This window comes from Lactiplantibacillus nangangensis, from assembly GCF_005405065.1.
Taxonomy (GTDB): Bacteria; Bacillota; Bacilli; order Lactobacillales; family Lactobacillaceae; genus Lactiplantibacillus; species Lactiplantibacillus nangangensis.
Map to the genome: position 1 here is coordinate 1 of NZ_BJDI01000015.1, position 80823 is coordinate 80823.

At 44.1% G+C, this 80823-nt stretch carries 71 protein-coding genes, 2 pseudogenes, 1 riboswitch and 1 other annotated feature; of the genes and pseudogenes, 46 read left to right on the forward strand and 27 right to left on the reverse strand.

Going from position 1 to position 80823, the window contains the following annotated elements:
* Nucleotides 1-103: 103 nt before the first annotated feature.
* Nucleotides 104-1762, reverse strand: a complete 1659-nt coding sequence (locus tag FFM70_RS11390) for an IS1182 family transposase (RefSeq protein WP_171002366.1) — start codon at nt 1760-1762, stop codon at nt 104-106.
* A gap of 189 nt (nt 1763-1951) precedes the next feature.
* Entirely contained in the window at nt 1952-2137 is a 186-nt protein-coding gene (locus tag FFM70_RS11395; RefSeq protein ID WP_137616983.1) for a hypothetical protein, read from the reverse strand.
* Between the two features lie 733 nt (nt 2138-2870).
* Here FFM70_RS11395 and FFM70_RS11400 point away from each other — a divergent pair.
* Together FFM70_RS11400 and FFM70_RS11405 are read left to right on the forward strand one after the other, a co-directional pair.
* A complete protein-coding gene (locus tag FFM70_RS11400; protein ID WP_137616984.1) occupies nt 2871-3395 on the forward strand; it encodes a hypothetical protein in 525 nt (174 codons plus the stop codon).
* Nucleotides 3396-3550: 155 nt separating this feature from the next.
* Entirely contained in the window at nt 3551-4573 is a 1023-nt protein-coding gene (locus tag FFM70_RS11405; protein WP_137616985.1) for a WxLIP family cell surface protein, read from the forward strand.
* 49 nt (nt 4574-4622) lie between these two features.
* On the opposite strand, the gene FFM70_RS11410 is transcribed toward FFM70_RS11405, so the two are convergent.
* Nucleotides 4623-4949, reverse strand: a complete 327-nt coding sequence (locus FFM70_RS11410; RefSeq protein ID WP_137616986.1) for a hypothetical protein — start codon at nt 4947-4949, stop codon at nt 4623-4625.
* A 183-nt stretch (nt 4950-5132) separates the two neighbouring features.
* On the opposite strand from FFM70_RS11410, the gene FFM70_RS11415 reads away from it, so the two are divergent.
* Nucleotides 5133-5606, forward strand: a complete 474-nt coding sequence (locus FFM70_RS11415; RefSeq protein ID WP_137616987.1) for a hypothetical protein — start codon at nt 5133-5135, stop codon at nt 5604-5606.
* Nucleotides 5607-5713: 107 nt separating this feature from the next.
* Here the strand turns inward: FFM70_RS11415 and FFM70_RS11420 are convergent, their stop codons facing one another.
* Together FFM70_RS11420 and FFM70_RS11425 are read right to left on the reverse strand one after the other, a co-directional pair.
* A complete protein-coding gene (locus FFM70_RS11420; protein ID WP_379855574.1) occupies nt 5714-6127 on the reverse strand; it encodes a GtrA family protein in 414 nt (137 codons plus the stop codon).
* A gap of 87 nt (nt 6128-6214) precedes the next feature.
* On the reverse strand, nt 6215-6451 hold the full coding sequence (locus FFM70_RS11425) for a hypothetical protein (RefSeq protein WP_137616988.1): 237 nt from the start codon (nt 6449-6451) through the stop codon (nt 6215-6217).
* A 196-nt stretch (nt 6452-6647) separates the two neighbouring features.
* Here FFM70_RS11425 and FFM70_RS11430 point away from each other — a divergent pair, with 196 nt between their 5' ends.
* Nucleotides 6648-7118, forward strand: coding sequence for a universal stress protein (locus FFM70_RS11430; protein WP_137616989.1), 471 nt, complete (start codon nt 6648-6650; stop codon nt 7116-7118).
* A gap of 51 nt (nt 7119-7169) precedes the next feature.
* Here FFM70_RS11430 and FFM70_RS11435 read toward each other — a convergent pair whose 3' ends face one another.
* From FFM70_RS11435 to FFM70_RS11465, 7 genes are read right to left on the reverse strand one after another with little or no spacing between them, the layout of a single operon-like run.
* Nucleotides 7170-7958, reverse strand: coding sequence for an ABC transporter permease (locus tag FFM70_RS11435; RefSeq protein ID WP_137616990.1), 789 nt, complete (start codon nt 7956-7958; stop codon nt 7170-7172).
* An 18-nt stretch (nt 7959-7976) separates the two neighbouring features.
* A complete protein-coding gene (locus FFM70_RS11440; RefSeq protein WP_137616991.1) occupies nt 7977-8786 on the reverse strand; it encodes a hypothetical protein in 810 nt (269 codons plus the stop codon).
* On the reverse strand, nt 8776-9651 hold the full coding sequence (locus tag FFM70_RS11445) for an ATP-binding cassette domain-containing protein (protein ID WP_137616992.1): 876 nt from the start codon (nt 9649-9651) through the stop codon (nt 8776-8778). Before FFM70_RS11445 ends, FFM70_RS11440 begins: the two co-directional genes overlap by 11 nt.
* Nucleotides 9648-10019, reverse strand: coding sequence for a GntR family transcriptional regulator (locus FFM70_RS11450; RefSeq protein ID WP_137616993.1), 372 nt, complete (start codon nt 10017-10019; stop codon nt 9648-9650). The genes FFM70_RS11445 and FFM70_RS11450 overlap by 4 nt, the downstream gene beginning before the upstream one ends.
* A 30-nt stretch (nt 10020-10049) precedes the next feature.
* Nucleotides 10050-10328 (reverse strand): hypothetical protein, encoded by a 279-nt coding sequence (locus tag FFM70_RS11455; RefSeq protein WP_137616994.1) that lies wholly within the window; start codon nt 10326-10328, stop codon nt 10050-10052.
* Between the two features lie 22 nt (nt 10329-10350).
* Nucleotides 10351-12141 (reverse strand): FtsX-like permease family protein, encoded by a 1791-nt coding sequence (locus FFM70_RS11460; RefSeq protein WP_137616995.1) that lies wholly within the window; start codon nt 12139-12141, stop codon nt 10351-10353.
* 18 nt (nt 12142-12159) lie between these two features.
* The gene (locus tag FFM70_RS11465) at nt 12160-12918 is read right to left on the reverse strand and encodes an ABC transporter ATP-binding protein (RefSeq protein WP_137616996.1); all 759 of its coding nucleotides are present in this window, start codon (nt 12916-12918) and stop codon (nt 12160-12162) included.
* A 302-nt stretch (nt 12919-13220) separates the two neighbouring features.
* Between FFM70_RS11465 and FFM70_RS11470 the strand changes: the two genes are divergently transcribed.
* The 3 genes from FFM70_RS11470 (at nt 13221) to FFM70_RS11480 (ending at nt 16946) form a co-directional block, all read left to right on the forward strand.
* On the forward strand, nt 13221-14195 hold the full coding sequence (locus FFM70_RS11470; RefSeq protein WP_137616997.1) for an asparaginase: 975 nt from the start codon (nt 13221-13223) through the stop codon (nt 14193-14195).
* Between the two features lie 1137 nt (nt 14196-15332).
* Nucleotides 15333-16202, forward strand: coding sequence for a sensor histidine kinase (locus tag FFM70_RS11475; protein ID WP_223877490.1), 870 nt, complete (start codon nt 15333-15335; stop codon nt 16200-16202).
* A complete protein-coding gene (locus FFM70_RS11480; RefSeq protein ID WP_137616999.1) occupies nt 16203-16946 on the forward strand; it encodes a response regulator transcription factor in 744 nt (247 codons plus the stop codon).
* Nucleotides 16947-17196: 250 nt separating this feature from the next.
* Here the strand turns inward: FFM70_RS11480 and FFM70_RS11485 are convergent, their stop codons facing one another.
* The 3 genes from FFM70_RS11485 to FFM70_RS11495 all read right to left on the reverse strand — a co-directional run bounded on the left by FFM70_RS11485 (nt 17197) and on the right by FFM70_RS11495 (nt 19080).
* Nucleotides 17197-17397, reverse strand: coding sequence for a bacteriocin immunity protein (locus FFM70_RS11485; RefSeq protein WP_137617000.1), 201 nt, complete (start codon nt 17395-17397; stop codon nt 17197-17199).
* Between the two features lie 214 nt (nt 17398-17611).
* Nucleotides 17612-18421 carry an alpha/beta hydrolase gene (locus FFM70_RS11490; RefSeq protein ID WP_137617001.1) on the reverse strand — a complete coding sequence of 270 codons (810 nt, stop codon included), beginning with the start codon at nt 18419-18421 and terminating at the stop codon, nt 17612-17614.
* Between the two features lie 17 nt (nt 18422-18438).
* Nucleotides 18439-19080 (reverse strand): carbonic anhydrase family protein, encoded by a 642-nt coding sequence (locus FFM70_RS11495; RefSeq protein WP_137617002.1) that lies wholly within the window; start codon nt 19078-19080, stop codon nt 18439-18441.
* Nucleotides 19081-19532: 452 nt separating this feature from the next.
* Here FFM70_RS11495 and FFM70_RS11500 point away from each other — a divergent pair, with 452 nt between their 5' ends.
* The 4 genes from FFM70_RS11500 (at nt 19533) to FFM70_RS11515 (ending at nt 23558) form a co-directional block, all read left to right on the forward strand.
* Nucleotides 19533-20324 carry a tyrosine-protein phosphatase gene (locus FFM70_RS11500; protein WP_137617003.1) on the forward strand — a complete coding sequence of 264 codons (792 nt, stop codon included), beginning with the start codon at nt 19533-19535 and terminating at the stop codon, nt 20322-20324.
* Nucleotides 20325-20339: 15 nt separating this feature from the next.
* Nucleotides 20340-21365: a lipoate--protein ligase gene (locus FFM70_RS11505; RefSeq protein WP_137617004.1), complete on the forward strand. Its 1026-nt coding sequence runs from the start codon at nt 20340-20342 to the stop codon at nt 21363-21365.
* Between the two features lie 251 nt (nt 21366-21616).
* The gene (locus tag FFM70_RS11510; protein ID WP_137617005.1) at nt 21617-22225 is read left to right on the forward strand and encodes an NADPH-dependent FMN reductase; all 609 of its coding nucleotides are present in this window, start codon (nt 21617-21619) and stop codon (nt 22223-22225) included.
* A gap of 16 nt (nt 22226-22241) precedes the next feature.
* Entirely contained in the window at nt 22242-23558 is a 1317-nt protein-coding gene (locus tag FFM70_RS11515; RefSeq protein WP_137617006.1) for an NADPH-dependent oxidoreductase, read from the forward strand.
* A 56-nt stretch (nt 23559-23614) separates the two neighbouring features.
* Here the strand turns inward: FFM70_RS11515 and FFM70_RS11520 are convergent, their stop codons facing one another.
* Nucleotides 23615-23812: a hypothetical protein gene (locus FFM70_RS11520; protein WP_137617007.1), complete on the reverse strand. Its 198-nt coding sequence runs from the start codon at nt 23810-23812 to the stop codon at nt 23615-23617.
* A 1102-nt stretch (nt 23813-24914) separates the two neighbouring features.
* On the opposite strand from FFM70_RS11520, the gene purE reads away from it, so the two are divergent.
* Genes purE through purD form a run of 11 tightly spaced genes read left to right on the forward strand, consistent with a single transcriptional unit; the run spans nt 24915 to nt 36214 of the window.
* Nucleotides 24915-25397 (forward strand): 5-(carboxyamino)imidazole ribonucleotide mutase, encoded by a 483-nt coding sequence (gene purE / locus FFM70_RS11525; RefSeq protein WP_137617008.1) that lies wholly within the window; start codon nt 24915-24917, stop codon nt 25395-25397.
* On the forward strand, nt 25381-26511 hold the full coding sequence (gene purK, locus FFM70_RS11530) for a 5-(carboxyamino)imidazole ribonucleotide synthase (RefSeq protein WP_137617009.1): 1131 nt from the start codon (nt 25381-25383) through the stop codon (nt 26509-26511). Before purE ends, purK begins: the two co-directional genes overlap by 17 nt.
* Nucleotides 26511-27248 carry a phosphoribosylaminoimidazolesuccinocarboxamide synthase gene (gene purC / locus FFM70_RS11535; protein WP_137617010.1) on the forward strand — a complete coding sequence of 246 codons (738 nt, stop codon included), beginning with the start codon at nt 26511-26513 and terminating at the stop codon, nt 27246-27248. The genes purK and purC overlap by 1 nt, the downstream gene beginning before the upstream one ends.
* Nucleotides 27248-27499, forward strand: a complete 252-nt coding sequence (purS, locus tag FFM70_RS11540; RefSeq protein WP_137617011.1) for a phosphoribosylformylglycinamidine synthase subunit PurS — start codon at nt 27248-27250, stop codon at nt 27497-27499. The genes purC and purS overlap by 1 nt, the downstream gene beginning before the upstream one ends.
* Before the next feature lie 6 nt (nt 27500-27505).
* Nucleotides 27506-28183 carry a phosphoribosylformylglycinamidine synthase subunit PurQ gene (gene purQ / locus FFM70_RS11545; RefSeq protein WP_137617012.1) on the forward strand — a complete coding sequence of 226 codons (678 nt, stop codon included), beginning with the start codon at nt 27506-27508 and terminating at the stop codon, nt 28181-28183.
* On the forward strand, nt 28176-30395 hold the full coding sequence (gene purL / locus FFM70_RS11550) for a phosphoribosylformylglycinamidine synthase subunit PurL (RefSeq protein WP_137617013.1): 2220 nt from the start codon (nt 28176-28178) through the stop codon (nt 30393-30395). The genes purQ and purL overlap by 8 nt, the downstream gene beginning before the upstream one ends.
* The gene (gene purF / locus FFM70_RS11555) at nt 30380-31831 is read left to right on the forward strand and encodes an amidophosphoribosyltransferase (protein ID WP_137617014.1); all 1452 of its coding nucleotides are present in this window, start codon (nt 30380-30382) and stop codon (nt 31829-31831) included. Before purL ends, purF begins: the two co-directional genes overlap by 16 nt.
* A complete protein-coding gene (gene purM / locus FFM70_RS11560; protein WP_137617015.1) occupies nt 31832-32857 on the forward strand; it encodes a phosphoribosylformylglycinamidine cyclo-ligase in 1026 nt (341 codons plus the stop codon). It begins immediately after the preceding gene.
* Entirely contained in the window at nt 32850-33428 is a 579-nt protein-coding gene (gene purN / locus FFM70_RS11565; RefSeq protein WP_137617016.1) for a phosphoribosylglycinamide formyltransferase, read from the forward strand. The genes purM and purN overlap by 8 nt, the downstream gene beginning before the upstream one ends.
* Entirely contained in the window at nt 33428-34960 is a 1533-nt protein-coding gene (purH, locus tag FFM70_RS11570) for a bifunctional phosphoribosylaminoimidazolecarboxamide formyltransferase/IMP cyclohydrolase (protein WP_137617017.1), read from the forward strand. The genes purN and purH overlap by 1 nt, the downstream gene beginning before the upstream one ends.
* Before the next feature lie 18 nt (nt 34961-34978).
* Nucleotides 34979-36214, forward strand: a complete 1236-nt coding sequence (gene purD, locus FFM70_RS11575; RefSeq protein ID WP_137617018.1) for a phosphoribosylamine--glycine ligase — start codon at nt 34979-34981, stop codon at nt 36212-36214.
* A gap of 916 nt (nt 36215-37130) precedes the next feature.
* On the opposite strand, the gene FFM70_RS11580 is transcribed toward purD, so the two are convergent.
* The 3 genes and pseudogenes from FFM70_RS11580 to FFM70_RS14125 form a co-directional block, all read right to left on the reverse strand.
* Nucleotides 37131-38069, reverse strand: a complete 939-nt coding sequence (locus tag FFM70_RS11580) for an IS3 family transposase (RefSeq protein ID WP_137617019.1) — start codon at nt 38067-38069, stop codon at nt 37131-37133.
* Nucleotides 38000-38725, reverse strand: a complete 726-nt coding sequence (locus FFM70_RS11585; RefSeq protein WP_137617020.1) for a helix-turn-helix domain-containing protein — start codon at nt 38723-38725, stop codon at nt 38000-38002. The genes FFM70_RS11580 and FFM70_RS11585 overlap by 70 nt, the downstream gene beginning before the upstream one ends.
* A 421-nt stretch (nt 38726-39146) precedes the next feature.
* Nucleotides 39147-39209: pseudogene (locus FFM70_RS14125) on the reverse strand (bactofencin A family cationic bacteriocin); the annotation flags it as partial.
* Nucleotides 39210-39466: 257 nt separating this feature from the next.
* Here FFM70_RS14125 and FFM70_RS11590 point away from each other — a divergent pair.
* The 3 genes from FFM70_RS11590 to FFM70_RS11595 all read left to right on the forward strand — a co-directional run bounded on the left by FFM70_RS11590 (nt 39467) and on the right by FFM70_RS11595 (nt 40812).
* Entirely contained in the window at nt 39467-39817 is a 351-nt protein-coding gene (locus tag FFM70_RS11590) for a cysteine peptidase family C39 domain-containing protein (RefSeq protein ID WP_137617021.1), read from the forward strand.
* 362 nt (nt 39818-40179) lie between these two features.
* Complete coding sequence (locus FFM70_RS14150; protein WP_479686841.1) at nt 40180-40446, forward strand: DUF6568 family protein; 267 nt, start codon at nt 40180-40182, stop codon at nt 40444-40446.
* On the forward strand, nt 40447-40812 hold the full coding sequence (locus FFM70_RS11595) for a YxeA family protein (RefSeq protein WP_137617022.1): 366 nt from the start codon (nt 40447-40449) through the stop codon (nt 40810-40812).
* A gap of 161 nt (nt 40813-40973) precedes the next feature.
* Here the strand turns inward: FFM70_RS11595 and FFM70_RS11600 are convergent, their stop codons facing one another.
* Nucleotides 40974-41795 carry a helix-turn-helix transcriptional regulator gene (locus tag FFM70_RS11600; protein ID WP_137617023.1) on the reverse strand — a complete coding sequence of 274 codons (822 nt, stop codon included), beginning with the start codon at nt 41793-41795 and terminating at the stop codon, nt 40974-40976.
* A gap of 229 nt (nt 41796-42024) precedes the next feature.
* On the opposite strand from FFM70_RS11600, the gene FFM70_RS11605 reads away from it, so the two are divergent.
* The 9 genes and pseudogenes from FFM70_RS11605 to FFM70_RS11645 all read left to right on the forward strand — a co-directional run bounded on the left by FFM70_RS11605 (nt 42025) and on the right by FFM70_RS11645 (nt 51164).
* Nucleotides 42025-43338 carry a sensor histidine kinase gene (locus FFM70_RS11605; protein WP_137617024.1) on the forward strand — a complete coding sequence of 438 codons (1314 nt, stop codon included), beginning with the start codon at nt 42025-42027 and terminating at the stop codon, nt 43336-43338.
* Between the two features lie 2 nt (nt 43339-43340).
* Complete coding sequence (locus FFM70_RS11610; RefSeq protein WP_137617025.1) at nt 43341-44078, forward strand: LytR/AlgR family response regulator transcription factor; 738 nt, start codon at nt 43341-43343, stop codon at nt 44076-44078.
* A gap of 112 nt (nt 44079-44190) precedes the next feature.
* Nucleotides 44191-45042: pseudogene (locus FFM70_RS14145) on the forward strand (IS982 family transposase).
* 34 nt (nt 45043-45076) lie between these two features.
* Complete coding sequence (locus FFM70_RS11620; RefSeq protein ID WP_137617026.1) at nt 45077-45976, forward strand: ABC transporter ATP-binding protein; 900 nt, start codon at nt 45077-45079, stop codon at nt 45974-45976.
* 5 nt (nt 45977-45981) lie between these two features.
* Nucleotides 45982-46752, forward strand: coding sequence for an ABC transporter permease (locus tag FFM70_RS11625; protein ID WP_137617027.1), 771 nt, complete (start codon nt 45982-45984; stop codon nt 46750-46752).
* A 1190-nt stretch (nt 46753-47942) separates the two neighbouring features.
* Complete coding sequence (locus FFM70_RS11630; RefSeq protein WP_137617028.1) at nt 47943-48374, forward strand: hypothetical protein; 432 nt, start codon at nt 47943-47945, stop codon at nt 48372-48374.
* Nucleotides 48375-48841: 467 nt separating this feature from the next.
* Nucleotides 48842-49073: a binding site (T-box leader), on the forward strand.
* 72 nt (nt 49074-49145) lie between these two features.
* Nucleotides 49146-50300, forward strand: a complete 1155-nt coding sequence (locus FFM70_RS11635) for a 5-methyltetrahydropteroyltriglutamate--homocysteine S-methyltransferase (protein WP_137617029.1) — start codon at nt 49146-49148, stop codon at nt 50298-50300.
* Between the two features lie 101 nt (nt 50301-50401).
* Nucleotides 50402-50629 carry a helix-turn-helix transcriptional regulator gene (locus FFM70_RS11640; protein WP_171002367.1) on the forward strand — a complete coding sequence of 76 codons (228 nt, stop codon included), beginning with the start codon at nt 50402-50404 and terminating at the stop codon, nt 50627-50629.
* Between the two features lie 4 nt (nt 50630-50633).
* Nucleotides 50634-51164: a DUF3278 domain-containing protein gene (locus FFM70_RS11645; protein ID WP_137617030.1), complete on the forward strand. Its 531-nt coding sequence runs from the start codon at nt 50634-50636 to the stop codon at nt 51162-51164.
* Nucleotides 51165-51258: 94 nt separating this feature from the next.
* On the opposite strand, the gene FFM70_RS11650 is transcribed toward FFM70_RS11645, so the two are convergent.
* From FFM70_RS11650 to FFM70_RS11665, 4 genes are all read right to left on the reverse strand, one after another.
* The gene (locus FFM70_RS11650) at nt 51259-52563 is read right to left on the reverse strand and encodes an NCS2 family permease (protein WP_137617031.1); all 1305 of its coding nucleotides are present in this window, start codon (nt 52561-52563) and stop codon (nt 51259-51261) included.
* Nucleotides 52564-52733: 170 nt separating this feature from the next.
* Nucleotides 52734-54059, reverse strand: coding sequence for a nucleobase:cation symporter-2 family protein (locus FFM70_RS11655; protein ID WP_171002369.1), 1326 nt, complete (start codon nt 54057-54059; stop codon nt 52734-52736).
* 69 nt (nt 54060-54128) lie between these two features.
* Nucleotides 54129-54227, reverse strand: a riboswitch (purine riboswitch).
* A gap of 99 nt (nt 54228-54326) precedes the next feature.
* Nucleotides 54327-55916, reverse strand: a complete 1590-nt coding sequence (locus FFM70_RS11660) for a PucR family transcriptional regulator (protein WP_137617033.1) — start codon at nt 55914-55916, stop codon at nt 54327-54329.
* 676 nt (nt 55917-56592) lie between these two features.
* Complete coding sequence (locus FFM70_RS11665; RefSeq protein ID WP_171002368.1) at nt 56593-57582, reverse strand: S41 family peptidase; 990 nt, start codon at nt 57580-57582, stop codon at nt 56593-56595.
* A gap of 531 nt (nt 57583-58113) precedes the next feature.
* Between FFM70_RS11665 and pyrR the strand changes: the two genes are divergently transcribed.
* The 10 genes from pyrR to addA all read left to right on the forward strand — a co-directional run bounded on the left by pyrR (nt 58114) and on the right by addA (nt 75094).
* Complete coding sequence (gene pyrR / locus FFM70_RS11670; protein ID WP_137617035.1) at nt 58114-58653, forward strand: bifunctional pyr operon transcriptional regulator/uracil phosphoribosyltransferase PyrR; 540 nt, start codon at nt 58114-58116, stop codon at nt 58651-58653.
* A 149-nt stretch (nt 58654-58802) separates the two neighbouring features.
* A complete protein-coding gene (locus FFM70_RS11675; protein WP_137617036.1) occupies nt 58803-59759 on the forward strand; it encodes an aspartate carbamoyltransferase catalytic subunit in 957 nt (318 codons plus the stop codon).
* On the forward strand, nt 59743-61035 hold the full coding sequence (locus tag FFM70_RS11680) for a dihydroorotase (protein ID WP_137617037.1): 1293 nt from the start codon (nt 59743-59745) through the stop codon (nt 61033-61035). Before FFM70_RS11675 ends, FFM70_RS11680 begins: the two co-directional genes overlap by 17 nt.
* On the forward strand, nt 61032-62126 hold the full coding sequence (locus FFM70_RS11685; protein WP_137617038.1) for a carbamoyl phosphate synthase small subunit: 1095 nt from the start codon (nt 61032-61034) through the stop codon (nt 62124-62126). The genes FFM70_RS11680 and FFM70_RS11685 overlap by 4 nt, the downstream gene beginning before the upstream one ends.
* Nucleotides 62119-65295 (forward strand): carbamoyl-phosphate synthase large subunit, encoded by a 3177-nt coding sequence (gene carB, locus FFM70_RS11690; RefSeq protein WP_137617039.1) that lies wholly within the window; start codon nt 62119-62121, stop codon nt 65293-65295. The genes FFM70_RS11685 and carB overlap by 8 nt, the downstream gene beginning before the upstream one ends.
* A gap of 19 nt (nt 65296-65314) precedes the next feature.
* Nucleotides 65315-66232, forward strand: coding sequence for a dihydroorotate dehydrogenase (locus tag FFM70_RS11695; protein WP_137617040.1), 918 nt, complete (start codon nt 65315-65317; stop codon nt 66230-66232).
* Nucleotides 66229-66951, forward strand: coding sequence for an orotidine-5'-phosphate decarboxylase (gene pyrF, locus FFM70_RS11700; RefSeq protein WP_137617041.1), 723 nt, complete (start codon nt 66229-66231; stop codon nt 66949-66951). The genes FFM70_RS11695 and pyrF overlap by 4 nt, the downstream gene beginning before the upstream one ends.
* Nucleotides 66944-67582, forward strand: a complete 639-nt coding sequence (pyrE, locus tag FFM70_RS11705; protein WP_137617042.1) for an orotate phosphoribosyltransferase — start codon at nt 66944-66946, stop codon at nt 67580-67582. The genes pyrF and pyrE overlap by 8 nt, the downstream gene beginning before the upstream one ends.
* A 164-nt stretch (nt 67583-67746) precedes the next feature.
* Nucleotides 67747-71343: a PD-(D/E)XK nuclease family protein gene (locus FFM70_RS11710; protein ID WP_137617043.1), complete on the forward strand. Its 3597-nt coding sequence runs from the start codon at nt 67747-67749 to the stop codon at nt 71341-71343.
* Nucleotides 71336-75094, forward strand: coding sequence for a helicase-exonuclease AddAB subunit AddA (gene addA / locus FFM70_RS11715; protein ID WP_379855527.1), 3759 nt, complete (start codon nt 71336-71338; stop codon nt 75092-75094). The genes FFM70_RS11710 and addA overlap by 8 nt, the downstream gene beginning before the upstream one ends.
* Before the next feature lie 457 nt (nt 75095-75551).
* On the opposite strand, the gene FFM70_RS11720 is transcribed toward addA, so the two are convergent.
* A complete protein-coding gene (locus FFM70_RS11720; protein ID WP_137617044.1) occupies nt 75552-76073 on the reverse strand; it encodes a GNAT family N-acetyltransferase in 522 nt (173 codons plus the stop codon).
* Between the two features lie 152 nt (nt 76074-76225).
* On the opposite strand from FFM70_RS11720, the gene FFM70_RS11725 reads away from it, so the two are divergent.
* A complete protein-coding gene (locus tag FFM70_RS11725; RefSeq protein ID WP_137617045.1) occupies nt 76226-76864 on the forward strand; it encodes an SDR family oxidoreductase in 639 nt (212 codons plus the stop codon).
* Between the two features lie 256 nt (nt 76865-77120).
* Here the strand turns inward: FFM70_RS11725 and dapA are convergent, their stop codons facing one another.
* Together dapA and FFM70_RS11735 are read right to left on the reverse strand one after the other, a co-directional pair.
* A complete protein-coding gene (gene dapA, locus FFM70_RS11730; RefSeq protein WP_137617046.1) occupies nt 77121-77990 on the reverse strand; it encodes a 4-hydroxy-tetrahydrodipicolinate synthase in 870 nt (289 codons plus the stop codon).
* Nucleotides 77991-78006: 16 nt separating this feature from the next.
* A complete protein-coding gene (locus FFM70_RS11735; protein ID WP_137617047.1) occupies nt 78007-79173 on the reverse strand; it encodes an aminotransferase class I/II-fold pyridoxal phosphate-dependent enzyme in 1167 nt (388 codons plus the stop codon).
* 97 nt (nt 79174-79270) lie between these two features.
* Here FFM70_RS11735 and pdxR point away from each other — a divergent pair, with 97 nt between their 5' ends.
* Nucleotides 79271-80647, forward strand: a complete 1377-nt coding sequence (pdxR, locus tag FFM70_RS11740) for a MocR-like pyridoxine biosynthesis transcription factor PdxR (protein WP_137617048.1) — start codon at nt 79271-79273, stop codon at nt 80645-80647.
* Nucleotides 80648-80823: the final 176 nt, after the last annotated feature.

An 80823-nucleotide genomic window follows, 5' to 3' on the forward strand; every position in this document is an offset into this window, starting at 1 on the left:
TTCCAAAACTTTTGACTTCGACAAGGATCTCGTTAAAGTCTAAAGGCTAACTAAAGTTATCTGATAAAGTACCACTTTAAATAAGAGTCTGGGACAGACAGCCCTAGACTCTGAATAAGTAAGTGGTGTCAATTGCCGGTCTGTGGCGATTGACACCACTTTTCTTTGACCTTAGGTCTGGTTGCTTAACGATTTTAGATAATTTTGATAGATTTTCAGCCATTAAAGCTATTCCCATCTCATTGTTGGTGGCTGTTAGACCACGCACCGAAAAGCGTTTGAATTTCAAGTAAGTCTTCAGGTCAGCGAAGATTGGTTCAATTTCAATCTTGCGTCGAGCATACAAATCATGACCGATTTTACTGGTCAGTTGTTCTTTAGCCCTGTTCTTAAAATATAACCAATTATAATTAACACCTATCTGGCGGCGATTGCCTTTCTTCGTCGTAGCAAGCGCTTCTCGTCTAGGATTCTCAAAGTATTGGACAGTACGATAGATCTTGAACTGTTTCTCATAGCCATAGCGATCATGACGTGTACTGTAATTGTGAAAAGCAAAAGTAATACCATCCAGATCTGTGTATTTGTCATTTACTTCATCATAATGCCAGTTAGCAACTTTACGGCGGTCTTGGTGGTAGGCACGAGTTTGTTCTTTTTCATACATGCCATAAGGAATCAAATAGTGGACTTGGAAATCATCAGTAATTTTTTGATAATTGGCTTCACTCCCATAACCAGCGTCAGCAACTATCCAGTGAACGGCGTTAGGTGTTTGTTTAAAGATATGGGTTACGAATGGAATCAGGGTTCGAGTATCAGTTGGACGTTGGAATAACTGATAATAAAGTGCAAATTGATTTTGACTGGCGACTTGCAAGTTATAGCCTGGTTTTAGTTGTCCATTCAGCATAGGATCTTCTTTCATACGCATAAAAGTAGCGTCCAAATCAGTTTTTGAAAAACTATTGCGGTCGCCGAAAGTTGCATTATCGAACTCATATTTTTGCTTGCGTGGCAAATAGTCAGTCGTTAGTTGATGGAGAAAGTGTTTTAATTTACGACGGCGGCGTTTGAGAGCTGAACCGCCACGTTTAGGCTTTTCCTGTTCAATCTGCTTATTCAAATCATTGATAGTTATAGTCAAAGCGGTCGTCAGTTTAACCAACTCTTTGGCAGTAATTGCTTGTTTTTCAGGTGACAACTGTGGCACATCAACTTGATAGTCAACTAATTCATGGTAAAGCCGCGCGGTTTTACCATCGAGTCTAGGTTCAGCCTTTTCAACAGCTTTACGCCAAATGAAACTATATTTATTGGCATCAGCTAAGATTTTGGTTCCATCAATAAATAATGCCGATTCATCAAAGAGACCGAGCATGGTTAGGTAATCACGAAAAGCCTTGAATAATCCCGTGATTAGCAATTTAGTTTTAGGATTACTCCGAAAACGGTTGAGGGTTCGATAGCTTGGGATGGGACAACGATTACCAATAAACCAACGCATCACAAGGTTTTCATTAGCCATTTGAACGATTTTACGACCTGAAAAAGTACGCCGTAAATAACCAAACAAGAAAAGTTTTAATAGCAACTGTGGCGGATATGATGGGCGTCCAGTTGCCGCTAAATTAGTCTTAATAATGTGAGTTGGAATATCATTAACGATAGCGTTAATGGCCCAAGCAACGTGAGTTGATTGAGGTTGCCAAACTAGATTGAGTTTTAAAGTGGTTTGATTACTGGTATAATTCATTTGCATGGAGCTAACGATCTCTTTTCTTTTTGGGTTCAGCGCCTTAAGAATAGCAGGGATCGTCATCTCTGTGTATACATAAGCTTAAAAAGGTAGTTCTGAGAAATCATTTGATTTCTCAGAACTACCTTTTTTGATGTGAGCTGGGAGTTTTGTCCCAGACTCGTCATTTTTTTGATTAGCTGTTTAAGTAAATTAACCACGGCTTTTATTGGTCGCCGTCTGTCTTTTTAAAAGGCGTTTACGTTCGATTTGTCGCCGAATGAAGGAGTAGGCGATTAAGAGTAGCGATAGAATGCCAATGATGGCCGCCGCGGTTTTGAAGCCAAAAATCCAAAAGAATACGGCAATCGCGAGCGTACAATAGATGATTAAGAACATTAAGGGACCCTCCTTCTTCGCAACGAGTGCTTTAAGTTTATAAGTTCATTGTAGCGACTAAAAATTGTTATCCCGTGATTGAAATTTGAATTTTCTGTTAAGAAGTGAGGTTGGCTGACCAATAAATAGCAAATAACCGTTAAAAATGGTCAGAATAAGGTGACTAAAATGGGTCGCCAGTCAAAAAAATTCAAGAAAATTTTCCGATAGTATCAAACCGTAAATAAAATCGTCGCCAGCAAGTCTGAAAAAGAAAGCTAACGGCGATTTTTTAGTGTTTTTTGATCAGTGAAACCCACTTGTACAATCCTGAACTTTATCGGCTGAAGTCAGGGCCTAAATGCGGTCTAATCACGAAAAAAGTTGCGATTTAGTGAGCATCAAGCTTGTCAGGTTTTCAGCTATCTGGTAAATTTGTTCTTGTAAACAAGTTATCAAATTAATTAGTTAATTCTTATTAGATGGCAATGCAAGTTATGTCTTGATAATCAAAACTCTTATGTAGGTGTCGTAAATGTCACCGTTAAGGAAATGTGCTAGAGCGAGTTAAATCGATGGTAGTTATGGCTTTCATCGGTCGTGGGCGACTTACTCGAAAATGATTGATCAAACGACAAAACTTGAAAGCGGTTGAGGAGAGTAGCTAAAACTGAAAGTGGTGGTAAATTAATTGGCGAAACTAACATGTTGTCGGTCGGACAGGCAGTTTGAAAAACCAAGGGAGGATTACCACATGATTAAGCAAATGAGTTTAATAGCGTTAGGTGCGGCAACCCTATTTATGGCACCGACAGTTGTACATGCGGAGAAGTTATCAGAGTCTGAAGTATCTGTTAATGTTACTGATGTATCCAACCCAAATAATAGATTAGAGTCAGTATCAGAATTGAATTTTCTTCCAATCACTAACCAGGCGTCGCCAGGTACTATAAAGACCACGGTTCCAAAAGGAATAACAGTAGTAGTCCATATAGATGAGTCTGGTAAGAGGTGGAAATTACAGGCTAGTAGGGAAAACTTTGTAGGTACAACTGACTTGGCAGAGGGTGTAGCACTTAAAAGTGAAAAATTGGAGCTTAAGAGAGCGGGGGCAGTACTTAAAAGTGCCACTTCACCTGAACATATGAATCCTGAATTCCCAGGAGACAAGGAAATTACTCTGAAAGCAGAGACGATATTAGAAGCACAGGGTCACTCTGTAGGGAGACATGCTTTATCGTATGATTCAACTGGTGTCGAATTAAATGTCCCAGCGTAGTATCCCAAAGGAGAATATAAATCTAAGATAACATGGACGTTAAACGATGCACTGTGAAGGTAAAATTAAGTTAAACAGTTCTAAATTTTAAGTATAGTAATGGTGCGCTAAAAAGAGAGGGTATAGAACAAAAAAATATTTCTCGGAGGTTGGAGATGATATACAAAAAACAATGGATTTTGGGATTTATATTAGGATTGGTTACTTTAAGTCTATCAATAGTAGCTTATGCTGAAAAGAATCATTTTTCAGTAAACGCTGAATTGCCCAGTAACCAGTTGGATCAGAAGAATACTTTTTTTGACCTCAAAATGGAACCGGGGCAAGAGCAAACAGTTTACGTAAATATCAAGAATGATGATAAAATTGAGCATAAATACGATGTCATTACGAATTTAGCTACAACTAGTGATAATGGCTCAATTATCTATAATGAAACTACACCACGTTTGGATAAGTCACTGTCGTTTAATATTGCTGATGCGACAACTAATCAGAAGAATGTGGTAGTAAAGGCCAACTCAACTAAGCGCGTTGGGGTGACAATTGAAATGCCTAAAAAATCTTTTGAAGGAATCGCTTTAGGCGGTATTAATATCCTTCAACAGGTTAAACAGGATAAAAAGAAGTCGAGCAGTGGCTTCAGCTTACAAAATCAATTCGGTTATGTGATTGGATTGAAATTACAGGAGCAAGAGACAAATACTGTTAAGCCAGATATGAAATTATTGTATGCAGGCGCACGACAAATCAACGGTTATAATCATATTGTTGCTCAATTACAAAATCTACGAGCAGTGATTATGGAGGATTTAAAAGTGAGTAGTTACGTGACAAAAAATGGCGATTCTAAAAAGTTGTTTAAAACAACTAAAGAAAAGATGCGAATGGCGCCTAACAGTAATTTCTACTATGCTCTTGGCGAAGGTCAGAAACAGTTGAAGCCTGGTAAGTATACACTTTACTTGAATGCTGACTCTGAAAAGGGTAAGTATAAATGGGACTTCAAAAAAGAATTTACGATTACAGCACAGAAAGCTCGTAAGTTGAATAAGACGGCGGTCATTCAGCCAGAAAAAGTCACAAATTGGTGGCTGGTCGGTGGCCTAGTAGCCGTAATCCTAGCCCTCCTCGGTTGGATTATCTGGTTACTACGGAAACGACACAAAGAAGACTAAGCAAGACCACTAAAATAAGCGCAGCCCACAAACTTGGGTTGCGCTTATTTTAGCGAAAACGGTGGCGACTCAGGCGCCGTTCGTTGGCTTGGCTGAGTTGTTCTTCCGTCAACTGGTAGCTCTGCGCCGCGGCCAATTTAGCAATACCCAGCTGCAACGCTTTAAATTGATCTTCATTACCGACCGTTGGGGCTAATTTTGCCGCAATCGACTGCAACTGTTCGACATTTGGCGTCAGCGTTTCGGCGACCTGATTGTCGTACTGTTGTTGTGATAAACTGTGCGTTTGCCAACGAGTCACTCTCGCTAACAGGGTAAACAAATGCGTGGTTAAAATATCGATTAAATAATCGGTTTCAGTGGGGCTAAATCCCAATAGTATCCTCTCCTTAAACTACTCTGATTCAATCTAGTTTAGCACGTTCCGCAGATTAAAAAGGATAATTAAATTACTCTGACGGCAAATTTGTACGAAAGCTCGCAAGCGTGGGGAAATTAGTGCAGTGTCCCTTAATTAACGTGGTAAATTAACAGTATCGGTAGAGAGGAGGAAATTACTATGATTGGCCATGTTACTAAAATTAATCGCAACTTGAATCAAGGAATCCTAACCGACTTCCATGGACGTCATTTTAAATTTGCTTTATCAGCGGCACCGACTACTGGACCGGTTCATTTGGGGGAGGAAATTTGTTTTACGCCAGAATTAACTACGGCTGGCTTAGTGGCGACGGCGCTATGTCAACATCACCACGATGGGTCACGGGTCGTTATCCCGGTACCCACGTCGGCTGACAGCCCGCGATTCGTGCGGATTGGCGAAATCGTGATCAACTTGGCGCAAGTACAGTACTATGAGATGACCACGACGCAAAATGAGATTCGCAATGGCTACGAATCGACGGCCCGCCACTTATTGATCCAAATGAAAGGTGGTCGCCAGTTTGTGTTTTACAACTGGGACGGCATTAACATTGATGAAGTCATGCAGACTTTAACGATGTTACATACTGCAAATCAGAAGTTAGGCTAACACCGGGCCAACTTTTGGGATTGACCATTCGGACTGATGGCAAATTTAGGCAGACAGCTTTAATCGCAGTAAAAAAGCGACTGAGAATTTTTTCTCAGCCACTTTTTTTAGCCCTTATTGGCGCGATCTTTAAAAATGAATAACTTACTGAAGAACCAGTTCATGACGACGATAATCACTTGGTCAAGAATCTTGACGAGGAGACTGTTGCCGTGTAAGACCGTGACCCCAATGACCATGATGGCTTCATCAACGAAGAAGCTGAGTAGCCGAAAGCCAAAGAATGATGTGGCTTCGGCCATGACGGCTTTGACGGTCGGGGTCTTAGAATCAAAGACCCATAATTTATTCGTAATGTAGGCAAATAGGACGGACAGGAACCAGGCGATGGCATTACTGAGCCAAACTGGCCAGCTCGTGAAATTGTTAAATAGCCAAAAGACGACGATGTTCACAAGTGTGGTTAACCCACCAAAAATCAAATAGGATAACACACTCTGATAACGATGCCACAATTGCATAATTGTTTTCAATATTCCCCGCTCCAACTCGTTAAATTAAGTGCTATTATCGTAGCATAAAAAAACAAGTTGTGCGTCGGTTAACGGTTATTTTTGCGCTAAATCGGTGAAATAGGCCGCATACGCGCTTTGGGCCGCGGCTAAATGGTCAAAATGAGCGACCGTAATCACCGTATGACCAACTAAGGTCAACGCGGTAATTTTAACGGTGTAGGGATGCTTCAAGCGACTTGTCAGGAGATCAATCTGGTATTCAACTTCGTCACTAATGACGACGGTCTGGCTGATGATGACGCCATGGTGCCGTTTATCAAGTGCTAACATATGAACTACCTCCCCAGTGGAATAAGTTCATTGTAGGCGCTGGGTGTAAAAAGATGATTCTGTTTGTGTAAATGTTGTGTAAAAGTCCTAGTTTGCTCACTTAACAGCCATTTTCAAGTGAACCAACGAATTGAGAACGCATTCACGGGCGATAAATGGTAAAATAAAGATAGTAGATGGAAAGGGTGTGGCGCAGATGTTACAAGAATATACGAATATTTTAGTTCCCTTAGACGGTTCCAAACAAGCGGAAGCTGCTTTAAACAAGGCCGTTGCGGTTGCCAAACGGAACCAGGCACACGTGGATGTCTTGTCCGTAATCGATCCCGGCCAATTTGGTTATAATCTGGCTGGTTTAGCGGATGGCGACATTACGTACCAATTGGTTCAAGATTCTGAAGCCTATTTGAAGGGCGTTGTTGAAACGGTTAAGAAAAATGGTTTCGATGATATTGAATTCCATATTCGGATGGGCAGTCCTAAACCTATCATCTCGCAAGACTTCATTGAAGATCATCATAACGATTTGATCATGATGGGCGCCACCGGGTTGAATGCGATGGAGCGGGTCCTTGAAGGTTCGGTCACGACTTTCGTGCAACGGAACGCCTTAACCGACGTCATCGTTGTTAAAACTGATTTAAATAATACACAAGTTGCCAAATAACCTTGGCAGACAAAAACGGCTATCCAATTGCGGATAGCCGTTTTTTAATGCTTAATTTTTGATCTTCAGTTTAAGATGGAACGTGTAAGCAATGGCGCCAAAGATGAGGCTGCAGACGACCATGGTCAACATTGGCATGAATGGGTTAAATAAGCCCAGTGTTTCGCGATAACCGAGCAGGAACTTCGCAAAGTTCACAAAACCCATCGACGCCTGACTTGTATTGCCATTTGAAGCCACGAATCCCAGTAGGAAGATGCCCAGAATTGGGACGACAATATAAATGACGCGGCGCACTGTTTTGGTTGTCAGGTCAAGCAGACTGCTGACGGCGATGCCAAACAGCCCAACGGTGAGATAGAAAATCCATAAGAATAGCATATAAATGAGCACCGTGGCGAAGACATTATTTCCGAAAAACTTCGCGTACATTTCATACGGACCGCGTGCTAGCAAGCCGAACACGTCGACGCGCAATAGTGGGGCGGAGATGGCGAAGTCGTTAATCACCGCTAGGACGACGCCCAGCAAACTCATCAGGCCTAAATTACCAAGGCGCGCCCGTAAGTAAGTCCGGCGCGAAATTCCATTTTGAATGAACAGCTTGAAGCCTTCATAAGTCTGTAAGCTGAAAATAAACACGAAGAACGCGAAGATGGCGCCGATCCCCAGACCGCTTAAATGTGACCGCCAACTAAATGTGCTGGCCGTACCACTCAGCAAGGAAGCGCCAAACGGCAACAGTGTTTCAACTAAGATAATCGTTAGGTAGGACCAACCTAGATAAAATAACTGGTCCTTGAACAAGTAACGGGATAAACGCCAAGTTTTATTCGACATTGTTAAACCTCCTCCGACTTAGGCATTCTTGATTTTAAGCTTATGATTGAAGTAGTAGGCGATCGCAGCCATGATGACACTGACGATCAGTATGGTGCCGGTCGCAATCAGTGGATTCAACGAGCCAACCTTGTTGTCGCCCGTGAATCCGACTAAAAAGCCGAGAAATTTAGCGAGTCCTTCAAAGTTGAAGTGAATCGAGGTCCGGGCAAGCCAATTGATCAAAAAGCCTAAGAAGAAGAGCCCTAAAATTGGTACCGCGATAATTACGATGCGCCGAACGGTCTTCGTCAGCAAGCTGAAAATACTGCCAACGGCCATGCCACATAAGCCCAGCATGATGAACGCCAGCCACATGAAGATGAAGTTCATCAGGAGATTACCGGCAAGATTATGGGCACCAAAGAAGTCGCCGTAAAGCTGGCCGTAAAACTCATATTTGAAGCCAGCGCTAAAGCTGCGGTGTGCGATCGGATTCGTGACGAAAAAGTAGTAGGCCATGGCGATGGCTTCCCCGATAAAACTCAGACTGATAATGTTAAGCAGCCGAGCTCGCCAGTACGTTTTCCGTGAGATCCCATTTTGAATCAAAAGTTTGAAGTGATCGTAAGTCAGCATTGGCAGGATGAAAATGAAGCAACCGAAGATAAAGCCAACATTGATCGATAATGAGTTCAGTATAAGTTGCCAAGTGAGATTATGATTGAAGATGGCCGAAATCAGGGGCATCCCAATCAATGCCGCGAGCACGATCAGATAAACGACGCCTAAATAGCTTAACTGTTCGCGCAACAAGTAGCGTGTCGTTGCTTTCAGTTTAGCTGACATGAGCGGCAGCCTTCTTTTCAGTCGTTAAGTTAATGAATAACTTTTGTAAGTCCAAGTGTTCCAACTTAACCGTGTCTGGAATGGGGCGGTCATCGGCCAAGGCCCCGTAGACGTAGTGCGCGGTGATGCCACCCAAGTGGTCTTCACCGATAATGTTTAAGCCAGCGGTGTACTGCTTGACGTCGGCGTCCGGTCCGGAAATCGTATAGGCCCGTTCCAGAATGTCTGGCACACTACCATTAATGACGATTTTGTGGTCATCTAGGACGAAGACGTGTTCAATCAAGTTAGCGATTTCTTCAATCAAATGAGTCGAGATCACGAATGTCCGGGGATTTTCCGAATAAGTTTCAATCAATTCTTGATAGAACAATTCGCGGTGATTAGCATCTAGTCCTAAGACGGGTTCGTCGAGGAAGATGTAGTCAGCGGGCACACAGAGCGCCACGATCAGCTTGAAAATGGACCGGTAACCGGTTGAAAGTTTGCCAAAGCGTGACGTGAGATCCAAGCCAAACTTGTCAGCGAGTTCATTGGCGTATTTTCGATTGAAACTCCCATACATCAGTGCCGTGGTATCAAATAATTTATTGAGCTTGGCGCGTTCAGAGTACAAGTTGACTTCACTCATCAAATAGATGCGGCCAAGTGTCCGATCGTTGTCGTTCATGGATTCTTCGTCTAAAGTAACGGTCCCTTGGCTAGGAAAAATCCGATTACTGATGATGTTCAGCAAGGTACTTTTACCGGCCCCGTTACGACCAAGCAGACCATAAATCTTATTCGGTTCAATCGTTAAATTGATATCTTTAAGAATTGTCTTGCCGTGAAAGCTTTGGCTCACGGCGTGAATTTGAATGCTCATTTCGTTGAAAACCCCCGTTCAATTAATTCTGCTAATTCTTGTTTGGTAATATGAAGTTTCCGGGCTTCACTGACTAAATTTTTAACGTAGTCATCGTAGAATTGGTTGCGTCGTTTTTCGACGATGCGCCCTTGTGCGCCGGGAATAACGAACATGCCGACGCCACGCCGTTTTTCAATGAGATTCGCATCGACTAAGATGTTCATCCCTTTTAAAACGGTTGCTGGGTTGATGTGGAACTCTTTGGAAATTTCCGTTGTAGAGGGGATTTGTTCACCTTCTGCAAACGTGCGTGCAAAGATTGCTTCTTCGATTTGTTCAGCAACTTGTAAATAGATTGGTTCGGTACTATTGAAGTTGAACTGCATATTTTTCACCTCATTGCAGTGGGTTAATCGTTATTTAGTTGCAATTTTATGGTGACGAGTCAAGGTTAATTGATGTTCAGTCCGATCAATCCGGGCGGCGACCCAGCAGGAGACGAGCAGTAGTGTCCCGAGCACTGCTAATAGGGTATCCTGATGGTCAAAACCGATCGCATTGGCGGTAATCAAGTTAGCGGCGAGCCAAATGGTTGGCATCAGACCGCCGAGCCAGAATTGTTTCCGGCTAGCTAAGACGTAACGGTGAATTGGCGTAATAACGATTAATAAAGCGACTAATCCAAAGTATACCATGATTCATTCCCCCTCCAAAAGGTTATTGTAAGACGATCCGCCGATAAATTTGGACCGTGATGAGATAGTAGATTAAATAGAGTCCGGCAAAAATCAAGAATGGTAACCAGATGCCGGTGTAAGGTGAGCCGACCATGATGAAGCTGAACATTTTCAAGCCAAAGAGTACATGGACGACGCCGACAATGCCGGGCAGGATGAATAAGACGGCAATTTCTTTGCGTAAGGCGCCGTTCAATTGGGCTTTGCGCGTCCCAATCTTATTGAGCATGACGTAACGGTGTTGGTCCGCAGCGGCACCCGATAAGATTTTGAACATTAAACAACTGGCTAACATGGCTAAGAAGGCGACCCCTAAGAAGAAGCCCATGAATTCTAAGCCGGAATACATACTATTGATCAATTGGTAACCGGTGTAACGGCCACCTAACATTTCACCTTGCAGGCCAGTGTCACGATGGCGTTGACTGGTTGCAAGCTTTTTCAAAGCGGCCGTGTGCGCCGTGACGTCAGCGGTGGCGAAGACCGTCAAACGTTGCTCTGGCTGGGTTAATTTGGCATATTGTGCGTCAGAAAGCATTTGTGTGCGCAAACGTTGTTGGGCGCTACCTTGCAATGAGTTTAGTTGGTAGCTGGCGTTAGATTTCAGCAATTGTTTGGCTGTGTTGTGTTTAACGGTAAATTTAAGCTGGTTATGACCGGCTTGTTCCATTGTAATGAAAGGGTGTTGATCAAAATCACTAGCCCGATAGTAAACGGCTTTTTTGCCAACTTTGAAACGATAAGTACTTTCAGTCGTTGGATTTAAAGCTTTAATTTGAGCTTTTTGTGAGCCAGTTGTGTTGACCAAACCCATGTCATAGGCGTTACCACCGTTGACCATCAGCGGGACTTGGCGATGGAAGCCCATCCCGACCGTAATGGCACCGAGCGCTAAGGCGAAGAGCATGGCGACGATGGATAAGATTTTCGTATAGTTGCGGATCCGGAAGCTTAATTGGGATAGCGTGAAGCCATTTAAACCGCGGTTGGCAAAAGGTAACCGTTTGAGTAACACGACTAACCACACGAAGATGGCATTAAATAGCAAATATGTCCCTAAGACGATCGTTACTAAGGCGATTCCGATGCCAGCCATTTGTAATTTATCTAAATTAGCCATGGCCCAATAACCAATCGCAATTGAGATGAGGCCGAGGATGACTTCAACTAATTGGCGCACTGGCTTGAGTTTTGGCCGGTTAGGTTGATCGTTGCTATGCAATAACTTCAAGGCTGGGGTCTTCGTTAAGGCAATTAAGTTGAAGAAGCCAGCTAGTAAGAATAGGCCAACGTAGAGTAATAAGGTCGTTAACGCTGCTGGGAAGTACCAAGCGGACAAGTGATGGAGCGTCAAGCCGAGGCTACTGATGAGTAGTTGGCTTAAGCCTATCGTGAGCAACGTTCCGACAATAATGCCGACGATGGTGGCGGTGATGCCGACCAAGAGTGTTTCTAACCAAATGAGCTGACCAATTTTACCTTTACGAGCGCCGACGAGCATGAAGAGCCCGTAATCGCGTTTGCGCATGCTGAGTAAAAATGAGTTGGCATAGCCGATATAGACTAAGGTGATGATGGTCAATAAGACGGACCCAAATTGGAAAATCATGCCGACCATGCTGATGCCGGTATTTTGTTTTAAGAAAGTTTTGTTCGTAGCTAGGGCTTCAAACATATAGAAGATGGCGCTGGACATGATCAAGCCGGAAAATAAGACGAGGTAGTCGCGCCAGCGTTTTTGGAAGCCGGTCATTGCGAGTTTAGTTAACATTTTGTGAGCGGCTCCTTTCTATTGTTCGAATGTGCCGAGGGTATCGAGAATTTGTTGGTAGAAGGCTTTACGAGATAAGTCGGCCCGGTTGAGCTCTTGACCAATCTTGCCGTCTTTAATGAATAAGATGCGTTGGCAGTAGCTGGCGGAAAATGGGTCATGGGTGACGAGCAAGATTGAGACGGCTTGTTCACGGTTGATCGTGGTGAATAAGTCTAACAATTCGCGTGCTGACTTGGAATCCAAGGCGCCGGTCGGTTCGTCACCGAATAACATGGCTGGTTCGTTGATCAAAGCTCGGGCGGCGGCGACCCGTTGTTTTTGTCCACCGGAAAGTTCGTTCGGGTAATTGTTCAAAAATTCAGCGATGCCTAAGTGAGCCGCAACGACTTCGACGGCTGGTTTGATTTTCTTAGCCGCGGTATTTTGCAACGTCAAAGGTAAGGCGATGTTTTCGTAGGCGGTCATGGTTTCGAGCAAGTTAAAGTCTTGGAAAATGAACCCAATTTCTTTGGCCCGAAAGTCGGCGAGTTGGTTCCCTTTTAAATGGGTAATTGGTTGTTGATTGATCGTGACTTCACCGCTAGTTGGTTGGTCCAAAGTGGCGAGCATGTTGAGCAAGGTCGTTTTCCCGGAACCGGAAGCCCCCATGATGCCGACGAATTCGCCAGCGTTGACGTCGAAATTGATTCCCTTTAAAGCTTCATATTGTTTAGAACCGGCTTTACCGTAAGTTTTGTGTAAATCGGTAACCGTCATAATTGGTGTGGTTGACATGATGTGTAACTCCTTTTAATTAGCTTAATTTGTTATTTGGTTAATTACTTATGCAACTAACTATAAAGGTGGCAGGCTGTTCTGTCAACTTTATTTGATTAATTTTATTGTGATTGGCGCTTAGAACGCTGATTTAACAGTGTTCTTGTTAATGAGATTTTTAGTGACTTTTCATAAATAGGTTCGTTATATGGGGTGAGAGGTTAGTTGGTTGGGGCGGAAATATTTGTGATTGCAATCAACCGTCAGCTAGCCTAGAATTACATTTACTGAGTTTAGGGACAATATAGGAGGAAACTGAATTGAAAAAAATTTTAGTGTTGCACACGGGTGGCACGATCGCCATGTCTGCGGATGCAGCGGGGAACATGGCGCCAGGTGCGCAAAATCCATTAGATAGTTATGAAAATCCATTTAGTGGGGAAGTTCAATTAGAAACGGAAGATGTGTTTAATTTGCCATCACCACACATTACGCCAGCGCGAATGTTGGAATTGAAGCAACGGATCGCGAAAGCGGCGAGTGAAGGGGTCGACGGGGTCGTGGTTACCCACGGAACTGATACCTTGGAAGAAACGGCCTACTTTTTAGACTTAACTTTGCCAAACGATTTGCCAGTTGTCGTGACTGGAGCGATGCGTTCGGCCAATGAAATCGGGTCAGATGGCCTGCATAATTTGGAAACGGCCATTCAAACGGCTAGTGCGCCGGATGCCGCGGATAAAGGCGTCTTAGTGGTCATGAATGATGAAATTCATTCAGCGCGCTATGTGACTAAAACGCATACGACCAACGTGGCGACTTTCCGGACACCAACTTTTGGGCCGATTGGCTTAGTGGCGAAACATGGTGTCGTGTTCTTCGAATCTTTATTGCGGTCAACGGTTTGTCCAATTCGGACGGTCGCTGACAACGTGTTCTTGATCAAGGCTTACGCCGGGATGGGACCAGAATTATTTGAAGCCATTGCACAACCAACGACTAATGGGGTTGTGATCGAGGCGTTAGGTGCCGGCAACTTGCCACCTGCAACTTTGCCAGCTGTGCAAAAGTTGTTGGACATGCACATTCCAGTTGTTTTAGTGTCACGTTGTTTCAACGGTATCGCACAAGATGTTTACGATTATGAAGGCGGCGGTGTTCAGTTGAAGCAGATGGGCGTTATTTTCTGCCAAGGTTTGAACGGCCAAAAAGCCCGCATCAAGTTGTTGGTCGGCGTAAGTGCCGGCATGTCAACGGATGAATTAGCCCGCTTTGTTGCGACTGCCAATTCATAAAATAGCTTAAATTTAGTTTTCTCCATAAAACGGCTGGCTGAAGTTTTATCAGCTAGCCGTTTGATGGAGATTTTTTAGTTAGATATGAAGGTTGAAAATTGCCGCTTCCGGTTGTTGTTGATGACATGCGGGCGAGGGACCGGGCCAAGCCTGAGAAACGTCTTGCCCCTCGCCCGGAAGCCTTGCACAACCCGCAGGTCTCCCGGCCGGTCCGTGGTGTAAGACCGGAAAATCACCGGTCAAACGCCACCCACACGCCCGATGCCATCAACAACAACCTACAGCTAGTCTTGTGTTTTGAGTGATGATCTGTATGAGCCCGTTTTAGGCATAGCCAATGTTAGAATTATTGAATTCACGACAGTTTTGGGACCTTCAGACTTTAGTTAATGTCAATAAATGTCGAAACTAACATTAGAGTATGGAGAAGGTTGAATTTGAAATTTGTTGTAATATTGATTAATTGGTGAAATTTCAAAAAGTGTAACTATTTTCAAGTTAGGTTTAAGAACACAGTTATTGAAGATCGTTGTAAAACCAGCTAACGTTTATTTGATAAAAAGGGACGTTAAAGATAAATATGGCGCTTGGTTATGATGGGGGTGTATTATCGAATCAGAAGGGGTCAATTGTAAAAAAAGTTATAGTTTTAAATAAACTTTTAGGGGTAGCTTAGTGGTTGATATTAGTATTTTAGATAGCATTATCCAGTCATTCTTTTTATATTTCGGAATCATTGTCGTTTATAATCATATTTTTAAGCGAACTGGGATCAAGATGTTCATTAAATCGAGTACGTTGTTGATTCTGCTCTCACTGATAGGGTGTCTGTTGGATGATATGGCATCGGTGATATTTTTGTTGGCAGTAGTTATTGAAGAAAAAATTCGTTTTGGCAAACTTATTTTTAGCCATTTGAACGTTTTACTAACACTACTTTCTGGTCAAACCCTAGTTTTTTCATTGGCAGCTTTTTTAAGTGAGTCAATTTTGAGCCTTTCTTTAGGAATTGTTCAGGTCAATGGTTTGTCTAAGTTTAGTCATGTGCTGGTTGGAATTGATATTGTAATTATATGTGTGTTTGATCTTATTGCATTGAGGTTCGTTTACAGTATTTTAAAGAAACAGCCTTTTTCAATGGCTAAATTGCAAAGCCTAAAGATTGATAAAAGGTTATTTGTATTTTTGCTAGTTTTGTTTGGTTCAATCGAACTTTTATTGTTGGTTGGCAATATTCAAGGTGTAACCGCAACAATTCAATTTACGCTGTTGATTGTGTTTATTTTAATGATTGGTTTGATGAGCTGGCAAATGATTGAAATGATTCAGGTCTACACGCGGCAACAACAACTGGAAAATGAAAAACAACAAAATGAGCAGTTGAGTACCTATCTAAAAAGTGTTGAACAACAATATTTGGAATTGCGAAAATTTAAACATGATTATAAAAATTTGATTGTTAGTTTAAATACGCAAACTGATATGGGTAAAGTCAAAGATTATTTGATCAAGGCTAATCACAATAATGTGTTAGAAACTAGCTTGAACGATGCCAAAATTGCCCAAGTAGAACAATTGAAAGATACTGCGATTCGCGGGTTGGTTGTACAGAAGTTTTTCTATGCGAAAAAGTGCGGTGTCGAACTAAACGTTGAAACTTTAAACGAAGCCTTTCAAATTAGTGAGGCGGTTACGATAGTCGTCCGTGTGATTGGAAACTTATTAGATAATGCAATTGAACAGGCACAAAAGATGGCAGATAAGTCCGTCATAATTGCTTTCAATAAAATCGATGATATGTTGGAGATCTCAGTGAGAAATGCGATTGATTCGACATTTAACCAGCAACAGATTTTTAAAACTGGTTATTCGACTAAAGGCCAGAACAGGGGACTGGGACTGGCTAATGTCCGAGAATTAGTCGGCCGGCAACGTCAGTTTCATTTGGATATTGAAAGTAAAGCCGGCTATGTCACAATGACGTTGATTATTATGGAGGATGAGTGAGTGTTTCCAATTTATTTATTAGAAGATAATGCCGTTCAACGTAAAGAATATGAACGCATTATTAATAATACGATTTTGATTAATGAGTATGATATGACATTGGTGGTGGCAGCGGAGGATACGGCCGGTGTGTTATCGAAAATGGCTAATTCTGAAGAAGGCCTGTTCTTCTTGGATATGGAGATTGGTGAAGAAAGTCAGGCTGGACTAAAACTGGCTAGTAAGATTCGAGCGGCTTTGCCATTTGCTCAGATCGTCTTTATCACAACGCATGATGAATTATCTTTTCTAACGTTAGAAAGACGGATTTCGCCATTGGACTATATTTTAAAGGATCAGCCAGCAGATGCTATTATGCAGAAGATCATTAAAGATATTAGTGTGACGCAGGAAATGCTAAAGGCAGATGCGGCTCGTCATCAAGAAATTTTTGGTTATAAATTGGGAAAACGCTTTTTTTCAGTTCCAATGAAGGATGTCATCATGCTGAGTACAACCAAGGAACGGCCGGGCTGCGTCATTTTAACTGCCACTAATCGGCAGACCGATTTTCCTGGTAATCTAAATAGTTTTGAGAAAAAGTATTCGCAGCTTTTTAGGTGTGATAAAAGTGCCTTGATCAACTTGGATCGTATTAGCAATTATGATTATCAAAATAGAAAAGTTACTTTGGCGGCAGACATTGAGTGTCCCGTCTCTTTTAGAAAATCACGGGAGCTCAATAGATTATTGAAGAATAGATAGGATTAGGATCGGATAACAAACGAAGCGCAAAAAATAGTGCTAACTACTGGCAAATCTTGTCAAGCTTAAGTTAGCACTATATTTAAGTGTTATTGATAAATTAGCGTGATAGCATCCGGATACTGTTCAAGCAGATGGCAGACTAGATGCGACTGAATCCGCATTGATTGCGCGGTTACAATTTTTGGATTTTCAAGTAAAATCTACCACTTGTAAACATCACAAGTTTAACCGCTTACATTATTGCTGATTAAATCTGATTAAATATCAGCGCAGCACCAAACAGTAGCATTAGGACGCCAAATGACAGTCCTGACCAAAGTCCTAGGGCAATAAAAGAAGAGACACTCTTGGTTCCGTGTCTTTTGATTTGTAAGAATGCTGCCCTTGCTGCAAATAGTTGCCAGATACCGAGTGCAAGTACGACAACGCCAATTAGTTGTTCAACCATAGCTATTTACCACCTTTGTATCTTGTTTTGACGAGGTTTCCTTATCGATTTCAATATAGCACGAGCTAACTGACCGAGCCTGTTCTAAATTTTAACGTCACTATTTTCAACATGAACGTTACGGCAGAGTCTTAATTGTTATTGAATTAAAAAAATTCAACACCAATCTAAGCAGTTTTATGCCCGGATTGGTGTTGGATTTTTAGGTTGTGATTTATTGATTAAGCAAATTCTGTTTAACGAGCCGTGCCAAATAATTTTCTTGCAACAGGTTGCCGTGGTTAATGTCTTTTTGATTGATGGTCATGGCGTTATAGCGCGTGACCTCGTTCATAAATAGCTTACTCCCAGCGGTCACACTGGATAGCGGCACAACATGGTCGTCACCGTCACCGGCGTCACCCGCAATGTTGATTACGGTATGCAAGGCTTTGAAGTGGGTCTTATTCGCTAATAATGGTTTGTATAAGGTATCATCAGGTTGCTTTTCACTAGTACCCAAGAATGGCGTCCCAATCAGCATTAAATCATGAATTGGAAATGGCTTATCCGTTGCCAAGCCAGCGGCATACCGACTGAAAATTAAGCCACCGTTGGAATAACCGAGCCCATTGGCCGTCGTGAACTTGTAATGTTTGACCAGATAGCGCATGGCGTTCGCGAGTCCTTTGGTTTGGTCAATGATGGTGTCATTGGTATCAGCACTATTTTCAAAGAAAATGACGACTAAAGTATCGTTGAGCTGCGTATTTTTGACCCGCGTTGAAGTCGCTGAAACGCTCAAATCTTTCGCAACGGTCACGTTGATGACGGGATGAGGTTGCGTTGCATCCAAAGTTTTGATCAATTGGTCAAAATCTTCGCGGCGGCTATTGCTTCCAGCAATCATGATTAACGGGCGTTTTTGACCGGTGATCACGTGACTGGCCTGATCAGTATGAAGTTGGGTGATTAGGCCCAAGCCGATGATTGATAAGAGGAATGTTAGCGAAATAATTAATCCCCATTTAAGCTTTTTGGGCATAGTCCCACCTCATTTTTTTAGAGTCGTTCGGCAATGACTGGACGATCGTTTAACTGCTGAACTTGTCGATTGTTCGGCTGACTAAATAATGCTTGGTAATCAGCCAGTTGTTTTTCGCCGAGCATGACGCTGTCTGCACAAACGTACCATTCCACGGTTTCGGTTAATGGTGGGGTGGTCAGTGAGCCTAAGTAATGGTAGACCGTTCCAGTGACTGGCAATAGTTCTGTTAGGTCGATTGGTTCAGTTAAGGCGTGGCTGGCATTTGGGGTCAGCTGGTCTAACAGCCCTTGAAAACTAGGATTAGGCTTGCCGATTCGACCAAAAATTGCGATGACGGCGAGTTGACCGGTGGCACTGCGATGGACAAGATGCCATTCGATTGGTGCGGCTTGACCGTCGATTAAATGTTCAGCAGGTGTGTGAAAATGAATTTGTTCAAAGTCAAAGTCGCGGTCGTTCAAGTAAGCCGCGCCAGTCCCGGTCGCTTTAATGGTCGTTGCGTCACCGGTGATTTCTTTAGCTTGATACAAGCCACGCCAGCTAATAGCTGAAAGTTGTGAAGCCGTGACTGTGGCTGTTTGAATATCGATTGGGGATTGGAATTTGCCGCCAACTGGTTGCCAGTCGGCTTGGGTTGAATAGTCTAATGTTGTCATGTGAAACCTCCGTAAATGATGTCTTAAGGTCTATTTTCTCACGGTCGCTGACTTTGTCAATTAATGGTGAATCTTTTTACCAATTCAGGTCGGCCACAATGTTAAAATGGACAGTAGGCGGTGATGTTTTAGTTATACTGATTAATTGTGCTTGTAACTGACATAACCGATGTGGAAAACTTGATGATTGATAGGATTAAATACGCTACTTTTCTAACTTGGCTATGAGTTTAATCTAGCCGAGAGAGTAAGCAATTTTAGTGCTCAGTGGTGAAATTTTACTTAGTCGAGGGGGTTACTCGGCTTAGTAAAAGCCCGGTTTGCGAGACCGTCCTTTGGCTCGCAACCGTGGCCACCACGTTCCAGCACTAAAATTGCTTGCTCGGTAGGCGGCAAGTGATATCAATCAGACAATTTCCAGCAATAAATTCATAGAATAGGTGGCAGGACTCATGGCAAATGAACGATTATTACCGATTCAAAAAGGCTTCAATTTTCGTGAACTCGGTGGCTATCAAACGAAAGATGGTCATCAGCTCAAATGGCATAAATTAATTCGGAGTGGCGGCTTAGACGAACTGACCCAAGCTGATCTGAAATTTTTAGATGAGTACGGCGTGCGTTATGATGTTGATTTTCGCTCACCACAAGAAGTTTTAGATAGTCCGGATCGAGTTCCTGGCAATGCCAAATACTTATACGCGCCCGTTTTTAACGTGGACGAAACCAAAAATTCAGACGGCACCGATAAAATGACGGCTGACTTGGAAACTCACCCTGATAGTGGTTACCGCCACATGTTGAAAGTTTATCGGATGGTGGTCAACGAACATCACGCGAAGCTTGAATATCGCCGGTTCTTCGATGCATTGTTGGCGAACGACCAACCAAACGAATCGTTACTCTTCCATTGTACGGCGGGTAAAGACCGGACTGGGATGGGTGCGGTCTACTTACTGACAGCACTAGGCGTTGAGCCAGAGACCATTCGAGAAGATTACTTGCTGACTAATTCCGCTTCGGCGGCCCGCATTGATGGCGCAGTGGCGGATGCCCAAAAACAGGGTGCTAGTTCGGATACGGTCGAAAGTATCCGGGCCTTGTGGTCAGTTAACGATGATTATTTAGACGCAGCCTTATCTGAAATCAAGCATCAATCTGGCAACATTGAACATTACTTGCGGACAGAATTGAAGTTGACCAAAACCGAAATCATGCGGTTGCGTGAGTTATATTTAGACTAAGCGGGAAGTGACAGTATGCGTTATTTAACTAGTCCTAGTCACGATATTCGGACTAACTTGGCGATTGAAACTTATTTAATGGCACATGCCGATTTATCCGAACCAATTTTGTACTTCTATATTAATTCGCCATGCATTATTGTCGGACGCTACCAGAACGTCTTGGCTGAAATTAACCAAGCTTACGTTGAACAGCAAAAAATCATTTTAACGCGACGAACTTCTGGTGGCGGCGCAGTCTTTGATGACCTCGGCAATGTCAGCTTCAGTTTTATTACGAAAGATGACGGGAACGGTTTTGGCAATTTCAAGCGTTTCACGGCGCCAGTGTTAAAAGCGTTGCATACGATGGGCGCAACTGGTGCGGAGATGAGTGGTCGTAACGACTTATTGATCGATGGTAAGAAGTTTTCTGGCAATGCGATGCATGTGGAAAATGGTCGCTTATTTTCGCATGGCACCTTGATGTACGATGTTGATCAATCGCAAATTGTCAAAGCTTTAACGGTGCCCGCCGATAAAATGGCGTCCAAAGGGATCAAATCGGTACGCAGTCGGGTCACCAATTTGCGGCCGTATTTAGCACCAGAATATCAACATTTAACCATTGAAGCTTTTCGTGACACGTTAGCGCGTGAAATCCTTGGGGTGACTGACCTAGCTTCGGCTAAAACTTACCCTTTGGATAACGAAGCCCAAGCCGGTGTCGCAGCGTTGAATCAAAAGTATTTTAAGAATTGGGATTGGATCTATGGCCAATCACCAGCTTTTGAACTGAAACATCGGCGGCATTTCACTGCCGGCACGGTCGAGTTTCGCTTAAATATTGCAGCTGGTCGAATCGCTGATTTAACTGTCTATGGTGATTTCTTTGGGTCACAACCGGTCCAGCCAGTGTTGGATCACTTAAAAGGTGTGAAATACACGCGGGCAGCAGTGACCACCGCGTTAGCTGATTTAGACTTGACCCAGTACTTTGGCCAGATTGAACGTGAAGCCTTGATCGATTTGATTGTTGAACAGGGTGACGCGCAAAAGTAAGCGTATAAAAGGGTTGTCAGCAGTGACAACTTTTTTTAACATAAAATGTAACCGTTTTAAAATATTGTTTTGCTTTATATCGTGAAATCATTTACAATGTAGTCATCGATAATTATTTTATATAAAAACGACTGATGATTAAGCAAATTCAGGTAACCAGTTCTACTTATCACTGCGGTGGTGAACCAATCGGTAGGCGGCAAAAACACTAGTCTAGTTGTTAAATCCAATGGAAAAAGGAGTTCTGAAAAATGCACAAGTTTGTAGCTATCGTTGGGAGTAATTCTGATGACTCGACGAATCGAAAGTTATTACAGTTCATGAAAAGACATTTTGCAGCTCAAGCTGAAATTGACTTGGTTGAAATCAAAGATTTACCAATGTTCAATAAGCCAGAAAATCGTCAGGTCCCAGCTGCGGCCACGGCTATTGCTGAAAAAATCGATCAAGCGGACGGCGTCATCATTAGTACGCCAGAATATGATCATTCAGCACCAGCCGTGTTAATGAACGCGCTGGAATGGTTGTCATTTCATATTCATCCCTTTGTGGATAAACCTGTCATGATTATTGGCGCGTCATATGGGTCACTCGGGACGTCACGGGCGCAAGCGCATCTCCGTCAAATCCTGGATTCACCTGAATTACGTGCTCGAATCATGCCAAGCTCTGAATTTTTATTAGGGCATTCATTACAAGCTTTTGATGATGAAGGCAATCTGGTGGATCAACAAAAATTAGCAAAATTAACGGGCTTATTCACCGATTTTCAAACTTTCGTGGATATTACGAAAGAATTGAATCATGCGAATGAAGTGAACCGTAAAGAAGTTCAGAATGTCAACTGGGACAAGCTATAGATAGGAGTTTTGTGACATGAAATTAGTTGGAATCGCCGGCTCCGTTGCGGATAAATCTTACAACCGGCTACTATTAAAGTTTATTGCCAATCATTTTAGTGACACTGTGGATGTCGAAATCCTCGATATTCAAGATGTCCCAATGTTTAACCAAAGTGATGATCAGACTGACAGTGAATCAGTTCAATATTTGAGTAACAAGATTAAACAAGCTGACGGGGTCATTATTGCGACGCCAGAACATAATCATACGATTACGGCCAGCTTGAAGAGTGTGATCGAATGGTTGTCGTATAAGATTCACCCGTTATCAGGCAAGCCAGTGATGATTGTTGGGGCTTCTTACTACGATCAAGGGTCATCGCGAGCGCAACTGAACTTGCGTCAGATTTTGGAATCACCAGGTGTTGATGCCATCGTGATGCCCGGAAATGAATTTTTGCTAGGCGAAGTCAAAGACGCGTTTGATGATCAGCACAATTTAAAGGACGCGCGGACAGTCGGTTTCTTGAAAGAAACGCTCGATAAGTTCGTTAAGTTTGTTAAAGTCATCAATACGATGAATGGGCCAGCCGCAGATGATGGCTGGAAGTCCGAAGATTTAGAGTCACACGGCAAAGTTGAAACAACCATTGAAGGCGTGGATATGCACGCGGCAGATTGGGTCGAAAAAGCGTCAGCCAAGACCCACGCGGCGTCCGGTGACGACTATGTTGAGTTGGATCGTGGTGTTTTGACGGTCAACCAATTGAATTACTTCTTGAATTCCATGCCAATGGAACTAACGTATGCGGATGCGAATAATCAATTTATTTATTACAATCACAATGCGGATGCCAAGGATATGTTAGCCTCACGGACACCGGCGCAAGCGGGTAACCCGATGGCAGACTGTCATCCAAAGCGGGCAATTCCACATGTGCAACAAGTGATTCACATGTTGCGGACGGGCAAGACTGATTTGTTCAAACTCCCCGTACCGGGAAATGGTCCCGACAAGTACGTCATGCATTATTATCAAGCGATGCACGATGCTAAGGGAGAATATAAAGGAATTAATGAATTGGTCCTCGATATTATGCCAATCGTTAAGTACTACCTCTCCCATACTGGTCAAGTGTTAGCCAAAAATCCGAATGCCAAGACGGATGCTGTTTCTGGCGCTTCTGCTAAAGCAGCGACACCAAAGCCAGACAGTGTTTCCGGTGCGTCCGCGGACGTTGCCCCCGAAGCACCTGATGAGGTCTCCGGTGCTTCGGCAGATCCAGAACCAGTGACACCAGCACAACCTGAAGTTGACAGTGTTTCTGGGGCTTCTGGTAATGATAACTAAAATTTTGTCATAGAAATAGGATGAGTAACCAAACCACGGTTGCTCATCCTATTTTTTTAGGAATGTTTTGGTTTAAGTTCAAAAAATGAATTCCAAATGCTGGCACAAGCGAGAATGAAAATAATCGGGTAGGTGAAAATATCACCGGCAGTGATCATGGTGTGTGGGAAACCAAAAATGGTGACCCAGACAAACACGAGTCCCAACCAGAAACCGAATGACTTATAAAAAGAAATGGGTCGTTTTAATTGCATCTCGATGCCTTCTCTCCGAATGAGGCCATCTGTCCTAAAAACGATACGAACGATTCGATGGCTGTCAGGACAAATGGTTAGCCTAATCTCAAAATTAATTAAGCAACGCTAGTTTAGAACCGAGGGCCATCAAAGTATAGGTGAAAGTTTCGAAATGGCTGAGGTGTTTTAAATTTAAAGCCAGCGCATGTTAGTTCATTAAAGATTGAAAGTGGGGACAGCCGCTTCCGGTTGGCACTGATTGCATGCGGTCGTGGGACCGGGGCCAGCCTGAAAAGCGGTCTGCCCCCTCGTTTGGAACAGTTGCGAAAGGCGCAATTGTCCCGAACGGTCCGTGGTGTAAAGCCGGAAAAATCGCCGACTTAACGCCACCTTCACGACCGATACAATCAGTGCCAACCTCCAGCTATTTTAGTGGCGTTAGCTGAATAGGGGGTGTTTAAAATGATGTTTACTAGCATCGCCAACGTTGAATAACTTTTCTGAACAATTGAGTCTGAGTGATCTTAGTAATTAGTCTAAGGTTACTGGTTATACTTTGGCAGACATGCTCTCAGTACTGCCATTCTGATTGAGAACTCACTAAAAGTCGTCAGTTTCTTGTTCTGAACTGGGTCGTTGCTGTTTCAGTTTCTAAAAAGAATGTTTTACCTAGCGCAGGACGGTCTGGATGACTCTCAGTGGTGAAATTTTACTTAGTCGAGGGGTTTACTCGGCTTAGTAAAAGCCCGGTTTACGAGACCGCACTTTGGCTCGTAACCGTGGCCACCACGTTCCAGCGTCGATCCAGACCGTCCGGAGCGGCAATGAGCCCCGATTTCAAAGTTATCAAGCAAACACGCCACAAAAAGTATCGTTCGTAAATTACTAATAAAAGGATTTATAATTAAAATCCAGCTAAACCCGTTGATTTGGTGGTCAACCTAACCAATCGCCAACACGACGGATATAAAATTAATAATGTTAAACTTAACTAAGTTAATAGCCATTTTAATAAACACGAACATTAAAACGTTAATTAATCGATAAAGTTAAGAAATTCGTTGACAGCGACTAGTGAGGTTGTTAAACTTATCATGAAAACAAAGAAAGAAGGATTGAGATGGCGAAAGTTGGTTTAGTGATGGGGTCAATCTCGGATTGGCCAACGATGCAATTAGCTGCTCAGCAATTAACAGCGCTCGGAATCGATTACGAACGGCGGGTCATTTCCGCCCATCGGATGCCGGCAACGTTGCAAACATACGGTGAACAAGCTGCTGAACGTGGCTTGCAATTAATTATTGCAGGCGCGGGCGGTGCCGCACATTTACCGGGTATGTTGGCAGCCAATACGCTGTTGCCAGTCATTGGCGTGCCAATCAAGACGCGGGCATTAAATGGGGTCGATTCCTTATTATCAATTGTCCAAATGCCTGCCGGTGTGCCAGTGGCGACGATGGCCATTGGCGACGCGGGCGCTAAAAATGCGGCCTTGATGGCAGCGCAAATCTTAGGGTTACAAGATGAGAAAATTCAGCAAGCAGTACTTAACTTTCGGCAACGACAACGGCAGGAGGCTGAACAAAGTGAACAGCAATTCTAACCAGCTCATTTTACCGCCAGCCACGATTGGTATCGTCGGTGGGGGCCAACTTGGTCAAATGATGGCGCTCAGTGCTAAAGCGATGGGTTACCACGTGGGCGTGCTCGATCCGACACCACAAGCCCCGGCTGCGCAAGTCGCCGATTTTCAAATTACGGCTGCCTACGAAGACAAATCGGCGTTGATTACGTTGGCACAACAAAGCGATGTCCTCACTTATGAGTTTGAAAATGTTGACGAATCTGCTTTGATTGCTGCTCAACAATATGCACAATTGCCACAAGGCACCGAACTGTTACACATCACCGGCAATCGCCTCAACGAAAAACAATTCTTACACGATCACGGGATTCCGGTCACACCATTCGCACCAGTGACCGATGAACAAAGCTTAAATTATGCGATTCAGCGTGTCGGCACGCCCGCTATTTTGAAAACAGCCGCGGGAGGCTATGACGGTCATGGTCAAGCTGACTTAATGCAGCCAGAACCGACCACTGAAGCACTCGACTTATTAAACCAACCTTGTATTTTAGAAGCTCGGCAAGAATTTCGTGCCGAGGTTTCCATCATGGTGACGCGCAGTGCGGCGGGGGTCGTTACCGCGTTTCCACTCGTTGAAAATCGTCACCAGCATCACATCTTACACACCACAATTGCACCGGCCAATGTTGGCCCGGCAGTACACGCCGCCGCTCGTAAAATCGCAGTTTCCGTCGCGGAAGCCTTGAATTTACGCGGGGTCTTAGGCATTGAATTCTTCGTTTTACCAGATGACACCTTATTAGTGAATGAACTCGCACCACGGCCACATAATTCCGGCCATTATACGATTGAAGCATGCAATATTTCTCAATTTGAAGCACATATTCGTAGTATCTGTGGCTTGCCAATTCCAGCCATTACACAGTTTGAACCCGCAGTGATGCGTAATTTATTAGGCGATGACTTAACGGTCGCCCGGGAAAACTTAATCAACCATCCCGAATGGCATTTTCACGATTACGGTAAAGCTGAGATTAAACCGCAACGAAAAATGGGCCACATCACCGTTTTAAATGCCAATATCGATCAAGCACTCAAGGCACTACAACAATTGAAGGGAGCACAATAATCATGACGGCAGTTGAAAAAGGGGACTTACTTTACACGGGTAAGGCCAAGGAAATGTATGCGACTAATGATCCCGAGGTGTTATGGGTTCAGTATTTAGATCAAGCAACGGCGCTGAACGGTAAACGTAAAGTGGTCGTTGATCAAAAAGGACGCCTCAATAATCGGATTTCTAGCCTCATTTTTAAGGACTTGGCCAAACATGGGATTCCCAATCACTTTATCGACCAACCATCCGACTATGTGCAATTAGTGAAACGCGTCAAGATGATTCCATTGGAAACTGTCGTTCGTAACGCGGCTTCTGGGAGCTTTGAACGCAAATTTGCCGTTGAACATTTGACGAAATTCACGACACCCGTTTTAGAATTCTTCTATAAAAGTGATGCTTTAGATGATCCATTCATCAACGACTCACAAGTGGCAGCCTTAAATGTGGCGAGTGGCGAAGTCGTTGCCGAAATGAAGCGCCAAGCCTTACTCGTCAACACCCGCCTGCAAGCAATTTTTGCGGAAATGGGTGTTCAACTGGTCGACTTTAAGATTGAATTTGGCCTGACAGCGACTGGAAAAGTGTTATTAGCCGATGAAATTTCACCAGACAGTTGTCGTTTAGTGGATGAAAAGACGCAAAAGTCGCTCGATAAAGATGTTTTCCGTAAAAATCTCGGTGACTTAACGACAGTCTACCAAGAAGTTCTCCAACGCCTTGCCACAGTTGAAGGGAGCCAACAATAATGTATTTGGCAAAAGTATACGTGACTTACAAGGAATCTATTCTTGATCCAAAAGGGGAAGCCGTGCATGATGCCTTGCACCGCCTCGGCTATACCAATGTCGATTCGGTTGAATTAGGCAAGTATTTTGAAATCAAACTGATCGCTGGCAAACAACCCGTTGAAGCCGAAGTGGATGAAATGTGTGACCGTTTGCTAGCTAACGTGAATATGGAAAGTTATCGTTACGAAATTACCGAGATGGAGGCGTAAACGACTATGAAATTTGCCGTACCCGTCTTCCCAGGGTCCAATTGTGACCATGATATGGTCAATGCTTTACGTGATATTTTAAAAGCTGATGCCGATTTGGTGCCCGCAACCACGACTGATTTAACTGCTTATGACGCTGTGATTTTACCGGGTGGCTTTTCGTACGGTGATTATTTGCGGAGTGGCGCCATCGCTCGGTTTGCGCCCGTCATGACAGCGGTCCAAGCCTTTGCCGCAACTGGTAAACCAGTGATGGGAATCTGTAATGGGTTCCAGATCTTAACTGAAGCCGGTTTGTTGCCAGGCGCTTTGCAAGCCAACCGTTCAGCACAGTTTATTTGCGAAACGAGTGACTTAATTGTGCGCAACGTTGAGACGCAATTCACGAGTGACTACGCCGCGGAAGCTCATTTACAGTTACCAATTGCGCATGGCGAAGGTAATTACTATTGTGATGAGGCCACTTTAGCTGAGTTACGGGCTAACCACCAGATTGTCTTTGAATATGTGGACAATCCTAATGGGAGTGTGGCTAACATTGCCGGCATTATTAATCGTCAAGGCAACGTTTTAGGCATGATGCCGCATCCAGAACGTGCCGTTGAGGCCATCTTGGGGTCGACCGACGGCTTAGGAATCTTCAAGTCACTATTAGCGCGTCATGAGGAGGCTACCCATGCTTAAAAATAATGAGTTGACCCCAGAAGCCCTGCGCGATAGTAAGGCGTACCAAGAATGGGGCCTGACTGACGCAGAGTATCAGTTGATTGCTGACGACGTGTTAGGCCGCTTGCCAAATTATACGGAAGCCGGCTTGTTCTCTGGGATGTGGAGTGAACATTGTTCGTACAAAAACTCCAAGCCAGTGCTCAAGAAGTTTTGGACGCAAGGCGAACAAGTTTTGGAAGGTCCCGGTGAAGGTGCTGGGATTATTGATATTGGTGACGGTCAGGCAGTTGTTTTCAAAGCTGAAAGTCACAATCATCCGTCCGCCGTTGAACCTTATGAAGGGGCTGCAACCGGCGTTGGTGGGATCATCCGTGACATCTTCTCGATGGGTGCCCGACCAATCGCCTTGTTAGATAGTTTGCGTTTTGGCGAACCCACGGATACGCATACGAAATACTTAATTGAACAAGTTGTCGCTGGTATTGGTGGTTATGGCAACTGTATCGGGATTCCAACGATTGGTGGCGACACTGTCTTTGATGCCAGTTATCAAAAGAATCCATTAGTAAACGCCATGTGTGTCGGTATTTTAAACCAAGCCGACATTCAAAAAGGCCAAGCGACTGGTATCGGGAATGCTGTCATTTACGTTGGCGCTAAGACTGGTCGTGACGGTATCAACGGCGCGTCCTTTGCTTCCGCGGAATTTAATGATGCCAAGGCTTCGCAACGGTCAGCGGTCCAAGTCGGTGATCCATTCATGGAAAAGCTTTTGATGGAAGCTTGTTTGGAAGTCATCCATGACCATCGTGATGTGCTGATTGGGATTCAAGATATGGGCGCGGCGGGGTTAGTGTCTTCGTCCGCTGAAATGGCTTCTAAAGCTGGTAGTGGCTTGAAGATGAATTTAGATTTAGTCCCACAACGTGAAAGCGGCATGACTGCGTTTGAACTCATGTTGTCGGAATCACAGGAACGGATGCTGTTGTGTGTCAAAGCTGGGGCAGAAGCTGAAATCGTCCAAGTTTTTGAAAAGTACGGTCTTGATGCCGTGACGATTGGTGAAGTTACCGCCGGCCATCAGTATCAATTATGGCACCATGACGCCTTAGTAGCGGATGTGCCAGTTGACGCTTTAGCCACGAAAGCGCCCGTTTACCAACGTGAAAAGAAGCGGCCAAGTCGGTTGAACAAACAGAGCCATCATCAATTCATGCCACGGATTGTGGATGCGACTGGGGCGCTGAAAAAGTTGTTACAACAACCAACGATTGCGTCTAAAAAGGCACTCTATAATACCTATGATTCGCAAGTGCAAACCAATACCGTGGTCAAACCCGGTTCAGATGCAGGTGTCATTCGGATTCGGCACACGGATAAGGCATTAGCCGTAACAACGGATGTCAACGGTCGTTACCTATACTTGAATCCACGCGTCGGGGGTGAAATTGCGGTCGCTGAAGCTGCCCGTAACATCGTGGCTTCTGGTGGTCAACCACTCGGCATTACTGATTGCTTGAATTTTGGAAATCCAGAGAAACCTGAACAATTTTATGATTTGGATGAGTCAGCGATGGGGATTGCGCGGGCCTGCCAGTTATTTAACACGCCGGTCATTTCCGGTAACGTCTCCTTGAATAATGAATCCAATGGGGAAGCTATTTATCCAACGCCAATGATTGGGATGGTTGGCTTGATCAAGCATCAACGCGATATTACGACGCAAGATTTTAAGCAAGCTGGCGACGCGGTCTACGTTTTAGGCGAAACCGCGGCCGATTTTAATGGTAGTGAATTACAAAAGATGTTGACTGGCGAAATCTCTGGTGAATTATTCGACTTTGATTTAGTCACTGAAAATCGAAATCAACGATTATTGTTGCGGGCGATTCAAAAAGGGCTCGTAGCAAGTGCGCATGATGTTTCTGAAGGCGGATTGATCACGACGATTGCTGAATCCTGCTTTGGCAATGGTTTTGGGGTCAAGCTTAAGAGTGAGATTTCAGCGACGAACTTCTTTGCTGAAACGCAATCCCGCTTTGTGATTTCAGTTTCATCTGAACACAAAGCTGAATTTGAAAACTTGATGGAACCTTATGCGACTTATTTAGGCGAAACGACCGCGGATGATCGGCTTTGGATCGAAACGGCGGATCAAACTTTTGATATTCAAGTGAGTTTTGCAAAACGGTTATGGGAAGGAGCCATACCATGCCTACTGAAGTAAAAGGCTTAAATGAAGAGTGTGGGCTCTTTGGCGTTTGGGGAACTCCAGATGCCGCACAAATTACCTATTTTGGCCTGCATGCTTTGCAACATCGTGGTCAAGAAGGCGCTGGTATCACCGCTAACGACCATGGCGACTTACAATCGCAACGTGGCTTAGGATTACTTGCAGATGTCTTTCGTGATCCCGCTCGATTAGCACGGTTGACTGGTGAAGCGGCTGTGGGACATGTGCGGTATGCCACGGCGGGGAATCACGGGGTTGAGAATATTCAGCCGCTGGAATTTAATTTTAGTGATTCACAGTTTGCGTTAGCGCATAACGGGAACTTAACGAATGCCGTGACGTTACGTCGCAATTTAGAGCAAAATGGGGCCATTTTCCATGCGAGTTCTGATAGTGAAATCTTGATGCATCTCATACGTCGTAGTCCAGCAGCTAATTTGACGGATCAGTTAAAAGACGCTTTACGCCAAGTCCATGGCGGATTCGCGTATTTGCTACTGACTAACGACCGCTTGTTTGCGGCGCTAGATCCGAACGGCTTTCGACCATTAGTTGTGGGTAAGTTACCAACTGGCGGTTATGTCGTTTGTAGCGAGACTTGCGCATTAGACACGGTTGGGGCGACTTTCATTCAAGACGTCCATCCTGGCGAATTACTGACGATCGACGATAACGGGTTAAAAATTGACCACTATACGACCGATACGCAATTGGCGATCTGTTCGATGGAATACATTTATTTTGCCCGGCCAGATTCTGATATCTATGGCGTGAATGTGCATTCTGCACGGAAACGGATGGGCGCGGCATTGGCGCATGAACAACCGGTCGATGCGGATATTGTTGTGGGCGTGCCAAACTCCTCACTGTCTGCCGCTACTGGTTATGCGGAAGCGAGCGGTTTGCCCTACGAAATGGGGCTCATCAAGAATCAATATTCATCACGAACATTTATCCAACCAACGCAAGTTTTACGCGAGCAAGGTGTACGAATGAAATTGTCCGCTGTGAAAGGCGTCGTTGCGGGTAAACGAGTGGTCCTGATCGATGACTCGATCGTTCGCGGCACGACTAGCCGACGGATCGTGAAATTGTTGAAGGATGCCGGTGCTAAAGCGGTTCATTTACGGATTGCCTCACCGCCACTGCGCTTTCCTTGTTTTTATGGCATTGACATTCAAACGACCAAAGAGTTGATTGCTGCACAACAGACGATTCCCGAAATGTGCCAGACTTTTGGCGCCGATTCATTAGGTTTTCTGAGCGAACAAGGGGTGATTGATGCGGTGGGACTCAAAGTCGGCGCGCCATACGGTGGGTTGTGTATGGCCTACTTTAACGGCGATTATCCAACCCCGCTGTACGATTACCAAGCGGAATATGATGAAGAACAACGCCAGTTACAAGCCAAACAGTCGAGGGGTGATTAGGTGAGCGACGCATACAAAAAAGCCGGTGTTGACCTAAATACCGGTTATGAAGTGTTGAAAGAAGTCAAACAATTAAGTGGCAATTCGCAATTGGGGGCGTTTGGGGGTCTCTTTCCATTAGCGGCCGAAGCGGTTGGTAATGAACCAGTCTTAGTGGCTGGGACCGACGGGGTTGGCACTAAACTATTGGTGGCAATCGCGGCTAATCAGCACACGACGATCGGGATCGACTTAGTTGCGATGTGTGTGAACGATATTTTAGCACAAGGGGCAAAACCCCAATTTTTCTTAGATTATTTGGGTTTGGGACATACAGATACAGCCCGTGTTAAGGCGATTTTGAAAGGCGTTGTCGCCGGTTGCCAGCAAGCGGGAACCGTGCTTGTCGGCGGTGAAACCGCCGAGATGCCTGATATGTATGGTCAAGATCACTATGACTTGGCAGGCTTTGCGGTCGGTATTGCCAATAAGGCCGACTTATTGAGTCCCGACAACGTCCGCGCGGGGGATGTCTTAATTGGACTACCTTCGAACGGTTTACACTCGAACGGGTTCAGTTTAGTACGGGACATTTTATTCAAACAACATGACTTTGCGTTAGACTACGTTTTTCCAGAGTTAGGCCATGACTTACAAACTGAGTTATTACGACCAACTAAGATTTATGTCGAGTCAGTGTTACCGTTACTACAACAAAAATGTGTTGCTAGTATTGCCCATATTACGGGAGGCGGTTTAGTTGAGAACGTGGCGCGAGCTTTGCCGACTGGATTATCGGCACAATTTACGGTCGGTCGTTGGCCGGTCCCGCCGATCATGTCGCTCTTAGGCCAGCTGGGTGAGCTTTCGCCAGCTGACTTACGGTCAACGTTTAACTTGGGATTAGGTCTGGTCCTGATCGTGCATCCAGATCAATTGGCAACGGTCACCGCAACCTTAGATCAACAGCACCAGGCTTATTATCAAGTTGGTCAAGTGACTGATCATGGGAAACCAGTGGTGTTTCAGGAGGCTGTCCATGCTTAAAAAAATTGCGGTGTTTGCTTCCGGTAACGGCACGAATTTTGTGGCGCTGCAACAGGCTATCCAAACTCGGCCGATTCCAGCTGAGATTGCGTTGCTCGTTTGTGATCAGGCGGAGGCGCCGGTTATCAAGAAGGCTCAGGCCGATGGGATTCCCGTCCTAGTCGTGAATTTTCGCGATTACGCTACGAAAGCTGATGCGGAGGCGATTATGCTCTCGGCACTCCAACGCGAACACATCGAAGCCATCTTATTAGCCGGGTATATGCGGATTATTGGTCAGACGTTGTTGACCGCTTATCCTCATAAAATTATTAATATCCATCCCGCCTTGTTACCTCAATTTCCTGGTCGGCGTGGGATTGAAGATGCTTTTGAAGCTGGCGTGACGGAGACGGGGGTGACCATTCATTTTATTGATGCCGGTATTGATACTGGTCAAATCATTGGTCAACGAACGGTCCCCGTTATGGCGGATGATACGCTGGACAGCCTAGCTGCCCGAATTCATCAAACTGAACATCAATTTTATCCAGACGTTTTACAATCACTCATCAATAAAGGAGCTATCTAATGACAAAGCGAGCCTTATTAAGTGTTTCTGATAAACAAGGATTAACAGATTTTGCAAAAGGGTTAGTGGCACTGGACTATGAACTGGTTTCGACTGGCGGAACGAAAAAAGCCTTGGAAGCTGCGGGCGTGCCAGTTATCGGCATTGAAGAAGTGACTGGTTTCCCAGAAATGCTAGATGGTCGGGTGAAGACGTTACACCCCAAAGTGCATGCTGGGCTATTAGCGCGACGTGATTTGCCAGCACATATGGCCCAACTGAAAGCCGCTGGTATTACCCCAATCGATATGGTCGTTGTCAACTTGTATCCTTTTAAGGCGACAATCATGCAGCCGGAAGTGACTCAAGCCGAAGCGATTGAACAAATTGATATTGGTGGGCCTTCAATGTTGCGTTCAGCAGCGAAAAACTTTGCGGCCGTCTTGCCAATTGTTGATCCTGCTGATTATGATGAAATCTTGGCAGACTTACAAGAGGATTCGATCACGCCAGAATTACGCCAACGGTTGGCAGCCAAAGTCTTCCAGCATACGGCCAGTTATGATGCGTTGATTGCGCAATATTTGACGACGGAAGAATTCCCCGACAAATTAACGTTAACTTACGATAAAAAACAAGCGCTCCGTTATGGTGAGAACAGCCATCAACAAGCGTCTTTCTACGAAAATGCGTTGCCAACCCCATTCTCAATCACGGGTGCCAAGCAATTGCACGGGAAAGAACTCTCGTACAACAACATCAAAGATGCGGATGCGGCGTTGCACATGGTTAGTGAATACGACGTCCCAGCAGTGGTTGCAATGAAGCACATGAATCCTTGTGGGGTTGGGCTAGGTGACACGATTGAAGCCGCTTGGGATAAAGCGTACGCGGCCGATTCAATCTCCATTTTTGGCGGCATTATTGCCTTAAATCGACCGGTTGATTTAGCCACGGCGGAAAAGATGCACAAGATTTTCTTGGAAATCATTATCGCGCCTAGTTTTGACCAAGACGCCTTTGACGTGTTAGCAAAGAAGAAAAACGTGCGCTTACTCACCGTGAACTTTGATCAAGCCCACACGGCGGATAAATTTGAAACTATTTCAGTTGGTGGCGGCTTGCTACGGCAAGAAGTCGACCAAGCTTTCGAAACACCAGCCGACTTCACGGTCGTTACTGAGGCGCAACCAACCGACGCCCAATTAAAGGCGTTAGCATTCGGCCAGCAAGTGGTCAAGCACGTGAAGAGTAATGCCATCGTAGTCACAACTGCTGACCGAACATTAGGCGTTGGTTCTGGTCAAATGAACCGAATCGATTCGACCAAGATTGCGATTGAAAAAGCCATGAGTAAGCCAGGTTACGAAAACGCGATCCTTGCTTCCGATGCGTTCTTCCCAATGGATGATTGTGTTGAATTTGCGGCGCAACACGGCATTCGCGCCATTGTTCAACCAGGCGGGAGTATCAAAGACCAAGACTCGATCGATATGGCAAATCGTTATGGTATCGCAATGGTCACGACGGGTGTTCGGCACTTCCGGCACTAAGCGAAAGGATGGCAAGGCATGGCTAAAGTTTTAGTGGTTGGTAATGGCGGGCGTGAACATGCCATCGCCAAAGCCTTATTAGCAAGTCTCCAAGTCGAAACGGTCTATTGTGCGCCCGGCAATCCCGGCATGTTATTGGATGGCATTCAAACGGTCGCTATTGACGAAATGGCTTTCGCAGCGTTAGTCGCGTTTGCGCGGAAAAATGCGGTCAAGTTAACCGTTATTGGACCAGAAGTGCCGCTGGCAGCTGGTATCGTGGATTATTTTCAAACGGCTGGTTTAGCGGTTTTCGGTCCAAATGAAGCCGCCGCGAAGCTTGAAAGTTCCAAAGTGTTTGCCAAGCAGTTTATGGCGCGTCATCAGATTCCGACAGCCGGTTATCGCTTGTTCCATGATCTTACGAGTGCGATTGCGTATAGTCGTGAACAGGTCACACCACAAGTTATCAAGGTCGATGGCTTGGCAGCTGGTAAAGGTGTGACGGTCGCAATGTCCCACGATGATGCTGAAACTGCACTGGTTAAGGCGTTTGAAACGACTGAGACCGTCTTGATTGAGGATTATGTGGCGGGATTCGAGTTTTCACAAATGGTTCTAGTTGGTGGCGACAAGTACGTGTTATTACCGACAGCTCAAGATCACAAACGGCTGCTAGATGATGATCTTGGTCCCAATACGGGCGGCATGGGGGCGTATTCGCCAGTGCCCCAAGTGACGCCAGCCATTTTGGCACAGACTGTGGCAACAATCATTGAACCAACGATTGCGGGTCTGAAAGCAGATGGCTTGAGCTTTGAGGGGGTCATTTACGTTGGCGGTATTTTGACGCCACAAGGCCCACAAGTCATCGAATATAATTTGCGATTAGGTGATCCGGAAGCCCAGATCTTGTTGCCACAATGTCGCAGTGATTTTTATCAACTCATCTGTGACTTGTTACAACATCGACAACCAGTTGTGCAATGGCAAACGACGGACACTTATTTGGGCGTTGTCTTGGCAGCACCTGGTTACCCAGGAACAACTCAGGCGGGGGTGCCAGTACCGACCGTAGCTGGCGCCGATTATGCCAGCGTTGCTGGAAAACCGGGGGCGCTAGTGAGCGCCGGTGGCCGCTTAATGATGGTCACAGCCCATGCGCATGATCTCGCGACCGCTCAAAAGGCTGTTTATGAAAAATTGGGACAGTTAGAAGTTGGTCCCTTGATCTACCGGCATGATATCGGGGCTAAGGGCCTAGCTGAAAAATAAATTTAGCGTGAACATCTAAAGATCGAAAGTTGAAAAGCACTGGACTATCCCGCATTGATTCCTAATCAGGCTATGAAAGATAGTTGATAATTGTCGCTTCCGGTTGTTGTTGATAACATGCGGCCAAGGGACCGGGACAAGTCTCAGAAGTCCCTGCCTAGAAGGATTGCTCAAACCGCAACTCTCTCGGTCGGTCCGTTGTGTAAGACCGGGAAATTGCAGGCCACACGCCACCCACACGGCCGATGCCATCAACAACAACCTACAGCTAGTCGATTGCCTTGAGTAATTAGTCAGTTAGCTAGATTTAGCGAAATCAGTCAGAATCGGTATGTTGCGTCGGCAATCCTGTACTTGGCTTGTACTGCCATAGCACACCGATTCTGACTGACAGAGTAATGTGCTGTATAAGGCCATTCTTGGACATAACTAACGTTGGTATTGCTAGATTCACGACAATTTTGGCACTTTCAACCTTCAGTGAATATATGAAAAAATCGTTCTTTCAATCACATCAGTGGTTAGAAGGACGATTTTTTGCAATAATCGATACTATTTTAGCTACAATGTCGGCTAATTTATTGCTGATCACTGTAAAGCAAAGAATTCAAGTAAGCACCCAATAACTGACTGTCTGTGATTGTCGCCGAATACACGATATGATTGCCTCATTAAATAAATGGTGAGGTTTTTATTATGGATAAACAGGATATTGTCAAAGTTGAAATGCCACACAAAGTTAGGTCGGCGGCGCCACGGGCGACGGCGACCAAGGCAGTCTAACTACGGGTTGACCAAAATATTTGCCATGGAATTATAAAAGCATGGTAACTAAGCTGAAACAGATAGCTTAGTTCAGAAAAAAATGGAGTCGGCGCGGCTCCGTGTCAAGTAGACAATCAAATAATTAAAATTGTTATGCAATTTTCTTGACGGCATGATTTCGGTATTCCACCGGGGTCATGCCGTTTAGTGTTGTTTGGCGGCGAGAATTATTATACCAATCCATGAAGTCCGCTACTAAATCAGTAATCTCTTTCAATGATAATGGTCGTTCAAAGTCAAAATATTCGGTCTTCATATGGCTCCACAAGCTTTCCATCGGACTATTGTCACCGGGAGTTCCTGGACGAGACATACTATGTGTCACACCGGAACCGGCTAAGGCTGTGTTGTATTGACCAGATGTATAACTGGATCCTTGATCACTATGAATAATTGCCGGTTTTACGCCGTTATTGGCCTTTAAGGCCGCATGAAACGTATCGGTCACCAATGTTGATGTTTCAGTTTGCTCAATTCTCCAACTGATGACACTGTGATCGTAAAGGTCTTTGATGGCACTAACGCGTATCTTGCCAATATTCTTAATGCCATATCGCAATTCACTACAATCAGTTACCCAGACCTGATTGGGCTGGTCAGGGTGGAAGTCATGTTTGGTATTTGCCATCAAAAGTTTATTTCCAAGAATAAACTCCTTATGTTCGGCCTTACGGTCATGCTTAGCGACCAGAATTGAGGCTACGATATGATGCTTCTTCATCAACCGTCGAATCTTACCATGACTAACATGAAAGTCAGTTTCTTTGTTTACGTAGGCAACCAAACGTTTCACCCCGAAGATATAATGGTGTGCCTCTTCTAGTTTTCTGATGTAATCGACAATCGCTTGATCTTCAATCTCTCGTTGGCTTGGCCGTCGGTTAAGCCACTTATAATAGGCAGCTCGTGACACACCCAGATACTTACACATAAGCCCAATTTCAGTGGGCTCGTGCTGTGCTAGTGCTTCTTTAGCGAGTGCTTGAATGGCACGATATTTTTGTTCTGAGTGGCATCCATCCTTTCCAATTCCTTCAGTTTTTTTAGAAGCTTATTCTCCTTTGATAAGTGGGCAATTCGCGCTTCCAGTGCCTTAACTTTGAGCTCTTGTTTTTCTGTCTCGGTCAATTGAGGTTTATCGGACTTATCTTTACCACGACGATCCTGCAATGCCTCTGGACCGCCTTGCTTAAACTTTTTTACCCAAGCATAGACTTGTCCGTAAGATACTTGGAATTGATTCATGGCGCCACTGTAATCTAAGTCATTGGCGATAACCCATTGTGCAATCTCAATTCGTTCCTTCTGCGTTGTCTTTCTACCAGTTTTCATGTTCCTATCCCTCCTAGTGGTGTTCAATGATTTACCACTAGTATACAGGTTCACCCACTGATAGATAACACTGACATTGGGGACATTAAATTGTTTCGCTAGTTGGGGATACGAAGTATTCCCGGCTAGATACAACTTGACCACTTTCAACTTGAATTCCACAGAGTATTGCCGTAATTTTCGCCGTTTCAGACCATCTGTACCTTCTGCTTGATACCGTTCTATCCATTGCTTGACTTGCTCACATTTCACCCCGTACTGTCTTTCAATTTGAAATGCTGTCAGTCCTTGTTCCACTAGGTGAATATAGCCAAGTTTCTCTTCAATGCTGTACCGGGATCCTTTTCTCCCCATACAAAAACTCCTCTCTAAGTAAACAAGCTTTAATTATTTGCTTGTCTACCCATAGAGGAGTATAGCCGTCCTCAAAACAAGGACGCCATTCCTTTTTCTATTTCAAGACGGTCAGTTATTAGGTGTTTACCCTTGTTCTGCTAAGTCAATGTACGCTAGTCTATCTTCTGAATTATAGCGGGTCCCTTTTCGACCTAAACTAAAAACTCCTGCTTAAGTAAACTAGCTTTAATTATTTGCTTGTCTACTTAGGCAGGAATATAGCCTGAGGTGCTCCTTTTTACACTGAATAATTCATTTTCAGACACATATTTTGAATACTGATGCATACCAATCTAGCAACGATTAGCCCCCAAAGAAGCATTTGTGAAATGTTAGATGATTAAAACATCAACTCTTGTCTGCCAATAAAACTAACAGTTTAGCACCAGCGATATGTGGCCGTTGGCATTCCGTTGTTATAAACATGGCAACGATGTTTCTTGCACTTGCCCCACTGATTTTAGCTAATTCAACATTTGATAACTTGGTAAATCCAAACACATTCTTAATTTTGTTAAACATAATAACATCTAACCAATTGATTAATTGGAACATTCAAATATCTCAGAAAAATAATTATACACAAAGCGTTAAAATGAAATATAAAGATAAAATTAATTAAAAATATCTATATTTTTTAGTAATAAAATAGTATAATTCTTTATATTGTCAGTATGAAGAATTGAAGAAAGGTACATTATGACTAGTTTTAAGTATGTTTCACAACTGGATGAAACAGATTGTGGCGCTGCTGCATTGGCTATGATCTTTCGATACTATAAGTCCGATATATCGATTACATCTATCAGAAATGTTTCTCAGACTGATACAAATGGGACAACTGCATTGGGACTTATAAAGGCGGCTGAACACTTTGGCTTTCAAGCAGTTGGAACGAGGGGGAGTTTGGCTGCTTTAAGAAGTAAACAAAATGTTCAATTACCTTTTTTGGCACATGTCAATATCTACAATGGAACATTGCATTACGTTGTGGTTTTGAAAGCGAATGATAGTTATGTAAAAATGGCTGATCCGAATCCATTTGTTTAAATACGCCGAATGCCTTACGAAGAGTTTGGGAAGATTTGGACGGAAATTTTGGTTTTTATTTCACCAACATCGTTATACAGACCGCGTAAAGATAATGGGGATAGCTTGCGTTCATTTAATGGCATTGATTTTCAAGCAAGAAAATCTAGTAGCCAGTATTTTTTGCGTCATCCATTTTGCTAAGCGTTGTAACTATTACCGGCTCGCTATTCCTCGGAAGATTGATAGGAAAAAATGTATTAGCATTACTCAGCGTAAAAAAAACGAAAAAAATTAGAAACTCATCGTTATCGTTAGTAGATGAAATCAGTATGAGTAACTTTATGCAATCTCTAAATGACTGAGAAGTTAAACTAATCCTGATTGGAAGACCTACTTGTGAAGAGTGTCGTGGGACAATTAAAGACATCATCAAATCAATTGAGGAACAGAACGTTCATCTTTCATATGTCAATACGGATAAGGTCGAACTAGATAAATATCACAAAGTCTTTAAGACATTGAAAATACAATATTTACCTGATTTGTTTTGGATTTGTGGAAGAAACAAAATTAAAAGCATGAAAGTATATCATCCTGAATCAGCAATTCAAATGTGGCTTTCTGGCACAGTCACTAAGGAGAAATAAATGTTTAAAAAAAGGTTTATTGATCACATAGGCATATTGTTACTTAGTATATTAATTATTGAAGTTATCGGGACGCTTGCGTGGCAAAGGTATAGATATGGAGGAGATTATTACTATATGACCATTGGACACAGTATAGGAACATATACTGTGGAGGTTCCAGTCAATATTCCAGTTAATGCATATATATATCGTGGCGTGGCAAAAAATGATCAAGGGCAAAAAAAGGTGCTTACATTAAAGACAGATAATGTTGATCCGGGACCGTTTAAAAAAGAGGCAGTTGTGCGCTTAACGGTTAACAAACATTATGGAGTCACAAACTACAAAGTAATTAAAAACAAGCAGCATCAAATGAAGTTCTAATCTGCTCACCAATCTGGAAGATAAATACAATTGTATGTGGCTTCTAGGTTGTAAGTAGTAAAAAAGATAAATAACCTATTAACATCTCTCCTATTGGTGGACTATTTAGGAGAGATGTTAATAGGTTATTTATCTTTTTTAATTTGTAAGTTGAGTTTCAATTAGTCAAATTCTTCGGAAGTGAACGCCGATAAAACCGATGAAATCTGTCTATATGAATCTCCGACCTTCTTAGTTTCAGAGTTCTTTAAATAAATATTACTAAGCATGGAATAGTAGTCAGAAACGAAAAAGATTGTTCGGGATTGTTGATTCAATTTCAATCCCCTTCGACAATACAATACGACTTTTTCATCATTATCCTGCGATGCGTGAAAGTTAGCAATTTGAGCACAAATATAGCTAAGCTCAAAGGTTTCAGCTCTTGGAATCTCCCAGTTTTCCTGAACAGCGTCTTCTACAATTTTCATGAAGTAAGCTTCCCGTTCTGCTGATCCTTGCTGTCTATTTATCAAGCCTTTAAGGGTAAAGGCCAAAAGTGCATGGATATCGTACATATCTCCATGACTGTTTACGATGATCTTATCAATGAAGAAAGACGCATCAGAATAGGCCTGGTGAGAGTAGTTCAAAAGAGCTTCAATTATATATAGTTTTTGTTGATGAAAACGTGAAAGTTCATTATCATTTATTGCGGAAATCATATCTTCATATTTTGAATGACCATCCAAAATTAAGTCTGTTTCAATACTTTTTAACAGTATATGTTCGTCAGCATCCGTATCGGTAACAAAATCAGAAAATGTATCGTTAAGTGTTATATCTAATCTTTTACAAATTTTGAATAATATTGGGACCGAAGGGGCAATATTATGTTTTTCAATTTTACTTATGGTGTTTTGTGTACAGATGTCCTTTGCTAATTCAGTTTGATTCAAACCTTTGATTTTTCTCTTTTCAGCAATAATAGACCCTAAAAACATTTAACAACACCTCACTTTTTATGTAAATTTTCTATATCAATTATATAATCTTATCACTATAAGACTGAAAATGTTCTTTTTATGACTGTTGTATAAAATTTGCTGATAATTGTGTTATATTAACTACGGAATTAATTAACATACAAAAAGGGTGTGAGCTTCAATGACTTCATTTACAATTTTATGGTTATGGCATTGGGGCCGCGGTTAATATTATGGGAGCTTTATTATGATTCAGTTAACACTAGGTATCGGGCAATTTGTTGATGCATTCACTATCGCTTTAATATTTGTCTTATTGAACATGGTTGTTCCAAATATGTTTAAAAACATACAAAACTGGATTGTTTTAGGACTTTCCGTCATTGTTCTAAGTTTATTAGATGACGCATTTAATGGTGCAAGTGATATTTTACTTGTGCCAATTTTTTGTGGCCTGATAAAATTTTCACCTTCACTACCTATAAAAAACAAGTTAGTAATTTTATTAATGCTTGGTATAGATGTTGTAATTTCTACTGAGTTAACAGCATTAGTTGTTTTATCTCTAGGGATACCAATTGGAGGAATGGAATTTGCCTTTGCTTGTGTAGTACTTCAGTGGGTCCTGGCAATCGGCCTTCTCAAAACAAGCCGACGTGCCTATGTTCGATTTATGAATAAGATAGGATTAAGTGGGGTCACACTCACAACTTTTATTCTTATGAGTTTGGGACTTCTGCTTTTGGGAATTTTTGGAGTTGTACTAACAGCTAGAATTTTGAATGCCCAAACTAAAATGCTGGCTGTGACACTAGTAATTATTGCATTGTTTTGTGTATTTAACTTTATTGGATTTGCTTTATACGCAGCGGCTTTTTTGAAAAAACAAAAAGCTGACGATGAAATAAAACAGCTTCGAGAAACTCAGGTCTACGTTGAAGAGTTGGAAAAAAAGTATGAACAACTAAGAATATTTAAGCACGATTATAAAAACATGTTGGCATCTCTATCAGTTATGTCACAAAAAGAAAACGCTAGCCAATTGAATCAGAGTATTAACGCGTTACTTGAAGATAAGGAATTAACAAATGATGCGCACACCACAACACCTGAGCAAATATTTAAGATTAAGGACGCGTTGGTTCGAGGTATGATATATCGTTATTATATAAGATCCGAAAAAAATGGTGTTTCAATGAAAGTGGAAGTGGAACATCAGTTGGAGGCTTCCGACTTAAGCGTCCCAATCACCAGATGTTTAGGAATCCTTTTGAACAATGCGTTGGAGGCCAGTTCATCACTAGGAAAGTCTGAAATTACAGTCTCTATATTAAATGATTATTCTTCAACTGATTTCATTATTGAGAACGATGTTTTGTCTGATCAAACACCTGACATGAATCGTATCTATGATTCTGGCTATACGACAAAGGGGGCTGGACACGGTTTAGGATTGGCAAGTATTAAAAAGATAAGTCAAAGGTATAACAACATTTTTTTGGAAACAAAATGCCAAAACAGTAAGTTTACTGCCTTCTTGTCAGTCACGGAGGGAAAATAAAGATGTTGAACATAGCTATTTGCGAGGACAACAGAGAAATTATCAGTTTTTATAAACTTATAGTAAATAAATTTATATTAGAACACCCTGACAGTCAAATACGATTGTCTCTAGCCACGCGAGACCCATACGAAATGGAGAGTTATATCGAACAAAGCGATGGTGAAATGTCGTTTGTTTATATTTTGGATATTGAATTTGCGGGTTCATCAAAAAAAGGAATAGAACTAGCACAGATGGCCAGTAGACACGGTGATAATGTCAAAATAATTTTCATTTCAACTCACGAAGAGATGTCCATAGTCAGCTTTCAGTATAGAGTGTCCCCATTAGACTTTATTAGTAAAGAAGATGGGATGGATAGAGTAAAAAAAATCCTATCACAAGACCTAGAAAATGTATTGCTAGAGACTGATAGTTCAAAAAAGAAAAAGACATTCATGTATAGTGTTGGTTCAAGACTAGTCAAAGTGAAATTTGATGATATAAATTTTTTTGAATCTTCAACTAATCCACATAAAGTTGTTATTCATACTAAATATGGTACAGCTGAGTTTAGATCCAGCCTGAAAATTCTGGCTGAGTCCAGTGGTGACTTATTCAGAGTATATAGAAGTTTACTGATTAATGTATCGAATGTATTATCAATTGACGGTAAATACGTCACATTTAAAGATCAGACTAAGTTTGAACTCAACAGACGGTTATTGTCTAGAATTAAAGCATGGGTATCTAGTTAGTTAGCATAAAATAATATAAACAAATACGCTTGGTGCTAGTTGATTAGATTTGTACAAAAATAGCCCAACAAGGCTACACTATAGTTACTCTACTAACTAAGAAGTAAATGCCATGTTAGACCAATTACAGTATAAGCAATCAGTCGTTAAAGTTCAATCACCACTAGCTAAATGGATTACGTTACTATCACCGTTATATAAACGTTTTGTGCCAGTATCAATTCAAATTAGAAAGAATTATAAATACGCAAAATTAGACGATATTACGTTGTTGGACTTGCTTTGTTGACAGGTGGAATTGGGCATGACCGACCAACGCCGCTTTTACCGGTTTCTTCTGAGTCTAGGATTCAATGATCTACCGGAACGCTCTCGATTCAACCGGATTAGTGTTAACGCCATGAAAATTTTTCAGTGGATTCGCTTTGGCTTGGTTCAAACAATTATGCCTAATCCTACGTATACCATTGTCGATAGATTTCCAATACCCTTGTGTCACCCAATTCGTAATCACCGTGCCAAGCGGTTACGTTCAATCGCAAATATTGGCTTTAATTCAACCAAAAAATAGTGGTATTACGGGCTAAAAGGAAGTTTTGAAGTGACCGGTCAAGGTGTCGCAGTCGCCTACACTATTACAAAGGCTTCAATTCATGATATTAACATGGTGACCACATTGGTAGATCAATATCCGTGTCGTTAAATATTGGCAGATATCGGATATTTAAGTCGAAAATTAAAGGTTCAGTTAGCTAAAATTGGTATCAACTTTTGGGATCCGAAGCGATATAATATCCATCACACCGGGACTGATGACCGGTTATTGAAGCAAAACTGACGTCAAATAGCGCGCGCGTTTTCACGTTGGGTCAGTCTTTTTAACCCAGAAAAGAATCGTGCACACTTAGCAAGAGGCTTTCAAGCTAGACTAGAACAATGCTTATTAGCGGATACTATAAACTGAATCAACTAGCGCCAAGCTTAAATGAGGTATAAAAATGGAAAAAATTGCTGAATTACAAAATGTCTCACTACGCAAGCATGATGGGAAAATTTTGGATAATATCTCGTTTGATTTAAATGCTGGAGGAATATGGGGGATTGTTGGTCCAAATGGAGCCGGGAAAACAACAATCATGAAAGTAATGCTTGGACTTTTGAAATACGATAAAGGAACCGTCAAAATTGACAATCAACTCGTAACGAGCAAAAAACACAGTGTAGTTAGAGATCAAGTTGGCGCACTCATAGAAAATCCATCGTTATATCCATATCTAACGGGATTTCAGCACCTCAATTTGTATTCTAGTGATAAAAAAAAGATCAGTACGATAGTTCAACAATTGAAAATGACGAATTATATCAAGCAAAAAACAAAACTATATTCATTAGGCATGAAACAGAAGCTAGGAATAGCTATAGCTTTGGTCAACTGTCCAAAACTTGTTATTTTAGATGAACCCATGAATGGGCTGGACCCTAAATCGGCTAGAGAACTACGAATGCTAATTCAACAAAAAAATCGAGAAGGAACTACCTTTTTGATTTCTAGTCATGTGTTGAGCGAATTACAAAAAATAATTACGGGCATCATCATTGTAAATGATGGGAAAATCAGTATAGAAACAACGCCAAGTGAATTGAAAAAAATGGTTAATAATCAAGTCATTATTAACACTAATGACAATGACAAGGCGCTTAAAACACTCAATGTGTTATTTCCTGATGACGGTCTGAAAAGTTTAATTATTGATTCGGATAAATCAGAAAAATTGAATGACTATTTACAGGCAATCATTAACAATGATATTCAAATTCTATCGGTCAATGATAGTCAAGATGACTTAGAAAACACAATGTTAGAACTGATGCAGCATAAAAGCGACAAGGAAAGGTAGAACCTATGAAACCATTGATGTATCAAGAATTTTTGAAGTTAAGATTTAAAAAGAGTACATGGATTTCATTAATCATTGCTGTAGGCATGATGGTTTTGACTGGACTAACAACACTAAGTGTTAGCAGTTCTGATAGTAAGTATTATTTTTCTTCTGCTTACGGTGGCTTCCAGTGGTTCATTATCGTTTTAATTGCAATTAATGCCTCATCTATCACCTCCGAATTTCAACTTGGTACGATCAAGCATTTAGTCATTCAAGCAGATAGCCGGTGGCGGGTATACTATATCAAATTATTGGCAATAAGCTGCTATAACTTTATCGGACATATTATAATCTTCCTGGCTGCTGTACTAATCAAATTACTTTTATATCCAGAACTAGATTTATTCTCACATTATCACTATGGTAGTACAGTTATCGTTAATCTAATTCTGAACGGGACGTTAGACTTCTTTCTTAGTTACCTTTTCATTGGCATGGTAACATTGATTGCTTGTATTAGTTCTAACAGTGCCGTGGCGGCTTCTGTGGGGATAGGTGTCGCATTTGCCGGAGAGGGATTATCCAACATGTTATTATCCTCATTTCCAAGCATAATCCCAATAATGCGATGGAATCCATTTAACATGCTAAATTTCCAGCAACAATTTGCTTATCCAGAACATATTCATGATACCCATCTTCTGTTATCACAGATGGGTGTTGGAATATTTGTTTGGAGCTGTTTATTCCTAATACTTGGGCAATTACTTTTTCAACGCAGAAAGATCTAAAAACATTTTAAAGAAAATATGACGAAATCATCGCACCATTTAATCAGGTTTATTTTAGAAAGGAGATGGGTAAAATGAATGACATTTTACGAATGCAGAAACTAAAAAATAAAGGAACAAAGAAAAATAGTGGTACCCACAGAAGTAACTTTAGCCTTCTTTGTTCTTTAGACCAATATCACAGCAATATTAGCATCCTTTGCAATTCAAACTCGTGATAAAATCTATTCAGTAACGACCTTGTGGGGGTTGACAACCGTTGAAGATGTGACTTTCTGAACGGCAAATTTCTGGTGTTTTACCGGAGACTTGCCGTTCAGTTTTGTTTTATTAGCCCATTTATACCATCTTTTTTTGCGACAATCATAAGACTATTTTAGCTTCGGCAAAGATCAGTTTGTGGCTAATTTCTTATAGGATAAAAGGAATGCTTAAAATAATTATCCTGGATATGAGGCAATTCGTGTCGGTAGTTCTAGGCTCATGAAATTTGTGAGTGAAATTGTGTTAGTAGAAATTAGTAAGTTATATCAACTTCTGTGAACTGATAAATTGAATGGCTATTATTTGCTGTGTTTGAATATTGAAAAATTTCAGGGTGATTGGGATCTAAAATCAGAGTATTTAACTGCCTGAGCATTTTTAGGTTACTGAGAGGCTTTTAACCATTATTCAGTGGCAAATTTTTCCATGGATTGGTGAATTTATATCGGTTTGAAACGGGATTAGATGATAGATATTATATGCAAAATGTTATTTGCTGAAAGAACATAGTTGAACTGTGACAAAAATCACAATGGCAAAAACTATCATTATTTAGTAATTAAATATGAAGCATCAAAAAAGCACCTTGAATAGGCTTTCTTAAGCTAATCTCATTCATGGCATTAAAACTTAAAAGTAATTTGCAAAAGAATTAGCAATCTGATAAAGTAATAATGTTAAAGCATTCACAATATCAAACGCCGCTGTTTTGAAAGGAGAGATACACAATACTAACCAAGTCTTCAGTTATTACTAGAACCCTGTTAACTGGATTAGTCTTAGTACCAATCATTTTTCTTCCTGTAACTTCAGCCGATGCTGAGCCAACAATCATAACGACTCAGGCAACAAAAGTTTCCCAACAGGCTAAAGCAGATATTTTAAGCGAGTCACAAGTCTCACAAATTGATCCTTATGTTTCAGTGGTGAATAATCAATATGTTTTAAATCTTCCTAACGACAATAATTTTTCAAATGAAGAGATTGAACAAGCAACTAATTTGATTTCAGAAGCAAATAAAATAGTGTTTTTAAATAATGCAGTCATCGACACTCAAACAAAAGTTGCCTCCATGTACCCTATTCAGACCAGGTCATATGGGAAGAATGATATCCAGATTCATTGGAATTATGCAAGAATCTATTTGGATAAGGGACAAGCGAAAGCCCTTATGGCAGCTGCGATTAGTGATGGATCGACAGCATTGGGTGGGTTCTTTGGCAATGTCGGTGGTGCTGCTGCGGGTGCTGCAATTGGTGCCTATTTGTCATCAGTGGTTGGTTCCGATGTAAAGAGTGGTGTATGGCTAGATTTTAATTATTTCAGCAAAAGTGTTAATAATTGGGGATGGCAGTAGATGAAATCTGTTACGCGATTAATAGTGCTGATTAGCCTATCAGTTGCGGCTTTTCAGTATTTATATGTTGTGTTTATCTCACCGCTAATAAGTTCAGTTAATATTCGGTCTGGTTTGGGAGCGGTGCTTAGTGTCATGGTCGTTTTGGGGATTTACTTTATAGATAAGCATTATAGGTGAATTATTAACTTGGACCATTGAGATCTTTAGGTGTTTTAAAGTTTGTTAGTAGTGTTTACAGGTTGTGCTTTCTTTTAAGTACTAATCTTTTTCCGATAAGTAAGTTCTTGTTTGTGTAATGTAAATTATGCAGCGCAATATTTATGGTTAAATAGCTCGATTAGTGGGAGGCAATTTACCGGCATGATATCGGGGCTAAGGGCCTAGCTGAAAAATAAATTGACGAGAGTCCCTTGACAATTGTGAGAAATCGACTTATAGTTTAATCATCATTTAATCGTAATCTCATATTTGCGTTGAAGAGAAGAGTAGTCCTTATTTTTAGGTGACAGTGAGCCCGACGAGTGGAAACGGGTCCTAAATTAAGGGTGAAGATGAGCTCTGAGCATGTCAGGCGGTTCACGCTGACTGACCGGTTGCAACCGTTAGCTTGCCAGGTATCAACAGGTACCGTTGAGGCTGATTGTGCAAACAATCAGCAAAGTTAGGGTGGTAACGCGCAAGATAATCGTCCCTTTTAATCACATTGGTGGTTAGAAGGGGCGATTTTTTTGATTATGATTAAAACAAAATTTGACGGGGGCTTTTAAAATGACAACAACACAGACTTTTTCAGCACGGACCACTTCACCATTTCGCTATGATTTCGTGGGGAGCTTTTTACGACCAGCAGCACTCAAAACAGCACGGGCACAATTTGCCAAAGGGGAACTCGATGCGGCTGGTTTAAAAGCCGTCGAAGACGCTGCGATTATTGACTTGATTCAAAAAGAAGAAGCGGCTGGTTTAAAGGCAGTTTCCGATGGGGAATTTCGTCGGAGCTGGTGGCATTTAGACTTTTTCTGGGGCTTACAAGGCATTGAAAAGAAGCAACTTGAACAAGGCTACGTTTTCCATGACGAAGAAACTCGGGCAGAATCAGCTTATGTTAGTGGCAAAATTACTGGCGCAAACCATCCGTTTGTTGAACATTTTAAGTTTGTCCGTGACCATGTCAGCGCTGGCACGCAAATCAAGCAAACGATTCCTGCGCCAGCCCAATGTTTAGCTGAATTACAACGGCCAGAAAATGTGGCGGCGCTGCGGCAAGTCTATGCGACGGATGCAGCGGTTGTTAAGGATTTAGCGGCAGCCTACCACCAAGTCATCGAAGATTTGTATGCAGCTGGTGCCCGGACGATTCAATTGGATGACTGTACTTGGGGTATGCTAGCTGGGAACCACGCTAAAGGTGCTGAAACTGGTGACGTCTCAGCCCGCAACGATGCTGTTTTGGATGAGAATAAGCAATTATATTTAGAAGTTAATAATGAAGCAATCAAGGATTTACCAGCTGATTTAACGATCAATACGCACATTTGTCGTGGTAATTACCATTCAACTTGGGCATCCGCAGGTGGTTATGATTCCGTGGCTGATCCTTTGTTCAATCGGGAAAATGTCAAAGCCTACTATCTTGAATACGACAGTGACCGTGCGGGTGGCTTCGAACCATTGAAATTGGTCAGTGATAATAAACTCGTGGTCTTAGGTTTATTGACTTCTAAATCCGGTGACTTGGAAGACCGTCAAACGGTGATTGATCGCATTCATGAAGCCGCTCAATATATGCCATTGGATCGATTATGCTTAAGCACGCAATGTGGGTTTGCTTCAACTGAAGAAGGCAACGTTTTAACTGAAGCACAACAGTGGGCAAAAATTGCCTTAGTTAAATCGATTGCCGAGGAAGTTTGGGGCGACTAATTAGTCCAGGAATGAGTCATCAGCCAAAGTAGGTTGATGACTTTTTCTGGCCTAAAATGTCATATATAATTGACATTTAGGCAAGGAGTGTTAAACTTTAGATGTCAATTATATATGACATTTCAAAAGGAGTGATTGCGGTGAATCAGGTGAAAGATTATCGTAAGGCGGCGAAATTAACCCAATTTGAACTAGCACAGGCGGTTGGTGTTGCTCGTCAAACCATCAATTTGGTAGAAAACGGCAAATATAATCCATCACTTGATCTTTGTATTCGTTTAGCGAAAGTGTTGCAAACGGATCTTAATCAACTATTCTGGGAGGAGTAAGCACATGAAGAATGGGGAAAGTATACATGATTGGGCAGTTAAACGGTTCTTTGGTATTACGGGAAATTTCGATGAATATAAGCGTCAAGTAGTGGGGAGAATCAGCACGAATGCCTTTTTAGCTTGTTTCTTTTTCATGATTCTTGCCACAGCTATTGCTGGGGTATGGGGAATACGATCACCCTACGAGGCGTTAGTTGGTTTCATGCTGGCAACCATTCTATTTTCGTTGGGAATCGTGGCGCCGTATGTGATGATTGCTAGTCATCGGGCCCATCTGACGGATCAAGAAGTTGGGCAGACCTCAATCGGCCAAGCCCGCCGAAAAGTTGGTTGGCAAGCACTTGGACAGGGCGTTTACTTTGGCGTCATCACGTACTTTTTGTTTGGTGGAATTGATATGCTGGCGGATGGTAGTAACTTTTTTGATGTTTTAAGTTTGCCCTGGAATATATGGAATGCAGTGTTCCGCGGCATATTATTTGGCGTCTGGATGGGACTGATTGGGTTATTCCGACTAAAAAAACAGTTTTGACTAAGTTAAAAAAGGGATTCAGAAATTTGTGATAAATTTCTGAATCCCTTTTCCTGTTTTTACTTGTATCGTGCTAGTTGTCTATGATGATTTTTTAAGCCACAAAAGCAAAGTAGGCAATGAAAACAATCATCATCGTCCACATCAGCGCATTAACTTCACGCCAACGACCTTTGACCGTCATGGTGATTGGGTAGAAGATAAAACCAACGGCCAAGCCTTCAGAAATACTGTAAGTTAACAGCATCATGATCATGGTAAAGAAGGCAGGGACGGCAATTTCGAATTTCGTCCAATCGATATATTGGACGTTTGATAACATTAAAATCCCAACGATAATCAATGCAGAGGCCGTAACGGCGGACGTGATCACTGACAAAAGTGGTGAGAAGAAGGCTGCAACCGCAAATAAAATCGCGACCACAACGGAAGATAATCCCGTGCGCGCACCAACCGCAACCCCAGAAGTCGATTCAACATAGGCGGTCGTTGGGGATGTCCCAAAAATGGCCCCGATAGTCGTGGCTAAAGCACCACTGAACAAGGCTTTACCGACACCTTTAACTTCACCGGTGTCATGATTGACCATGCCAGCTTCAGTGGCAACACCGACTAAAGTGCCGGACGTATCAAACAAGCCGATAATGAAGAAAGTCAGAATGACAATGATCATTTGAAAAGAGTTAATATCCGTTAGGTGCGTGACCGCTTGACCAAAGATTGGTTGGACACTTGGCACGCCACTAATAATGCCCGTTGGTAATGGAATGACTTTGAAAATCATCCCCACGACCGCAGTGATAAACATCCCCCAGAAAATCCCGCCAGTAACGTTGGCAGTGACTAGCATGACGCCAACAATGATACCGAAGATGGCAAGTAAGACGGTCGGACTATGCAAATTACCCAACGCCACGGCATTGGACTTGCTAGCAACAATAATGCCAGAAGTTTGCAACCCGGAGAAGGCAATGAATAGCCCAATCCCGGCAGAAACGGCGTATTTTAAGGCACTCGGAATTAAGTTGATCAGTTTATCGCGTAACTTTGAGAGCGTCAGTAAAATAAATAGTAATCCAGCGACAAAGACGCCGGCTAAAGCGGTTTGCCAAGGAATATGCCATTCCTGTACGACGGTATAAGTGAAGAAGGCATTGAGCCCCATCCCGGGTGCTAAGGCGACCGGAAAATTCGCGACCAGTCCCATTAGCAAGCAACCGACGATGGCAGCTAAAACAGTGGCAGTAAAGACCGCGGTCTTGCTCATGCCAGCGCTTCCCAATAGTTCGGGGTTTACCGCTAAAATATATGACATGGCTAAGAAGGTGGTTAAGCCACCAATGAGTTCAGCTCGGACAGAAGTACGTCGCTGCCTTAAATGAAATAATTGCTCTAAGATTGTGTTCCACTCCTTACATTATAAAAGGTTAACAATTCAACAATTATCCAGTATAACATACTGGTTTTTGGATGGGTGGAAATTATGAGTTGTCGAATCCATCCAATGAAAAGGAAAGACCGGTCCAATCGTGATTTCCACGATCAGACCAGTCTGGTTTTTTTATGAAATTAGTTATTGTCTTCGTTTAAACCGACGGCTTCTTCATCGACAGTTTTCTCGACGGCATGACGATTAAATAGTAGATTTAAGCCAACAGCCGCTAAACTGCCGACAACGACCCCGTTGCCTAACATGATTTGTAAGGAATTAGGCAAGAATTGGAAAATGTTGGTTCTAACTGTGACGCCGAGGCCTAAGCCGATTGAGACGGCCGCCACTAACAAATTGTTGTTATTACGGAAATCCACTTGCGCGAGCATTCGAATGCCTTGAATGCCGACAATCCCGAACATCACGACCATAGCACCGCCTAATACAGGATCAGGAATAACGGTTGCCAAGGCGCCAATTTTTGGCAATAGTCCCAGAATAACTAAGAAAGCTGCCGAGAAGTAGATGGGTTTCCGCGTTTTAACACCGGAGAGTTGCAGGACGCCGACGTTTTCCGAGAAGGTGGAGTAAGGGAACGTGTTAAACAAACCACCTAAAATAACGGCGATGCCTTCTGAGCGATACCCACGCTTCAGGTCATCACTTTCAATCTTACGACCAGTAATATCACCAAGCGCGAAGAACACGCCGGTCGACTCAACCATGGTCGTTAGCGAGACGAGAATCATCGTCAAGATGGAAGACCATTCAAACTTGGGCGTGCCAAAGTAGAAAAGGGTTGGCAGATGGAACCAGCTGGCTTCGGCCACTGGTTTTAGTGACACCATGCCGAACATGCCAGCTAGGAGCGTCCCAGCTAAAATACCAACCAGGATTGCGACGGATTTCATGAAGCCTTTGGCAAAGACACTGATTAATAAAATAATGGCAATTGTGAGAAAGCCGATCCCTAAAGCAGGGAGATTACCGAAGTTTTTAGCCGTGGCATCACCACCGCCTAAGTTTTCGAAAGCGACTGGAATCAAAGTGAACCCGATAATTGTGATCAATGACCCCGTTACAACGGGTGGGAAGAGCCGCTTGATTTTAGAAAATAGCCCAGCAATCAAAAAAATAAAGACGCCGGCGCCAATAATTGACCCGTACATTGTGCCCAAGCCGTATGTTTGCCCAATCTGAATCAGCGGGTTAACGGCCTGCACCGCGCAACCTAAGACTACCGGTAAGCCGATCCCCGTCATGGGAGTGCGCTTTAATTGTAAGAATGTCGCAATCCCACACATGAAAATATCGATTGACACTAAGTAAGTCATTTGTTCGGTACTGAAATGCAAAGCGGCGCCAATGAGTAATGGCACCAGCACGTCACCTGAGTACATCGCTAACAAATGTTGAAAGCCTAAAATTGCAGCTTTGAAGTTGGAAATTTTAGGCGTTGTCACTGCTTCTTTCAAAAAAATCTCTCCCTCAATTGTGAAAAATTGCCTAAAAAAGAGGACACCCCGGCAAACGGGATGTCCTCGTCTGCTTATAGTCCAGCGTTTACGGCGCTGGGTAGAAACTCGTCATCCATATCATGACATTATATAGGCAATAGCTCGTATTTGAATGGGACAATCTTAACATAGATGAAAACCGAAGACAATCAGAATCGAACAAATTAATGTTCGGAAAATCGTGATAATCTTAAAAAACAAAAATGTAAACGTTCACTTTTGTTTGAGTTGATTATGCCAAAGTAGCACGGCCATCTCGAGTGTTTGGGTCTGTTCAGGATCGTCCAAATTTAAGGTCAACATCTTCTCGATTTTTTTCAGTCGATAAATGACGGTATTACGGTGGATTGACAAATGACCAGCCACTTCGGCGATATTTTGATGATAGTAAAAGTAACCATAGAGCGTATTTAGTAAGTTTAATTGTTCGTTGGCGCTAACGCCACCAACTAGGCCACCTAAAACACGTTCGACGAAAGACTTGGCTTCATTTTCAGGAATCAATGAGATCAGTTCTTTGACGTACTTTGGCCGATAAATCGTGACCGCATGGGGGCTGTTCTGACTTAGGGCTAAGGCTTCGGCAGCTTCATTGTAAATTGTCGCGAGTTCAGTTAAAGGTAACGTTGAGTAGCTGTAACCCGCAATTAGCCGTGCTTGTTTATCGAGCTTGGGCTGAATGAAATCGACTAAAGCTTTTAAAAAGTGTTGGGCATTTTGTTTGTCATTGATGAGAAGTACGAGCTGCTGCTTCAGTGAAAACGCAATGACGGGTGTCTGATATTCCTTAATAAACCACAGTGTCAACTGTTGGACTTGTTCCAGCAAATGGTTACTGAGTAAGGTTTGATGATTATTGGTCACTAAAATTGCGGCGCAGTGAAATTTCGTGCTCGGTTCGATCTGTCGCGCTTTGAGGGTCTTGTTGACGAGTTCGTTGGAAATCCCGCCATCCATCACGTTGAGGTAGAACCCACTCTGGTTGCGAAAGGCTGATTCGTTGAGCATATCGACCCGGCTGTTCACGAAACTTAAGGTATTGATGACGACTTGAGTCAGCATCTGATCGGTCGAGTTGCCGGCATCAAGATTGAGTACGCCGACAAAGGCTTTATTTTCCTTATAAGCCGAAAATAGTGGAATAATCGTGAGCGCTTCGCCATGGGTCGTTAAATTCAGGCGTGTATGTAGATTGAAATAATCGATTTTAGTTTGGTTACGCAAGTAGTCCGTGAGGCTATCACGTGTCATTGGCAAATTCTGTGAGGCGCTGACCACGCGAAAATGGCTATCCATCAAAAACAATGGATGGTTGATGAGTTCGCTACATTTATTAAGCACGGTCGCATGCGAGGGGTCCTTTAATAAGAAATCAGCGAGCGTTTGGTTAACCTGCACAATGCGACTTAATTCATCAGTCTGCGACTTTAAAATGATCGTCAACATTTTGCGCATGGTTTCGGAAATCAGTTCGTCAGCTGGTGTCACAATAATAGGAAAGTTGAGTTCATTTGCCAGCTCTAAAACGGCTTTCGGCATGTGGTCTAAATAGCGTTGATCCTTGACTCCAAGCCCGGCACAATTGGCCTCTTGCATGGCAGTGATGAGAGCGGTTGGGTCCGTCGTGGTATTAATAAAAGGGTAGCCATTGGTGATCAGAAATTGGTGGGCTTTCAAATAATCCGCGATATCTGGTGATTCAATCATCCCAATATTATTAATTTCCCGATCAAGACCGCGTTCACCCGCGATTACCCGCATCTGACGCATTGATGGCGTATTTAATAATGTCTGTAAACGCATGGCACATCCCCCTTAAAATTAGTTATCCTTCACAAGTAGTATACCGATAATTTGGCAGTTTGACTATAATTAAATGAGAAAAAGGTTAAAACAGTATTAATCAGGGAGCTGAATTACTTATTAACTAAAGAATGAAAGTTGAAAACTGCTAATCTATCCCCACTATGATCCCTAATCAGGTTATGAAAGATAGGTGATAATTGTCGCTTCCGGTTGTTGTTGATAGCATGCGGCCGAGGGACCGGGTTAAGCCTGAGAAGCGTCTTAATCCTCGCCCGAAAGCTTTGCACAAACCGCAAATCTCCCGGCCGGTCCGTGGTGTAAGACCGGAAAGGCGCCGGTCAAACGCCACCCACACGGCCGATGCCATCAACAACAACCTACAGCTAATCAACTGCTTCGAATAATTAGTCAATTATTTAGATTTAGCGGCATCAGTCAGAATTGGCATGCTATGTTAGCAAGGCTAGCATGGCGTGGCGTTGAGGCGCAAAAGCCGCCAACCTAACGCAACCTTCACGACCGATGTCATCAGTGACAACCTCCGACCAGGTCTCACTTTGAATACTGAATAAGGTTTGATTGAAAGAAAATTAATGTTGCAATCAAAAATGGCACTCACTGTTACCGAATGTTCCGGTTTAAGCGGTGATTGCCATTTGGAGTGACTTATCAGTTACTGAACGAGGTGTTGGAGTTCCTCGACGAATTCTGGGTCAAGGCGTTGGTTGTTTTTAATCTTTTGAGTAAATGACGGAATTGGTTCATACAAACTGGCAATATCTGGTTTGATGGAATCATTATTAAAGTGTTTTTGACCATGCAGCGCCGTTGGACTGATAATGGTTCCGTCGGTAATGTTAGCAACTTCAGCTTGATGCTTCAGTTTGATGGTTCGGTTGGTAGTCGTGTAACCGCCAGTCGGATAGCCGATAATGGTCGTTTTTGGATTCTGCTTTAAGGCCATTACGGTAAATTCGGCGGCACTCACAGTTTGAAAGTTGGTTATCAGATAGATTTTTGAAGCAGCTGGGTGACTGACTGTCGGCAATTTGGTTGTTGCATGATAGCGTGAGTCAGTAATGGTTTTATCAGTTTTAATAAAGTTATATTTGGTACCAGTTTTTGAGACTTCTGTATATAAAGTTCCGTTGGGGAGCAATGCGCTGACACCGGCAATCATGGCACTCGCATCACCGCCACGATTGTTTGCAAAATTAAGGATCAGGGTTCGATCATGAGCGTGAACGCTAATTTGATGGGCCAGTCGTTGACTGTACCGTTTTGTGGCTTTGGCATCAGTTGAGTAAAAAGTTGGCACGTTAATTACCGTTAGTTGACCATACTGGGTGGCCGTTGGATAAGTTACATGGTTATATGATTTGAAAGACGGTAGCGCTGATGAGTGCTTATTACCTGCATAGACACTGTTATCCAATTCTTTGATATTATGAATTTTTCTGCCGTGATCAGTGTTTGACAAAACGGTTTGCCATTTCTGTTTGTCTTGGATGATGCCGTTTTTGGACATATAGGCAATGGCTTCTTGATAACTATAAGTTTTTTCAGATTTAGTCTTTTGGGCACAACCACTGACTAATAATGTCGTGGCTAAGCAGAGTATTACTAGTCGACAGATTTTAGTGGAATTAGGTGTATTTTTCATGATACCGGTCATCTTCTTTTTAGCAACCGCTTACAAAAAAGCTAATGCTGCAGATTTGGGTGATTAGTTAACTTTAGTTTAGCAAATTAAACTAATAGAAGATAGGTCAGTTTATAGACGCTTAATATTAGAAAATTAAATATATTACTGGTGGCTATGAACGGGTATAATTTAATAAAAAGGTCGGTCTTAATTTTGGAGGGGATAAAATGCATGATGATGATAATTTACTGACAATGATTCTGCAATTATTTATTTTAATTCCAGCAAGTGCATTTGTAATTATGTTAATTGTTGGGATATTCATGTTTTAAGGCAATTACAGCCGATAATTGCCTTGATGGATTTATCCTTGACAGTCAGGCTGCATTTGGTTACACTTATTTCAATTAAACAGCACCTTTAAATTAGTCCTGTGAGGCTAATAAGGGGAACGGTAACTAGGAGTCTCCCAGCTTTTTCGCAGGAAAAAACGGGGGACTCTTTTTGCATCCTCTTGGTGAACATCAAACAGAAATGGAGCTGACTAACATGGCACGAGAAGTCGTTGATGCAATGACGATGCGCCGCGCACTCACGCGGATCACGTATGAAATTATCGAGCAAAACAAAGGGGTCGGGAACTTAGTCTTTATCGGGATCAAGACCCGGGGGATTTATTTGGCCCAACGTTTGGCGCAACGCTTGAAGCAGTTAGAAGGCGTTGACGTGCCGGTTGGTTCGTTAGATATTACGTTGTATCGAGATGATCATCATGCGATCGATGTGCAAGGTCAGGCTGAGCTTCAAGGTGCCGAGATTCCCGTTGATATTAATGGTAAACACATTATTTTAGTTGACGATGTGCTCTTTACTGGACGCACTGTCCGGGCCGCTTTGGATGCCTTAATGGACCAAGGCCGTCCCGCCAAAATTTCATTAGCTGTCTTAGTTGATCGCGGTCATCGCGAATTACCAATTCGGCCAGATTTCATTGGGAAAAACATTCCAACCGCATTGGATGAACAAGTTAGTGTGGCGTTAGAAGAACATGACGGCCATGATGGCATCGCCATTGAAAAATTAGAATGATAAATTTGAATAATTAACCATTTAATTGTTTCCAGAGAGGAACAGAACGGTTTGACCATGCGTGGTCACTTAATCGGAGTCTAGCCTCTTTGCAAACATTTTTTGCACGGTGGTTAGACTTTTTTTAAAACCTAAGGAGACGCGAAACGATGCAAGCAACAAATTATATTGTGAGTGTGGATCAATTTTCAAATGCGGATGTCTTACACTTTATTAAGTTAGCGCAGGCTTTCAAACACGGCTTGACGGTCAACTTGAAACGACCGGCGTTTGCAATGAATCTATTTTTCGAAAACAGTACGCGAACCCATACCAGCTTTGAAATGGCGGAACGTCGCTTGGGCATGCAAGTGATTCCGTTTGACCCGAAGACGAGTTCGGTGACGAAGGGTGAAAGCTTACTGGACACCTTACGGACGATTCAAGCGATTGGCGTTGACCTCGCAGTCGTTCGACATCCACAAGATGCGTACTATCAACCGTTGCTAGATGCCGACTTACCAATGAGCTTGATTAATGCGGGCGATGGCAGTGGGCAACATCCGTCACAGTCGCTACTAGATATGTTGACGATCTGCGAAGAATTCGGTCACTTTGACGGGCTCAAGGTTGCGATTGTTGGTGATCTTCAACATTCACGGGTTGCGCGGTCGAACATGGTACTGCTCAATCAGCTCGGTGCCAAGGTCTATTTCAGCGGTCCCGCGACTTGGTTCAATGATGATTTCGGTCAATATGGCGAGTATCTGCCAATTGATGACCTCGTCAGTCAAGTGGATGTCATGATGCTTTTACGGGTTCAACATGAACGGCTGACGCAAACAAATAATGAAGCTTTTGATGCCACCACTTATCATCAACGTTATGGGCTGACGCTTGCTCGGGCCGCAAAATTACCCGCGCAAGCGATCATTATGCATCCCGCACCGGTTAATCGCGGGGTCGAGATTGCCAGTGATTTAGTCGAATCGCCACAATCACGAATTTTTCAACAAATGACAAATGGGATGTACATGCGGATGGCCATGGTGTCACACATTTTAGTTCAACGCGGATTACTAGACGCTAAAACATTGGAGGACGCAGCAAATGGCAACTTTGATTAAGAACGCCAAAATTTTAGAAGCTGAACAACTAACGACCCAAGACATTTTAATTGAAAACGGGTTGATCAAAGCGATTGGGCACGACTTGAACCAACAATATGGGCCCGCTGACCATGTGATTTGTGCCGCGGACCGCTTTGTCACTCCCGGTTTGGTCGATGTGCACGTGCATTTACGTGACCCTGGACTGACGGAAAAGGAAACCATTGAAACTGGGACGATGGCGGCGGCGCACGGTGGTTTTACGACAATTGGCGCCATGCCAAATGTTGACCCCGTACCAGATACCCCAGCCAAAATTGCCTTGATGGTCGCTGAAAATCAGACCAAAGCACATGTGCACGTTGAACAATATGCCAGCATCACGACGGACCGCACGGGTGATGAACTCGTTGACTTCGATGGCGTGAAAAAAGCTGGGGCCTTTGCTGTCAGCAACGATGGCTCAGGTGTGCAAACGGCGGGCACGATGTATCAAGCGATGTGTGGCGCAGCCGAGGCCGGACTCACGTTGGCAGCGCATGTCGAAGATGATTCGCTGACAATGGGTGGCGTCATGAACGCTGGTCCCGTCGCTGACAAGCTTGGGTTACCCGGTATCATGGGAATTTCCGAATCGTCGCAAATTGCCCGTGACGTGCTACTGGCTGAAGCGAGTGGTGTTCATTACCATGTTTGCCACGTTTCGACGGCGGAAAGTGTCCGCGTGATTCGCGATGCTAAGCGGGCCGGCATCAACGTGACTTGCGAAGTGTCACCGCACCATTTACTCCTGACGGATGCAGACATTACGATGGATAATCCAATGTTGAAGATGAATCCACCATTGCGCTCGCCGAAAGACCGCGCGGCGTTGATTGCGGGCTTGCTGGATGGCACGATCGATATGATTGCGACCGATCATGCACCCCATACGGATGCCCAAAAGCAAGGCTCGATGAAGACTGCGGCGTTTGGCATTACTGGGTTAGAAACGGCTTTTGCCACGCTTTACACGGCACTGGTTAAAACTAAGTTGCTCACGTTAGGTCAACTGGTTGATTTGATGAGTACGAAGCCAGCGCAACTCTTCGGCTTAACACACGCTGGGCGATTGGCGCCAGGCCAACCCGCGGATTTAGCCATTATCGATTTAGCACATGAATACGAAATTAAGGCCGACGAGATGGTTTCGAAAGGCCACAACTCACCGTTTATTGGCTGGCACGTTTACGGTAACGTTTTGATGACGTTAGTGGATGGCCAAGTGGTTTATGGAAAGGACCAGCAAGCATGAAACGATATTTAGTCTTAGCGGACGGCACCGTCTATCCGGGAACTGGCTTTGGCGCCACCACCGGTACTGTCGGCGAACTCGTCTTTAACACCGGCATGAGCGGCTATCAAGAGTCAATCACCGATCAATCTTATAACGGCGAAATCCTCATGTTTACTTATCCCTTGATTGGGAATTATGGCATCAATCGTGACGATCACGAATCGATCAAGCCAAGCTGTAAAGGGGTGGTGGTCCATGAATTGGCCCGTCGCGCTAGCAATTGGCGCAGCGAAATGTCTTTAGATGACTACTTAAGATTAAATGATATTCCCGGAATTGCCGATATTGATACCCGGGCGGTCACGAAACATATCCGTGAAAAGGGCGCGATGAAAGCGACTATCGTGGATGAACTGACCCATGAGACGGTACCACAATTAAAGGCCACGGTTTTGAATTCGGCGGTGGTTGCCGAAAGTTCGACCAATAATGCGTATCCGAATCCAGCGACTGGTCCGAATGTCGTGGTCGTTGACTTTGGGCTGAAACACTCGATCCTGCGTGAATTAGCCAAACGCCACTGCAACTTAACGGTGTTGCCATATAACACGACAGCTGGTGAAATTCTAGAACTCAATCCAGATGGGGTGATGTTAACGAATGGCCCTGGCGACCCGAAAGATGTGCCGGGGGCTCAAGCGATGATCCGTGAAGTCGAAAAACAAGTACCGTTATTCGGAATTTGTTTAGGCCATCAGCTCTTTTGTTTAGCAAATGGCGCGGACACATTCAAGATGAAGTTTGGCCATCGGGGCTTCAACCATCCGGTGCGCGAAATTGCGACGGGGCGGATTGACTTCACTTCACAAAACCATGGTTACGCAGTCGACCGCGACTCGCTGGCTAAAACCGATTTAATGATTACCCATGAAGAAATTAATGACGGCACGGTTGAAGGTGTCCGTCATCGTAACTATCCAGCGTTCTCCGTTCAGTATCATCCGGATGCTGCGCCGGGTCCACACGATGCAGATCATATTTTTGATGAATTTATTGATTTAATGGCGGCCCACCAAGCGGCCCGGAAAGGAAGCAATTTCAATGCCTAAACGCACAGATATCCATAAGATTATGGTGATTGGTTCTGGGCCAATCATCATTGGTCAAGCCGCTGAATTCGACTATTCTGGGACTCAAGCTTGTTTAGCCTTGAAAGAACTCGGCTACGAAGTTGTCTTGGTGAATTCCAATCCAGCCACGATTATGACCGACAAAGAAATTGCCGACCAAGTCTACTTGGAACCGATCACGTTAGAATTTGTCTCACAAATTTTGCGCAAAGAGCATCCGGATGCCATTTTACCAACGTTGGGTGGGCAACAAGGGCTCAACATGGCGATGGAATTATCCAAGTCGGGCATCTTGACAGAACTCAAGATTGAGTTACTCGGGACAAAATTGAGTGCCATTGACCAAGCGGAAGACCGGGAACAATTTAAAGAGTTAATGGAAAAACTGAATGAACCCGTTCCCGCCTCAGGTATTGCCTATACCGTTGATGAAGCGGTCGACTTTGCCACCAAGACCGGTTATCCAGTCATTGTCCGGCCAGCCTTCACTATGGGCGGGACCGGTGGTGGGATTGCTGAAACTGAAGCCGAACTCCGGACCATCGCTGAAAATGGGCTCTCACTGTCACCGGTGACCCAAGTGTTGATCGAACAAAGCATTGCCGGTTACAAAGAAATTGAATTTGAAGTGATGCGTGACGCCGCGGACAACGCGATGGTCGTCTGCAACATGGAAAACTTCGACCCAGTTGGCATTCATACTGGGGATTCGATCGTGTACGCGCCAGTGCAAACATTGGCTGACCGCGAAGTCCAGATGTTACGGGACGCGTCACTAAAAATTATCCGCGCCTTGAAGATCGAAGGGGGCTGTAACGTTCAGTTGGCCTTAGATCCAAACAGTTTCAAGTATTACATTATTGAAGTGAATCCACGGGTCAGCCGGTCTTCAGCCTTGGCCTCCAAAGCGACTGGCTATCCAATCGCCAAGATGGCCGCTAAGATTGCGGTTGGACTCCATTTGGATGAGATCAAGAATCCGGTCACGGGAACGACTTACGCGGAATTTGAACCAGCTTTGGACTACGTGGTCTGCAAGATTCCGCGCTGGCCATTTGATAAGTTCACTCATGCTGATCGCCGTTTAGGCACGCAAATGAAGGCGACCGGTGAAGTCATGGCGATTGGTCGTAATATTGAAGAAGCCACTTTAAAGGCGGTGCGGTCGCTCGAAATTGGTGTGACGCATATTGATGAACCAGCCTTAGCGCAAGTGGATGACGATACCTTGAGCGATAAAATGATTCATGCGCAAGATGACCGGTTGTTCTATCTGGCAGAAGCGATTCGTCGTGGTTACACGATTGAAGAAATTGCGGAAATTACGAAGATCAACGTCTTCTTCTTGGATAAATTGTTGCACATTATCGAACTTGAACGGGCTTTAGCTGAACACATTGATGACTTAGACACGTTGACTACCGCGAAACGTAACGGATTTGCGGATCAAACGGTCGCTGAAATCTGGCATGAGACAATCGATCAAGTGCGCCGGTTCCGCAAAGACCATCAATTAGTTCCCGTTTATAAAATGGTTGATACTTGTGCCGGCGAATTTGCCTCGACGACGCCATATTATTACGGGACTTATGAGACTGAAAATGAAAGTTTGGTCACGAAGAAACCGTCCGTGCTAGTGCTAGGTTCCGGACCAATTCGGATTGGACAAGGGGTCGAATTTGACTATGCCACTGTGCATTCGGTCAAAGCGATTCAAAAGGCCGGCTATGAAGCCATTATTATGAATAGTAATCCCGAAACGGTTTCGACCGACTTCTCGATTTCTGACAAGCTGTATTTTGAACCGTTGACGATTGAAGATGTGATGAACGTTATCGATTTGGAACAACCAACGGGCGTTATTGTGCAATTTGGTGGGCAAACGGCGATCAATTTAGCCGCACCACTCGAAGCGCACGGCGTGAAGATTCTTGGAACCACGGTGACGGATGTGAACCGGGCCGAAGATCGCGATGAATTCGATAAGGTCATCAAGTCCTTGAAGATTCCACAACCCGCTGGCGATACGGCGAGTGATGAAGCAACGGCCATGACGATTGCTGACAAGATTGGTTATCCAGTCTTAGTCCGGCCGAGTTATGTCTTAGGTGGTCGGGCGATGGAAATCGTTAAGAAACCGGCTGACCTTGACTATTACATGCACAATGCGGTCAAAGTTTCACATGACCATCCTGTTTTGATCGACAGTTATTTGGTCGGTAAAGAGTGTGAAGTGGATGCCATCTGTGACGGCAAGACCGTCTTGATTCCAGGAATCATGGAACATATCGAACGCGCCGGAGTCCATTCTGGTGACTCGATGGCGGTCTATCCACCTCAATCGTTGTCAGCCGCGGTTCAACAACAAATCGTAACCTATACGGAACAATTGGCGATCAGCTTAAATTGTATCGGGATGATGAATATTCAATTTGTCATTCATGAGGAACAAGTTTATGTGATCGAAGTCAATCCACGGGCAAGTCGGACGGTGCCGTTCTTGAGCAAAGTGACCGGCATTCCGATGGCCCAAGTGGCGACGCGCGTCATCTTAGGTCAAACGTTGGCTAGTCAAGGGTATGAAGATGGCTTAGCGCCAACCGGCCATTTAGTCCACGTGAAAGCGCCGGTCTTCTCCTTCTCGAAATTGAACCGCGTAGATAGTTTGCTTGGACCAGAAATGAAGTCGACTGGTGAAGTGATGGGCAGTGACACGACGATGGCGAAGGCCTTGTATAAAGCCTTTGAAGCCGCTAAGTTGCATGTGCCAAATCATGGCAATGTCTTGTTGACGGTTCGTGACGATGACAAACCAGAAGCCTTGAAGCTTGCACAACGGTTCCACGCATTAGGGTATCAATTGGTCGCCACAAGTGGGACAGCGAGTTATTTGACCAATCATCAATTACCAGTTCGGGTGGTTGATAAGATTGCGACTGGCGAAAACGACTTATTGTCGCAAATGGAAGCTGGTCAAATCCAAGTGGTCATCAACACGGTTTCGGATGAAGAACAAGCCGCTGATGATGGTGCTTTGATTCGAAATACCTCGATTGCACATGGGGTGCCATTGTTTACGGCACTCGATACAGTTGCGGCCATCTTACAAGTCTTAGAATCACAATCATTTGTCACACAAGCTTTATAAACACGAAAAGGGGATCGACATGGAACGATTAGCAGTGAATTTAGCCGGGGTCACGTTAAAGAATCCGGTGATGCCCGCCAGCGGGACCGCCGCTTATGGTCAAAGTATGGCGCAACAACTCGATTTAGGCGCACTTGGTGGTTTGGTAATCAAGTCGACCACCGCCGAACCACGTGTGGGTAATCCACGACCAACGACCGCCCCAACGACGGCCGGTTGGTTGAATGCGATTGGCTTGAAGAATCCAGGCATCGATAACGTGTTAGCTGAAAAGTTACCTTGGTTAGCTGAACATTACCCGGAATTACCAATTGTCGGCAGTGTTGCTGGCAGTATCTTTGACGAATACGTTGCCGTCGCTAAAAAGATGACAACGGCGCCAAATGTGAAACTGTTAGAAATTAATATTTCGTGTCCGAATGTGGATCACGGTGGTTTGGCCTTTGGAACGGATCCAGTTGTCGTCAAAGATTTGACACAAGCAATCGTCGCAGTGGTTGATAAGCCCGTGTTTATGAAGTTAACCCCTAATGTTACGGATATTGTCCCAATTGCCGCCGCCGCCGAAGCTGGTGGGGCAGCGGGCTTAACGATGATCAATACTTTGACTGGAATGGGTATCGATTTGAAAACGCGCCAACCAATTTTGGCTCACGGGACCGGTGGCTTATCTGGCAAGGCCTTGCACCCAATGGCCGTGCGGATGATCCATGAAGTGCGTCAACAAACGAAATTGCCAATTGTTGGGGTCGGTGGGGTCTTTACGCCTGAAGATGTTTTGGAATTCTACCTTGCTGGAGCCAATGCCGTTCAAGTTGGGGCGGCCACTTATGGGCACCCGACTGCTTGTACGGATATCATTGCCGGCTTACCAGCCGCAATGGATAAGTACGGCATGACGAGTTTGAGTGACTTGATTGCGGAGGTCCAAGGATGAGTCGACCAGTAATTATTGCCTTAGATTTTCCGACCGCTGACAAAGCGTTAGCGTTTTTAGACCAGTTTCCGGCAACTGCGAACTTGACGGTTAAAATTGGGATGGAATTATTTTATGCCGCAGGTCCCCAAATCGTGCGTGACATCAGTGCCCGTGGTCATGCCGTCTTTCTCGATTTGAAATTGCATGACATTCCAAATACGGTGGAATCAGCGATGCGCGTCATTGGTCGCCTAGGCGTCCGTTATACGACGGTCCATGCGGCAGGCGGGCATGTCATGTTGGCCGCTGCTAAACGGGGACTGGTTGCCGGTGCGGCCGAAGAAGGGTTATCAGCACCCAAACTGTTAGCCATTACGCAGTTAACCTCGACGAATCAAGCGATGCTTAACGATGATCAACAGATTGCCGGGACCGTGCAGGCTAGTGTAGTTCACTATGCTGAGTTGGCGCAAGCGAGTGGCTGTGACGGTGTGATTTGTTCTGCGCAAGAGATCACAGCGATTCATGTGGCAGTGGGGCCAGACTTTATTGGCATCACGCCTGGTATTCGGCCCGCAACTGCGGCCGCCGATGACCAACAACGCGTGATGACACCAACCGCCGCTGCTGAAGCCGGCAGCAACGGTTTAGTGGTCGGTCGACCAATTACGCAAGCCAGTGACCCTGTAAAAGCTTATCAACAGATTGTGACAGAATGGAGTACAGCTAATGACTAAAATTGCAGCAACGATTGCCTCAGATTTATTAAGGATTCAAGCCGTCACGTTACGCCCAAATGACCCATTTACTTGGGCCAGTGGGATGCATAGTCCAATTTACACGGATAATCGGTTAACGATTTCTTATCCAGCAGTTCGGACCCATATTGCAGAAGGGATTGCGGCCGTTATTCGTGAGCAGTACCCAGAGACGGCAGTGATTGCCGGTGTGGCGACTGCGGGAATTCCGCACGCAGCATGGGTGGCTCAAATTTTGAACTTACCTCTGATTTATGTGCGTTCGAAACCAAAGGATCACGGGGCGGGACGTCAGATTGAAGGCGTCTTAACCCCTGGTGAAAAAGTGGTTATGTTAGACGACTTAATTTCAACCGGTGGCAGTGTCTTGCAAGCTGCCAAAGCCGTTCAAGCTGAAGGTGGCGACATTCAAGCAGTTGGGTCGATTTTTAGCTATCAACTTGAAGCCGCGACGACGAACTTTGCCGCTGCCCAATTACCTCTGTTCAGTTTGACGAATTACACGGCATTGATAGAAGTGGCACGACAAGCTGATCAGATTACGGATGCAGAGTTAGCGTCCTTACATGCTTGGCGACAAGATCCTGCCGCTTGGGGACAAGACCATTAATCACTTGAAAGAAAGGTTCGACCACCGATGTCGAATCTTTTTTTGTTTGGGTGATAAAAGATGGGAAAAATTCTAAATAACGTCGCTGTTTTTGGGTTCTTAAATATGCGATAATGAGACATAATTACATAGAACGTTTGTTCAGATTGAAGGAGGAAACTATCTTGAGTTTACAATTCGTGCTCGGTGCAGCGCAATATGATCATCGCAAAATGATGGTGCAACAACTCATTGATGCGCTGAAAACGGCGCAGTCGGATGACCAGTTTTTTTATCTGGTACCGAACCATATTAAGTTTGATACCGAAGTTGATGTGCTCAACCAACTGTCACAAATGGCTGGTCAGAATCGACAATTTTACGCACAGAGCCAAGTTCAAGTCTTTTCATTTACGCGGTTGGCTTGGTATTTAATGAAAAATGAAGCCGAATATCAAGTGCCACGGTTATCAGCGGCCGGCATCGATATGTTGCTCTACCGGATTTTGCGAGCCCATACCACAGAATTACGGTTATTTGGTGGCGAAGTTTCGCAAACGGGGTTTATCACACAGCTCGCAAAAGAAATCAATGAGCTACAGACGGCTAATTTGACCCCAGAAGATGTTGCGCAGTTGGCCACGCAAGCACCAGCTGGGGATCTGCAAGCTAAATTACACGATTTGTCAATTGTGTATGCGGACTTTGTCACAGCCACAGTTGGTAAGTATTTGAAGCCCGCGGACGTTTTGGCAGAATTAAACACTTATTTACAACATCGAGATTTGAGCAAACTGCACTTTTATATCGAATTGGCAGGTTTTGCCCAATTACCAGGGCAACAGCAGGCTTTGATTACGACCATGTTGGAGCATGGGGCTCAGGTGACCATCAGTTTAATGTTAGACAAAGCAGTGACGCAGCAGTTACCAGAAAATGGCAGTCTGTTTTATCAAACAGGGCGATTGTATTACCGGTTATATCAATATGCACAAGTGCGCCACGTGCACATCGGCATCGATATCAATGCTCGGGTCAACAAGCCACGCGTGAGCGAAGGGTTACAGGCACTCGATGATTATTGGCGTGGCCACCCGCAACATGGTAGTGGCCAGGAACCTGAAAACAACGCGATTAGCCTTTTTCGAACGGATAGCCGCCAAACGGAATTAGCCCAAGTAGCCCGGAAAATTCGACAGTTAGTGGCGACCGGCGAGTATCATTACCGGGACTTTTTAGTGATGACGCGGCATTTGACGAGCTATCAAACGATGCTGGCACCAATTTTGCAAACCCAAGAAGTGCCGTATTTTGTCGATTTGCAACGGTCAATGGCAGACCATCCGTTAGTTGAATTGATTAGCGCACTATTTGATTTGGACGAGAAACACTATCAGTATCGCGATGTCATGCGGGTGTTAAAAACAGAACTCTTAATTCCTGTCGTTGATGGGCAGCCAATGTCACGCCAAGCTTATCGGCAAGCCGTGGATTTAACGGAAAACTTCATTTTGAAGAGTGGTTATGCGGGCCAGCGCTGGTTGGAACAGACCGATTGGCAGTATTTCCAGTTTACTGCTGGCGATGCTGGCGTGGAGACGGATGAAAATGCAGCTATTTCGCAACAAATTAACTTGATTCATCATTTTGTCGCCAAGATTTTTCCACCATTCTTCAAAAAGATGGCCGCGGCAAGTGATGGTCGAACGGCGGCGACAGTATTATTTGATTTCTTAACGAAACATAGGGTCGACCAACAATTAATGGCTTGGCGCGATCAAGCGTTAGACCATCAGGACGTTGCGGCGGCCGCCGAACCAGAACAAACTTGGCAGGCTTTCTGCAACATGCTCGATGAGTTCGTGACGTTATTAGGGACAGAACCGTTTGACTTAACAGACTTTTTGGCATTGTTGCAAGCCGGGTTTGAGGGGGCCAACTATTCTCAAATTCCATCGACACTTGACCAAGTTTTGATTTCTGAAAGTGGGATGGTCCAGAGCCAGCAACGGCGAGTTGTTTTCATGATTGGTGCGACTGATCTGGTGATGCCAGACCGGATCATGACCAACGATTTGTTGAGTGATGTTGATAAGGCGACGTTACAGCCCAACATTGAGGCATTAGATGGGGATCATTATTTAAGTGATTCGGCCGTCATTCAGTTAGGGGACGAACGTTGTCTAAACTATTTAGCCTTCATGACCGGCACTGACCAGCTATTTTTCAGTGCCCCTTTAAAAGATGATCAGGAAACTGATTTAGGTTTGTCAAATTATGTGAAACAAATCCAACAACATTTTCGACTCCCAATGGCGGTCTATTTGGGGTCACCAGAACCAACCGTGACAGAGATCAGGCCGTTTGTTGGGACGAAGCGTCGAACCATGACCCATGTCATTCAAGTCTATCGAGATGTATTGACGGCTAATACCGATCGTAATCGGGTGGGAGCCCTATTACGGCCAGCGCCAGTTTGGGTCTGGCTCCGGCAGCAATTGACGCGTGATCCGGAATTTGGGCCACTCGCCCAACAGTTACTGGCGGGGTTAAGCTATCGCAATGTGCCGGTTGCATTAAAGCCCGAGTCGGTCAAAGCGTTATACGGAAATCAAATTTATACCTCAATTTCCAAACTTGAAGAATTTTATCGTAATCGCTATGCCTACTTTTTGAAGTATGGCTTGAAGTTGCGTGAACGGGATGTGTTCGAATTGTCGGCGGCTAGCACGGGTGAATTTTTCCATGCGGTCCTCGATGGCTTAGTTAAAGCTGTTCGCGCTGACAAGGTGGATTTGGCGAGTTTAAGTGACGGGCAGTTGGATCACTATTTAGGCCGAATTACGACTGATGTATTGGCACAGCCACAGTTCATGATTTTATCGAGTTCTAATCGGATGGCTTATTTGCGGCAACAGTTGATCAATACGGTGAGTCAGATTGCCTATGCGATTCGTAACCAGAGTTTGCGTTCGGCTGCTAAACCGACTCAAACTGAATTATTATTCGGAAATGTCGGCAAGGAGCACGGATTGAAGGCCCTCGATTTTAAAGTGGATGACCAACATAGTGTCCATGTTCGTGGAAAGATTGACCGCTTGGATCAGATTCAAGTGGCTGATCAGCGCTATTTAGGGATTGTCGATTATAAGTCGTCTGTTCATCGCTTTGACTTTCAGGAAGCTTACTATGGGATTGCCATGCAAATGTTGACCTATTTGGATGCGGTGCTACGTAATGAACACGACATTGTGGCAGATCCGCAAGCTAAAGTGAAACTGGCTGGCGCACTCTATATGCATATTCAAAATCCAACGCTTAAGCCGAGTGACGTGAAAACTGGGTTTGAGGCCGCTATGCTAAAAGCCAATAAGTATAAGGGCATTTTGTTGGATGACCCAGAACTGCTAGCAAAGTTAGACACTGATTTGCAGAAACAAACCGGGGTCTCAAAAATTTATCCGTTCCGGCGCAAAGCTTCAGGCGACTATAACCATGCCAATACGCGGACACCGTCATTGGTGACTGAAAAGCAACTATCACAATTGATTGATCATAATCAACAATTGATTATTGAAGCGGCGGCTGCCATTTTTGCCGGGTCATTGGACTTAAATCCGATGCGGTTAAATGATAAGACGACGGCACTTCAATATTCACCGTATTTGGCAATTATGCAATTTGATGCCATGTTGCCAGAAAATAATTATCATGATTTACAACCACTCACTCCGAGTGAAGTGTTAGAACGAATTGCGAGCGGAGGTGGTCAAAATGACTAAGTTTACAGCCAGCCAACAAGCGGCTATTGAACAACAAAATAATAATTTACTCGTTTCAGCGTCAGCTGGCTCTGGAAAGACGACGGTCTTGATTGAACGCATTATGCGTAAGCTAGCAGCTGGGACGAATGTTGATCAACTGTTAGTGGTGACTTTTACCAATTTAGCAGCGAAGCACATGAAACAAAAATTGGAGAATCAGCTGAATGCTAAAATCTCGACGCTGCTGAATCAAGCGCCTGACGCGGCAACGACTTCACCAGCAGTCCAGCGCTTGCGGCAACAATTGAATTTGTTAGGGGTCGCTAATATCAGCACTCTGGACGCTTTTTGTTTGCGGCTGATCCAACGCTACTACTACGTGATCGACCTCGATCCAGTGTTCCGATTGCTAACAGATAATACGGAAGGACTACTGATTCGTGACCAAGTCTGGGGTGATGTGCGCGAACAACTCTACGGGGAGGACGGTCAGTTATTTGCACGGTTGACGGCTAATTTCTCGAATGACCGTAGCGATGATGGCTTGAGTGCGCTGATCATGCGACTCTTTGACTTTGCGCAATCGACGCCAGATCCAGTCGCTTGGTTAAAAGCGTTGCCCGAAGCGTATGTCATTGAGACGCCAACGGTTACCGAATCCGCATTTTATCAAAAACAACTGTTGCCATTATTACAGCAAACTTGCCAGCTGATGCAGGCCAATGTGACGCAAGCTTGCCAATTGGCGCAAGATGGTGAACTGGAAGATAAGACGATTAAGGCGTTGACGGCTGCTCAACAGGACTTAGAAAAGTTAGCAACACAATTGCCGACTGCGACCTGGAATGAGCTACGTGGCCAAGTCGCGGCAATTAAGTTTGGCCGTATGAAGAAAACGTATAAGGATGACTTACTACGGACAACGGCGGCGGCCAATGTCGGACAGCAAGTGCAAGCGGTCAAAGATCAGCTTAAACAACTCAGTGAGAGCTACTTTGCTGCGGATGAACAACAAGTACTGGCTGTGATGCATGGTTCGGCGGCGTTAGTGACAGAACTCGTACAAGCAACGTTGAAATTCAAGGATGCATTCGCAGCGGAAAAACGGCGCCGGCATGTGCTGGACTTTAGTGATTTGGAGCACTTAACGTTACAAATTTTAACGAGTACCGACGACAGTGGTCAGGGCGCTTTAGCGCAATTGCGGGCTCAGTTTGACGAAGTAATGGTCGATGAATATCAAGATATTAATAGTCTACAAGAAACAATTTTACAATTGTTGGCCCGTAAAGAACCAGGGAATATGTTTATGGTTGGCGATGTTAAACAATCGATCTATCAATTCCGTTTAGCAGATCCGTTGTTGTTCTTGCATAAATATCGTGATTATGGCGAAAATCCAGCTCACGGGGATCGCATTGTCCTCGCTGAAAACTTTCGTTCAGTTGAAAATGTCGATAACCTGACGAATTTGATTTTTAGTCAACTGATGGATGCCCCAGTTGGTCAAATCGAGTACGATGACGCAGCTAAATTGAAGTATGGTCCGAAAGATTACCCGGCTGATATGCCACAGACGACCAGTTTATTGCTGTATCAGTCTGGCGAAAAGGACACTGAAACTGCCACAGATGAAGATGATCCCAATTTTGCCATTGATGATCCGTCTGAAGGTAGTATCACGATGGTCGCCCAGAAAATTTTGGCGTTGAAGGCTATGGATCGCCCAATCTATGATCGTCAGACGAAGACTTATCGCCCATTTCGATACAGCGACGCAGCGTTATTGGTCCCGACTCGGAATCATAACTTAACGATTATTGATATTTTCAAACGATTACAAATCCCAATCGTGGTCAATGATGCCCAGAATTATTTTCAAACGACTGAAATTAGGATCATGATGGCGCTATTGAGTGTGATCGATAATCCGTATCAAGATATTCCATTAGTAGCGGTGTTACGCTCACCAATCGTGGGTTTGGACGAAAATCAGTTAGTCTATTTACGAATTCAAAATAAGACCAGCGACTATTTTCAAGCTTTACAGGATTTTTATGCAGCGTATCCAGGCCGTGCACACGAAGCTTATGGGGACCAAGTCTACGCGAAAGTAGATCGTTTCATGACGCAATTAACAGAGTTTCGGGATCTCGCACGTCGTAACCAGTTAGTCACGTTGATCTGGCGTATCTATGAACGCACGGGGTTCTTGGACTATGTCGGTGGGATGCCGGCTGGTAAGCAACGACAAGCCAATTTGAATGCCTTATATGAACGGGCACACGCCTATGAAGAAGGCAGTTTTAAAGGATTGTTCCAATTTGTACGATTTATCAAACGAATGCAGGAAAAGGATCAAGATTTGGCGTCGGCGGTGGCCGAGACTGAAACTGAAGCAGTCAGTGTGATGACGATTCATGGCAGCAAAGGACTCGAATATCCGGTCGTCTTTATCATGGATCTGGATAAACAGTTTAATCAGAGCGACACGCGGCAGTCAGCGTTGTTAGATCGTGAAGCCGGTATTGGGATCACGTACCTCGAGCCGAAAACGCGGGTCAAATATCCGACCTTACCACGTTTATTGACGCAGCAAGTTGTCAGTCAAAAGTTGCGGGCAGAAGAAATGCGGAAACTTTACGTGGCAATTACCCGGGCAGAACAACAGTTGTATTTAGTTGGGACGGTTGAGTCGATTGAAGCCGCTACGGAAAAATGGCGACGAGTCCTAGCTGATCCGCAATTGGTCTTGGCAGCCCAAGCGCGGGTGACGGCTAAGAGTGATTTAGATTGGTTAGGAATGACGTTGATTCGCCATCCAGATTTGAGAGCTTATTGGGATGGTGAGCAACCAACTTTTGATTTTACCGCTGATCAAACGCACATTTCAATTGAGCTAGGCGATCCTGATTCTGTTGGTAAGACTGTGCCACAATCGGCGTCAGCGGAGAGCACGCAACCGAGTGCGGTTGATTTGGTGGAAGGTGATTTGGCTGTAGACGTTGATCAGCTTACACAGAAAAAAATTCAGGATATGCTGAATTTTAAGTATCCAGACCAAATGGCGACCGCGACGACAGCTTATCAATCGGTCTCTGAAGTGAAGCGAATTTTCGAAGATCCCGATACGCCTTTAATGCAAGCTAATCCATCGGTCAGTGTGCAACAAGCACGGCCTAGCAGTCGTTATGTGACGGATGAGTTAGCGACGCCACAATTTCTCCAAACGGCCCAAGCGCCAACGCGGGCAGAGGTTGGGAGTGCGACGCATTTAGTTTTGGAACAATTACCACTCAACGCACCGGTGACAGTTGAAGTCGTCAAGACGACGATCGGATCATTGGTGATGAAACAAGTTTTGACTGAAGCTGTGGCACAGTTAATTGACGTTGCGTCGGTAGTCGGATTTTATGCGAGTGACTTGGGGCAACAGATCTTGGCAGACCCCAGCCGTGTGCATCGCGAAGTGCCATTTTCGCTATTGATGCCAACTTGGCGTTTATTTGATGATTTTGATCAGACTGATTCCAATAAAATCTTGATTCATGGGATTATTGACGGTTATTTGGAAACTGACGCAGGCATCATTTTGTTTGACTACAAGACGGATCATGTGAAAGGGACCCAAGCCCTGTTGAAACGTTATGCGGGTCAAATCAAATTATATGCCGCAGCGTTGGGGTCGATGTACGAACAGCCAATTGTGGAGCAGTATTTGTATTCCTTAACGCAACAACAATTAATCAGCGTGCCAAGTAAACACTGATTTGTCACCTAAAATAGCGATGTCGTTGAACTCATGAGTCCAGCGACATCGCTATTTTTTGAGAAATTCTGAAAATTAACTGATTATTTACACTAACTTAATACTCAAATGGGTAACCTAATGTTAAATTTAGCCTATGAAGCGTGCGTCTAAAACGACAACTGACAGGAGAAAGCCAAAAATGCAGGGACTATTTTTCATCCAAACGTTTAGCTACATATTGTTGGTTATTTGTCTGTCTAGATTTAGCCGAGCCCATCCAGATAATGTGACAGTGAGCTTTGTGAGGCGACACGTCTATGGCATAAACGGGTGGGCCATCCTAATTTTAGCAATTCAATTGCGATTACAGTTACCCCCGTGGACTGGTTTAATCCCGTATCTGTTATTTCTGACGATTGCGGCCGTGTTAATTAGTCGACGGTCGAAGCGGCAGTAGTTGCCTCACGTCTTAAAGCTAAAGCATCACTTGATAGGCATTTCGTTGATCAGTCGCATCGTTAGCCATGTAGACGATGCCCCGATAATTAAAGCCGGCTTTGGTAATGATATGTTGCATCCGTTGATTCAAGGCATGCGTGTCGACGCGAATCTGGCGGAAACCGGCAGCGTAACTTAGCGTCATCAAGTTGCTGAAATAGAAATCAGCCAAGTGTTGCCCGTGATAGCCACTGGCAATGGCGATTCGATGAATTGACGTGTAAGTGGCGTCGGCGTCACCAGCCCAGCTGCCTTGATAAATTTTTTGATAATTAGGGTCAGGAGTCGTTAGTAAGGCAGCCGTGCCAGCAATGTCACCATTAACGATCAGTAACCAAGCACGTTGCGCATTGATATCGGCTTGGATATCACGATCAAGGGGATATCCGTCTTGCCATTGGGGAATCTGGTCGGCAGCCAGTGCTTGGCGGCCTTGTTCAATAATTGCCATCATTGCGGGTAGATCAGCGTCGGTGGCTTGGCGGACATAGTTAGTCATTCATAAATCCTTCTCTCTTAAAATTAAACAAATTAATGCTAATTATTATAGAACTGTTGTGACTAGCTGACAAATTGAAAAGCAGATTAGTATTAATTCGATTATCATTAGCTTTATAATAAGACTTATTATAAAGCTGGGAAGTGACACAGATGAAAGTATTTGTAATTGGAGCTCATGGTCAAATTGGTAAGAAAATCGTTTCTAAGTTGGTGGCACAAGGTGATCAAGTTTATGCTGGGATTCGCCATCCGGAACAGGCGGAAGCCTTTGAAGATGCTGGTGCCCAACCAGTTAGCTTTAACTTGTTAGAACAACCAGCCGAATTAGCGGAAGCTTTTAAAGAAATGGACGCAATCGTGTTTGCCGCTGGTTCAGGCGGTCAAACCGGTTATGATATGACTTTAATGATCGACCTCGATGGGGCAGTCAAATCTATGCAGGCGGCCGAATTAGCGCACGTCAAACGCTATGTCATCGTGAGTGCTGAATTTACGGCCGACCGTGCCAAGTGGCCAAATTCACTGAAGCCTTACTACGTGGCAAAGTTTTATGCGGATGATTGGCTCAAAAATCGGACCCAGTTGGCTTACACGATCCTTCAACCAGGCACGTTAGTCAATGATGCGGGCACGGGTAAAGTAACCGTCAACCCTGGAGTCGGTGGAGAAATCACGCGTGATGATGTGGCAACGTTTGCCGTCAAAACTTTAAGTGCTGATCAAACGATTGGTAAGACAATTGCCTTGATCAATGGTGAAACAGCGATTGCTGACGCTGTTAAAGCCTAACTAAAAATGGTTCACAGACTTCATTTTGACAGAGTCTGCGAACCATTTTTTTAATTGCTATGATTTCGATTACTGAATAGCCAAGCACCAACGGCAATCCCAATGATTAGGATTAGTAGCCAAAATGTGCCACCAAACCACATGAAAGGCATGCCGTGACCAAAAGTCCAACCACCACACATTGTGCGTCACCACTTTCAATTAATTAGTACTCTGAGTATAACGTCTTGATCTGTGGTAGGTCTACTTTTTAGCCTTAAGCTAATTGCGCTGCGAGCTGAGCTTGTTGATCAGCGGTCAATGGCAGGATTGGTAAGCGGGGCTGCCCAACTAAAATTTTCCGTTGGTTCAATGCTGCTTTGACGGGCGCTGGTGATGGTGAACTAAATAGCGCGGCCATCTTTGGCATTAATTGTCGTTGGAGCTGACCAGCCATTTGCCAGTCACCGTGGGCTAATTTAGCATACATCTCGGCAAGCTCGTCGCCAAAAATGTGACTAGCCACCGAAATGACACCGTTAGCCCCTAATACTTTTGCCGTTAATGCCTGGGTGTCTTCACCGGTATACACGTTGAAATCGGCTGGGGCTTGTTCAATGATTGCAGCCAACTCTTCTAAAGAGGTGCACTGCTTGATGCCAATAATATTAGGATTCTTGGCAAGGGTCAAGACCGTGTCCACGTTCATTTTAACGACGACCCGACCCGGAATATTATAGATCATGATTGGTAAACCACCTTTTTCGGCGATGGCCGTGAAGTGGGCGAGCATCCCAGCTTGATCGGGTTTGTTGTATGGTGGCACGACAACGAGGGCCGCATCGATGCCAACAATCTGACTGACACGCCGCGTAAAGGCAATCGTGCCGGCGGTATTATTTGTGCCGGTATTGGCCATAATTGGCACGCGGCCATCGACAAATTTGGCAGTCTCCTGGAATAAGGTGAGTTTTTCATCATCGGTCAAAGTTGGCCCTTCACCTGTCGTGCCGCCAACCAAGAGGCCTTCGGTGTGGTGAGCGATTAAATAGTCGATTAAGCATGCCAAACGGTCGTAATCAACTTGCCCCTGATCGTCAAATGGGGTGACCATGGCAGTCATAATAGTTGCGTCAGTAAATTTCATCTTAAAATCCTCCAAATTAGTGTGATTCAAAGTCTGTGAGCCAAGTCGCTAAGCGATTCATGCTGTCGCGCAGGGCTGACTGACTCGCGGCATAACTGATGCGAAACCAGCCTTCACCAGTGGTACCAAATGCTGATCCGGGAATGACGGCGACTTGGGCTTGTTGCGCAAGTTGCGTGGCGAAGTCCCAACTAGTCCCTTGAAAGTTAGCGGGAACTTGGGCAAATAAATAGAACGCACCGCTCGGATAAACATAATTAATGCCAATTTCACTCAGACGAGCGACTAAATAATCGCGTCGTTGTTTATAAATGGCCCGCATTTTGGGACCATCATCAAGGCCATTTGTCAGGGCTTCAATGCCAGCGACTTGGCTGATTGAGCTTGTCGACGTGACTAAATATTGATGGGTTTTCTTCATCTCATCAACTAAGGCTTGTGGTGCCATAATTAAGCCTATCCGCCAGCCGGTCATCGCGTGAGACTTGGAAAGGCCGTTGATCGTAATTGTCTTTTCGGGGTAAAGGGTGCCCATCGCAGTATGCGGTTGATCGTAGGTGATTTCACTATAAATCTCATCACTGATGACGATTAGCCCAGCTTGGCGAATCACCGTAACCAATGCCATTAGTTCTGCTTTGGAATAAGTGACGCCGGTAGGGTTTGTCGGATAATTTAAAATAATGGCTTTTAAGTGTTGTCCCGTGTGTGCTTGAATCGTGGCCGCTAACTTGGCTGGGGTGAGCTTGTACCCACTTTGCGTTGTATCGATGGGCACTAAGTTAGCGTGCGCCATGGCGACGACCGGTGCATAGCTCGTATAACTCGGCGTGGGCAACAAGACGCCGTCACCGGGATTGAGGATAGTGAGCAACGCGGTCGCGACGGCTTCGGTAGCACCAACCGTGGCGATGATCTCGCTAGGCGCGTAAGTCAGACCATATTTTTGATTAAAATAGCGACTGGCGGCGACTTGTAATTTTTGAAAACCCATTAAAGGGGAATAATGACTGAAATCGTGCTGAATGGCTTGAATACCAGCTTTTTTGATGTGTTCGGGGGTCGGCAAATCTGGTTCGCCTACAGTTAGTTTAATAATATCCGGGATATCGCTGATGGCTTCGTCAAAGCGTCGAATACCGGAAACTTGAATTTTTTTAATAATCTCATTGGTATCAGTCATGTTAAAACTTCCTCTCATCATGATTAATGTTTATAATAGGCAACAATTGACTTGATTAAAAGTGACAGTTTTGTCAAAAATGAAAGGACAGTTTGTGATGCCTCTTGATCGAAAGGCGGCCACACCGCTCTATTTGCAGTTGTATCAGCTTTTACGTGACAGTTATGAGCCCCAAAAATCAGCGCAACAAAAATTATGGTCGATTCGCAAGCAAGCGCAAAATATGCATGTTTCGAAAACGACCGTTGAGCAGGCTTATGATCAATTGATTGCGGAAGGCTATGTTTATACCATTCCGGGGAGTGGTTATTATTTTAATGATTTGCAACATTGGCCCGCCGCCCGTCAACCCACGTTGCCACCTGTGACGCCAAGTATCCCCGCAACGCCGGTAAAATATGATTTTCGTTATGGGCTGACAGAAGTTTTAACGCCCAGTTGGAATGGCTGGAAAAAGGCGGTTCGAGCGGCCTTACGTCAGACTGAGGAACAACCGGCCGCGCTCTATCCAGATGCGCAGGGTTTATTAACGTTACGCCAACAGTTGGTGACCTATTTACGCCAAACCCGTGGCGTGCAATGTCGGGCCGACCAAATTGTGATTACGAATGGCCCCAAGTCAGGTTTAGAATTGTTGCTCAGTTTATTGCCAGCCGGAACTGTGGGCATCGAGAATCCAGGTTATCGTGGGCTGACTGACTTGGCGGCGGGGTATGATCAACAAACAGTCTGCATCCCTGTGACGGAAAAAGGGATCGATCTGACGACACTTAAACGGTTACGTCCCCAGCTGGTTTATGTGACTCCAGCCCATCAATTTCCGCTGGGCTACGGCTTACCAATCGCCCAGCGGTTGGATTTATTGCAATGGGCAGCGACCGAACAGGGTCTAATTGTCGAGGATGATTATGACAGTGAATACCGCTACGACGCCCATCCGCTGCCAGCGTTGCAGTCATTAGCGACGGCTGACCAAGTGGCTTATTTAGGCACGTTTGCCAAGGGGATTGACCCGACTTCACGGATGGGGTATGTGGTGTTGCCGCAACACTTATTGACCAAGTATCATCAGCGTTACCAATATCGTTCGGCCATGGTCGCTGGCTTGGTGCAGCAGGCGATGGTCAATTACTTTGAGAGTGGCGCTTATTACCGACATCTTAGCCGTAGTCGGGCTTTGAATCGGCAGAAGTATCAGTTGCTGGCGCACAGCTTTAGTCAAACGTCAGCGGTACAGCCGATTTTAACGGGCGCCGGGCTACATTTAGTTATCCGAGTACCGCAAGTTGAACAGGCAACTTTAATGGCAGCATTGGAAGCACGGTCGATTCGTATTTATCCATTGGACTCAAATTGGGAGCACATGCCAACCCACGATTACTATTTGCTTGGGTTTACGGCGTTAAGTTTGGTTGAACTAAAGCAGGCGTTACCTAAGTTGATCATGACCTGTGAACGGCTAGCTTCAGCTTGAACCGGTCCCACGACCGCATGTTATTAGTGGCGATTGGAGACGGGAACCAGCACCATAGTTAAACGCAAAAAGGTCGGTCATTACTGCGAAAAAACAGTATGTACTAGTCCCTGTCAAGTTGACAGATGAAATAATATAATTTTGCGAGTGTTGCTTAAGCGGCTTCACTGCGGTAT

Coding starts and splice junctions, on each gene's coding strand:
- purQ (WP_137617012.1), top strand. CDS start 27,506: ATGAAATTTGCCGTACCCGTCTTCCCAGGGTCCAATTGTGACCATGAT.
- FFM70_RS11440 (WP_137616991.1), bottom strand. CDS start 8,786: ATGTCAGCTAAACTGAAAGCAACGACACGCTACTTGTTGCGCGAACAG.
- FFM70_RS11695 (WP_137617040.1), top strand. CDS start 65,315: ATGGAACGATTAGCAGTGAATTTAGCCGGGGTCACGTTAAAGAATCCG.
- FFM70_RS11435 (WP_137616990.1), bottom strand. CDS start 7,958: ATGTCGAATAAAACTTGGCGTTTATCCCGTTACTTGTTCAAGGACCAG.
- FFM70_RS11490 (WP_137617001.1), bottom strand. CDS start 18,421: ATGCCCAAAAAGCTTAAATGGGGATTAATTATTTCGCTAACATTCCTC.
- FFM70_RS11645 (WP_137617030.1), top strand. CDS start 50,634: ATGAAGAATGGGGAAAGTATACATGATTGGGCAGTTAAACGGTTCTTT.
- carB (WP_137617039.1), top strand. CDS start 62,119: ATGCCTAAACGCACAGATATCCATAAGATTATGGTGATTGGTTCTGGG.
- purH (WP_137617017.1), top strand. CDS start 33,428: ATGACAAAGCGAGCCTTATTAAGTGTTTCTGATAAACAAGGATTAACA.
- FFM70_RS11660 (WP_137617033.1), bottom strand. CDS start 55,916: ATGCGTTTACAGACATTATTAAATACGCCATCAATGCGTCAGATGCGG.
- FFM70_RS11395 (WP_137616983.1), bottom strand. CDS start 2,137: ATGTTCTTAATCATCTATTGTACGCTCGCGATTGCCGTATTCTTTTGG.
- FFM70_RS11455 (WP_137616994.1), bottom strand. CDS start 10,328: ATGGTATACTTTGGATTAGTCGCTTTATTAATCGTTATTACGCCAATT.
- FFM70_RS11595 (WP_137617022.1), top strand. CDS start 40,447: ATGTTTAAAAAAAGGTTTATTGATCACATAGGCATATTGTTACTTAGT.
- FFM70_RS11445 (WP_137616992.1), bottom strand. CDS start 9,651: ATGAGCATTCAAATTCACGCCGTGAGCCAAAGCTTTCACGGCAAGACA.
- dapA (WP_137617046.1), bottom strand. CDS start 77,990: ATGAAATTTACTGACGCAACTATTATGACTGCCATGGTCACCCCATTT.
- FFM70_RS11585 (WP_137617020.1), bottom strand. CDS start 38,725: ATGGGGAGAAAAGGATCCCGGTACAGCATTGAAGAGAAACTTGGCTAT.
- purL (WP_137617013.1), top strand. CDS start 28,176: ATGCTTAAAAATAATGAGTTGACCCCAGAAGCCCTGCGCGATAGTAAG.
- pdxR (WP_137617048.1), top strand. CDS start 79,271: ATGCCTCTTGATCGAAAGGCGGCCACACCGCTCTATTTGCAGTTGTAT.
- FFM70_RS11485 (WP_137617000.1), bottom strand. CDS start 17,397: ATGGTTGAACAACTAATTGGCGTTGTCGTACTTGCACTCGGTATCTGG.
- FFM70_RS11680 (WP_137617037.1), top strand. CDS start 59,743: ATGGCAACTTTGATTAAGAACGCCAAAATTTTAGAAGCTGAACAACTA.
- FFM70_RS11510 (WP_137617005.1), top strand. CDS start 21,617: ATGCACAAGTTTGTAGCTATCGTTGGGAGTAATTCTGATGACTCGACG.
- FFM70_RS11610 (WP_137617025.1), top strand. CDS start 43,341: ATGTTGAACATAGCTATTTGCGAGGACAACAGAGAAATTATCAGTTTT.
- FFM70_RS11430 (WP_137616989.1), top strand. CDS start 6,648: ATGTTACAAGAATATACGAATATTTTAGTTCCCTTAGACGGTTCCAAA.
- FFM70_RS11720 (WP_137617044.1), bottom strand. CDS start 76,073: ATGACTAACTATGTCCGCCAAGCCACCGACGCTGATCTACCCGCAATG.
- FFM70_RS11505 (WP_137617004.1), top strand. CDS start 20,340: ATGCGTTATTTAACTAGTCCTAGTCACGATATTCGGACTAACTTGGCG.
- purE (WP_137617008.1), top strand. CDS start 24,915: ATGGCGAAAGTTGGTTTAGTGATGGGGTCAATCTCGGATTGGCCAACG.
- FFM70_RS11495 (WP_137617002.1), bottom strand. CDS start 19,080: ATGACAACATTAGACTATTCAACCCAAGCCGACTGGCAACCAGTTGGC.
- FFM70_RS11450 (WP_137616993.1), bottom strand. CDS start 10,019: ATGCAGTTCAACTTCAATAGTACCGAACCAATCTATTTACAAGTTGCT.
- FFM70_RS11590 (WP_137617021.1), top strand. CDS start 39,467: ATGACTAGTTTTAAGTATGTTTCACAACTGGATGAAACAGATTGTGGC.
- FFM70_RS11475 (WP_223877490.1), top strand. CDS start 15,333: ATGGCTAAATTGCAAAGCCTAAAGATTGATAAAAGGTTATTTGTATTT.
- FFM70_RS11515 (WP_137617006.1), top strand. CDS start 22,242: ATGAAATTAGTTGGAATCGCCGGCTCCGTTGCGGATAAATCTTACAAC.
- FFM70_RS11665 (WP_171002368.1), bottom strand. CDS start 57,582: ATGAAAAATACACCTAATTCCACTAAAATCTGTCGACTAGTAATACTC.
- purD (WP_137617018.1), top strand. CDS start 34,979: ATGGCTAAAGTTTTAGTGGTTGGTAATGGCGGGCGTGAACATGCCATC.
- FFM70_RS11520 (WP_137617007.1), bottom strand. CDS start 23,812: ATGCAATTAAAACGACCCATTTCTTTTTATAAGTCATTCGGTTTCTGG.
- FFM70_RS11400 (WP_137616984.1), top strand. CDS start 2,871: ATGATTAAGCAAATGAGTTTAATAGCGTTAGGTGCGGCAACCCTATTT.
- FFM70_RS11725 (WP_137617045.1), top strand. CDS start 76,226: ATGAAAGTATTTGTAATTGGAGCTCATGGTCAAATTGGTAAGAAAATC.
- FFM70_RS11625 (WP_137617027.1), top strand. CDS start 45,982: ATGAAACCATTGATGTATCAAGAATTTTTGAAGTTAAGATTTAAAAAG.
- FFM70_RS11600 (WP_137617023.1), bottom strand. CDS start 41,795: ATGTTTTTAGGGTCTATTATTGCTGAAAAGAGAAAAATCAAAGGTTTG.
- purS (WP_137617011.1), top strand. CDS start 27,248: ATGTATTTGGCAAAAGTATACGTGACTTACAAGGAATCTATTCTTGAT.
- pyrF (WP_137617041.1), top strand. CDS start 66,229: ATGAGTCGACCAGTAATTATTGCCTTAGATTTTCCGACCGCTGACAAA.
- FFM70_RS11640 (WP_171002367.1), top strand. CDS start 50,402: ATGTCAATTATATATGACATTTCAAAAGGAGTGATTGCGGTGAATCAG.
- FFM70_RS11675 (WP_137617036.1), top strand. CDS start 58,803: ATGCAAGCAACAAATTATATTGTGAGTGTGGATCAATTTTCAAATGCG.
- FFM70_RS11635 (WP_137617029.1), top strand. CDS start 49,146: ATGACAACAACACAGACTTTTTCAGCACGGACCACTTCACCATTTCGC.
- FFM70_RS11620 (WP_137617026.1), top strand. CDS start 45,077: ATGGAAAAAATTGCTGAATTACAAAATGTCTCACTACGCAAGCATGAT.
- FFM70_RS11405 (WP_137616985.1), top strand. CDS start 3,551: ATGATATACAAAAAACAATGGATTTTGGGATTTATATTAGGATTGGTT.
- FFM70_RS11415 (WP_137616987.1), top strand. CDS start 5,133: ATGATTGGCCATGTTACTAAAATTAATCGCAACTTGAATCAAGGAATC.
- purF (WP_137617014.1), top strand. CDS start 30,380: ATGCCTACTGAAGTAAAAGGCTTAAATGAAGAGTGTGGGCTCTTTGGC.
- FFM70_RS11465 (WP_137616996.1), bottom strand. CDS start 12,918: ATGTCAACCACACCAATTATGACGGTTACCGATTTACACAAAACTTAC.
- addA (WP_379855527.1), top strand. CDS start 71,336: ATGACTAAGTTTACAGCCAGCCAACAAGCGGCTATTGAACAACAAAAT.
- pyrR (WP_137617035.1), top strand. CDS start 58,114: ATGGCACGAGAAGTCGTTGATGCAATGACGATGCGCCGCGCACTCACG.
- FFM70_RS11420 (WP_379855574.1), bottom strand. CDS start 6,127: ATGCAATTGTGGCATCGTTATCAGAGTGTGTTATCCTATTTGATTTTT.
- FFM70_RS11390 (WP_171002366.1), bottom strand. CDS start 1,762: ATGCAAATGAATTATACCAGTAATCAAACCACTTTAAAACTCAATCTA.
- FFM70_RS11605 (WP_137617024.1), top strand. CDS start 42,025: ATGATTCAGTTAACACTAGGTATCGGGCAATTTGTTGATGCATTCACT.
- pyrE (WP_137617042.1), top strand. CDS start 66,944: ATGACTAAAATTGCAGCAACGATTGCCTCAGATTTATTAAGGATTCAA.
- FFM70_RS11425 (WP_137616988.1), bottom strand. CDS start 6,451: ATGTTAGCACTTGATAAACGGCACCATGGCGTCATCATCAGCCAGACC.
- FFM70_RS11735 (WP_137617047.1), bottom strand. CDS start 79,173: ATGACTGATACCAATGAGATTATTAAAAAAATTCAAGTTTCCGGTATT.
- FFM70_RS11500 (WP_137617003.1), top strand. CDS start 19,533: ATGGCAAATGAACGATTATTACCGATTCAAAAAGGCTTCAATTTTCGT.
- FFM70_RS11685 (WP_137617038.1), top strand. CDS start 61,032: ATGAAACGATATTTAGTCTTAGCGGACGGCACCGTCTATCCGGGAACT.
- FFM70_RS11460 (WP_137616995.1), bottom strand. CDS start 12,141: ATGTTAACTAAACTCGCAATGACCGGCTTCCAAAAACGCTGGCGCGAC.
- purN (WP_137617016.1), top strand. CDS start 32,850: ATGCTTAAAAAAATTGCGGTGTTTGCTTCCGGTAACGGCACGAATTTT.